This window comes from Frankia sp. Hr75.2 (assembly GCF_949319125.1).
GTDB lineage: Bacteria > Actinomycetota > Actinomycetes > Frankiales > Frankiaceae > Parafrankia > Parafrankia soli.
In genome coordinates, this window is the sequence record NZ_CASGGV010000077.1 from 1 (window position 1) to 112,882 (window position 112,882).

88 protein-coding genes and 2 pseudogenes are annotated in these 112,882 nt (G+C 71.6%); 47 read left to right on the forward strand and 43 right to left on the reverse strand.

What is annotated here, in order from left to right:
- Positions 1-35: 35 nt before the first annotated feature.
- The 4 genes from AC559T_RS07520 to AC559T_RS07535 all read right to left on the reverse strand — a co-directional run bounded on the left by AC559T_RS07520 (position 36) and on the right by AC559T_RS07535 (position 3,119).
- Complete coding sequence (locus AC559T_RS07520; protein WP_498868230.1) at positions 36-986, reverse strand: arsenic resistance protein; 951 nt, start codon at positions 984-986, stop codon at positions 36-38.
- A 70-nt stretch (positions 987-1,056) separates the two neighbouring features.
- A complete protein-coding gene (locus tag AC559T_RS07525; RefSeq protein ID WP_498868231.1) occupies positions 1,057-1,431 on the reverse strand; it encodes a hypothetical protein in 375 nt (124 codons plus the stop codon).
- A complete protein-coding gene (locus tag AC559T_RS07530; RefSeq protein ID WP_498868232.1) occupies positions 1,428-2,225 on the reverse strand; it encodes a MerR family transcriptional regulator in 798 nt (265 codons plus the stop codon). The genes AC559T_RS07525 and AC559T_RS07530 overlap by 4 nt, the downstream gene beginning before the upstream one ends.
- Positions 2,226-2,342: 117 nt before the next feature.
- On the reverse strand, positions 2,343-3,119 hold the full coding sequence (locus tag AC559T_RS07535; protein ID WP_112108249.1) for a peptidoglycan-binding protein: 777 nt from the start codon (positions 3,117-3,119) through the stop codon (positions 2,343-2,345).
- Positions 3,120-3,368: 249 nt separating this feature from the next.
- Here AC559T_RS07535 and AC559T_RS07540 point away from each other — a divergent pair, with 249 nt between their 5' ends.
- The 3 genes from AC559T_RS07540 to AC559T_RS07550 all read left to right on the forward strand — a co-directional run bounded on the left by AC559T_RS07540 (position 3,369) and on the right by AC559T_RS07550 (position 7,583).
- Entirely contained in the window at positions 3,369-4,196 is an 828-nt protein-coding gene (locus AC559T_RS07540; RefSeq protein WP_112108250.1) for a TIGR03620 family F420-dependent LLM class oxidoreductase, read from the forward strand.
- A gap of 209 nt (positions 4,197-4,405) precedes the next feature.
- Positions 4,406-5,983: a class I adenylate-forming enzyme family protein gene (locus tag AC559T_RS07545; protein ID WP_498868233.1), complete on the forward strand. Its 1,578-nt coding sequence runs from the start codon at positions 4,406-4,408 to the stop codon at positions 5,981-5,983.
- Positions 5,984-6,239: 256 nt separating this feature from the next.
- Positions 6,240-7,583 carry a glycosyltransferase gene (locus AC559T_RS07550; protein ID WP_498868234.1) on the forward strand — a complete coding sequence of 448 codons (1,344 nt, stop codon included), beginning with the start codon at positions 6,240-6,242 and terminating at the stop codon, positions 7,581-7,583.
- On the opposite strand, the gene AC559T_RS07555 is transcribed toward AC559T_RS07550, so the two are convergent.
- The 3 genes and pseudogenes from AC559T_RS07555 to AC559T_RS07565 all read right to left on the reverse strand — a co-directional run bounded on the left by AC559T_RS07555 (position 7,536) and on the right by AC559T_RS07565 (position 8,908).
- Positions 7,536-7,766: a hypothetical protein gene (locus AC559T_RS07555; RefSeq protein ID WP_498868283.1), complete on the reverse strand. Its 231-nt coding sequence runs from the start codon at positions 7,764-7,766 to the stop codon at positions 7,536-7,538. The two genes, AC559T_RS07550 and AC559T_RS07555, sit on opposite strands and share 48 nt — an antisense overlap.
- Before the next feature lie 52 nt (positions 7,767-7,818).
- A pseudogene (locus AC559T_RS07560) lies at positions 7,819-8,310 on the reverse strand (ISL3 family transposase); the annotation flags it as partial.
- 31 nt (positions 8,311-8,341) lie between these two features.
- Positions 8,342-8,908, reverse strand: a complete 567-nt coding sequence (locus AC559T_RS07565; RefSeq protein WP_112106050.1) for a dihydrofolate reductase family protein — start codon at positions 8,906-8,908, stop codon at positions 8,342-8,344.
- A gap of 361 nt (positions 8,909-9,269) precedes the next feature.
- Between AC559T_RS07565 and AC559T_RS07570 the strand changes: the two genes are divergently transcribed.
- Positions 9,270-10,265, forward strand: coding sequence for a transposase (locus AC559T_RS07570; protein WP_498868235.1), 996 nt, complete (start codon positions 9,270-9,272; stop codon positions 10,263-10,265).
- Positions 10,266-10,308: 43 nt separating this feature from the next.
- Here the strand turns inward: AC559T_RS07570 and AC559T_RS07575 are convergent, their stop codons facing one another.
- Positions 10,309-12,252: a TIR domain-containing protein gene (locus tag AC559T_RS07575; RefSeq protein WP_498868236.1), complete on the reverse strand. Its 1,944-nt coding sequence runs from the start codon at positions 12,250-12,252 to the stop codon at positions 10,309-10,311.
- Positions 12,253-12,840: 588 nt separating this feature from the next.
- Here AC559T_RS07575 and AC559T_RS07580 point away from each other — a divergent pair.
- The gene (locus tag AC559T_RS07580) at positions 12,841-13,215 is read left to right on the forward strand and encodes a tRNA-binding protein (RefSeq protein ID WP_112106053.1); all 375 of its coding nucleotides are present in this window, start codon (positions 12,841-12,843) and stop codon (positions 13,213-13,215) included.
- Positions 13,216-13,303: 88 nt separating this feature from the next.
- Here AC559T_RS07580 and AC559T_RS07585 read toward each other — a convergent pair whose 3' ends face one another.
- The 4 genes from AC559T_RS07585 to AC559T_RS07600 all read right to left on the reverse strand — a co-directional run bounded on the left by AC559T_RS07585 (position 13,304) and on the right by AC559T_RS07600 (position 16,588).
- Positions 13,304-13,618: a rhamnogalacturonan lyase family protein gene (locus tag AC559T_RS07585; RefSeq protein ID WP_498868237.1), complete on the reverse strand. Its 315-nt coding sequence runs from the start codon at positions 13,616-13,618 to the stop codon at positions 13,304-13,306.
- An 87-nt stretch (positions 13,619-13,705) separates the two neighbouring features.
- Positions 13,706-14,065 carry a TauD/TfdA dioxygenase family protein gene (locus tag AC559T_RS07590; RefSeq protein WP_498868238.1) on the reverse strand — a complete coding sequence of 120 codons (360 nt, stop codon included), beginning with the start codon at positions 14,063-14,065 and terminating at the stop codon, positions 13,706-13,708.
- Between the two features lie 49 nt (positions 14,066-14,114).
- Entirely contained in the window at positions 14,115-15,485 is a 1,371-nt protein-coding gene (locus AC559T_RS07595; protein WP_498868239.1) for an LLM class flavin-dependent oxidoreductase, read from the reverse strand.
- A complete protein-coding gene (locus AC559T_RS07600) occupies positions 15,482-16,588 on the reverse strand; it encodes an LLM class flavin-dependent oxidoreductase (protein ID WP_498868240.1) in 1,107 nt (368 codons plus the stop codon). The genes AC559T_RS07595 and AC559T_RS07600 overlap by 4 nt, the downstream gene beginning before the upstream one ends.
- Before the next feature lie 701 nt (positions 16,589-17,289).
- Here AC559T_RS07600 and AC559T_RS07605 point away from each other — a divergent pair.
- Complete coding sequence (locus AC559T_RS07605; RefSeq protein WP_498868241.1) at positions 17,290-17,931, forward strand: DsbA family oxidoreductase; 642 nt, start codon at positions 17,290-17,292, stop codon at positions 17,929-17,931.
- 87 nt (positions 17,932-18,018) lie between these two features.
- Here the strand turns inward: AC559T_RS07605 and AC559T_RS07610 are convergent, their stop codons facing one another.
- The 5 genes from AC559T_RS07610 to AC559T_RS07630 all read right to left on the reverse strand — a co-directional run bounded on the left by AC559T_RS07610 (position 18,019) and on the right by AC559T_RS07630 (position 26,373).
- Positions 18,019-18,687 carry an endonuclease V gene (locus tag AC559T_RS07610; protein WP_498868242.1) on the reverse strand — a complete coding sequence of 223 codons (669 nt, stop codon included), beginning with the start codon at positions 18,685-18,687 and terminating at the stop codon, positions 18,019-18,021.
- Positions 18,688-18,749: 62 nt separating this feature from the next.
- A complete protein-coding gene (locus AC559T_RS07615; RefSeq protein WP_498868243.1) occupies positions 18,750-19,100 on the reverse strand; it encodes a toxin-antitoxin system YwqK family antitoxin in 351 nt (116 codons plus the stop codon).
- The gene (locus tag AC559T_RS07620; protein WP_498868244.1) at positions 19,097-20,890 is read right to left on the reverse strand and encodes a YwqJ-related putative deaminase; all 1,794 of its coding nucleotides are present in this window, start codon (positions 20,888-20,890) and stop codon (positions 19,097-19,099) included. Before AC559T_RS07620 ends, AC559T_RS07615 begins: the two co-directional genes overlap by 4 nt.
- A gap of 4 nt (positions 20,891-20,894) precedes the next feature.
- A complete protein-coding gene (locus tag AC559T_RS07625) occupies positions 20,895-24,197 on the reverse strand; it encodes an ATP-binding protein (protein WP_498868245.1) in 3,303 nt (1,100 codons plus the stop codon).
- A gap of 13 nt (positions 24,198-24,210) precedes the next feature.
- Positions 24,211-26,373 carry an ATP-binding protein gene (locus AC559T_RS07630; RefSeq protein WP_498868246.1) on the reverse strand — a complete coding sequence of 721 codons (2,163 nt, stop codon included), beginning with the start codon at positions 26,371-26,373 and terminating at the stop codon, positions 24,211-24,213.
- A gap of 529 nt (positions 26,374-26,902) precedes the next feature.
- Here AC559T_RS07630 and AC559T_RS07635 point away from each other — a divergent pair.
- Entirely contained in the window at positions 26,903-27,397 is a 495-nt protein-coding gene (locus tag AC559T_RS07635) for an MEKHLA domain-containing protein (protein WP_498868247.1), read from the forward strand.
- 40 nt (positions 27,398-27,437) lie between these two features.
- Complete coding sequence (locus tag AC559T_RS07640) at positions 27,438-27,572, forward strand: hypothetical protein (RefSeq protein WP_498868248.1); 135 nt, start codon at positions 27,438-27,440, stop codon at positions 27,570-27,572.
- Positions 27,573-27,645: 73 nt separating this feature from the next.
- On the opposite strand, the gene AC559T_RS07645 is transcribed toward AC559T_RS07640, so the two are convergent.
- Complete coding sequence (locus AC559T_RS07645) at positions 27,646-28,458, reverse strand: effector-associated domain EAD1-containing protein (protein ID WP_498868249.1); 813 nt, start codon at positions 28,456-28,458, stop codon at positions 27,646-27,648.
- Positions 28,459-28,631: 173 nt separating this feature from the next.
- Here AC559T_RS07645 and AC559T_RS07650 point away from each other — a divergent pair, with 173 nt between their 5' ends.
- Entirely contained in the window at positions 28,632-29,012 is a 381-nt protein-coding gene (locus AC559T_RS07650; protein WP_112106067.1) for a VOC family protein, read from the forward strand.
- A 113-nt stretch (positions 29,013-29,125) separates the two neighbouring features.
- Positions 29,126-30,031 (forward strand): Dyp-type peroxidase, encoded by a 906-nt coding sequence (locus tag AC559T_RS07655; RefSeq protein ID WP_498868250.1) that lies wholly within the window; start codon positions 29,126-29,128, stop codon positions 30,029-30,031.
- 33 nt (positions 30,032-30,064) lie between these two features.
- Here the strand turns inward: AC559T_RS07655 and AC559T_RS07660 are convergent, their stop codons facing one another.
- Entirely contained in the window at positions 30,065-31,069 is a 1,005-nt protein-coding gene (locus AC559T_RS07660) for a VOC family protein (RefSeq protein ID WP_498868251.1), read from the reverse strand.
- Positions 31,062-32,318, reverse strand: a complete 1,257-nt coding sequence (locus AC559T_RS07665) for a cytochrome P450 (protein WP_498868252.1) — start codon at positions 32,316-32,318, stop codon at positions 31,062-31,064. The genes AC559T_RS07660 and AC559T_RS07665 overlap by 8 nt, the downstream gene beginning before the upstream one ends.
- Between AC559T_RS07665 and AC559T_RS07670 the strand changes: the two genes are divergently transcribed.
- The 5 genes from AC559T_RS07670 to AC559T_RS07690 all read left to right on the forward strand — a co-directional run bounded on the left by AC559T_RS07670 (position 32,317) and on the right by AC559T_RS07690 (position 38,448).
- A complete protein-coding gene (locus tag AC559T_RS07670) occupies positions 32,317-32,445 on the forward strand; it encodes a hypothetical protein (protein WP_255565684.1) in 129 nt (42 codons plus the stop codon). The two genes, AC559T_RS07665 and AC559T_RS07670, sit on opposite strands and share 2 nt — an antisense overlap.
- A gap of 117 nt (positions 32,446-32,562) precedes the next feature.
- Positions 32,563-33,483 carry a phenylalanine 4-monooxygenase gene (locus AC559T_RS07675; RefSeq protein WP_498868253.1) on the forward strand — a complete coding sequence of 307 codons (921 nt, stop codon included), beginning with the start codon at positions 32,563-32,565 and terminating at the stop codon, positions 33,481-33,483.
- Between the two features lie 50 nt (positions 33,484-33,533).
- Entirely contained in the window at positions 33,534-36,950 is a 3,417-nt protein-coding gene (locus AC559T_RS07680; RefSeq protein WP_498868254.1) for an ATP-binding protein, read from the forward strand.
- A 53-nt stretch (positions 36,951-37,003) separates the two neighbouring features.
- Positions 37,004-37,651, forward strand: coding sequence for a hemerythrin domain-containing protein (locus AC559T_RS07685; RefSeq protein WP_112106070.1), 648 nt, complete (start codon positions 37,004-37,006; stop codon positions 37,649-37,651).
- Positions 37,652-37,779: 128 nt separating this feature from the next.
- A complete protein-coding gene (locus AC559T_RS07690; protein WP_112106071.1) occupies positions 37,780-38,448 on the forward strand; it encodes a DUF4232 domain-containing protein in 669 nt (222 codons plus the stop codon).
- Positions 38,449-38,708: 260 nt separating this feature from the next.
- Here the strand turns inward: AC559T_RS07690 and AC559T_RS07695 are convergent, their stop codons facing one another.
- The gene (locus tag AC559T_RS07695; RefSeq protein ID WP_112106072.1) at positions 38,709-38,894 is read right to left on the reverse strand and encodes a helix-turn-helix transcriptional regulator; all 186 of its coding nucleotides are present in this window, start codon (positions 38,892-38,894) and stop codon (positions 38,709-38,711) included.
- 302 nt (positions 38,895-39,196) lie between these two features.
- On the opposite strand from AC559T_RS07695, the gene AC559T_RS07700 reads away from it, so the two are divergent.
- Complete coding sequence (locus AC559T_RS07700) at positions 39,197-39,403, forward strand: cold-shock protein (protein ID WP_018502733.1); 207 nt, start codon at positions 39,197-39,199, stop codon at positions 39,401-39,403.
- 487 nt (positions 39,404-39,890) lie between these two features.
- Here AC559T_RS07700 and AC559T_RS07705 read toward each other — a convergent pair whose 3' ends face one another.
- Positions 39,891-40,433 carry a P-loop NTPase family protein gene (locus tag AC559T_RS07705; protein ID WP_235013916.1) on the reverse strand — a complete coding sequence of 181 codons (543 nt, stop codon included), beginning with the start codon at positions 40,431-40,433 and terminating at the stop codon, positions 39,891-39,893.
- Between the two features lie 190 nt (positions 40,434-40,623).
- On the opposite strand from AC559T_RS07705, the gene AC559T_RS07710 reads away from it, so the two are divergent.
- Entirely contained in the window at positions 40,624-41,256 is a 633-nt protein-coding gene (locus AC559T_RS07710) for a class I SAM-dependent methyltransferase (RefSeq protein ID WP_112106073.1), read from the forward strand.
- An 82-nt stretch (positions 41,257-41,338) separates the two neighbouring features.
- On the opposite strand, the gene AC559T_RS07715 is transcribed toward AC559T_RS07710, so the two are convergent.
- Both AC559T_RS07715 and AC559T_RS07720 read right to left on the reverse strand, forming a co-directional pair.
- Positions 41,339-42,385 (reverse strand): lipocalin-like domain-containing protein, encoded by a 1,047-nt coding sequence (locus AC559T_RS07715; protein WP_498868255.1) that lies wholly within the window; start codon positions 42,383-42,385, stop codon positions 41,339-41,341.
- A gap of 155 nt (positions 42,386-42,540) precedes the next feature.
- The gene (locus AC559T_RS07720) at positions 42,541-43,410 is read right to left on the reverse strand and encodes an Rv3169 family protein (RefSeq protein ID WP_243657577.1); all 870 of its coding nucleotides are present in this window, start codon (positions 43,408-43,410) and stop codon (positions 42,541-42,543) included.
- Between the two features lie 38 nt (positions 43,411-43,448).
- Between AC559T_RS07720 and AC559T_RS07725 the strand changes: the two genes are divergently transcribed.
- Positions 43,449-45,260, forward strand: coding sequence for a LuxR C-terminal-related transcriptional regulator (locus AC559T_RS07725; protein WP_498868256.1), 1,812 nt, complete (start codon positions 43,449-43,451; stop codon positions 45,258-45,260).
- A 66-nt stretch (positions 45,261-45,326) separates the two neighbouring features.
- Here the strand turns inward: AC559T_RS07725 and AC559T_RS07730 are convergent, their stop codons facing one another.
- Positions 45,327-46,844: an MFS transporter gene (locus AC559T_RS07730; RefSeq protein ID WP_498868257.1), complete on the reverse strand. Its 1,518-nt coding sequence runs from the start codon at positions 46,842-46,844 to the stop codon at positions 45,327-45,329.
- 109 nt (positions 46,845-46,953) lie between these two features.
- On the opposite strand from AC559T_RS07730, the gene AC559T_RS07735 reads away from it, so the two are divergent.
- Positions 46,954-47,907, forward strand: coding sequence for a helix-turn-helix transcriptional regulator (locus AC559T_RS07735; protein WP_498868284.1), 954 nt, complete (start codon positions 46,954-46,956; stop codon positions 47,905-47,907).
- A 57-nt stretch (positions 47,908-47,964) separates the two neighbouring features.
- Here AC559T_RS07735 and AC559T_RS07740 read toward each other — a convergent pair whose 3' ends face one another.
- Positions 47,965-49,215: an ABC transporter ATP-binding protein gene (locus tag AC559T_RS07740; protein WP_498868258.1), complete on the reverse strand. Its 1,251-nt coding sequence runs from the start codon at positions 49,213-49,215 to the stop codon at positions 47,965-47,967.
- A gap of 383 nt (positions 49,216-49,598) precedes the next feature.
- On the opposite strand from AC559T_RS07740, the gene AC559T_RS07745 reads away from it, so the two are divergent.
- The 6 genes from AC559T_RS07745 (at position 49,599) to recQ (ending at position 57,237) form a co-directional block, all read left to right on the forward strand.
- A complete protein-coding gene (locus AC559T_RS07745) occupies positions 49,599-50,867 on the forward strand; it encodes an ABC transporter substrate-binding protein (protein ID WP_498868259.1) in 1,269 nt (422 codons plus the stop codon).
- Between the two features lie 24 nt (positions 50,868-50,891).
- Positions 50,892-51,896 carry a carbohydrate ABC transporter permease gene (locus tag AC559T_RS07750; protein ID WP_071062079.1) on the forward strand — a complete coding sequence of 335 codons (1,005 nt, stop codon included), beginning with the start codon at positions 50,892-50,894 and terminating at the stop codon, positions 51,894-51,896.
- Positions 51,893-52,732: a carbohydrate ABC transporter permease gene (locus AC559T_RS07755; RefSeq protein ID WP_131625811.1), complete on the forward strand. Its 840-nt coding sequence runs from the start codon at positions 51,893-51,895 to the stop codon at positions 52,730-52,732. Before AC559T_RS07750 ends, AC559T_RS07755 begins: the two co-directional genes overlap by 4 nt.
- The gene (locus AC559T_RS07760; protein WP_498868260.1) at positions 52,729-54,228 is read left to right on the forward strand and encodes a GH1 family beta-glucosidase; all 1,500 of its coding nucleotides are present in this window, start codon (positions 52,729-52,731) and stop codon (positions 54,226-54,228) included. Before AC559T_RS07755 ends, AC559T_RS07760 begins: the two co-directional genes overlap by 4 nt.
- The gene (locus AC559T_RS07765) at positions 54,225-55,268 is read left to right on the forward strand and encodes a LacI family DNA-binding transcriptional regulator (RefSeq protein ID WP_498868261.1); all 1,044 of its coding nucleotides are present in this window, start codon (positions 54,225-54,227) and stop codon (positions 55,266-55,268) included. The genes AC559T_RS07760 and AC559T_RS07765 overlap by 4 nt, the downstream gene beginning before the upstream one ends.
- 100 nt (positions 55,269-55,368) lie before the next feature.
- On the forward strand, positions 55,369-57,237 hold the full coding sequence (gene recQ / locus AC559T_RS07770) for a DNA helicase RecQ (protein WP_498868262.1): 1,869 nt from the start codon (positions 55,369-55,371) through the stop codon (positions 57,235-57,237).
- On the opposite strand, the gene AC559T_RS07775 is transcribed toward recQ, so the two are convergent.
- A complete protein-coding gene (locus tag AC559T_RS07775) occupies positions 57,215-58,276 on the reverse strand; it encodes a hypothetical protein (RefSeq protein WP_498868263.1) in 1,062 nt (353 codons plus the stop codon). The two genes, recQ and AC559T_RS07775, sit on opposite strands and share 23 nt — an antisense overlap.
- Positions 58,277-58,775: 499 nt before the next feature.
- Here AC559T_RS07775 and AC559T_RS07780 point away from each other — a divergent pair, with 499 nt between their 5' ends.
- Entirely contained in the window at positions 58,776-59,198 is a 423-nt protein-coding gene (locus AC559T_RS07780; protein WP_498868264.1) for a ricin-type beta-trefoil lectin domain protein, read from the forward strand.
- A 125-nt stretch (positions 59,199-59,323) separates the two neighbouring features.
- On the opposite strand, the gene AC559T_RS07785 is transcribed toward AC559T_RS07780, so the two are convergent.
- Positions 59,324-59,980, reverse strand: a complete 657-nt coding sequence (locus tag AC559T_RS07785) for a DUF2461 domain-containing protein (RefSeq protein WP_498868265.1) — start codon at positions 59,978-59,980, stop codon at positions 59,324-59,326.
- 409 nt (positions 59,981-60,389) lie between these two features.
- On the opposite strand from AC559T_RS07785, the gene AC559T_RS07790 reads away from it, so the two are divergent.
- From AC559T_RS07790 to AC559T_RS07810, 5 genes are all read left to right on the forward strand, one after another.
- The gene (locus AC559T_RS07790) at positions 60,390-62,063 is read left to right on the forward strand and encodes a sensor histidine kinase (RefSeq protein WP_498868266.1); all 1,674 of its coding nucleotides are present in this window, start codon (positions 60,390-60,392) and stop codon (positions 62,061-62,063) included.
- Between the two features lie 10 nt (positions 62,064-62,073).
- The gene (locus AC559T_RS07795) at positions 62,074-62,517 is read left to right on the forward strand and encodes a roadblock/LC7 domain-containing protein (protein ID WP_020462934.1); all 444 of its coding nucleotides are present in this window, start codon (positions 62,074-62,076) and stop codon (positions 62,515-62,517) included.
- Positions 62,518-62,612: 95 nt separating this feature from the next.
- A complete protein-coding gene (locus AC559T_RS07800; RefSeq protein ID WP_112108239.1) occupies positions 62,613-62,996 on the forward strand; it encodes a DUF742 domain-containing protein in 384 nt (127 codons plus the stop codon).
- A 36-nt stretch (positions 62,997-63,032) separates the two neighbouring features.
- Positions 63,033-63,647 (forward strand): GTP-binding protein, encoded by a 615-nt coding sequence (locus AC559T_RS07805; RefSeq protein ID WP_071062173.1) that lies wholly within the window; start codon positions 63,033-63,035, stop codon positions 63,645-63,647.
- Positions 63,640-64,866, forward strand: a complete 1,227-nt coding sequence (locus AC559T_RS07810) for a styrene monooxygenase/indole monooxygenase family protein (RefSeq protein WP_071062055.1) — start codon at positions 63,640-63,642, stop codon at positions 64,864-64,866. The genes AC559T_RS07805 and AC559T_RS07810 overlap by 8 nt, the downstream gene beginning before the upstream one ends.
- A gap of 55 nt (positions 64,867-64,921) precedes the next feature.
- On the opposite strand, the gene AC559T_RS07815 is transcribed toward AC559T_RS07810, so the two are convergent.
- From AC559T_RS07815 to AC559T_RS07825, 3 genes are all read right to left on the reverse strand, one after another.
- On the reverse strand, positions 64,922-65,308 hold the full coding sequence (locus tag AC559T_RS07815) for a VOC family protein (protein ID WP_112108235.1): 387 nt from the start codon (positions 65,306-65,308) through the stop codon (positions 64,922-64,924).
- Positions 65,309-65,324: 16 nt separating this feature from the next.
- Positions 65,325-66,725: a dihydrolipoyl dehydrogenase gene (gene lpdA, locus AC559T_RS07820; RefSeq protein ID WP_071062052.1), complete on the reverse strand. Its 1,401-nt coding sequence runs from the start codon at positions 66,723-66,725 to the stop codon at positions 65,325-65,327.
- 262 nt (positions 66,726-66,987) lie between these two features.
- Entirely contained in the window at positions 66,988-67,854 is an 867-nt protein-coding gene (locus AC559T_RS07825; protein WP_498868267.1) for a helix-turn-helix domain-containing protein, read from the reverse strand.
- Positions 67,855-67,957: 103 nt separating this feature from the next.
- Between AC559T_RS07825 and AC559T_RS07830 the strand changes: the two genes are divergently transcribed.
- Entirely contained in the window at positions 67,958-68,575 is a 618-nt protein-coding gene (locus tag AC559T_RS07830; protein WP_131625813.1) for an NADPH-dependent FMN reductase, read from the forward strand.
- Between the two features lie 11 nt (positions 68,576-68,586).
- On the opposite strand, the gene AC559T_RS07835 is transcribed toward AC559T_RS07830, so the two are convergent.
- A complete protein-coding gene (locus tag AC559T_RS07835) occupies positions 68,587-69,423 on the reverse strand; it encodes a cobalt-precorrin-6A reductase (RefSeq protein WP_498868268.1) in 837 nt (278 codons plus the stop codon).
- A gap of 656 nt (positions 69,424-70,079) precedes the next feature.
- On the opposite strand from AC559T_RS07835, the gene AC559T_RS07840 reads away from it, so the two are divergent.
- Positions 70,080-72,935 (forward strand): serine/threonine-protein kinase, encoded by a 2,856-nt coding sequence (locus AC559T_RS07840; RefSeq protein WP_498868269.1) that lies wholly within the window; start codon positions 70,080-70,082, stop codon positions 72,933-72,935.
- On the opposite strand, the gene AC559T_RS07845 is transcribed toward AC559T_RS07840, so the two are convergent.
- From AC559T_RS07845 to AC559T_RS07865, 5 genes and pseudogenes are all read right to left on the reverse strand, one after another.
- A complete protein-coding gene (locus tag AC559T_RS07845; protein ID WP_498868270.1) occupies positions 72,922-73,083 on the reverse strand; it encodes a hypothetical protein in 162 nt (53 codons plus the stop codon). The genes AC559T_RS07840 and AC559T_RS07845 overlap by 14 nt on opposite strands.
- 56 nt (positions 73,084-73,139) lie before the next feature.
- Positions 73,140-73,355 (reverse strand): annotated as a pseudogene (locus AC559T_RS07850) (SpoIIE family protein phosphatase); the annotation flags it as partial.
- Positions 73,356-73,596: 241 nt separating this feature from the next.
- A complete protein-coding gene (locus tag AC559T_RS07855; RefSeq protein WP_498868271.1) occupies positions 73,597-74,925 on the reverse strand; it encodes a proton-conducting transporter transmembrane domain-containing protein in 1,329 nt (442 codons plus the stop codon).
- Complete coding sequence (locus AC559T_RS07860; protein ID WP_498868272.1) at positions 74,922-77,612, reverse strand: proton-conducting transporter transmembrane domain-containing protein; 2,691 nt, start codon at positions 77,610-77,612, stop codon at positions 74,922-74,924. The genes AC559T_RS07855 and AC559T_RS07860 overlap by 4 nt, the downstream gene beginning before the upstream one ends.
- Positions 77,609-80,920: a DUF2309 domain-containing protein gene (locus tag AC559T_RS07865; RefSeq protein WP_498868273.1), complete on the reverse strand. Its 3,312-nt coding sequence runs from the start codon at positions 80,918-80,920 to the stop codon at positions 77,609-77,611. The genes AC559T_RS07860 and AC559T_RS07865 overlap by 4 nt, the downstream gene beginning before the upstream one ends.
- 798 nt (positions 80,921-81,718) lie before the next feature.
- Between AC559T_RS07865 and AC559T_RS07870 the strand changes: the two genes are divergently transcribed.
- A complete protein-coding gene (locus tag AC559T_RS07870; RefSeq protein ID WP_071061011.1) occupies positions 81,719-82,165 on the forward strand; it encodes a winged helix-turn-helix transcriptional regulator in 447 nt (148 codons plus the stop codon).
- An 80-nt stretch (positions 82,166-82,245) separates the two neighbouring features.
- On the opposite strand, the gene AC559T_RS07875 is transcribed toward AC559T_RS07870, so the two are convergent.
- A complete protein-coding gene (locus AC559T_RS07875) occupies positions 82,246-82,782 on the reverse strand; it encodes a glutathione peroxidase (protein ID WP_020462948.1) in 537 nt (178 codons plus the stop codon).
- A gap of 216 nt (positions 82,783-82,998) precedes the next feature.
- Entirely contained in the window at positions 82,999-83,742 is a 744-nt protein-coding gene (locus tag AC559T_RS07880; protein WP_198541216.1) for a GNAT family N-acetyltransferase, read from the reverse strand.
- Positions 83,743-85,014: 1,272 nt separating this feature from the next.
- On the opposite strand from AC559T_RS07880, the gene AC559T_RS07885 reads away from it, so the two are divergent.
- The 6 genes from AC559T_RS07885 (at position 85,015) to AC559T_RS07910 (ending at position 91,168) form a co-directional block, all read left to right on the forward strand.
- On the forward strand, positions 85,015-86,817 hold the full coding sequence (locus tag AC559T_RS07885; protein WP_498868274.1) for an ATP-binding protein: 1,803 nt from the start codon (positions 85,015-85,017) through the stop codon (positions 86,815-86,817).
- A gap of 139 nt (positions 86,818-86,956) precedes the next feature.
- Positions 86,957-87,376 (forward strand): roadblock/LC7 domain-containing protein, encoded by a 420-nt coding sequence (locus tag AC559T_RS07890; RefSeq protein WP_041256585.1) that lies wholly within the window; start codon positions 86,957-86,959, stop codon positions 87,374-87,376.
- The gene (locus tag AC559T_RS07895; RefSeq protein ID WP_041254845.1) at positions 87,373-87,732 is read left to right on the forward strand and encodes a DUF742 domain-containing protein; all 360 of its coding nucleotides are present in this window, start codon (positions 87,373-87,375) and stop codon (positions 87,730-87,732) included. The genes AC559T_RS07890 and AC559T_RS07895 overlap by 4 nt, the downstream gene beginning before the upstream one ends.
- Positions 87,713-88,333: a GTP-binding protein gene (locus AC559T_RS07900; protein WP_071061014.1), complete on the forward strand. Its 621-nt coding sequence runs from the start codon at positions 87,713-87,715 to the stop codon at positions 88,331-88,333. The genes AC559T_RS07895 and AC559T_RS07900 overlap by 20 nt, the downstream gene beginning before the upstream one ends.
- Positions 88,330-89,643 carry a cytochrome P450 gene (locus tag AC559T_RS07905; protein ID WP_498868275.1) on the forward strand — a complete coding sequence of 438 codons (1,314 nt, stop codon included), beginning with the start codon at positions 88,330-88,332 and terminating at the stop codon, positions 89,641-89,643. The genes AC559T_RS07900 and AC559T_RS07905 overlap by 4 nt, the downstream gene beginning before the upstream one ends.
- A 58-nt stretch (positions 89,644-89,701) precedes the next feature.
- Complete coding sequence (locus AC559T_RS07910; protein WP_498868276.1) at positions 89,702-91,168, forward strand: cytochrome P450; 1,467 nt, start codon at positions 89,702-89,704, stop codon at positions 91,166-91,168.
- On the opposite strand, the gene AC559T_RS07915 is transcribed toward AC559T_RS07910, so the two are convergent.
- Positions 91,155-92,081 (reverse strand): hypothetical protein, encoded by a 927-nt coding sequence (locus tag AC559T_RS07915; RefSeq protein WP_498868277.1) that lies wholly within the window; start codon positions 92,079-92,081, stop codon positions 91,155-91,157. The two genes, AC559T_RS07910 and AC559T_RS07915, sit on opposite strands and share 14 nt — an antisense overlap.
- 162 nt (positions 92,082-92,243) lie before the next feature.
- On the opposite strand from AC559T_RS07915, the gene AC559T_RS07920 reads away from it, so the two are divergent.
- Positions 92,244-92,942: a nucleoside/nucleotide kinase family protein gene (locus tag AC559T_RS07920; RefSeq protein ID WP_112106893.1), complete on the forward strand. Its 699-nt coding sequence runs from the start codon at positions 92,244-92,246 to the stop codon at positions 92,940-92,942.
- Positions 92,943-92,960: 18 nt separating this feature from the next.
- Here the strand turns inward: AC559T_RS07920 and rpsA are convergent, their stop codons facing one another.
- The 3 genes from rpsA to AC559T_RS07935 form a co-directional block, all read right to left on the reverse strand.
- Complete coding sequence (gene rpsA / locus AC559T_RS07925; protein ID WP_112106892.1) at positions 92,961-94,442, reverse strand: 30S ribosomal protein S1; 1,482 nt, start codon at positions 94,440-94,442, stop codon at positions 92,961-92,963.
- 425 nt (positions 94,443-94,867) lie between these two features.
- Positions 94,868-96,499 (reverse strand): acyltransferase family protein, encoded by a 1,632-nt coding sequence (locus tag AC559T_RS07930; RefSeq protein WP_243657581.1) that lies wholly within the window; start codon positions 96,497-96,499, stop codon positions 94,868-94,870.
- A gap of 136 nt (positions 96,500-96,635) precedes the next feature.
- Positions 96,636-97,898, reverse strand: coding sequence for a glycosyltransferase family 39 protein (locus AC559T_RS07935; protein WP_498868278.1), 1,263 nt, complete (start codon positions 97,896-97,898; stop codon positions 96,636-96,638).
- 862 nt (positions 97,899-98,760) lie between these two features.
- Between AC559T_RS07935 and AC559T_RS07940 the strand changes: the two genes are divergently transcribed.
- The 6 genes from AC559T_RS07940 (at position 98,761) to AC559T_RS07965 (ending at position 112,678) form a co-directional block, all read left to right on the forward strand.
- Positions 98,761-101,388 (forward strand): DUF459 domain-containing protein, encoded by a 2,628-nt coding sequence (locus AC559T_RS07940; protein ID WP_498868279.1) that lies wholly within the window; start codon positions 98,761-98,763, stop codon positions 101,386-101,388.
- Between the two features lie 64 nt (positions 101,389-101,452).
- Positions 101,453-102,442, forward strand: coding sequence for a GDP-mannose 4,6-dehydratase (gene gmd, locus AC559T_RS07945; RefSeq protein WP_071061174.1), 990 nt, complete (start codon positions 101,453-101,455; stop codon positions 102,440-102,442).
- Positions 102,443-102,607: 165 nt separating this feature from the next.
- The gene (locus tag AC559T_RS07950) at positions 102,608-104,314 is read left to right on the forward strand and encodes a lipopolysaccharide biosynthesis protein (RefSeq protein ID WP_498868280.1); all 1,707 of its coding nucleotides are present in this window, start codon (positions 102,608-102,610) and stop codon (positions 104,312-104,314) included.
- Complete coding sequence (locus tag AC559T_RS07955; RefSeq protein ID WP_498868281.1) at positions 104,311-105,678, forward strand: glycosyltransferase family 4 protein; 1,368 nt, start codon at positions 104,311-104,313, stop codon at positions 105,676-105,678. Before AC559T_RS07950 ends, AC559T_RS07955 begins: the two co-directional genes overlap by 4 nt.
- A complete protein-coding gene (locus tag AC559T_RS07960; protein ID WP_498868282.1) occupies positions 105,675-110,666 on the forward strand; it encodes an alpha-(1->3)-arabinofuranosyltransferase domain-containing protein in 4,992 nt (1,663 codons plus the stop codon). Before AC559T_RS07955 ends, AC559T_RS07960 begins: the two co-directional genes overlap by 4 nt.
- 443 nt (positions 110,667-111,109) lie before the next feature.
- On the forward strand, positions 111,110-112,678 hold the full coding sequence (locus tag AC559T_RS07965; protein ID WP_243657805.1) for a glycoside hydrolase family 26 protein: 1,569 nt from the start codon (positions 111,110-111,112) through the stop codon (positions 112,676-112,678).
- The last annotated feature ends 204 nt before the right edge of the window (positions 112,679-112,882 follow it).

The window sequence follows — 112,882 nt, forward strand, 5'->3', positions numbered from 1 at the left end:
AATGTGCCAGGGACAGGCGTGAATACCACCGAAGATCAGGCGGGGTGGGGTGCGGGGAGTAGTCGTGGCACGAGGCGGACGTAGGCGACCATGCCGAGGACTTCGACGAGGGTCTGGGTGACCACGACGACCGGTACGACGGCGAACTGGTCGGGCAGGGCGAGGGCGAGCGGGAGGACGACGAGGGAGTTACGGGTGGCACCGGTGAACAGCACCGCCCGTCCCGAGGGGACGTCGAGGCGGAACAGGCCGGCCAGTGTCTTCCCGGTGAACGCCATGACGGCGAGGAATGCCAGGTAGAACGGGACGACGGCGGCGACGTCGCCGAGCCTGCCGTCGAGTTTCGGGAGCTGGGAGGCGACGACGGCGATGAGCACGGCGGCCATCAGCGGGACCATCGCCGCGCTGGCCGTCTCCGACACGTGCTGCCCGGCTGGTCTGCGGGCTGCCCAGCCCTGGGTGACCCAGGCCAGGGCCAGCGGAACGACGATCAGGGTGAGGAACGCTTGGAGGAAGGGCCCGGCGTCGACGATGTCGGCCAGGTCCGAGCCGAGGAAGGCGAACAGCAGGACGGGGAGGACCAGCATCTGCGCGAGCAGGAGCAGCGGGGTCGCGGCGAGCAGACGCCGGCTGCTGCCTCCGGCAAGGCCGGTGAACACGATGACCCAGTCGATGCAGGGGCAGAGCAGAACCAGCAGCACCCCGAGGCGGACGGCCTGATCGTCCGGCAGGAACGGAAACATCGCGGCGACCACAAGCGGCACGACTGCGAAGTTCACGACCAGCGCGGCGGCGAGGAACCGGCCGTCGCGCAGGGAGCGGGCCAGTTCGGCGGCGGGGACCTGGAGGAACGTCACGTAGAGAAGCGCCCCGAGCAGCGGGTTGATCGCGTGTTCCAGACCCGGTCCGAGGCCGGGTGCCGTAAGGCCGAGCACGGCACCGGCGGTCATGGCAGTGAGATAGACCGCGACCTGATGGTGTTCCATCCGGGCGACCAGGCCGACCGGTTTCTGCGTCAGCGCCAGACTCCTTGATCGCTGGCCGGGTATGTTCCTGTCATCGTCGCAGGTCACCGGCGCCCCGCCGTCTCCCGTCGGGGTCGTGCGGTTCAGCGCCGGGTAGGTGTCGCCGGGTCCCGGTGATTGCCGGGGGGATGGGCAGACCCAGGTCGACCGGTCCGGTGACTGCCTGACAGGCGGTGCGGCGGCGACGGCGGACCACGACGGCGCCGAGCAGCGCCGCGACCGCCACCACGGCCAGCGCGGGAACCCAGACGGCGGCGACGGTCGCCACGGCGCCGACGGCGCCGACGGCGCCGAGCACGGCGAGCAACGGCCCGATGCAGCACACCGCGCAGGCGGCGAACGCCGCCGCGGTGGCCCCGATCGTCGACCAACGGCGCGGACGGGTCGCAGAAGCGGAGGGGTTCATGCGGACACTCCGAACAGGTCGGTCAGCAGGGCGGTGGCGGTCTCGGGGGCGCGGACGGTCAGGACCAGACCGGTGGCGGTGAGCTGGAGAGTGAAGGCGAAGAAGGCGCAGCAGTCCTGCTCGGCCGCGGCGAGTGCGGCGACCCGCGCGGCGAGGTCGGGGCCGGGTGGAAACGTCAGCCGCAGGCCGTCAACGATCTCCTCCCGGCTGTCTGCCTCCTGGAGCAGCCGGCGCCATCGGGCGGCCCGTTCGGCCTGTTCGCCGCCGCTCAAAGTGCAGGCCACCGGTATCGACTGCGATGCCGGATCGTCGGTGGCGATCTCAGGTCGCCCCGGGGTGAGCGTGAGCGGCACCGGACCGGACTTCGCCGGGGTGGTGGATTGCGCCGGGGTGGTGGTCAGGCAGCCGCAGTCCGGGCCGCAGCCACCCGCCGGTGCCGGCTCGGCGAGCTCGGTGTGGAACGCTGCCAGACGCGCCGAGAACGCGGCCAGTTCGGCGGCCCGCCGGTCGGCGTCAGCGATACGGGCGGCGACGAGCGGCAGCATCCGTTCCCGGACCGCCGCGCACACCCCCCGCTCCCAGACCGTCAGGAGATCACCGATCTCCTCCAGTGCCAGGCCGAGGAGCTTCGCGGACGAGATGAACGCCAGCCGCTGCACCGCCTCCTCGTCGTAGACGCGGTAACCCGACGGAGCGCGCTCGGCGGGCAGCAGGCCCGCGGTCTCGTAGAACCGCAACGTGCTCGCCGGAACGCCGCAGCGGTCCGCCAGCTGCGAGATGCGATAGGTGGCCATGAGCCGGACGGTAAACCTTCGACCCGACTCGAAGGTCAAGCCAGGGGCCGGGGTGCCGGTGCCGAGGACGAGCCCGCAGAAGACCCGCCCGTCCCCCTCCGGCTGAGTCGTGTGCCGTCACCAGGTCCGGGCAAGCACATTGGTCAGGTAGCCGGTCATGCGGTCGAGCTTCGGCTTGTCCTCGGGGTTCGTCGCCGTGAGCTTGCCCTGCGCCCACTCGGCAGCCCAGGTGGGAACGTTGTGGGCGACGATCACATACGTCCAGTTGTGGCCCCACCGGTCGGAGTCGTACCGCTCACGCATCGCCCTGGCGGTCGAATCAAGGGCCCAGTACGGATCGAGCGCCCGGTCCTTCGTCACGTCCGGCAGTGTGGTGTTCCACTGGCAGAGCCCGAAATCGGAGTTGGTCCAGTAGCCGACGGCCCCGGGATCCCAGTTGCTCTCAAGCGCCGTCACGCCCCGCAGCAGTCCCCGCGGAACGGTGTACTTGGTTGCGTACCGGTCGGCGATCGGCATGAACAGCGCGTACGAGGTCTCCTTGTGGACCAGGCCCGGCGGGTTCCGCTCGGTGGCGGCGAGGTACATGTCCTGGTTGATGACCGGCTGTCGGTGTTGCTGGAAGGCGATCACCGCGGCCCTCGTCCGCTCGGTGAACCGGCCGTCAGTCGGGATCGGCGTGCCCGGGCCGTTGTGCCAGTTCAGCGCCCGCTGGATCGCTTTCACCGCGGCCCGCACGGCCGCGATGTCGTCCTGGCTGCTGCCCTCGGGAGCTCGCTCGCCGGCACCGATCCCGTAGTAGGGGCCGAAACCGGTTCCAGCGGCGTCGACGGTGCCCCCGTAACCGTCCTTCGGCCAGCTGCCCCTGCCCACGCGCACCCGGTCCGGTGTGGTCAAGGTGCCTCCTCCTCGCCGCCGCCGCCGGCGATCGCCATCGCCATCGCCATCGCCGAGCGTAAGGCGCCCGGTCTCCGTACGGGACGAAACCGACGGAAGCGATCGCCGATCTGATCCGCGAGCCGCACGCAGCCCGCGGAAGCACTCGACGTGTAGGTCATCGCACGCCGCCGGCCCCGCCGCGGTGCCGCCGTCCGGGCGAGGTGACCGTGCGGAACACGGAAGGCCTGCCGTGCGATTGTGCCTGTCATGGTGACTCTTGGACCGATCGGTATCGCGGCTTCCGGGCTCGCGGCGGACCATCCCGACGCCCAGATCGATCTCGCGCGGAAAGCGGAGGCCGCGGGCTACTCGACCGTCTGGCTGGCCGGTGGCCAGGGAAACAATCTGCCTGCCATCGACCGGGTCGTGCGTGCGACGGAGCACATCCAGGTGGCCAGCGGCATCCTTTCGGTGGACGTCGTACCGGCCCGCGAGGTGGCGCAAAGCTACACGGACCTCGAGAAGGCCGCACCGGGCAGGTTCGTCGTCGGCCTCGGCGGCGCGCATGGCCCCAAGCCCCTGCGAACGCTCAACTCCTACCTGGACGACCTCGACACCGAAGCCCCTGTCGTGCCCGCGGCCTCGCGCGTGCTCGCCGCACTCGGCCCGGCGGTCCTCGCCCTCGCCCGGGACCGCGCGGCCGGCGCCTACCCGTACCTGGTGACCCCTGAATATGTCGAGGAGGCGCGGGCGACGCTCGGCCCGGGCTCGGCACTGGCTGTGCTGCTGACGGTCGTGCCCGAGAGCGATCCGGCCACCGCACGGGCCGCGGCCGCTGAAGGGCTGCGGTTCCTGCGCACGGTGCCGGGTTACCACCGCAACTTCCTCCGCATGGGATTCACGGACTCCGAGATCGCCGACCTCGACGCCAGATTCGTCGACGCGGTGACCGCCTGGGGGAATCTCGACACGATCGTCACCCGCATCCGTGAGTACCACACCGCCGGCGCCGACCAGGTCGTCCTGCGTCTCAGCGGCGAAGCCGAGTTCTTCGACCGCTGGCTCCACCGGTTCGCCGAGGCGTTGCTGCCCTGACCGACGGGCGGGCCGGCGAGTGGGCTCGCCCGTTCTGGGAGCATGGGTGGTGGCGGGCCCGTGCGAGGGTCAGGCGACGGCCGTCAGGCGGTGCGGCCCCGCCATCGCGTAGGCCCGCCATGTGCGTAGGCCCCGTCGTCGCGTCGGGGCCGGCGTCGTGTCGGGGCCGCGCCTGGCGCCGCCACCGGCTGAAGGACGGAGCGAGGGCGATGACGTCGACCGGCGACGAGATCCGACCGACCATCCCTGACCTGTTGGGGCGCTGCGCTCGGGAGTTCGGCTCCGCCGACTACATCGTCTCCCTGACCGACCGGCTGACCTACGCCGAGGCGGAGGAACAGTCCGCCCGGGTGGCCCGGTGGCTGTTGCACGAGGGCGTCGGTAAGGGCACCCGCGTGGGCCTGTTCTTCCCCAGCGGCGTCGAGTGGGCCGTCTGGTGGCTGGCCGTGAGCCGGATCGGGGCCGTGGCCGTTCCGCTCAGCACCCTGTACCCGCCGGCGGAGATCGCCAAGGTCGTGCGGCTGGCCGATGTGCAACTCCTGGTGGCACCGACGACCGTGCTGCGGATCGACGTCGCGCAGCGGTTCGAGACGGCGTTCCCCGAGCTGGCCGGGCAGCCGGCCGGGCAGCCGGCCGGCCAGCTCGAGCTGGCGGGCGCGCCGTACCTGCGGCGGATCGTGCTGACCGGGCGGACGGACCGGGGCTGGGCCACCCGATGGGATCCGCGGGACCCGCCGCTGGTGCGGGCCGAGCTGCTCGCCGCGGTGCAGGCCGAGGTCACCCCGGCCGACCTGGCGATCATGGTTCACACCTCCGGTTCCACCGCCGACCCGAAGGGCGTGCTGCACACCCACGGCACGCTGGTGCGCCAGACCTCCACCTGGCCGGCGGCGATCCGCGGGCTCACCGGCGTCGACCACGGGCCACGCATCCTGTGCGCCATGCCGTTCTTCTGGATCGGCGGGATCCTGGCCGCGACCGGAGCTCTGCACGCACCCGTCGCGGTCCTGGTGCTGGCGCGGCTGGAAGCCGGGCCGGCCCTCGACCTCGCCGAACGGGAACGGGCGAACGGCGTCGTCGGATGGCCCGCGTTCACCCAGCAGCTGCGGCTGCACCCGTCCTTCCCCAGCCGGGACCTGCGCAGCGCCCCCGCGCTGCGGGAGGGGCCGGTGGACCTCGCGATGGCGGGCGTCCCGGACGGCCATCCGATCCACCGCAGCCTGACCGAGTCCGGCGGCAGCTTCGCGTTCACCGAGACCGCGATCGTCGACGCCGCCGGCGAGCGCGTCCCGGACGGGACCGTCGGTGAGCTGCTCATCCGTGGCATCGGCTCGATGGCCGGCTACAACAAGCGCGAGCGCGCGGAGGTCTTCGACGCGGACGGCTGGTACCACACCAGCGACCGCGTCTACCGCAGGACGGGCGACCCGCGGCTGTTCTACGTCGGCCGGGACAGCGAGCTCGTCAAGGTCGCCGGTTCGAACGTGGCACCGCGCGAGGTCGAGGCCGTCATCGAGGAGTTCCCCGAGGTCGCGCACTGTGTCGTGACCGGTGTCGAGCATCCGACCCGCGGCGAGGAGGTGTGCGCGGTCATCGTTCCGGCCGGCACGACCGGCACGGACGTCGACGTGGACGGTCTGACCTCACGCACCCGCACGCTCCTGTCGAGCTACAAGGTTCCGACCCGGTGGATCGTCGCCGCGGACGACGAGGTGCCGGCCCTGCCGAGCGGCAAGCCGGACCGCCGGGGCCTGCGCACACTGATCGAGGACGGCCGACTGAAGTAGGCGCGCGCTGCGGGGCCGGCTGAGCTCGTCCGCCCCGAGATCGGGTCTGTGGTCAGGTGTGAGCACGGGCGCGTCGGCGTGGCGGCATGTGGGTTGAGGCCTCCGGTGGGCGCACGGAGTTGATCAGTCACCGTACGCTGTCATGCCACCGACAAAGTCCGAGCATCGCTCGAACAGAATGCTTGACTGGCGCCCGATGTGGCAGCTCGCACGCAGACTGTCGCGCAGACATCGACCTGTCTGAGGAGAATCCGTCGTGGCCCGATTCCTGTTCGCCACAGTCCCGGCCGTCGGCCACACCGTGCCCGCGCTGCCCATCGCCCGCGCCCTGATCGAACGCGGCCACACCGTGCGCTGGTACACCGGCGTCGCCTTCGCGGAAAAGGTCGCCGCCGTTGGTGCGAAATTCCACCCGATCACAGATCCCGACTTCGACTACAGCCTAGTCGGGTTGGAGGAGCACTATCCGCGGCGCCGGGAGCTGTCCGGGCTGAAAAAGCTGCAGTTCGACCTGGTTCAGGGGTTCTCCAAGCCCGTGCCGAACCAGGTGCGGGACCTGATGGCACTGTTGCAGGAGGAGCCGGCTGACGCCGTCGTCACCGACACCGCATTCATCGGCGGGGTACTCCTGCAGGAACTGGGCGGACCGCCGGTGGCCGGTTTCGGCATCAGCGTCCTGCCTTTCCCCAGCAGGGATCTCGCGCCCTTCGGCATGGGTCTGGCGCCGGCCACCGGCCCACTGGGCCGGCTGCGCAACAAGGCGCTGGCCGGCTTCACCCGCCAGGTGGTGTATCGGCCGGTCACCGCCGAAATCAACCGGACCCGGCGGATGCCCGGCCTTCCCGCGACGGCCGGGACGATTTTCTCCTACCCGCTGGCCACTCAGCTCTATCTGCAGTTCAGTCCGCCCAGCTTCGAGTACGACGTCTCGGACCTGCCCGGCCAGGTCGCCTTCGTCGGGCCGCCGCGCCCGCCGGTCGACCCCGGGTGGGAGCCGCCGTCCTGGTGGCACGAGCTGTCCGGACGGCGGGTCGTGCTCGTCAACCAGGGGACCGTCGCCACCGACGCCGATCAGCTGATCCGACCGGCGCTGGCCGGGCTCGCGGACGAGGACGTCCTCGTCGTCGCGGTCACCGGGGGCAGCGACCCGGCAGAGCTCGGGCCGCTGCCGGCCAACGCGCGGGTGGAGCGGTTCATCCCGTTCGACCAGCTACTACCGCGGGTCGAGGTGTTCGTCACCAACGGCGGCTACGGCGGCGTGCAGCTCGCGCTCTCGCACGGTGTCCCGATCGTCGGCGCGGGCAGGACCGAGGACAAGATCGAGGTCAACGCCCGGGTGGCCGCGTCCGGCGTCGGGGTGAACCTGCGCACTCAGACCCCGGAGCCGGACGTGATCCGTGGAGCTGTCGCGAAGGTTCTCGCCGACTCCCGGTACGCCACCGCCGCGCGTCGGATGCAGGCCGAGATCGCGCAGGCAGGACGCGAGACCCGGGCAGCCGAGTTGCTCGAGCAGCTCGCCGACGGATCGACGCCGGGCCGGTCCGAGCTTGTGTCAGGGACGACGGGCGATCGACTCCACCCAGACCACGCCGCGTTTTAGAGGGTCTTCGAAGTTATGCGGTGCGGAGGTGTCCGCGGGCTCGGCGGGTGGTGACGCAGCGTGCGCGTAGGCGCTGGTTGGTCGGATTGCGAAGCCATAGGCGGCGCGGCCGACGAACTTGATCACACGGTTGATCCCCTCGCTCTTGGCGTTGCTGATGCCGGTGTTCAGGAAGGCTTCGATCTCGGGCCACCAGCAGCGCCTGGCCGATCGGGCCCTGGTCCATCAGCGGGTTCCACATCCGCTCGAACTCAGCGTCGGTGAGGTCTTCGCGGTTGCGCAGCAGCTTGCGCCGGGCCTTCCACTCCGGATCTCCGGCCCGGCCACGTCTGCCGCGGTGTGTGCGGGTCAGACGGCGGCGGACGAGGCTGAGCATCTTGTTCGCAAGCTGCACCACGTGGAAATGATCGACCACCACGGTGGCCTGCGGCAGTCCGGTGCGGATCGCCGCCCGACACAACGGGGACATGTCGATGGCCACGAAACGAACCCCCTGGCGCCAGGTGAGCGGGGTGTCGGCCGGCCAGGCCAGCACATCGCCGGCGGCCCGTCCCTCGATCTGCCCCAGCAGACCGTCGCAGCCTGCGGCGTCGACGAATCCGGTGTGCCAGCGATCGGCCGCCGCAGACCACTTCCCCGTCTGCGGGTCCTTCTCCCAGCGGGCCCTGCCCCGGCGGGTCTCGTCGATCCCCAGCACCTCGATGTCCGGCAGCGGCGCCTCGGTCACCGCAGTGGCAGCGGTACGGAAAGCCTCCCGCTCAGCGCCTCGTCTCGTACCTGGTCAGCACCACGCCGCCGGGGAACGTCCGCGTCTCCACCAGATCCAGGTTCACCCAGCTGTCCAGCGCGGCGAAGAAGGGCGTGCCGCCGCCCACCAGAACCGGATGGGTGGCGATCGCGTACTCGTCGATCAGCCCGGCCCGCATGGCCGCCCCGGCGAGCGTCGCGCCGCCGATGCCCATCGGGCCGCCGTCCTCTGCCTTGAGCCGGGTGATCTCGGCGATCGCGTCGCCGGTGACCAGGCGGGTGTTCCAGTCGACCTTGTCGATCGTCGAGGAGAACACCACCTTCGGCGTGTCCCGCCAGTTCCGCGCGAACTCGATCTCCGCCGGGGTGGCGTTGGGCTGCTGGTCGCCGGTCGGCCAGTAGGAGCTCATCGTCTCCCACAGCTTGCGCCCGTACAGCGACAGGCCACTCGCCTGCTCGTGGTCGAGCCACCACTGGAACAGCTCGTCGCTCGGCGGCCCGCTCCAGCCGATGTCGTCGCCGGCCGCGGCGATGTAGCCGTCCAGGGTCAGGTTCATGCCGTAGATCAGTTTCCGCATGGCGCCAGCCTTCCGTGAGTCGGACTCCGGCGTACAGACCGGCGCCGTGCGGGAAACTCATCGGTGCGCGATCTGGGCTCACAGGTAGTCCTCGTGGTCAGGGCTCAGTGTGGCGTACTCGCCAGCTCGGGCACCCGACGGATCTCGACCTCGCCCTTGCACGGCAGCAGCCCGCCAGCGAACCGGACCTGGGCACCTCAACCGCAACCAGGCCGCCGAACAAGCTACGACGCAGAAAGCGCGAAATCTGAAGAAATGCCGTGGAACTGAGACTCAAGCCAAGTGATATTCCGTGAGACAACCAACGAACCCGCCGGTCAAACAAGATCGACATGTCACGCGCGCTGAGATCTTACAGGTGATGGCCGCGTTCCGCAGCGCCGCCGAGACGGTGACTCAGGCGCCGCTTGCCGATATCGGGGTGCTGGGCATCGACGAGACCCGGCGGGGCAGGGCCCGCTGGGAGAAGGACCCGGAGACAGGAAAGTGGTCTCCGGCAGCGGATCGCTGGCACACCGGATTTATCGACGCCGCAGGTCACGGTGGGCTGCTCGGCCAGATCGAAGGACGGGCCACCGGTGATGTGCTGGCCTGGCTGGCCGGCACCCCGCTCGCCTGGCGCCAGGCCATCCGGTTCGTGGCCATCGACATGTCACCGTCCTACCGGGCCGCCGTGCGCACCGGCCTGCCGCACGCCACCGTCGTAGTTGATCACTTCCATGTCGTTCAGCTCGCCAACAAGACGCTCAATCTGGTGCGCCGCCGTCTCACCCGAAGCGTCCGCGGCCGGCGTGGCCGGACCACGGAGTGGAAGGCCCGGCGCAAGCTGCTGCGCAACCGCGAAGACCTCACCGACGCTGAGTTCGAGCGGATGTGGAACCCGCTGATGGACCAGGGCCCGATCGGCCAGGCGCTGCTGGTGGCCCGAGATCGAAGCCTTCCTGAACACCGGCATCAGCAACGCCAAGAGCGAGGGGATCAACCGTGTGATCAAGTTCGTCGGCCGCGCCGCTTACGGCTTCCGCAACCCGACCAACCAGCGCCTCCGAGCACGCTGCGTCACCACCCGCCGAGCCCGCGGACACCTCCGCACCGCATAACTTCGAAGACCCGTTTTAGATCGACGTCGACTTCCGCGGCCTGTGCAGCGCTGGAGACGTCGACCGTGCCGGTTCTTCTGGTTCACGGCACGCACGGCTTTCTCGCACCGGAGACGATCGGCGAGTTCCGCGCCCGCGTGCCGCGGGCCGAGATCGTCGAGATCGAGGCGGGCCACAACGTCCAGGAGCAGCAGCCGGCCGCGCTCGCCGCCGCAACCAGCCGCTTCCTGCCCGGCCCGACGGACGGGACCGCATAGCGGCGCCTGCAGATCGGCCCACAGTGTGTGACCAACGACAAGATCAGACGGGGCGACACACTGTCAGATCCAGCCTGGCCTCAGGCTTTTCGAACAGCTCGATCTCGAATCTGGCCTGTCGGAGACGGTCGTGGAGCTCGTCGACCGGAGGAGTCCATCGAGCCAGTCGCTCGCGATCCGAATCTTGATAGATGCCGAGCAGGCGCCGTTGATCGCGAGCAAACTGCGACCACGTTCCGAGTAGCAGAACACCATCGTCCGCGAGTATCTCCCGCATACGCTGGATTATGCTCTGCAGATTGTCGTTTCGCGAGAGCTTCCGATCCCAGCCGAAATGAGACAGAGTGCCCAGCATACAGGTGACAAGATCGAAGTCTCCTCTCGGTAGCCGATCCGAGGAGAAATCAACGTGTTCAATCCTGATCCGTTCGTCTCCCGGGAAACGTCGTTCAAGACTGGCCTGAGCGAAACGGACGCAGTCAGGGTCGTCGTCGATGCCGATGAGTTCTCCGCTGGGAACCGTGGCATCCCTGAAGAGGGCGATGTACCTGCCCGTGCAAGTGCCGACATCGAGATGACTCCGCAGGTTTCCCCAGCGCCCGATGGACTCAATCGCGGCTACTGCTCGACGAGCTTCAAGTGTCTTCAATCGCTCGTCCTCGCCATCGAGATCGAACTCGTACGCCGTCAACCAGTTACCCGTGTAGTCGATCCTTGTATCGGCGCTCCTGATGGAGTTCTGCATGAGTTGGAGGAAACTATCCACTGGTTGTGCTTCCTGCCATAGGTCATCGAAGTAGGTTTCAGCCGCGGCTAGGTACGACGCAAACTCGCGCGTCGTCGCACAATGACTTTTCACGCCGCGAATACTTCCCATACTACCACCCTGGAAAGAGTCCACTCGGAACTCGTCGTAAATTGCCAGCTCGTTGTCGTAGGGGTCATCAATCAACCCCGGCGGGAGAGCGCGATGCAGGCTCCACGCATCGAACACCACCCGGACTTCAAAACCTGCGGCGATCATCGCCCTTATGTTGCGCTTGACGTGCTCAAAACGGTTGGCCGACTCGCGCAGTTCCCGTCCTCGCGCCAGTTCACGGAGATGAATGCGGTCCGCCCGGAAGGCCTGGACCACGGCTTCGACATCCTGGTCAAGAATGAACAGCCGGCGCGCCTCGCCGCCGTTGCGACTGAGCCGCACCATCATCTGAGCATTCGCAGTGAGAACACTCGGCTGCGGCCGGCTCCAAAATCCGCTGGAAAGGAACGTCGTTGTCCAGAACCGGCGCTTCACCAGAGCGAGTGCTTCCGCATAGCTGGACAACGCGCTGTCCGGGGAGTCAAAGTAAACTGGTTCGTCATAAACGTCAGTAATACTTGCAACCGACTCACCGAGTGAGCCGACAAGCTTGTCCAGCCGATTCTGCTCGCGTTCAACGGTCTTCGAGTAGCCGAACAGCGCTCCGACCGAGTCATTTGGAATTGACGTGCTAAGTTTGTTCCTGCGCAGAGATTCCCATCGCTCCTTGATCCGGCGGGCACATCCTTCCAGCGTCACGCCGAGCTTTATATCGTTACTGCCGTCAAACTGCTCGACCGTCAGACCGACCAGATCCGTCGGCAGTGTCACTCCCTCCTCTAGAAGTACGCAGACCCGATCCCGACCCAGCCCAGCAACAAAGAACCCATACTCCAGGATCACGTTGTCGCGACTTGAAATGAAGTCTCGTTCACCTCGGGCGACTTCGTCGTCCGCACCGAAGATAAGTATTGCGGCATCGACGGTTCTGAGTTCTTTCTGCAGAACATCGAGGATGTAGGCCCCCGGCGGAAATACATTCCGCCAGAGGTGTAGCTCGAACCGGTCGACCAGCTCGGCTGCCAGCGTGTTTACGATTCCCCTGTTGACGGACTTCCCTGAACTACCAATGAAGATCGTTGGGCGCCATCCAGGAACATCTGAGCTGGAACCGACCACAGTCAGCACCTCCGAAGGCCTACTTGCTCACAGTTGGCGCGACGATATCGTGGCCGATGGCCTCAATATCCCGAAACCTGTCGTAATCGCATTAGGAAACACATTGGTGACTACAGGTAATCGGACGATCCCTATTCCGTTTCCGTTGCGGCCCCCTCGGGGAACCACACCCGACACAACAACCGGACATCAGGGAGAATCTGCACCAAAGGGGCAGCTGGCTTCACGGGCGAGGCAGGCGACGACCCGGGGTCGCGCGTCAGGGACGGACGTAGGGAGCCGTGGATGCAGGTCACTGCGCCACGGACGGTCACTGGGATCTACCGCGCACCCTTCTTGCCCAGCGGCCGTCGCCCGACCCTCCGGCCCAATCCCGCAGATGAGGGTGCTTGCGAAACAAGGGCCGGAGGATCTGATCGCGGCCGGCGTTTATCATCTGGGTGGGCACTGAAAATCCTCCCGAAGAAGATCGGGTATCATTTTGGGTTGCTGCACCTGCGTCGCCGGGACCAGCTTGCAGTCGAATGAACCTCGACCCCTTAGGCCCACCAGCGAGAGTTACACCCCAGCAGAATCAGAGAACAGGACGCGCGCGGGATGGCAGCCAAAAAAGGACCACCACTCAAGCCGAAGATCACCTTTGGCAAGTTCGAGAACATTGACATGCGCGTAGCGCGAGTGATCTCGGCTCCACTGGCCGAGGGTACAAGGTTTCCGTGCCGTGTCATCGAACTGGATCTGGGGAGTCTCGGAATCCGTCACTCGGTAGGTCAGTATGCGCTGCTGTCAGAGGATGAACTGGTCGGCAGAAATGTCATCGTGTGCGCGAATCTCGGCTCACGAGAGATAGGTCCGTACACCTCAGACGCCCTGGTACTTGGGGTTCCCCATCCGGATGGCCCGGAAGATCAGGCGCAAGCTGCTCCACTTTTCGCCCACGAGAAGGCCACACCAGGCGATCAGGTCTACTGACTCTGCCTCACGATCTTCCAGTCGAGCAGGGCCCCGTGGCCCGAGGCCGCTGCGCCCGAGCCAGCCACCCGCAAGGACGGAGCGGCCGCTACCGAGACGTGTACACGTCCGGCCAGGGGGCGGCGGGCATGGCGGCGCCGATGTTGCGCCCCAGGTCAATCCGCCGCAGCCGGGTGCCGGACAGCTCGTACGCGTCGAGGTAGACGTCGCCGGTGTAGCCGGCCTGGGAGTTGTCCTTGGCGTTGGACGGGTCCCACCTGACGACGATCTCGTACTCGCCGTCACCGTCGAGGTCGCCGACACTGGCCTCGTTGGCGCTGTAGGTGTAGGAAACGCCGTCCGGGGTCTGGCCACCAGCCGGTATCTGCAGCGGGACGTCCGGATATCCGCCGCCCAGCCGCAACGCGGGCTCGGAGGCGGGCGGCCGATCTGGTCCTCGAACCCACCGCCCGGCCCCAACCGGCGGGACCGGCGGGAGACCCCTTGAAGATCAGCTGCCGATGACCTTGCAATACTCGCGCGGGCCGTCGTATGCCGCCTGCAGATCGGCCCACAGCGTGTGACCGCCGACCTCCGGCACGACCTGATAGGTCAGTGACTCGCTGTTGAACGGAGGGTTCCGCCAGGTTCCGCCGACGTGCCACGTCGCGGCCGTGCCCGCCTTCACGTGCGCGTCCGGTGAGAGGTTCTGGCCACGGAACACCAGGACCTTGTGCTTCCAGAAATCCTCGCGCAGGGCTTCGGCGGTGGCGTCGTCGACGCCGTCCGCCAGGTTGACACCGACGATCTCGGCGCCGAGGACCGGGCTGGCCCGGCGCGTTTCGTAAGGCGCGGTTCGGGTGACGGTCACCGTGACCCCTCTCTGTACGGGACATCTGGAGCTCGATCGCGTGCAAGCCTCACCGGAGCGACCGTGCCTGGAGGGCGGACCAGCGGCTGGGCGGGCGAGACAGCCCGCGGTTCTCGCGCGATGTGCGGCCGGTGTACTCGGTACGGAACAGGCCGCGGCGGCGCAGCTCCGGAATCACCAGGGTGGCGAAGTCGTCGAGCGTGTCCGGGAGATAGGGGAAGACGACGTTGAAGCCGTCCGCGCCGCGGCCCTCGAACCATTCCTGGATGTGGTCGGCGATCGACTCCGGGGTACCGACGATGGTCCTGGTGTCGCGGGCGAGCTGGTGGGCGAGCTGGCGGATGGTCAGGCCGCCGGCCCTGGCCCGCTCGACGATGTGCCGCTGGGCGCTCCGGCTCTGGTCGGAGGGCGGCAGGTCCGGCAGCGGCCCGTCCAGCGGATGGGCGGTCAGGTCGACGCCACCGAGCCAGTAGGCGAGGTCCGCCAGCGCGACGCGCGGGTCCAGCAGCGCGGTCAGCCGTTCCAGCTTGTCCTCGGCCTCGCTGATCGTGCGGCCCACGACCGTCGACAGGCCGGGCAGCACGACCACCTCGTCCGGGTTCCGGCCAGCCGCCTGGGTGCGCGCCTTCAGGTCGGCGTAGTACGCCTGCGCGCCCGCCAGGTCGGGATGGTGGGTGAACACCACGTCGGCGACCGAGGCGGCCAGCGTGCGACCGGCGTCCGACGAGCCGGCCTGCACGATCACCGGACGGCCATGTGGCGGCCGCGGGATGTTGAGCGGCCCGGTCACCGCGAAGTGCTTCCCGCGGTGGTCGAGGCGGTGCAGCCTGGCCTCGTCGAAGTAGATGCCGGTCTTCTGGTCGCGGAGGAACGCGTCGTCGTCGAAGCTGTCCCACAGGCCGGTGACGACGTCGAAGAACTCGGCGGCACGCGCGTAGCGCAGCTCGTGGTCCAGGTGCCGCTCGAGGCCGAAGTTCTGCGCTTCGGCGTCGTTGAGCGACGTGACGACGTTCCAGCCGGCCCGCCCGCCGCTGATGTGGTCGAGGGAGGCGAAGGTGCGCGCCAGATGGTAGGGCTCGTTGTACGTGGTGGAGGCGGTCGCGATCAGCCCGATCCGGCTGGTCGCCGTCGCGAGGGCAGCGATGAGCGTGGTCGGCTCGAAGGAGTCGTTGACGACCGAGACCCGGCTCAGTACCTCCTGGTCGGCGAACGGCACTCCGACGAGGTCCGCGAAGAACACGGCGTCGAACTTCGCCCGCTCGGCGGTGCGCGCCAGTTCGATCACATGGCGGATGTTCACACCCGCGTCGGCCACTGTGGCCGGGTGCCGCCAGGCGGCGAGGAACTCCCCCGGCGGCTTGAGGAACGCGTTCAGATGGAGCTGGCGCGGGCGCGGGCGTTCCGGCGACGAGGCGGTCATCGCGCGGCCGGCTCGGTCTCGGCGACAGCCCGCCCGCTCTCGGCGACAGCCCGCCCGGACGGACGGGTCGGGGGCCGCGGGAGGCCCAGGTGCCCGCGCAGGGTGGTCTCCTCGTACTCTGCGCGGAACAGGCCGCGACGGCGCAGCTCGGGCACGACGTGGTCGACGAAGTCCTCGGCCGAGCCGGGCAGATAGGGAAAACTGACGTTGAAGCCATCGGCCGCCCGGGCGCGGAACCAGCGCTCGATGTGGTCGGCGACCGTCTCGGGCGTGCCCACGACCGAGGAGACCGCGGCGAACCGCAGTGCCAGCTGGCGGATCGTCAGGTTCTCCCGCCGGGCGAGGTCCAGAAGCAGTTCCTGCCTGCTCCTGCTGCGGTTGGTGACGCCGACGTCGGGGACCGGCCCGTCCAACGGGTAGCCGGAAAGATCCAGGTCACCGATGTTGTCCTGCACCAGCCGGCGCGCGACGTCGTCGTGCACCAGCTCCTGCAGCTCGTCGAGCCGGTCCCGGGCCTCGGCCTCGGTGCTCGCGACGTAGGGGGCGAGCACCGGCCAGACCAGGACGTCGTCGGGATCGCGGCCGTGCGCCGCCACCCGTCCCTTGAGATCGGCGTAGAACGCCTGCGCGCCCGGCAACGATGTCTGCGCCGTGAAGATGACCTCGCCGTGGCGGACGGCGAAGTCCCTGCCGGTCTCGGACGACCCGGCTTGGAAGATCACCGGGCTGCCCTGGGGCGGCCGTGAGATGTTCAGTGGCCCGCGGACCGTGAAGTGCTCCCCCGCATGGTGCGGGGTGCGCAGCCCGGCGGGCTCGTAGTAGATGCCACGGGCGCGGTCGCGGACGACCGAGCCGTCGGCGAAGCTGTCCCAGAGACCACGGACGACGTCGACGAACTCCTCCGCCCGCCGGTAGCGCAGGGCATGGTCGAGGTGGGTGTCGCGGCCGAAGTTGCCCGCCTCCAACGGGACGACCGAGGTCACCACGTTCCAGCCGGCGCGGCCTCCCGACAGATGGTCGAGCGAGGCGAACTTGCGGGCGATGTGAAAGGGCTCGTTGTACGTGGTGGTCGCGGTCGCTACCAGGCCGATCCGTTCCGTCACCGTTGACAGCGCGGCAAGCAGGGTGAGCGGCTCGAAGTGGTCGGCGCGCGGTGCGCCGCAGGGAGTCCAGGTCGTGGCCCCAGATCGCGACCACGTCCGCGATGAACAGCGCGTCGAAGGTGCCGCGTTCCAGCGTCCGGGCGAGCCGGATGTGGAAAGGCAGGTCCAGCTGCCCGTCCGGCGGCGAGAGCGGATGGCGCCAGGCCGCGATGTGCCCACCTGAGCCGTGCAGCAACGCCCCGAATGTCAGCCGCCGCGGCCTCCCCGCCGTGCCATCACCCGCCCGAGTTTGCACCTGGCCATTCATCGGACGGCCCCGACCACACCGCCAGTGCTCGCCACGGCACCGCGTGTCTGCCCGCTCGGGGCTTTCCTCACGCGAACGCTGCCGGCATTCCGACCACCGGACCACCGGACCACCGGACCCGCCGAGCGTCGCATCGTGGCGTAAGCACCGTCAACCACCGGACCGATTACTACTGAACTACTACCGAAATGTTTCTCCTCTTTGACTGCGAAGAGGAATCCCATCCGGCGGAAAGCAGCGCCGGCCCCGACCGAACACAATGCCGCATACCTGTCGCCTTTGATCCTTCCCCATGTTCCCGGCGAGGTACCCGCCGAGCACCGCGGGTCCCTTCCGACGATGCCCAGGGAGCGCACGGGCCGCGGCCGGTTGCGTCGCAGTAAGGTGAGGCACCATGAAGGTCGAAGTCTGGTCCGACATCGTCTGCCCGTGGTGCTACATCGGCAAGCGACGGCTGGAGAAGGCACTCACCCGGTACGAGCACGCCGACGAGGTCGAGGTCGTCTGGCGCAGCTTCCAGCTCGACCCGACGCAGCCACGCGGGGAGAACATCCCGACCTCCGAGATGCTCGCGCGCAAGTACGGCGTCACCCCGCCCGAGGCCAGGGCCATGAACGACCGCGTCAGCGCACTGGCCGCCGAGGAAGGCCTGACCTACCACCTCGACCGGGCCGTCACCGCCAGCACCTTCGACGCGCACCGCCTCATCCACTTCGCCGCCACGTACAACCTCGCCGGCGCGACGCAGGAACGGTTGATGCGCGCCACCCTGACCGACGGCGCGGCCGTCGACGACACGGACACGCTCGTCCGACTCGCCACCGAAGCCGGCCTGCCGGCAGACAGAACCCGCGAAGTCCTCGACGGCGACGCGCACGCCGACGACGTCCATGACGACATCCGCCAGGCCCGCGCGCTCGGCATCAGCGGCGTGCCGTTCTACGCCGTCGACCGCACCTACGGCATCTCCGGCGCCCAGCCGGTGGAGACCATCCTGGACGCCCTGCGTCGAGCATCGTCCCCGGTCGCGTCCTGACCTGATGGTGGGAGCCAGCATCCGAACTGGTGCGTCGCCGAACTGTTTGCTGTGCGCCCTCGGCCGGGCCGCACCGGCCATGCTCCCTCAGCGAGACGCGGTCCGGGCTTCGGCGAGCGCCCTTCGGCTGAGCTGATCGGCCGCCCGGGTCGTCTCCGGCAGCCGGTACCTGGGGCACAGCTCCAGTACCCACCGGCAGGCGGAGTCAAGGTTGGTGCGGTGCCCGACCGAGACGTACACCTCGCGGACACCGTCACGGGTCCGCAGCGCGGCTCCCACCGGCTCGCCGTCGAGAATGATCGCCGTTCGGTCTCCCCGACGCGGCCCAGGCGTTGAGTGGTCGCCGACAAACGGGGTCTTCGCCACGCCGATCGTCGGCAGGTCCAGGGTGACACCGAGATGACAGGCCAGTCCGAACCGTCGGGGGTGTGCGATGCCATGCCCGTCGCACACCAACAGATCTGGCGGCGCGGCCAACTGCGGGAGAACGGTTTTCCACGCTTCGAGCAGCGGCGGCATTTCCCGGAACGACAGCAGACCCGGAATGTAGGGAAACGCCGCCCGACCTACCACCGTGGCTGATGCGATCACCTCCCAGCCCGGCGCGGCGAGAACGACGACCGCGCCCGCGACCAGATCGGAGTCGGTGTCGTACGCGACGTCAAAGCCAGCCGTCGTCGTGATCAGGTCGGGGCCGGGCACGTCAGCCTGGACGAGCCGACGCAGCTCAGCCTGCAGCGCCTCAGCGTCCTCCACCTGCCTCACCGCAACCCCTCGCGCTGCCGAACGTCAACTCCCGCGACCGAACCGGACGTAGATCAGCTCAGTTCGGTCCCGTCTTCGGACCAGCGCTTCCTCTCGACGACTTTGGCATGATCGTACTGTGTCTCAGATTCCGGCTGACCGTTCGGGAACCAGGTACGGCCGACGCCGTGGCGACCCCCGTCGACATTCCAGTACTCGGACTCGAGGGTCCCATCGGGATAAAAAGTACGCTCCAGTCCTCTTCGGCGACCATTTCCATAGGTTTCAATCTTGCGGAGCTGGCCGTCCGGGTAGTAGGCGACAACCTCGCCGGTGTAAGGCTCGTCTTCATATACGACAAAAAGGTCGTCCGTGTAGTCGATGTCTTCGAACGTCACCGAACGAACCGGATCGGATTCAGTCACTGTCTTCTCCATTCGTCGACCGGAAGTTTTCCGGGGATGGACTCCACGCCACCGTCGCCGCCGAGGATGGCGGTGCAGTTAGGGCAGCAAGGAGCCGCCATCTTGGCCTCCGGCCGGTAGGGGAAGCGGTTATCCAAGAGCATTTCACCGAGCGATTCGACGCTCACCTGATATCCCATCGCCTCCCGGTCGTACAGTGCGCGACTGACATTTAATACCTCGGCATGACGGCCCGCGACATCCGGGTGCGGGAATCCACCCAACTCACCGAAGCGATACTGGTATGCCTCTGGGTTCTCCCCTGCCGCAGCCACGAGCCCGTCAAGACGCTCCTGAAGGATCGGGTGAAGATCCGTCGGAATCTCTGCCTCCTGGTTGATGGCCTCATATAAACGACCGGTGCGGGTATCCAGGAGGACGGAGGTGACGGGTGCCACCCGGTCCTTCGGTATGGTTCCGTCCCGCCGCGCGTCAAGATATCCTTCCGTTCGTTCATCTGCGAGTCCGTGAAGGTAGTCGCGGACGGGCGTCCCGTCGACCGAGTCGATAAGGCCGTTCTCGCCGCGCTGGAGGTCAGCCTCGTTCAGTTTCGGAAGCGGTTCTATCCTACTGAGTGGGGACTCGGGCCACGGGGAACCGTCCGGCTTGACCGACACCGCGTCGGGGTCGATGGTCCTGTCGTTCGCATCCCGCTGGTCGCCGGACGTCCGGACATCACCGGTCGCGGGCCCGTCGGCCTGGGCGGTTGGCGTATCCACCTCGGCCGCGAGAGCACCCGTCTGTTCTGGTTTCGAGACACCGGGGTCATCCGCGTCGTTGTCCACTGTTGTCCGAGCCGGAGTTTCCCGTGCGACCGGATTGCCGTCCGCGTCCGCCTGCCGACCCTCGCTGGTACGTCTTTCGGGTTCCGTCTCCGGCTCGGGTTCGAGTTCGACCTCCGGTGTCGGCTCGGCTTCCGGCCTGGGCTCTGCTTCAGATTCCGGTTCAGGTTCCGGCTGGGCTTCGGCATCGATGCCGGGGTCGGGCTCGTGGCCCTTGTCGTCGTCGCCGGCGACGGGGGAGCTTGCCGCCTCCTCCCCCGTCGCCTCGGGAATCTCTGGGGCCCCCGGGCCTGCCGAGACATCGGGCTCCTGGCGGGATGGTTGCGGACTGTCGGGCCCGAGCCCGGAAGCGGGCGCTGTCGGGGGCTCCGGGACGTTCTGGACATCTGCTGGGTCCCGCCCGTCCGGCTGCTCCTCCCGGGCGGCAGGCTCATCGGGTGCGCCTCGCGTACCCGGCGCAGTGGATGCATCGGACGCGTCAGTTGCGTTCCGGATGTCTGGCGCAGCTTCGGGCCGGACCGGTGGCTCGGACTCGACGTCCCGCTCGGGCCGGGTCGTCGGCTCGGTGACAGGGTCGGCCTGGTCGGCCTGGTCGGAGGACCTCGACTCGATGGCGGATTTGCGGTCGTCAAGGTAGGACTGGAACTCGGGCGTCGGTTCAAGACCGCGGCCTGACGGTTCCAGCCCCTGTGGTTCCCGGTCCTGCTTCGCCGGACTCTGCTGGTCTGTGTTCTGCGGTTCGTGCGGCGTGGGATCGCCGTCGAGCGGACTCATCTTGTCCTGGGTGCCGGGCTCGGCTGTCCGCGCGCTGTCGCTCTCGTGCTCAGGTCGCGTGGCGTCCTGAGCGGCGCCGCCGGACAGGCCCCGGCCGTCAAGGGCCGAGGCCTTCTCCCGGGTGGACGTGTCCGGCGGCGGAGGTGGTGGCGGAGGAGGCGGAGTGTCGGTCGTCGTCGGGCCGTCGGTCGCCATTCGGTCAGCGCCCTCCGTCCGCGACGTACTTCTCCAGCAGGTCGGCGATCTGGAAGTGCAGCGCCTCCAGGTCGGCGTCGCCGCAGGCCAGGCGCAGCGCCGCGCGCAGGTGCTCCTTGGACGTCCCGCCGGTAAGCGTCTTCACGGCGACGGCGAGGCCACTGGTCGCCAGGTCACCGAGGCTCACGGCGTCCGCGCCGGGGGCGTAGTGGGCGCTGTCGCGGAGCTCCGCGAACTGCGCGGGCACCGTCTGGCTCACCAGTGACAGCCCACGGCGGCGCCAGTCGGGCGTCTCCGGGTGGGGGCGGTCGGCGTCGGGGCCGCTCTGGGCCTCGTTCAGGGTCCGGCGGACGTCCTGGTAGCGGTATGAGCCGGCGGTCCAGCGACGGGTGTCGGCGTCGTCCTGCGCGGTGCCGGCGAGCAGTCCGGCGAGTGTGCCCGCGAGCCGGCCGGCGAAGTCGTCCGGATCGACGTGGCCGCGCAGCAGGGTCGCCCGCGCGGCGACCGCCCGGTCCACCGCCTGCGCGAGCAGGCAGTCCCTGGTCCGGGTCGGCAGGGCGAGCAGCTCACCGGACAGCGGCGCCACCGGTTTCGGTGGCGCCTGGCCGAGCAGATGGGCCAAGCCGATGACCTGGTACGCGGCCACCGTTTCGACCCAGATGACCAGGCGGGGGCTGGAAGCGAGGTGAGCCGCGTCGTTGATCTGGCGAAGCGTGCAGGCGCCGTCACGCCGGCAGTCCGCGCCGCACAGATTGCTCCGTCGTCCGCCGAGTGGCGCGCCGTCGTAGCTGGCTTCGTCCATCGACTCCCGATCCGAGCCCGGCGTCATCCGGACGAGCACCGGACGGTCCATCCCGTCGACCGCTACCGCCGCCACGCCCGGCGGCAGCGCGACGACCAGCTCGGACTGCTCCTCCCGCAGGTTCATCGTGGCGCCGACGGCCGCTCTGTCCTCCGCCGAGGGCAGCCGGTGCATCACCTTCAGCGCGGTGTTCTTCAGCACGTCAGGAATGATCTTCGACGGGATCTGTTCGACGACGAGGACGCCTTCGCCGTAGGCGCGGATCTCGGCGAGCAGCGACGCGAACAGCTCGACGGCGGCCGCTGCCGGGCCGCTCTCGACGTTCCTGAGCAGCCGGTGGGCCTCCTCGACGACGAGGACATGCCGCAGCTCACCCGTCCCCGCGCTGCCGTACTTGACCCGCAGGTGCTCGACGACGCGGATCAGCACCGCGCCGAGGAGGAAGGCCTTGTCCTGGTCGTTGGTGATGTCCTCGAGCTCGAAGACCACGTTGCGGGTCAGGAGCGCGCCGACGTCGAGGGGGTGACCGCCCTCGAAGAACCGTCCGGGCGTCCCCTCCCGCAGCGAGCCGATCCGCACGTCGACGAAACCGCGCACGTCCGCGGTCACCTCGGCGCCGTAGCCGATGTTCTCGACGACCCGGGCGGCGGTGCGCTGCAGGTCACCGAGCGTCGGATAGCGGGGCCGCACGGATACGGCCGGTTCGTCGTCGCGGAACCGCGGCCGGTACTCGGGCCGCATCCGGCCGGCCACCAGATCCCAGCCGGCGTCGGTGTAGCAGACGGTCAGGGCCCGGGCGAGTACCTGGGGGAACGGCTCGTGCGCCTCGAACGCGGCCAGGAACAGCGCGCGGACGAGGTCGATGTGGCTCTGGAGCGGGAACCCCGGTTCCGGTTCCAGCGGGTTGAGGGCCGCCGGTGGCGCGTCCAGGCGCCCCGGTTTGATCACGATGACCTCGCTGTGGCCCGCGAGCCGACCGGCCATCCGGGCGTACTCGGCCTTCGCTGGTTCCAGCACCAGCCACGGCACCGGGTCCGCCGCCCGCGCCAGCGACTCCAGCAGTGATCGGACCGTCTGCGACTTGCCGGAGCCGGTCGCGCCGCTGACGAAGCCGTGCCGGTTCAGCGTCGAGCGCGGCACGGGCAGGACGCCCGCCGGCGACCAGGCCGCGTCGAGCACCTGACCGAGCACAGGCCCGCCGTCGGGCACGGTCGCCGTCCCGGGGAGGCGGGCCGCCGTCCCGGGGAGGCTCGCCGCCTCGCCGACGAGCCTGTGCGCCGTCCCGTTCAAGGTCGCCGCCGGTGCCATCGGCCGGCTTGCCTGGATGACTCCCTCAGGGGTGACGTCGAAGGTGTGCGGGGTCACCAATGTGATCCCCGGGAGTTCGCGCCTGGGCGGGCGCGCGAGCGCGGCGAGGAGCTCCCCGCCCGCGCGGAACGGAAAGCTCGCGTCGACGCCGGCTGTCGCCGGACCGCCGACGGCGGGGCCGGGACGCCCGGTCCCGGGATTGCCCGCCGGCCCCGTGACGATGCCTCCCGGTCCGGCACGGCCGGGGCCGGGTCCTCCGGGGCCGGGCCCGAACCCGGGACGCCCGGCGGGAAGGGCCTCGGCCAACGAGGTCGGCCCGCCCCGCGCTGGGGTGAGGAGGTAGGGAAGATCGTCGAGGTCTCCGGCGCCGCACAGCAGCGCGGCGGTCAGTCGCGCCGCTGTGCTCGTCGGCGCACCGACGAGCACCCGCACGTCCCACATTCCGGTCGCTGTCGAACGGGTCAGCTCGCGGTAGCGGGCCTCGGCTCGTTCCAGCTCGAGACGGGCGTGTTCGTCTCGCTCCCGCTGGCGCAGGAAGGGGATCATGCGCAGCAGGTCGCCGCGTTCGGTGTCGACGATCCCGGGGGGCACCGGCTGCCCGATGACCAGCCAGGCGAAGGCGCCGGGCAGGTGGGCGGCGTAGTCGTCGAAGGAGCCGTGCCGGGCCGGCCCGTCGCCGTGCCGGGCTCCGCTGCCGTTGCCGTTGTGGGCACCGCTGCCGGCGGCTGTGCCCCAGAGGGCGTCGGCCGTCCCTTCGCACCGCAGCCAGCACGGGAACCCGGCCAGTGCCGCCACGAGGTCGGCCGTGTCGACCGGAACGCCGGTGCTGCCCGGCGGGTACAGCACCGGCACCGCCACGCCTTCCACGGCGGCGGACGCAACCGTGCCCGCCGCCGGGAAGTACGGGTTCCCGCCAACCAGAATCCGCAGATGTGGGTCGCCGGGCACCCGCATCCAGGCGACCGCGACCGCAGCCGTACCCGGCGCCCTGGCCGCAGCCGTGCCGGCCGCCACCGCGGGAACCTGGTCCGGGGCACGCGGGTGGGGAGCGACGTCGACGTCTGCGTCCTGCGTCAGGTCGGCGTGCGCCGCGATGAGCGCGGCGAACAGCTGGGCTGGCGCCGGGTCGGGCCGCTGCGACGGGTCCGGCGGGCGGGGGGCGGAAAGCAGCCTGTGGAAGCGGAAACCGTCCAGCATTCCTGCCCCCCGGCTACTGCTGTCCCGGCCAGGTGTGTGGCGGCTGTTGCGGATAGCCGGGCTGCTGCTGCGGGTAACCCGACGGTGGGTAGCCCGACGGTGGGTAGCCCGGCTGCTGCTGCGGATAGGCCGGCTGAGTGTGCTGATAGCCCGGCTGCTGCTGCGGATAGCCCGACTGAGGGTGCGAGTACCCCGGCGGCAGTTGATGTTGGAACTCTCGCTGTGGCACCGGGCCCGGGTGCGTGGCGGTGGCGCCGCCCTGGTTCGGGTCCCCCGCCTCGTGGGTGTGCGGCGCCGCGGTGAGGTCCCGGGGACTGTCCGCGACCTTGGGCAGCAGCAACAGACCTGGGTTGCAGTCACCGGGGCGGACCCGACCGGGACCGCTGGACGTGCCCACCAGGATGAACGCGGTCGCGGCCAGGCTCTGCAGCACGGTCGGCTCGACGGTGTAGTCCTTCTCCCGCTGCAGAGTCGTGCTGAGGTTCCGGCTCACCGTGTTGGAGACGTTGACGGTGTTGGTCCACGTCGACGAATGCGACGTCGTGCTCGACTGGTTCCAGTTCCGGCCGCTGCTTCCGCCGCCGGGGCCGGAACCGCTGGTGCGGCCCTCTCCCCGGGTGAACGCGGTGCCGTCCTGCTCTCCGTAGCTGTTGGCGAACCCTTCGGTGAAGCTGTCGCCGATCTGGTTGGTGACCTGGGAGAGCACGAAACGGAAGCCCTTACCGATGTGATCGGCCGCGCTTGAGGCCTCCCGGGCGTTACCCAGCCGCATGAAGATCGCCGCGCTGTCGCCGGTGCCGATCAGCCTTTCCGCGTCGTCACTGAGGTTCTTGAACAGCAGGACGAGCCGGACGCGGGCGACCTCCGCCTGCCGGGTCAGCGTCGTCAGTGTTTCCCGGCCGAGGTGGTCGGCGCCGGCGATCACGACGACGTCGTTGGAAGCGGCGCGCTCGTGGCTGCGCAGCTGGTGCAGCAACCGCTCGACCAGAATCCGGTCGGTGAGCAGCTTGCGCCGCTTGGAGCTGCCGCGTCCCGAGCTTGTCGTCGCCAGCACCCGCAGCCCGCCGCCCGGCCACCAGGCCGACGGCGCGGCCGGCGGGACATCGGCCGCCGCGGGGTCGGAGCCGGCGAGCGTCTCCAACTCCGTGCGCAGGAAGCTGATCTGGTCGGCCGTGCGCTCCCGCTGACCGAGGTCATACATTCGCTGCTGCAGCGCCTGGACCTCGTAGTCGCTGAACACGCCCTCGCCGACGGCCGAACTCTGGTTGTCGAGGATGCGCAACGCGGCGGCGAGCCGGGCGAAGGTCAGCGGCGCCTCAATCGAGGAGGCCACGCTGCGCAGGATGTTGAAGTCGATCGCGCGCAGGCTCTGGTCACCCCCGCCCCGGCGGTCCGCGTCGAAGGCGTCGGCGAGCAGCTCGGCGACCTGCCGCAGGTCGAGCTCCCCGAGCAGGCCGATCCGTTCCAGCGAGCCGGGCAGCTCCCGGACGTCGACCGGGATCGGCGTGGCCGCGTTGTTGGCCAACATGACCAAACCGGCGCCGACGCTGAGCTCCGACAGGTCGAGCAGCAGAATTCCGGATCCACCCGCGAGCAGCGACGTCCCGCCGGTGGCCAGCAGGCTTGTCCAGCCGGCGCCGGTGCCACCGAAGACGTCGATCCGTGCCGGGCGCCGCGGATCCAACGGGTAGAACTCCAGCGCCGACCCGACCCGATATTGCTCGGCCTGGTCGTGCTGCTGGATTCGGTGCTGCCAGGAGGCGTACGCGACCTGGTAGTCCTGCTCCCGGCGGGCGATCTCCGCCTGGTAGCCCGCCTGGATGGACTTCATTTGATTGCTGACCGTCTGAATCGGTACAAAATACCAGGCGAGCAGGACGAAGCCGATGAGGAGAGGACCGAGGCCGCCTACTGATCCGGCAAGTGTCCCGAGCCCGCCGAGCAGGAACAGACCGCCGACGATCGGCCGCCAGATCTTCCCTGACAACTGTCGCTTGCGGAACTCGAGCGCCCGCAGGTCGGGCACCGGAACCTGGATCCGCGACGGCGGTTGGAAGGCTTCGTGGTGCGCCGTCGCGGGATGCGGGGGCGCATATTCCCAGCCCCAGCGTTCGTTCGGACTGAAAATTCTGGCGATGAGTTCTTCGCTGGGCGCGTTGGCCTGTGGTGCGGTCACCGGGTCACCTGCCTGTTCCCCCGAATCGGCAGTAGTCGACGTCCCCAGGAGGTCTCTGCACATGCCCTGGGGATGCCGTGGACAGATGAACGTTACATCTGTTCACACCACATGTGTAATGGGCCCGTGCAGCATCAAGCCGGGCCTCGTCGCAGATCTGTAGCCGGTACTCGTCTACCTGCGGAAATGCGCTCGCCGACTCGGCGCAGCTCGCTGAAAACCGAGGATGGCTCACCTGCCGGCCCAGCGCAGATGACCGGTCCCCGGTGGCGCGCGCGGCGCCGACGGCCTCGGCAAGGACGAGGGCGTCCTCCACCGCCATGCCGGCGTGACCATCGTCGGTCGGCTGGCAGGGTGGAGCTGAGGTCGGCATAGCAGGAGGTCGGCTTAGCAGAAGGGCCGGGCCGCCACCGAGCGGCATCCGCCGGGTTGACCGCGTTCAACGATTCAGGGGTGGGAGACAGACATACCCGACACAGATCGGAAGCCGCTCGGTGGCCAGGCGGTCCGGCGGCCGGCGGGATCTTCGGTGATCGGGCCGTACGACAGCACGTTCACCGAGCTGTTGACCGACAGCTATCAGCGTCTTCTCGGTGAGCCGATGCTGCCGGGCGGCGATCCCGCCGGAGGGGATGCCACCGGAGGGGATGCCACCGGAGGGGATGCCGTTCGTTGGCTCTACGACGCCGCTCCGTTCGGGCTGCTCGCGCACGACGCGTCGACCGACCCACTTTTCGTTTACGCGAACAAGACCGCGCAGCAGCGTTTCGAGTACACCTGGGACGAGTTCGTCGGGATGCCGTCCCGGCTGTCCGCCCGGCCGGCCGGCCGGCCGGGACGAGCGCCGGCGGCTCATGGACGGCGTCCTGCTGCGGGGGTACGCCAGCGATTACCGCGGCGAACGCACGGCCAGGTCGGGACGCCGCTTCTGGATCGAGGACACGACGATCTGGAACCTCCTGGACCACGAGGGCGTGCTCCATGTGGGCAGGCCGCCCTGATCCGCGGCTGGACCGACGCCTGACGGACGATTCGGGCCACCGCCCGCCGACGCCGATCCGGTCGTGATCGCCCTGACCGAGATCGACGCCATCATGACAACGCTGACCGCCGTCTTCGGTGACCCGCTGCAGATCCATCCGCAGGACGAGCCGGCGGACCCGCCGCGCACCCCGGACCCGTCGCATCACCAGCGATGACGGTGGGCATCGCTCCTGACACGGTTCGTGGGACGGCCGTCCATCGGCAGGGCCGGCCCGTCGGCGGATGGGGTCAACCGGACGGGAGCGGTGGGCTGTCCGCGCCGAGCAGTGCCGGCGGTCCCTCGCAGGACGTGGATGTGAGGTCGTCGGCACGCATCCAGCCGACGCCGGTCCGGCTGTCACCCCGGTCGGGAAGCGCGACGGCGGCCCAGCGGGCACCGTCCTGGATGCGCTGCGGGATCTCGACCAGTACGACCCGGTCGCCGGCGTACTTGACCTTGATGTGCCCCTGGCCGCCGGCGCCGCCAAACACGTCGGACACAGGTTCCCGGACCAGGGCGCACCGCTTCCCCGCGGCGGCGGAACCCAACGTGTCCGGATTGTCGCCGCCGAAGGCGACCTCCGCGACCAGGACGACCGCCACCACACCGGCGGCGAGGACCGTGACGACGACTCGACCACACCCACGTGATCGGCGTGATCGGCGTGGTGCCGGCGGCGGCGGCGCGCTCGCGACGACGTCGTCCGCGCCAATGGCGGTTTCGACCGGCCCGTCTCCGGGGGTCGGCAGCTGCGCACCCGGCCGGATGCGCCGCGGCAGCTCGGTGGCGCCGGCCGCCGAGTGGAGGACCCTGTTGCCTGGGTAGTCGGCGAGGGCCTCGGCGATCAGCCGGTCCCAGCCGTCCACCGTGGCGCCGTCGGTGAGCAGCTTTCCGGCCTCGTACCAGAACTCACGCGGCGTGTTGCTCCACGGTGGCTGGCGGCTTCGGTCGAGACCGGCCCGCTCCAGGAGCTGGCGGGCCACGGCCGGTTCCGCGTAGATCCTGGCCAGCTCGTCGGCGAGTTCCACGAGCGGCGCCTGGCCGCTGGGCCCGTTGACCACGCGCCCAGGATGGCACCACGCCGTGGCGTCATCGTCGCCGGCGCAGGGCACCTTCGCCGATTTTCCGCACCAGGTTCAAGCGTCACAGGTAGGACGAGCCCCTGACCTGGCCAACCGCGCCCGGCCGCGGCGCGAGGGCCGAAGCTGTCGTAGGCCGTGGCTACGGTGTGCCCATGTTTGATCACGTTGGTGTCCAGGTCGGTGATGTCGAGGCCTCCCTCGCCCTCTATCTCGCGGTGTTCGCCCCGCTCGGGATGCGCGAGGCGATGCGCATCCCGCTCGAGGGGTCCGCCGTCGTCGGGCTCGCCGGTCCTGACGGGGTGCCCGCCTTCTGGCTCAGCCCTGCGGCGCGTGCCGAGGCACGGGAGCTGCACCTGGCGTTCCATGCGGCTGACCGGCAGGCCGTCGACGCCGTCCACGAGGCCGCGCTCGGCGCGGGCGTCGAGGTGCTTCACGCGCCACGCGAGTGGCCGGAGTATCACCCCGGCTACTACGCGGTGTTCCTCCGCGATCTCGACGGCCACAACATCGAGGCCGTCCATCACGGAGGTTGATGGGCTCACCGGTCCTCGGCACCTCCGGGGCCGGTCGGCTGTCTCCTCCACTGGCGGAGTCGACGAGGATGGGGCGTGCGGCCACGGGGCCGCGGACGGGAAAGGCTGGGTTGGTGACGCAGACGGGAATCTTCGGGCTCGGCACGCCGGAGCACTGCTACCTCGAGTTCGACCTTCGTGACGGCGCGTCAGCCGCGGAGCTGGTGAAGGCGGTCGCGGCGCTGACCGGCCCGCTGTCGACCGGCGGCGGGGTCAACCTCGTCGTGGGCTTCCGCCCGGAGCTGTGGGCGCTCGTCGAGCCCGATGGAATGCCACCGGGGGTTCACAGCTTCACCGAGCCGGTCGTGGGCATCGAGGGGTTCCAGATGCCCACGACCCAGCATGACGCGTGGGTCTGGGTCGCGGGAGGTGACCGCACCGCCGTCTTCAACAACACGCGGAATGTCGTCGCCGCGCTGGCCACGATCGCGACGGTCGCCAGTGAGGTCACCGGCTGGCTGTACCAGCACGACCGTGACCTGACGGGGTTCATCGACGGGACGGAGAACCCGTCGCTGCTCGACGCGGCCGGCGTGGCCGTGGTGGCGGAGGGCGCGGGCGCCGGCAGCAGTGTCGTCCTGGTCCAGCAGTGGCGGCACGACTCCGACAGCTTCCAGCAGCTCCCCGTCGAGGAGCAGGAACGGGTGATCGGCCGCACCAAGGCCGACAGCGTCGAGCTCGACGAGGACGTGATGCCGCCGACCTCGCACGTCTCCCGGACGGTCGTCGAGGAGGACGGCGCCGAGCTGAAGATCTTCCGCCGGAACACCGCCTTCGGCACGGTCACCGACCACGGCACCATGTTCGTCGGTTTCAGCAGCGAGCAACGACGCCTGGAGATCATGCTGCGGCGGATGGCCGGCGGCGACGACGGCCTGCGCGACGCGCTCACCCGCTACACGACGCCCGTCACCGGCGCCTACTACTTCATCCCGGCGGTGCCGTCCCTGGCGAGGTACGCGCCCGAGGAGGACGGCTGACCGAACTCCCGGCAGCCCGACCGGGCCGGCGGCTCAGCCGTTCGGCCAGGCCGGGTGCCAGGCGGGGCCGGCGTGCTCCGCCGCCAGGTGCCGCCCGTGGGGATAGGTCACCAGCTCGGCGTAGAGGCCGAACGGCGCGAGGCAGTGGATGGTGTACGCCTCGTCGCCGGCCTCGAACAGGTACGCCGGCTTCTTCCGGCCGAGAATGTGGACGTCACGCGTGGTCAGCCATTCGAAGGCGGCGTCGATGTCGTCGACGTAGAACGCCAGGTGCCACCCGCCGATGTCGAACATCGCCGGCCAGCTCTGGTTCTGCCCCGGGTACGGCGGGCATTCGATGATCTCGACCGCCAGGTGCGGCGAGCGCAGGGAGCGCGCCCGGGTCGGCCTGGCCCGGGCATCGACGTTGGCGAACGCGCGCAGCCCGCCCTCGGGGCCGCCCCGCGGCCAGGGCGAGAGGTCCGCTCCCCGCTCGAAACCGAGGACGCCCTCGAAAAAGGCGCTCGCCTCGTCGAGGTCGGCGACGGTGATGTGCATCCGCTCGAAGCCGCGGAACCCGGGCAGCGCCCCGGGGCCCGGAGGCCAGGCCGGAGCCGGAGCCGGCGAGGCGACAACCTCGAAGTGGAAGCCCCACGAGGTCATCCACCTGCCGGCACCGAGCTCGTAGAGCTCCTTGCCGCGCAGGTAGTCGGTGGCCGCGTCGACGTCCGCGACCGCGGCCACCAGGCCCCAGCCGCCGATGTCGAGCAGGTCGGGCCACAGCGGCCGCTGGCGCGGCGTACTCACCTGGAACAGCTCGATGTTGAGGAACGGGCTGCGCAGCACGCGGACGTGGTGGACGACGGAACGGACGTCGGCGTTCGCGATGACCCGCATGAACGGGCCGCGGCGGCCCTCGAACGGGCCCATCGTGTACAGCGTCTGGCATCCGAGGACGTCCACGAAGAACGCGGTCGCCTCGTCGAGGTCGGCGACGGTGATGTTCAGGTGCTCGATGCCGCGCGAGGTCGGCAGGCCCGCGCGGGGCGGGCTAGCCATGGGCGCCGAGCCGGGGACCGGGGGCGAAGGTGACCGGAACGGCGACCGGCGCCCGGTTCACGGTCGGATGGAAGTGGATCTCGGCGCCGTCCTGCAGCCGGAGGTCGTGGAGCCTGCTGAGCAGCTCCTCGAGGGCGATGCGCAGGTTCATCCGGGCCAGGTTGGAGCCAACGCAGCGGTGGGGCCCCACTCCGAAGGCCATGTGCCGGTTGATCTTCCGGTCGAGGTCGAACTCGTCGGAGGCGGGGAACTCGTCCTCGTCCCGGTTCGCCGAGGCCCAGTAGATGATGACCTTCTCGCCCTGCCTGATCTGATGGCCGTCGATCTCGGTGTCGTGCATGGCGGTGCGGGTGATCTGGACGAACGGGCCGTCCAGGCGTAACAGTTCCTCGACCGCCTGTGGCAGCAGGTCGGGGTTCGCACGCAGCGCGGCCGGGATCTCCGGCTGGCGGCAGAACCGGAGCATGATCTGCCCGAGCGCGCCGGCCGTCGTCTCCAGCCCGCCGAGGATCAGCAGCTGCACCGTGCCGATGATCTCCTCATGCGTGATCGGCCGGCCCTGGATCTCGGCGTTGAGAACGGCGTCGACGACGTCGCCGCGCGGTGGCTCACGCCGCCGCTGGTCGAGAAAGCCGTTGATCCACTCGGACAGGCCACGCCAGCACGCCGCCGCGTCAGGATCCTTCGGGGCGCCGGACTTCGAGGCCAGATAGGCGACCCGCTCGATCTGGTCGGCGGGTGCGCCGATCGCGACGTCGAAGAAGGAAAGAGCCGGGTAGGGCCGGGCGAACTCGGCCATGAAGTCGCACTCGCCGCGCTCGACGAAACCGTCGATCAGACGGTTCACCAACGCCCTGGTCCGCGGCTCCCACGGCAGCACGGCCTTCGGCGTGAAGTAGGCGTTGATCAACCGCTTGAACTCACGTTGCAGCGGTGGGTCGATCTCCACCGGCAGGTTCCGCGTCGCGATCGGGCTGGGCGGAACCGTCAGCCCGAACGCCGAGGAGAAGGTCTCCCATTCCTGGGCAACCCGCAGGACGTGGTCATACCTGGTGACGACCCAGTAACCGCCATACTGGTCACTGTGGGTAACCGGACATAACGATCGCATCCGCGTCAGGGCCGGGTACAGGTTGTCGACGAGTTCCTGCGACAGGTGATCGAACTGGTTCCGGCACCAGTCGTCATCGATCGTTTCGCCGGGTGGTCCGGCGCGCTCCCCGCTTACCGCTGCCGAGTCATACGACATGGAATCTCCCCACCGGTACCGGTACGCGGCGATCGCGCTCGAAGATTACGTCGTCGGTGCCGAGCGGTCCAGAGTGACCGGGGCGGCCGCCGCCCCCGCGACGGCCGCGGTCGCGCCCGGAACGTGACGTACGTGCCGCCCGACCGGCGCCTGCCGCCCGCCCGATATGTGTGCTCACAGCCCCGGCCGGGGCCACACCGCGCGGTGTGGTTGCGACCCCGCGGAGCGGGTGGTGTCCTGGGCCGTGGGTACTACCCCGGCGGAGGAGGTGGCCGTGTTCGAGGAGACGCAGTATTTCGCCCCTGTCGTCGAAAAGGCGGACGGGCAGGTCGAAGTCCGCCTGGCCAGCTCCCATCCGGGTGCGGCCGACCGCGAATACCAGGCCCGGCGCAACCAGATCGCCCAGCTCGCCCTGCGGTGGAGACCAGGACAGCCCGTTCCACGGGTGGCGTACACCGAGGCCGAGCACGCGCTCTGGCGGCTGGTCACCGGTGAGCTGGCGCTGGCCTACCGCGGCTGTGCCTGCGCCGAGTTCCTGCGCGGCGCGGCGCGGCTGGGCCTGCCCGCCGACCGGATCCCGCAGCTGGACGAGGTGAGCGGGCCGCTGAGCGAGCTGACCGGTTTCCGTTACGTTCCCGCGGCCGGGCTTGTCGGGCTGCGGGAGTTCTACGGCTCGCTCGCCGACGGCGTCTTCCACGCCACCCAGTACCTGCGGTACCACACGGTGCCCTTCTACACGCCGGAACCCGACGTCGTCCACGAGGTCGTCGGGCACGCGAACGCGCTCGCCAGCGACCGGTTCGCCGCGTTGTACCGGGCGGCCGGCGAGGCGGCCCGCCGCGCCGAGTCGGCCGACACGCTGCAGTTCATCTCCAAGGTCTTCTGGTTCACGCTGGAATTCGGCACGGTCTACGAGGGCGGCGAGCTCAAGGCCTACGGCGCCGGAATCCTTTCCTCGTACGGAGAAATGGCGGAGTTCCGCTCCGTGAACGTCCGCCCGCTGGACGTCACGGCCATGGGAACCACCGACTACGACATCACGAGATACCAGCCGGTGTTGTACTCGGCCGAATCCTTCGGCCAGATCGAGGACGTCGTCGGCGGCTTCTTCGCCGGCTGTGACGACACGTTGATCTCGGGGCTTCGCGCGGCCGCGGTCGACTGACCGGCCCATCACGCCACGGGCGCACTCGCACCGGCCCTACTATCGGGCCCGTGCGAATTCAGGTCCTCGGACCGGTCGAGGTGCTCCTGGGCGGTGCGCCACTCGACCTCGGCCCACCGAAACAGCGCGCGCTGCTCGCCCTTCTCCTGGCGGCCGGCGACACCGTCATCCCGGTCGAGACGATCATCGAGCGGCTGTGGGACGGCCAGCCGCCGGCCAGCGCGACGGCGAGCCTGCAGGTGTACGTCTCGAACCTGCGCCGTCTGCTCGAGCCGGAGCGGGACCCCCGGGAGCGGGCGACCGTGCTGGTGACCCAGGCGCCGGGGTACGTGCTGCGCACCGGCGCGGCGGAGGTCGACGCCCGGCAGTTCGTCGCGGCGCTCGGCGCGGCCCGCGGCTCGCTGGAGGCCGGGCGACCGGCCGAGGCGCTGCCCGCCCTCGACGCCGCCCTGGCGCTGTGGCGCGGTGACGCCTACGCCGACGTGCGGGACGCGTCCTGGATCAGGCCGGAAGCCGGACGTCTCGAGGAGCTGCGGCAGAGCGCCGTCGAGGACCGCGCGCGGGCGCTCGTCGAGCTGGGGCGGCACGACGAGGCCGCCGCCGATCTGGAGGCCCTCACGGCGCGTCACCCGCTTCGCGAGCGGGCCTGGGGGCTGTTCGCCCTCGCGATCTACCGGTGTGGCCGGCCGGCGGAGGCGCTGGCCGCGCTGCGGGCGGCTCGCGCCCACCTGGCCGAGGAGCTGGGCGTCGACCCCGGGCCGGAGCTCGCCGCCCTGGAACTCGCCATCCTGCGTCACGACCCCGCGCTGGCCTGGACCGGTGGCGCCCACGAGCCGGCCGCGGCGCAGCCGGCCGTGTCTCCGACGACGGGGCTGGACGGCCCGCGGCCCGTGCTCCCCGACGTGTCCCCCGCCGGGGCCGGGGCCCCTGAGCCGTCCGGCCCGTTCGTGGGCCGCGACGAGGCCCTGGCGGCGCTGCTCGCGGCGATCCCGGCGCCGGCCCGGCGCGGGCGCGTGGTGCTGGTCGACGGCGAGCCGGGTGTCGGCAAGACGCGGCTCGTTGCGGAGCTGGGCCGCCGGTGCGGCCGGTTGACGGCCTGGGGAGCGTGCCCCGAGCACGAGGTGGCGCCGGCCCTGTGGCCCTGGGAGCAGAGCCTGCGCGCGGTGGCCGCCGCGCGGCCGGACGTCCCGGTGCCGCCCGGCGTGGCCGCGCTCATCGACCAGCGGGCGCAGGAGCCCGGCGGGTACGACGCGGCCGGAGCCCGGCTGCGGCTGTACGAGGGAGTCGCCGGCTACCTCGCGGCGGCCGCGCCGTTGGTCATCGTCCTCGACGATCTGCACTGGGCGGACGTCTCCTCGCTGCGGCTGCTGGCCCACGTCGGCGGGGCGGCGCCGCGGGGCGTGATGGTGATCGGCACGTTCCGCACCCACGAGGCCGGCGCGCTGGCGGACACCCGCGCCGCGCTGGCCAGGTCCGGCTGCGAGCGGCTCCGCCTCGACGGGCTGGACGACGCCGCCGTCCGCGAGCTGATGCGGGCCACCACCGGCACGGACCCGGGACCCGAGACGGCGAGCGCCCTGCGCTCCCGTACCGCGGGCAACCCGTTCTTCATCGGTGAGCTCGTCCGCCTGCGCGGGCCCGGCCGACGCGGCCTGGCGGGGCCCGGCGCCGCCGGGCCGGCCACGGACCGGGGCGCGGAGCAGGACAGGGCGCAGGGCGCGCTGCCCGATCACGTCCGCGATGTGCTGTCCCGGCGGGTCGCGCGCCTGCCGGAGCCCGCCGCCGCGCTGCTCGCCACGGCGGCGGTGGCCGGCGGCGAGTTCGACGCGGACGTGGTCGCCCAGGTCGCCGGGCACACCTTCGAGACATCCCTCGACCTGCTCGACGCCGCGCTCGCCGCCGGGCTCATCACCGAGGCCGGCGACCGGCTGGGCCGGTTCCGGTTCTCCCACTCGCTGGTCCGCGAGGCGCTCGACGCCGGCCACTCCCGGCTGCGCCGCGCGCACCTGCACCGCCGGTACGGCGAGGTCACCGCCGAGCGGTACGCCGGACGTCCCGAGCGGGCCGGCGAGGTCGCGCGGCACTGGCTGGCCGCCGCCGAGCTCGGCGCCGAGACGGCCCGTGCCGCGACGGAGCACGCCGCCCGCGCGGCGCGCGCGGCGGCCGACCGGCTCGCGCCCGAGGACGCGGCCGGCTACTGGCAGGAGGCGCTGGCCGCGGCCGAGCTGGCGGGCGCAGACCGCGGCACCCGGCTGGAGCTCCTCCTCGGCCTGGTCAGCGCCCGGTACGCGGCGGGCCAGCTCAACGACGGGCTCGACGTGGTGGACCGGGCCCTCGACGAGGCCGGCGACGATCCGCACCTGATCGTCCGGGTCGCCGAGGCCGCGATGGGTGGCTCGCCGTGGTTCCCGTTCCCCTACGGCACCGACCGCGGCCGACTGCACCGCGCGCTCGAGCGGGCGCTCGGCGGGCTGCCGGCCGCCGGCCGCGACCGGGCGCTGGCCGTCGGCTGCCTCGCGGTGCTCGAATCCCACGTCGGACGGATGGCCGAGGCCGAGCGGGCCGGCGCACTGGCCGTGGCCGCGGCGCGGGACGTCGCCGACGACCTTGCGCTGCTGCCGCGGGTCCTGCACCTGCGCAGCCTCACCGTGACCGGGGCCGACTACGCCGAGCACCGGCACGCCTGCGCGCGAGAGCTGGCGTCCCTGCCGTCGACACCACCGGAGCTGCTGGTCGGCGCCCACCTCACCCTCGTCGACAACCTGGTCCGCTTCGGCCACGTCGCGCGGGCACGGGTCGCGCTGGACGAAGCGGACACGATGATCACCCGGCTCGGCTCGCCGACCCTCGCCTACCAGGCGGCGATCATGCGGGCGGCGCTGCTGGCCTTCTCGGGCGAGCTCGAGGAGTCCGCGGACGTGGCGACCGCCGCCGTCGGGCGCCTCGGGCTGGCCGCGCAGAACGGGGTCGAGAGCTCGTTCGTCGCGAACGTCATCGACCGGGCCCTCCAGGCCGGCACGCTGGCCCGGCTGGCCGACACGCTGGCCCGCTCGCTGGCCTCCACCGGCATCGAGGCCCTGCGCGGGTCACTGGCGCTGGCCCTCGCCGCCGCCGGGCGCCCCGAGGCGGGCCGCGCCGCGCTCGCCGAGATGCGGCTGCCGCCGCGCGACTACACCTGGCTCAGCGCGGTCGTCATGCGGCTGAACGCCGCGGTGGCCCTCGGCGTGCTGGACACCGTCGAGGAGGACATCGCCCACCTGCGGCCGCACTCGGGCGAGCTGGCGAGCCTGGGCACCTGCACAGCGGTCGTCGGGGCCGTCGACAGCCACCTGGGCGAGGCCTACCTGGCGCTCGGCGACCACATGGCCGCCCGGGAGCACCTGACCGCGGCCCTCGCCCTGCTCGAGGCGAACGACTCCCCCTACTGGACGGCAAGAGCGCACCAAGCGCTTGCCAAGTGCCCGTAAAGCGGCAACCGCCACGCTGAGTCCCATCCGAAGGAAAAAGGGAGGGAACCTCGATGGCCCGCGCACTGATCATGGATGACCTGGCCGGTTTCGTCATCGCGCACGCCGGGATGCGCCGGGAGTTCGGCCGGCTGGCCCGGGTCGCCCGTGCCCCGCGGGACGCCGAGCACGCCGCGCTGATCGAGGAGCAGATCGCGCTGACCACCGGCGTCCTGCACAGCCATCATGCCGGCGAGGACCGGGACCTCTGGCCGCTGCTGCGCCTGCGCGCGCCGGAGGCAGCCGGCGAGCTCGACGCTCTCGCCGCCGAGCACGAGTCGGTCGACCCGCTGCTGGCCGCGGCCGCCGACACCGCCGTCGCGCTCACCGAGCGGGCTCAGGTTCTCGAGGCGCTGCACGACCTGATCAACGTGCACCTGGACCACGAGGACACGGTCGTCCTCCCGCTGATGCTCGACCATCTGACCCTGGCCGAGATGGAGGAGATCGGCCGGCAGGCACTCGCCGAGATCGGCCGGCGGCGCGCGCCCGCGGTCTTCGGGTGGTACTCGAGCGGCGCGCACAAGGAGCTGCGTACGGCCGCCCTCGCGACCGTTCCGCCCATCCCGCGCTTTCTGTTCAACCGCTTCTGGTGGCCGTCCTACCAGCGTCGCTTCGAGCTCCTCTACGGCGCCGACGAGCACGCTCTGCTGAGCGTCTGATCCGGCCGGGCCGGGCCGTGCCCGGCCGGGCACGGCGCACGATGTCGGCGTCGCGACCCTGGACCGACGCCGTCTGTCCGCGCGTGAGACGGTGCCGGCGCGGGGCCCTCGATCGTCATGGAGGACGCGTGCGACGGCCGTCAGGTGTGGTGCACCGCAGGTGGACGATCGGTCTCGTGCTGGTCGCGGCCGTCCTTCCCGCGTCGTGCGGCGATTCGGCCGGCACGACGGCGGGCTCCCCCGCGATCTCACCCGGCACCAGGGTCTCGCCCGGGGCCGCGGTCTCGCCCGGCGGGTCGGTCGGATCGGGCGAGTCCGGCGCGGCTGCCGGAGCCGATCCGCGGGACGGCGCGGAGCCGTCCCCGGCGGTCGCGCGGTGCACGGCGGCGGGACTCGCCGCGTCACTGGACGCGGCACCCGCGGAAGGCACAGGCCAGCAACAGCTTCACGTGATCTTCGCCAACCGTTCCGCGGCCGGCTGCGCCCTGTACGGACACCCCGGCGCGCAGCTGCGGTCGGCGACCGGAGACACCTGGGACCTCGTGCGGTCCACCCTCGTCAATCCCACGCGGGTCGTCCTGGCGCCCGGCGAGCGGGCACACGCGACGCTGGCCTACCTGCCGACCGACCCCGGCGACGGCACCGGCAACCCTGTCTTCGCTCCGGTCACCCTCGTCCTGACCCCTCCGGACGAGCGGGACTCGCTGTCGGTCCCGTGGACGCGCGGACCCGTCCTGCGGCAGGACGGCGCCACGCACCCCGGCACGTACATCTCCGCGTTCGAACCGGGCGCCTGAAGCCTTCCCAGGTGGACGCCGCTGTCCCTCGGGCACGCGGCCCGCGTTTTTCACGTTTCAAGGCTTGGCTTCAAGGCTTGGTTGTCATCTGGTGTTGTCAGCTGGTGCTGTCAGCTGGTAACGACTTATCCGTCCTGCGCGGATTCAGCCGAACGCGATCCTCTGACCCATCTGAGTCGGGTTGGCGTGTGTCGACGTCGCGGTGTGCCGTGTAGCCCTCGTGTGGCCCGTGTTCGGGGGCGATAACGGTGCCGGGACGGTCACTCCGCGGTCCGGCCCTCCAGGAGCCAGGCCTCGACGTCGCCGGCCCGCCACAGGTCGAAAAAGGGCACGGACCGGATCGGCTCGGGAAAATCATCACGAGCGCACAGCCGCCGGGCACGATCCGCCGAGATGCCCAGCCGACGGGCGATGTCCGCGGTACTCCACAGGTCATCGGCTGTCACAACAGCATGCTACGCGTATGCCCCACAGGCGCGGTGGCTGTCATCCGGGCGTGCGCGGGTCCGACGCCCACCCGGTCGCATCCGGCCACGCACGGAGCACACGACCCGCCGGCCGCTTCCTGTCCACGATCGACCGCAGGCGACACACTCGCGATCAAGGTGTACGGTGGATCCGTTGCTCTTCTATTTGGGTGCCGCCGGTCACCTTCAGGATGGCATCACCGGTGATCAGAAGTTGGAGATCACCGCGCAGATTCGGGACACCACGTGGGTGTACCGCAGCAAGCGAGCGAGGAGCGACCGTGTCAGAAGGTACTGTCAAGTGGTTCAACGCCGAGAAGGGCTTCGGCTTCATCTCAGTGGACGGCGGAGGGCCCGACGTCTTCGCCCACTTCTCGTCCATCGTGGGTGACGGCTACAAGTCGCTCGAAGAGGGGCAGCGCGTCTCCTTCGACATCGAGCAGGGGCAGAAGGGGCCGCAGGCCGCCAAGGTGCAGCCCCTCAGCTAGCACAAGTAGATAGAAGCCAGCTCGTCTTGGGGCTAGAACCTCAGTTTTTGCAGGGGTCCGACAAGCCCGATCGCGTAGCTGCGTGGCAACCGGCCCACGTCGCCATCGAGATCATTTCAAGACTTGAACGTATTCACCCTGCTGTCCGTGAAGTGCGGTTTTCGGACGCGGGGGCGCGCGAGGATTCGTGCGTTTGACATAGTTGGTGGGCATACCCAACAGTCCGGCGGTACCTCTGACTTGGGCAGACAGTTCACGTACAGACCGCGGGAACTACTGCGCGGGGACTACTGCCGCCGATCGCCAGCGGTCGGTTCGGGAGTAGGTCGGTCGATCATGGGCCGACGCGGCCGCGCCCGTGTACCCGCGGGGCTGTTGTGATCAAATATGTCGCTGACTCCTGAAGACTGAGCCCCTGGGACCCACAAGGTCCCAGGGGCTCAGTCTGTTTCGTCCCAGAAGCCAGGTCTGTTTCGGGATTCAGGTCTCATCGTGCAGTCCGGTCGAGGGGCGCCGGTGGCAGTGCGGCGACCCAGCGGCGGACCTCCCGGCGGCTGCGCAGCCGGACCAGCTCCTTCCCGCCGTTGAGCGGATCCGCGAAGCGGGCGCCGTAGCGCGTCCGGTACTCACCATGCTTGCGCCACCCCCAGCGGATCGGATGCGAGGCCCGCGGCAGCTCACGCCAGCGTTCCCGGTTGCCGTTCCACAGCGTGGTCCGGCACACGATCCGGCGGGCCGTCCTCGTCACGACCTGCCATTCGACCAGCCAGCGCGGCAGGTCCAACCAGACGACCGTGTCCGCCCGGGCCCACAGGAGCTCGCGCACGGCCGCGTAGTTGCCGTCGACGATCCAGCCGGGGGCGCCGGTGATCTCGTCGACGTCGGTCCGGAAGGCGGGGCGGGGCACCCAGCCCGGGCCGTGGTACAGCGCGTCGAGCTCGACGTGTGGCACTTTCAGGCGTTCCGCCATGTTTCGGGCGAGTGTCGACTTCCCGGCCCCGGACGCCCCCACCACCAGTACCCTGCGCACAGCGATGATCTTAATCCGGCCCTGGACCGGCGCGCGGTCGCCTGGGCAGCTGCGGCCAGCGGGTGCTCCCGGGGCAAGCGCCGTAGTCTGGGTGGACGCCAGGAGCGATGGATGGGTTATCCACAGTGACCATCGTCGCCGTCCCAGGCGCACAAGCACCGCTCCCGAACACCGAGGAGGACCGCTGCGCATGGCCATCGCGAACGGTCCGGACGGCGTGCCCATTCCGCTGCGGCCGCGACATCCGGCTGACTTCGACGCGTTCTACCAGGGGACACCGCCCTGGGACATCGGCCGCCCCCAGCCTGCGTTCGAGGCCCTCGCCGAGGCGGGGCTGATCCGCGGCCGGGTGCTCGACGTGGGCTGCGGCACCGGGGAACACGCTCTGATGGCCGCCGGTCGCGGCCTGGAGGCCACCGGCGTCGACACCGCCGCGGCAGCCATCGCCCGTGCCGATGCCAAAGCGGCCGACCGGGGCATCTCGGCTCGGTTCCTGGTCTGGGACGCACTGGAGCTGGTCGCCCTCGACGAGAGGTTCGACACGGTGCTCGACTGCGGCCTGTTCCACGTCTTCACCGACGACGACCGCGCCCGTTTCATCGCGACCCTCGGGGCCACGATCGCCAGCGGCGGCCGCTATTTCATGCTCTGCTTCAATGATCAGGTTCCCGGGGAGACCGGACCACGCCGGGTCAGCCAGCACGAGATCCGAGCCGGTTTCACCGACGGCTGGCGGGTCGACTCCGTCGAACCGGCCGAGATCGAGATCACCATCGGGCCGAGCGCGATCCCGTCCTGGCTGGCCACCATCACCCGGCTCTGAGCACCGGTCGTCTCGGCCCGGAATCAAGGATGTCGCCACCGCCGCTTCTGCGACGGTGGCGACATCGTCTCTCTGGGTGTGATCAGAGGTTGAGCGCGTCCAGGATTCCCTGCCACACAGATCCGCGGGTCGGAAGCGTGATGGACGGAGTCAGCTCGGCGTACGCCTTACCGGTGATGTTCGCACCGTTTATGGTGCCGGTCACGGTCGAGGTGCCCTCCCAGTACGAACCCTGCGGAACAAGCGGGTTGTACAGCTCCTGGTCGGCGAGCCGGGGTGTGATCGTCAACGATCCACCAGGAACGTTGATCGACCATTTCTGTTGGTAGGTGATGCCTGTGTGTGGGCTCGTCCAGCTACCCAGCGGCGTCGAGGAGATGGTGCCGGGGGCGAGGTTCGTGGTGGTGCCGTTGGCGTTCACCCGGGTGCCGACCGTCTCAACAAGCTGGTTGTTGGCATTGTGGATGAAGTAGAGCATGTACTGCGTGTTGTCGTCGAGCTGGATACTGAACCACTCCCAGCCTCCCGGACTAGCAGTGAAGTCACCCCACTGGTGGTCCTGCCAGGCGGTGCCGGTGACGTTCACGGGCACACCGTGGTCCAGGAGCGTTCCGCTCGCCTTGAGGTTCGTCTGGGAGTAGTAGCCGGACTGACCGAACGGCCCGTAGGGAATGACTCCGGCATTCCCGTGCAGCGCCGCCGGCTGTGTCTGACGGAGGGTGAGGTTGATGCCCGCGTAGCTGAGGTCCGCGAAGCCGCCCGAAAGATGGTTGACGCCGTTCTTGCCATCCATGTGGTACAGGCCGACGGTGTTGTTGAAGCCACCACCGGCCGGAACGACGTCAGGCAGGAGTGCGTAGGTCGCCTCGTCCTGCTTGAAGGCCTGGCGGGTGACGTCGCTGATCGCGAGATGCCCGTTCCAGATCGCTGTTACCGGCTCGGTCCCCAGCGCATCCATACGGATCATGGTCATCTCGAACCCATACTCATGGGATTTCCCGAAGATGTCCTTGCCCTGCAGGTGCCCGGTGAAGTACCACCACTCCATCGATGCGTCACGGTGCGGCGCCTCGTCGCCCGGCAGGGAAACCGGCCCCAGCGTGACGGCGGACGCGCCGGGCGCACCCACGGCGAGCAGGAGAAGTGACGAGGCAGCGGCGACGAATCCCACCAGCAGCGGACTTCGGCGCCGTCTCCCGTTGCGTAAGCGGTCAGGGATGAATCTCATTCTGCGGTCTCCTTTGGGGTGCGATCGTGGACGGTGTGGACTGGGGCATCGATGGATCATTCCGGCGCGCCGTCGAGCATGCCGCGGAATCCACCGGGTTCGTAGGATCCGATGACGAGCTGCTCCAGCACGCCGAGTCCGATTCGGTCACCCCAGACCGCGCGTACGACCTGCTGAACGTGCACACAGTCGGGAGCAATGGTGTCCAGTTCCGCCACCTTGAAGGTCTCGCCACCCACGGCCAGTTCGTCGTGCCATCGGCCGTGTCCCCATGTGGGGTGCAGGTAGCCGACGCCCTTCATCCGGAAGGTCTGCAGCGGCTCCAGCTCCACGGTCTCGCCCGGGGCGAGGAGCAGTGACGCTCCGGCGGAGCGCTCCAGCCAGGGCTGCCCCGCCTCGTTCTCCATCACCACGTAGTGCAGGCACTCATCGGCGAAGTTCAGCGGCGCCCACAGGAAGAACACCTGCGGCAGAGCGGTACGCGGTGCGGCGGGCGTACGTTCACCCACACCACGAATTCCCCAGGAGCGGTCCTTCGTGCCGTAGGTCCCGTCGTTCACCCGGATGTCCTGGCCGCCGGATGCGAGCTGACCGGTCCAGGTCACCATCTGGGTGGCCCGGGTGGAGTCGGTGCGAAGCTCGGTCCCGTCATACTGCGTGGCCCGCGGCTCCTCGTGAGCCGGCGTACGGGCGGTGGCGGTGAGGTCGGCGACCAGCCCGTGTTCCGCGGCGTCGACCAGGATGCGGTTGACCCGAAGCGGCTCGACGATCTCCACCGAGATCGGGCCGATGCTCGTCCGGGTCCGGTCCAACGGGATGCGCCCCGACGCGAACACCGACCGCTGCACCCCGTCGTGAACCACGCTGAAGGCGGCGTCGATAATCCCACGACTGGGATAGAGACCGAACGCGAGCGCGAAATACATCTGCTCGTCGTATACTCGGCGATTTTCGGCTGGTCACGGTGACGGGTGTCGGCGGAGTGGGCAAGACCCGGCTGGCGTTACGCACCGCGGCCGAAGCCCGGCGGGCGTACCCGGGCGGAGCCTGGTTCATCGAGCTGGCCCAACTACGCGACCCACGCCTGCTCGGGCACACCGTCGCCGCCACTCTCGGATGCCCGCCGAGGGGAGCCGACCAGCTTCTGGCGACGCTGACCGATCACATCGCGTCGAGACGCATTCTGCTGTTACTGGACAACTGCGAGCATCTGGTGGACGCCTGCGCCGAGCTGACCGACATCCTGCTGGGCGCCTGCCCCAATCTGCACGTCCTGGCGACGAGTCGGGAGTCGCTGCGGGTCGCCGGTGAGACGGTCTACATGGTCTCTCCGTTCCCGGTACCCGACGGGCACGACGCGCGCCGGCACGCCGCTTCCGACGCGACGACACTGTTCCGCGAGCGGGCACGCTCGGTCCGCCCGGACTTCGAGCTCACCGAGGACAACCGGGCCGTGGTCGGCGAGATCTGCCGCCGGCTGGACGGGATCCCCCTCGCCATCGAGCTCGCCGCGGTCAAGACCCGGGCGCTACCGCCCGCCGAAATCCTGGCCCGTCTCAGCGAGAACACTGAGATCCTGCGCCATGACGGCCGGCGCGTCGCCGATCGTCAGCGCACACTGCGTACCTGCGTCGACTGGAGCTTCGATCTCTGCACGCCGCAGGAGCGGCTCCTGTGGACCCATCTGTCGGTGTTCGCCGGCGGTTTCGAGCTCGACGCCGCCGAGGGGATATGTGGGGACGAGCGTTTCGCCGATCCCCTGCTGGATCTGATCTTCTCCCTGGTCGACAAGTCAATTCTCACGTACGAACCCGGCGCGGAACGCGGCCGTTTCCTCCTGTTGGAGATGCTGCGGCAGTACGGGCAGGAGAAGCTCGAGGAAAGCGGCGGGTGGCAGGCGATGCGACGCCGGCACCGTGACTGGTACGCCGATCTCGCCGCGCGGGCCGACCAGGAGTGGACCGGGCCCGGGCAGCAGTCGTGGCTCAGCCTCGAGCAGGCGCTGGCCCAGTTCCGCCGCGACGGTGACCTCAACCGCGAGCGGGAGACCCTGGCTCTGCTCACCCTGGCGGCGGCGCTCAGCGCCACCCCGGAGGCGACCCAGCGGTACCACGCCGAATGGGTCGCCATCGCGGAGCTCCGCAACGACCACCGGCTCCGCTCGTACGCGGAGTGGGCCTACGCCATTGCCACCTGGCGTACCGGCGACCCCGAGCGGGCCCTGGCCGTCGCGCGCGCGGCGCTCACCAGCCGGCCCGACCATCTGGGCTTCGCGCTGTGCCTGGAGACGCTGGCCTGGATCGAGACCAGCCTCGGTGAGTGCGCCACAGCCGCCGTCCTGCTCGGCGCGGCGGACCGGCTCTGGGAGCGGATGGGCACCTCGACCGTCGCGCTGCCCGCCCTGTTCAGGTTCCGCCGGCGCTGTGAGGCCAGGTCCCGCAAGGCGCTCGGCAGGCGGTCCTTCGACGCCGCCTGGACGCAGGGCGCCGCCCTCTCCTCCGAGGACGCCTGCGCCCGTGCGACGAAGGGGTCGTACTCCGCCTCGCCGGCCGGCGCCGCCAAGCGGGATCCGGGCTGTCGGTTGACGAAGCGGGAACGCCAGGTCGCGGACCTGGTCGCGCGGGGGCTGAGCAACAAGGAGATCGCGGCGACCCTGGTGATCTCCCCCCGCACGGCCGAGACGCACGTCCAGCAGATACTGAACAAGCTCGGGTTCACCTCCCGCTCCCGGATCGCGGCCTGGATCGCCGACCAGCCGGCCGGGGCCACCGGATAGACCGGCAGGCCCACCCGGCCACGGGGCGGGCGGGCCACGCGAGGGCCGGCTGGGGACGGCCGCGGGTTAGACGCCGGTCGGCACTGTGGGAGCGGCCACGATCACCTGATCCGCACGATCCGGATCGACGTCGTGTGCCTGGACGGGAAAGACCACTCTCAGCTGCCGCCCGCGACGCCGGGCGAGCAGGAGGGCACTCGCCGCCGCGACGAACGCGACCGCCGCGAGCGCCCAGCCGGTGCTGTACTCCGCGTCGCGGGTCGAGCCGCCGTCGGCGGCGGTGGTCAGGAACACCGTGCCGACCGTGGCGATGCCGATGACCTGGCCGAGCTGCATCAGGGTCAGCAGCAGGCCGCTGGCGTCGGCCGCGTCCTCGACCGGGACGTGTTCGAGCGTCACCGAGATGATGATCGACATCACGCCGAGTCCCAGGCCGATCAGCGCGGTGAGGATCTCGTAGCGCGCGCCGCCGCCGGCCAGCGGCCCGAGGAACAGATACGAGACGGCGGCGAACACCAGCCCGACCGGGATCAGGTTCGCGTGCCAGCTGGACGGCAGGCGCTGCCAGCTCAGCCCGACCGCGGCGAACGCGACGACGCACGGGACGAACGCCAGCCCGGAGCGCAGCGGACTCATCCCCAGGTCGCCCTGCAGGTGCAGGGTGGTGGTGAACAGGAACCCGGCCCACGACGCCGGCCCGAGCAGCAGCGTGCCGGCGGCGGGCAGCAACCCGGGCGCGCGCAGCACCCGTCCCGAGATCAACGGACGTCGCCCGCGGGCCGCGACCCACCGTTCCACCAGGACGAAGACCACGAACAGGACGACACTCGCCGCCAGCGACACGGCCGTCCAGGCCGGCCAGCCCAGCTCGTGACCGAGGATCAGCGGCATCACGAAGAGCAGCACCGCCGCGCTGAGGACGAGCAGGCCGGGAATGTCGAGGTCGACCCCCGCGCGCCCCTCGTCCGAGGGCATGACCCGCCGGCCGACGACGAGCAGCAGCACCCCGATCGGCACGTTCACCAGGAAGACGGTCCGCCAGCCGGCGTCGAACAGGTTCGCGCTGACGAGCAGCCCGCCGGCGGCCTGGCCGACGACGACACCGCCCGCGATCACCGCGGAGAAGTAGCCGAGCGCCCGCATCCGCGCGGCACCGGCGAAATTGCGCTGGATCAGGCTCATGACCTGGGGGGTCATCAGCGCGGCGCTGACCCCCTGCAGGAACCGGAAGGCGATCAGTGAGGACGTCCCGGGTGCCAGGCCGCAGGCCAGCGAGGCCACGGTGAACCCGGCGAGCCCGGCGTTGAACACGCGCCGGTGCCCGAACATGCCGCCCAGCCGCGCACCGGTGATCAGCAGAACCGCGTAGGAGAGGACGTAGCCGGCGACGATCAGCTGTAGCCCGGCGCCGGAGACGTCCAGATCCGTCCGCAACGTCGGCAGCGCCACGTTGACGATGCTGACGTCCAGGATGGCCATGAACTGGCCGAGGAGGATGACGGCCAGCAGGGCTCCGCCGGCCGCCGGGCGCTCAGTGGCGGGATGTGGTGCCCGCGTCCGAGAGGTGTGTGCTGCTTCGACCATGAGCCTCAGCATGAGGCGGTCCGGATACTGGTAACGAGAGCCTGTCGATACTGGTACTCGCAGCACCTGGCACCGGCGCCACACAGCGGACAAGCTGGTGGCCGTGACGATGACGCAGTCCCATGCCCTTCCGGCCGCGGCGGTCCGTAACGTACGCCCGGCGCCGGCGGGCTCGACGACGGCCGGCTCGCGGACGACGGCCGGCCCGCGGGACGGGCGGCGCCGGCCGGAGCTGGCCTCGTTCCTGCGCAGTCGGCGGGAGCGCATCACCCCCGACGAGGTCGGCATGCCGCCGGGGCCCCGCCGCCGCACGCCGGGCCTGCGCCGGGAGGAGGTCGCCCAGCTCGCGGGCGTGGGCGTCACCTGGTACACCTGGCTGGAGCAGGGCCGTCCGATCAACGCCAGCCCGCAGGTGCTGGACGCGGTGGCGCGCACGCTGCGGCTCGACGCCGCCGAGCGCGAGCACCTCTACCGCCTGGCCGACACGCCCGGGCCGCAGCCCGCCACCGACGAGGCGCCGGCTCTGCCGCGGGACATGCGGACCATCCTCGACAGCCTGGACCCGCTGCCCGCGTGCCTGGTCAACGCGCGTTCCGATGTGCTGAGCTGGAACGCCGCCTATGCCGCGCTGTTCCCCATCCTCGTGAACGCCTCCGCCGCCGCGCGGAACTCGATCTGGTTCGCGTTCACGACCCCGCGCTGCTGCAACCCGCTGGTGAACCTGGACGAGCAGGCACCCGAACATGTCGCGATCTTCCGGTACCGGTACAGCCAGCACATGGGAGACCCGGGCTGGCAGGAGTTCGTCCAGCGGCTGTGCGCGGCGAGCGCCGAGTTCGCCCGGCTGTGGGCGACGCACGACGTGGCCCCGCCGCGGCCCTGCGACAAGGTGTTCCACTATCCGGCGGTCGGGGACATCGCGACCCGCTCCACGAACCTGGACCTCACAGCCCTGCCCGGCACCCGGATGGTCATCTACACCCCGGTCGACGACGAGAGCCGGGCCAACATCGCCTGGCTCCGCGACCACCCCGAGGCGACTGTCCCGGACCACCAGCACTGATCCCGCCCGCCGCACCGCCCGCCGGCCACGGCCCGGCAGGATGGCGGGCGGCGCTCCTCAGGCGGCGGCGAGGGCGGCGGGCGCGGGGCGCAGCGTCGCGCCCGTATCGGCGTCGAACAGGTGGAGCCGGTCCGCCGCGGCGTACAGCCGGAGCCGCCCGGCGGCGGTGACGTCGGTCCGCGGGCTCAGCGCGGCGGTGAAACGGGACGTCCCCGGACGACCGCCGGGCGCGCGCCCGGATTCATCACCGGCCTCCTGGCCGGGTTCCCGGCCGGTGAGCTCGTCGTCGCCGGCGGCGAGCGCGATCGCCGCCCGCGCCGCGCTCCCGGTGAGGGCACCCGTCACCATCTCGCCGTGGGCGAGGGTCTCGGTGCCGAGCCGCTCCACAAGGTCGACGTCGACGTCGAGGATCAGGGCTGGTCCCGGCGGCGGTTCGGTCTGGACGTCATGCGGCCGCACGCCGACGATCACCTCGGTGCCGGCCGACGGGGTGAGCCCGGCGGCGACGTCCACTGGCAGCACGAGGGTCTGGTCGCCGACCCGCAGCGCGACGGCATGATCCTCTGAGACCAGCCGGCCGGGGACGAGGTTGGCGGGCGGGCTGCCGATGAACGCGGCGACGAAGACGTTCGCCGGGCGGTTGAACAGGTCATCGGGCGTGCCGACCTGCTGCAGCCGCCCGTCGTGCAGGACGGCGACCCGGTCGGCCATCGTCATCGCCTCGGTCTGGTCGTGGGTCACGTAGAGCGTGGTGGTGCCCAGCGAGCGCTGGATGCGAGCGATCTCCGCGCGGACCCGCACCCGCAGCTTGGCGTCCAGGTTCGACAGCGGCTCGTCCATCAGGAACGCCCGCGGCTGACGGACGAGCGCACGCCCCATCGCGACACGCTGGCGCTGGCCGCCGGACAGCGCCCGCGGCCGCCGGTCGAGGAGCTCGGTCAGGCCGAGCGTCTCGGCCGCGGCGGCCACCCTGCTGTCGCGTTCCCGCCGGTCGACCCCGGCGAGCTTCAGGCCGAACTCCATGTTGCGACGCACGGTCATGTGCGGGTACAGGGCGTAGCTCTGGAAGACCATCGCGAGGTCACGGTCGGCCGGCGCCACCCGGGTGACGTCCCGGCCGCCGACGAGGACCTGGCCCGCGGTGGGCGCGAGCAGGCCGGCGACGATCCGCAGCGCCGTCGTCTTGCCGCTGCCGGAGGGACCGACGAGGACGAGGAACTCGCCGTCCCCGATCACGAGGCTGAGGTTGTCGAGTATCGGCCGGACATCGTAGGTGAGCGTGACGTCGCGGAACTCGATCGTGGACATGGGGCTCCCTCTTCCCTGCGGCACCTGTGCCGGACGTGTCAGCCGCCCCGACGTGCGGAATTCCGGGCGCGGAATTCCGGACGCGTCGGACGGGGGTGCGTGCGGCGCCCGACCGGCCGTGGTGGGCATTCGGGAGAGGGAGTTCCCGATGCCCGCGTCATGGCGCCGTCCGGCCAGGTTCGCATGATCCGCGCCGGCCGTCCAGACCCTCATCCGGGACGCTTTTCGACTCCTTTACGGAGTCCGCCGAACACTCTTCGGAGTCTATTTATCCGAGGGTCATCAACCCTTGACAGTCCCGTCATGTCCGTTCACAGTTTCGAAGCCATGAGAGCGCTCACACGCGATCAGCGCGGTGGGTGTGAAGCCAGAGGGAGGGCTTCATGAGGGCACGACGAGGTCGCCACGCGGCCATGGCCGGGACGGCCGTCCTGGCCATGGCGTTACTGACCAGCGCCTGCGGTGACGACGGAGGGAAGACCAAGCTCACCATCAACACGTTCGGCGTCTTCGGCTACACGGATCTGTACCGGGAGTTCGAGGCGAGCCACCCCGACATCGAGATCGTCGAGACCGTCAGCGAGTACAACGACCACCACAACAACCTGGTCAACCACCTCGCGGCCGGGTCCGGAGCCGCCGACGTCGAGGCGGTCGACGAAGGCTTCATGGCGCAGTTGAAGGCCGCTCCGGAGCAGTTCGTCAACCTGCTCGACCTGGGAGCGGGCGACCGGCAGGCCGACTATCCCGAGTTCAAGTGGGCCGGGTCGCTGTCGGCCGACGGGAAGACCCAGATCGGCCTGGGAACCGACGTCGGCGGGCTCGCGATGTGCTACCGCACCGACCTGTTCGCCGCCGCCGGGCTGCCGACCGACCCGGCAGCGGTCAGCGCGCTCTGGCCGAGCTGGGACGACTACTTCAAGACCGGGCGCACCTTCACCGCGAAGAACACCGGCCCGAAGTTCTTCGACGCCGGCACCAACATCTACAACGCGCAGGTCTTCCAGCTCGACGAGAGCTACTACGCCACCGGCACACCCGACTTGATCGTCGGTTCGAATCCGCAGGTCAAAGCCGCCTTCGACGCGACCGCGCAGGCCATCGCAGACGGCCAGTCCGCCGGGCTGGTCGCGTTCGAGGACGAATGGGTGACCGCGATGAAGGCGGGCACCTTCGCGACGATCACCTGCCCGGCCTGGATGCAGGGCTACATCAAGGAGAACGCGCCGGACACGGCCGGCAAGTGGAACATCGCCGCCATCCCGGGCGGGAGCGGCAACTGGGGCGGCTCCTGGCTGACCATCCCGGCGCAGAGCGATCACCAGGACCTGGCCTACGAGCTGGTCTCGTTCCTGACCGCCCCGGCACAGCAGACCCGCATCTTCGCCGAGACGGGAAACTTCCCCTCCAGCCTCGGGGCGATCAGGGATCCCGCGGTGCAGTCGTTCACCAACCCGTTCTTCGACGACGCCCCCACCGGCCGGATCTTCGGTGAATCGGCGATCAAGCTCGCGCCGCAGTACCAGGGCGCGAAGCACGGCGCCGTACGGCAGGCGATGGAGCACGGAATCCAGCGCATCGAGCAGGAGGACCAGGCCCCCGACGCCGCGTTCCGGGAATCGGTCGACGAAGCGGAACGCGCGGCCCGCTGAGCGCGGCAGGAGGGAGATCCGGCGATGACGATCGCAACCCCGGCGCCCGCGGCCGACCCCGCCCCACCCCGGCGGCGGACGCCGGGGGGCGACCGCACCCCACACACCGCACGCTCCGTGCTGCGGCGGGTGGCAAGCGCGGCGGTTCCCTACGGGCTCATCGCGCCGTTCTTCGCGATATTCGCGGCCTTCGGCCTTTTCCCGATGCTGTACACCGCCTGGATCTCGCTCACCGACCGGGACATGCTCCACCCCGGCGCCGAGCGGTTCGTCGGGCTACGGAACTACGCTGACCTGCTCTCCGACGACTTCTTCTGGAACGCGGTCGGCAACACCTTCCTGCTGATGGCGATGTCGTCGGTTCCCCAGCTGGCGCTGGCGCTGATACTCGCGCACATCCTCAACGCGAGGCTGCGCGGGCGGACCCTGTTCCGGATGGGCGTGCTGCTGCCCAACATCACGTCCATCGTCGCGGTGACAATCGTGTTCAGCCAGATCTTCGGCCGCCAGTTCGGCCTCGTCACCTGGCTACTGGACGAGGTCGGCCTGGACCCGGTCAACTGGCAGGCCGGCGAGTGGACGTCGAAGATAGCCATCTCGTCGATGGTCATCTGGCGGTGGACCGGCTACAACGCGCTCATCTATCTGGCCGCGATGCAGGCGATCCCGAAGGAGCATTTCGAGGCCGCGGCGATGGACGGCGCCGGAACCTGGCGGCAGCTCTGGCACATCACACTGCCCGCGCTGCGGCCGACCATCGCCTTCACCGCGCTGGTCTCCGTCATCGGCCAGATCCAGCTCTTCACCGAGCCGCTGCTGTTCGACACCTCGCCGGGCAGCGTCTCCGGCGGCAACAGCCACCAGTTCCAGACCCTGGCCCTCCTGCTCTACGAGGAGAGCTTCCGACTGCACAACTTCGGCTACGGCTCCGCCATCGCCTGGGTGATGTTCCTGGTGACCGTGGTGTTCGCCGCGCTCGCCTACCTCGTCACCCGCGGCGGCTCCCGGCTGAAAGGGGGTTCCCGGTGACCGCCTTCTCCCGCACCCCGGGCGAACGCTCCGGCCCGCTGCGCTATCCGTTCCTGCTCCTGGCCCTGTTCGTCTCCGCGTTCCCGGTGTACTGGACGTTCATGATCCCGTCCCGGACGAACGACGCGGTCGGGCAGCTGCCGCCACCCTTCCTGCCCGGCGGGCACTTCTTCGAGAACGCCGCCCGGGTGTTCGACACGGTGAACTTCGGCAAGGCCCTGCTGAACTCCCTCATCGTCGCGGGGTCGATCACCGTCAGCACGCTGTTGTTCTGTTCGGCGGCCGGCTTCGCGTTCGCGAAGCTGACCTTCCGCGGCCACGGCGCGCTGCTGCTCACCGTGATCGCCACCATGATGGTCCCGATGCAGCTCGGGATCATCCCGCTCTACCTCGAGATGCAGGAGCTCGGCTGGGCGAACCATCTCGTCGCGGTGATCCTGCCTACCGCGGTGACCGCGTTCGGAGTCGTGTTCATGCGGCAGAACGTCATCCAGGCCGTGCCGGACGAGCTGCTCGACGCCGGGCGCATGGATGGCTGCGGCACGCTGCGGCTGTACTGGCACGTCGCGCTGCCGGCGCTGCGCCCCGGCCTGGCCGTGCTCGGCCTGCTCACGTTCATGCAGGCCTGGAACGACTTCATGTGGCCGCTGATCGTCCTGAACTCGGAGAACCCGACCGTCCAGGTCGCCCTCAGCACGCTGGCCGCGGGCCACTACCGGGACAACACCCTCGTCCTCGCCGGCACCGCGCTCGGCACGCTCCCCGTCCTCGTCGTATTCGCCCTGTTCGGCCGCCAGATCATCGGCGGAATCATGGAAGGCGCGGTGAAAGGTTGACTACCAGCCCCGTCCCGGCGACGGACACGACAGCGGCCACCGGAGTACCGGCGCCCGAAGCGTCGCCGGGAGCCGACGAGCTCGCGGCCCGGATCGCGACCGGCCTGCCCACCGGATTCGTGTGGGGTGCCGCCACCTCCGCGTACCAGATCGAGGGCGGCGCCCGGGAGGGCGGCCGCGGGCCGTCGATCTGGGACGTCTTCGCCCGCACCCCCGGCATGACCGAGAACGGCGAGAACGGCGACGTCGCCGCCGACCACCTGCACCGCTACCGCGAGGACGTCGCCCTCATGGCCGGCCTCGGCCTGGGCGCGTACCGGTTCTCGGTCGCCTGGCCGAGGATCGTCCCGGCCGGGTCGGGGGCCGTGAACCCCGACGGGCTGGCCTTCTACGACCGGCTCGTCGACGAGCTCCTCGCCGCCGGGATCGACCCGTGGCTGACGCTCTACCACTGGGATCTGCCACAGCCGCTGCAGGACGCCGGCGGCTGGCCGAACCGCGACACGGCGCTGCGCTTCGCCGACTACACCGAGCACGTCGTCAGCGCACTCGGCGACCGGGTCCGGCACTGGTCGACCCTGAACGAGCCCTGGTGCTCGGCCTTCGAGGGACACCTGACCGGGCGGCACGCCCCCGGGGTGCGGGACGCCGGGGCCGCCGTCCGGGCCGTCCACCACCTGCTGCTGGCCCACGGTCTCGGCACGGCCGTGCTGCGGGCGCACGGCGCGGCGGACGTCGGCATCACCCTCAACCTGATTCCGGCGGAACCGCCGCCGGACGCCGCCGGGGCGGGCGACACCCGGGGGGGCGACACCGGGGCGGGCGACGCCGTGCGGCTCGTCGACGGGCAGCAGATCCGGCTCTGGCTCGATCCCGTCCTGCACGGCACGTACCCGTCCGACGTGATCGCCGACTTCGCCCGGGCCGGCGCCGAGCTGCCCGCCCAGGACGGTGATCTCGCCGTCATCGCGCAGCCGGTGGACTGGATCGGGGTGAACTACTACGCGCCGCACATCGTCGCGCCCGGGCCGGACCCCTCCCCGAAACCGACCCCCTTCGCCGGCGCGGGGAACGTCACGAGGGTGCCCACGAACGAGGACGTGACGGCGCTGGGCTGGCCGGTCCGGCCACGCAGCTTCCTGGCCCTGCTGCGCCGGCTCGGCGCGGACTATCCGGGGGTCCCGTTCTACATCCACGAGAACGGCGCGGCCTACGACGACGAGGTGTCCCCGGACGGGACGGTGCACGACCCGCTGCGGGTGCGTTACCTGGCGGGTCACCTCGACGCCGTCCGGCAGGCGTCCGAGGACGGGGTCGACGTTCGGGGATACTTCGTGTGGTCGTTGCTGGACAATTTCGAGTGGGCCGAGGGGTACCGGATGAGGTTCGGCATCGTGCACGTCGACTTCGAGTCCCTGGTGCGCACGCCGAAGTCCAGCGGGCTGTGGTACTCGCGGCTGATCCGGGAGCACCGCGCGGCAAGCGGGACGCGGTGACGCCGGAACCACCGGCCCGGACCCGCCAGGCGCCGACCCTGGAGGCCGTCGCCGAGCTGGCGGGGGTGTCACGGGCGACGGTCTCCCGGGTGGTGAACGGGTCGCTCCGTGTCTCCCCCGCGGCGCACGCCGCGGTCACCAGGGCGATCGCCGAGCTCGGCTACGTGCCGAACCAGGCCGCCCGCAGCCTGGTGACCAGGCGGACGGACACGATCGTGCTGATCGTGCACGAGCGGCCCGACACGGTGTTCGCCGACCCGTTCTTCGCCAGCGTGCTGCGCGGAGTGAACCAGGCGCTGAGCGTCACCCAGCTCCAGCTCGTCCTGTTACAGGTGCAGGGTGACCGGCAGCGCGACCGGGCGCTGCGCTACGTCGGCAACGGCCACGTCGACGGAGTGCTCCTGATCTCCCTGCACGGGGACGACATCATGCCGATGTCGGTCTCGGGCGCCGGGGTCCCGCTGGTGATGGCGGGACGGCTGCTCACCGGCGACCCGGTCGACTCGGTCGACTCGGTCGACGCCGACAACGTGGGCGGCGCCCGGCAGGCCGTGCGCCATCTCGTCGCGACGGGCCGCCGCGAGCTGGCGACCGTCGCCGGGCCGGTGGACATGAGCGTGGGCGTCGACCGCCTGGCCGGCTACGCGCAGGCGGCCCGCGACGCGGGCCTGCCGGCCTCGGCCACCCGGGTCGAGACCGGCGACTTCACCGAGGCCAGCGGCCAGGCGGCGGCGGCCCGGCTGCTGGCGGAGCACCCGACGATCGACGCGGTGTTCGCCGCCTCCGACCTGATGGCCCTCGGCGTGCTGCGCGCGCTGCGGGCCGCCGGGCGGCGGGTTCCCGACGACGTCGCCGTCGTCGGCTTCGACGACGCGGCGCCGGCGGTCTACGCGGACCCGCCGCTGACGACCGTCCGCCAGCCGGTGGAGCGGCTCGGCGCGGAGATGGTGCACCAGCTCCTGCGGCGCATCGCCGATCCCACCGGCGACGCGGCGTCGGTGATCCTGCCGACGGAGCTGGTGATCCGTTCGTCAGCCTGAGCCGGTTCCCCGCTGGGGACAACAGGCGGGTCGGGAACGGGTTGTCCACAGGCGCGAACTCGCGTCACCCTCGTCCCGTGCGGCCTTCTACAGTGGCGCGGTGACCTCGCCCTCGGTTCGCGTCCCGCGTGACGCCGTGGAAGTGCTCCGCCGCGTCTTCGGCTACGAGTCCTTCCGCGACGGCCAGCAGGAGATCATCGATCACGTCGTCGGTGGTGGCGACGCGCTGGTCCTCATGCCGACCGGCGGCGGCAAGTCGCTGTGCTACCAGATCCCGGCGCTCGTCCGGCCCGGCACCGGCGTCGTCATCTCCCCGCTCATCGCGCTGATGCAGGACCAGGTCGACGCGTTGCTGGCGCTCGGGGTCCGGGCGGGGTTCCTCAACTCCACCCAGCAGGCCGACGAGCGCCGCGCGGTGGAGTCCGCGTTCCTCGCCGGCGAGCTCGACCTGCTCTACCTGGCCCCCGAGCGGCTGCGGGTACGCGCGACGATCGAGCTCCTCGACCAGGGCGAGATCGCGCTGTTCGCGATCGACGAGGCGCACTGCGTCGCGCAGTGGGGGCACGACTTCCGGCCCGACTACCTCCTGCTCTCCGAGCTGCACCAGCACTGGCCGCAGGTGCCGCGCGTCGCACTGACCGCCACCGCCACCCCGGCGACCCACCAGGAGATCACGAACCGGCTCGGGCTGGGAAACGCCCGCCATTTCGTCGCCGACTTCGACCGGCCGAACATCCAGTACCGCATCGTGCCGAAGAACGACCCGAAGGCACAGCTGTTGGAGCTCCTGCGCACCGAGCATCCCGGCGACGCGGGCATCGTGTACTGCCTGTCCCGGGCGTCGGTCGAGAAGATCGCGGAGTTCCTGGTGTCGAACGGGATCGCCGCGCTGCCCTACCACGCCGGCCTCGAAGCACGCACCCGCGCCGAGCACCAGGCCCGTTTCCTCCGTGAGGACGGCCTGGTCATGGTCGCCACGATCGCCTTCGGGATGGGCATCGACAAGCCGGACGTCCGCTTCGTCGCCCACCTCGACCTACCGAAGTCGGTGGAGGGCTATTACCAGGAGACCGGCCGCGCCGGCCGGGACGGGCTGCGTTCCACCGCCTGGCTCGCGTACGGCCTGCAGGACGTGGTCCAGCAGCGCCGGCTCATCGACGCCTCCGACGGCGACGCCACGCACCGCCGGCGGCTCAACTCCCACCTCGACGCGATGCTCGCACTGTGCGAGACCATCGAGTGCCGCCGGGTCGGCCTGCTGGCGTACTTCGGGCAGCAGGGGTCGAGCGCCTGCGGCAACTGCGACGCCTGCCTACACCCGCAGCAGTCCTGGGAGGCGACCGTGCCCGCCCAGAAGCTGCTGTCGACGGTGCTGCGCCTGCACCGGGAACGCCGGCAGAAGTTCGGCGCCGGCCACGTCGTCGACATCCTGCTGGGCCGGCGCACACCCAAGGTCGACCAGCACGGCCACGACTCGCTGACGGTCTTCGGCATCGGCACCGAGCTCAGCGAGGCCGAGTGGCGTGGCGTGGTCCGCCAGCTCCTGGCCCAGGGGCTGCTGGCCGTCGAGGGTGAGCACGGAACGCTCGTCCTCACCGACGCGAGCGCGGACGTCCTGCGCGGGCAGCGGACGGTCTCCATGCGGCGCGAACCGAAGCGACCGGCGAAGGCCACCGGCTCCTCGGCGACGAAGGCACGCCGGGCCGAGCCGGTCGAACTGTCCGCGGAGGCGGCGCCGCTGTTCGAACGGCTGCGCGCCTGGCGGGGCGCCACCGCCAAGGAACAGGGCGTTCCCGCCTACGTGATCTTCCATGACGCCACGCTGCGCGAGATCGCCACCCGCGCGCCCTCCTCGCTCGCCGAGCTCGCGACGGTGAACGGCGTCGGCGAGAACAAACTGGCCAAGTACGGCGAGCAGATCCTCCCGCTGTGCAACGACACCCCGATTAAAGCCACGGATGATGACTGAACATATCCAGTTCACAATATGCGGAGAGTCGAGCGAAATAGTAGCGCCAAAGATCCGCGACGGAGGACTCTAGCGGCTCCGGGAGTTCCTGATGCTTCAGGTCGACTACCGTTCCGTCCGCCCCACCAGCCCAGGTGATGCGCACCGTGGCCGGCGCCGACAGCATGGGCTCGAACCGAGGGAAAGGATCGTCCTCGGATGGCGGGGTCATCCTGAGGTACTGCCACGACGTAGTTACGGATGACACGTCGAAAATGGCCTCTCCTACCAGGTAGAGACCGTAGGGTGCAAGATTCGTGCGCCAGTCGTCGTGGTTTTCCACGCTACCCGAGATACCCAGCCAGCCGGGCCAGAACCAGGAGTTTCCCAGCACGCAGGCCACGATTTCCGGTTGCGCCCTCGTTGCCGTCCACAGCTCGATCTGACCTTTACTGGAGACCGTGGTTCCGACACCGGACTGAAGGAGCCCCATCAGCTCGTAGAAGGCGTTGCGGGCCGAGCGATCGATCGCCTCGTCGAGTTTCGCCACAGGAATCTCACCGCGAAACGACCTGCCAGTGAGGTCAGATTTCCGCAGCGTCTCCGGGGGTGCCTCCGGCGCCTCCCAGATCGCAATAAGATAACGCTCGCGCTGATCACCGGATTCCGCGTCGGCACCGTTCCGCGCCTTGTCCCGCGCCTGGGCCGCGACCCTGATCCGGTAAGATCCCGGCCCCTCGACAGCGAGGTCCGGACTGTCTGGGATCATGCCGCCCATGAGGGTGCCGACCTCCAGCGGACCCTGATGCAGGCGAAAGCTCACCTCGGAGACCTCGGTCCACTCCGCGGCCGGAAGCCCCGGCTCCCTGTTGTGCAGCTCGACCTGGACGGAAACAGGTCCGTAGGTGGTTCCCGTGAATATTTTCAGGGCGACCTTTCCGGCCACCACCAGCCCGTCACCGACTCCTTCGGGAATTACCTCGTCACCCTCCAGATCATTCTGACTGTAGATGAGGAACTGATGGTGGTCAGCAGTGACCGCGAACTCGCTCCGCCGCATGCCGAAATCCTAGCAAAATGAGTTGCCAACAGCGGTACGCGGGCGAAACCAGAACAGCTATGAGATCCGACTGCGCGCAACGGATTGTCCACCGCCGCCCGGGGGCAGTTGTCCGCGCGGGCCGCGGTCGTCCGGCTGACCAGCCCGGGGCTGGCCGCCGGGTGTCACCTGTTCGACGCCGCCGTGAGCCTTCGGGTCGAGGGCATCGGGCGTCCCGTCGGACTCGGCACCGCCTCCCGGGTCGCACTCGACGTCGTGGACCGAGGATCCGCGTTCCCTCCCGCGGCACGCGGGCGCCACGAAACCAGGGATCGAACGGCGATACGGGCGCCCGGTACCCCGATGGTGCGTGAATGCCGTTCACGCACTTTCGTCGGCGGGGCGCCGGCGGCCTTGGTCTGGTCTATTTCGCCAGGCTTCTCGGAGCGGCACAGAAATTCTCGTGCGTCGCTGCCGGACCGCCCCCGCACGGCCGGGCAGAATAACGGAGCGAAGCTCCATGATAGAAAGCGGGGACAACGTGGCAACGGTTACCGACGGCGTTTACCGGATTAGCCTGGACGACCATCACCTTCTCACTGCTGAGGGCCGCGATCGCAGCGTTATTCTGCCCGAAAACGGACGCGGTCAGGAATGGGAGGTCCGACGCACGGACAATGACAAGTACACGATCCGGCAGACGTCCGCGCCGCTCTTCCTCGGTTTCGACGGCGACCCTGACACATTCGAGCTGGTGCGCCCGTTCCCGGAGCCTCGCGAGTGGCGGATCGAGGAGGGCCCCAGGCCGGGCTCCTTCGTCATCGGAGCCGTGGACAGCGACCTGACCGTCGGGCTGCACCCGGCGCTCATCTATCCACCGATGGTGGCGCTCTCGCCCATCTTCCGCCAGGACCAGGGGTGGAGGTTCCAGACGGTCAACTAGCCGGCCCGGCCCGGCATCGGTCGGCAGCTCGGCCGGCCGGCCCCGTGCGCGCGCCCGGACCCGGCGCGTGCGCACGGGGCGGCCTCGACGGATGACCCCAGGTCGTTTTGATCCACATCGCAGGTTCACCGGGAACCGCGGCGGGCGGCGGGCAGGCGGGACGCGCCGACGTGGTCGTCGAGCCAGCCGGTCAGCCGGCGCGTCTCCCGCCAGCCCGCCGCCACGTGCTCGGCGCACTCCGGCTCGGCCAGCCACGGCGGCTCACCGAAGTCACGGGCCGCCGTGAGGGTCCGATGGCGCAGCAGCTCGATGCGTGGATGATCCGCGTCGTAGCCCCGCGGCCGGGTCTTGAGCGTCGTGCCCGACACCTCGTACCCCGCCTCCCGCAGCTCGCGCACCAGCGCCTCGAGCCGCGGCCCCGTCCGGTCGTCGGCGACCGCGGCTCGCAACCGCTCCACCTGGTCTGGCGCGGTCTGCCAGTAGCCGGCCGCGATCATCAGCCCGCGGGCGGAGACCTGGACGTAGCCACCCCGCTCGTTGTGGGCGCCGATGGCGGTCTTGTAGGGCGACTTGTCCTTCGAGAATCGGACGTCCCTGTGCGGACGGAAAACGTGCGGTGCGCCGAACTCCGGTTCGAGGGCGTCGAGCAGGGCGATCATCGGGGCCCGGACGGCCTTCTCGTAGGTGTCGCGATGATCCGTCCAGTACGCCTTGCTGTTGTCGGCCTCGAGGCCCTCGAAGAAGATCAACGCTTCGACGGGGAAGCCTGTGAACTCGGGCATCGGCGCTCCTGGGCCGCGAACCGGCGGGACGCGCGCATCCTACGGCGGCCCACCGACAGCGCGGCCGGACAGCGCGGCCGGCCCGCGCCGGGCCCCGGCGGCATCGCCATACCCCAACAGAGACCGATCGAGACCGACAGGTCGGGGCAATTGTCAAAGAATTGTCCAAGGTCAGGAGCCTGCGCACCCAGGACGGTGGGCGTTGGAAGACATCGGTCGTGGTCAAACGAGCACATCACGCGCCGGCTTGAATGAACCGAAAACAACGACACGCGGCATCCGGGCCGAGGCGCGCCGGCCGCGATGGGCACAGGTTGGACGCAAACCGGGGCGTCTGATTGCATAGCTCCCCGACGGGGGTTGGCAGAAGCGGGTGGAACCCGTACCCGACGAGAGCATGTGAGACGCGATGACGACGCGGGCACGAGACCTGCTCAACCGATCCCGCGCGCTCCTGGGTGGCTCCCGCGGCATAGCGGCCCAGCTGCGGGGTGGTGATCTCCCGACCCCCCTGCCCCGGCCGGAGCAGCCGGCCCCCGCCGGCCTCGTCAGGCGCCCCGCGGCCCATGGCGGAAGGTCCGCGCACGAGCCGTGGGTTCGGCCGGGAATCCCCGCGGCGGACGCCGGGGTGACGCGACCGGCCCGCCGCGGCGGCACCGGCATCAGCACCAGCGCCGCGGACCAGTCGGCCCACGCCATGCGGGCCGAGACGTCCCCGGCGGCCTCCCCGGCCAACGGGTCGGCCGTGACGGCGCCGCCCGCGGCCGAGGCGCTCTCCGCGATCTGCGCGGACGTGGCGCTGCGCGACCTCAACCTGGTCGACTCCCTGCTCTCGCAGCTCGAGGACATGGAGGCCAAGGAGGAGGACACCGACCGCCTCGCCGAGCTGTACCGGCTGGACCACCTCGCCACCCGGCTGCGCCGCAACGCCGAGAACCTGCGGGTGCTCGCGGGCCGTGACGCCGGTGACGCCTCGTCCGACACGGCCGCGCTGGTCGACGTCGTGCGCGCGGCGATGTCGTCCATCGACCACTACTCGCGGGTCACGATCGGCCGGGTGGTCCCGCTCGGTGTGGTCGGCTTCGCCGCCGAGGACGTCGGACGGCTGCTGGCAGAGCTGCTGGACAACGCGACCAAGTCGTCTCCCCCGACCGCGCCGGTACGGGTCGGCGTGCACCTCACGGAGCTGGGCAGCGCGCTGCTGCGGGTCGAGGACGAGGGCATCGGGCTCCCGCCGGACCGGCTGCGGCAGCTCAACGAGCGGCTGGCCGGCGATCCCGTCCTGGACGACGACGCGGTGCGCCACATGGGCCTGGCCGTGGTGCGCCGGCTCGCGATTCGCCACGACCTGCGGATCTGGCTCGATCGCCGCCACCCCCACGGGACGACCGCCTCGGTGCTCATCCCCTCCGCCCTGATCTGTGAACTGCCCGAGGGCAGCTGGTCGGGTACGCAGACCGTGGCGGTCCGCGGCGGCGACCCCGCCGCGCCGGGTCCGTCCGCGCGTCCCGCCGCGCGCGACGGTCAGCCGCGGGCGGACGTCCAGGGCCGGGGGCCGGGCGTGAAACGGTCCGGCAACGGAGCGGGCCACGTACGCGAATCCACGCTGTTCACCCGCGCGGGCAGCGCGTCGGCCAGGCCGGCGCCAGCGCCGGCGCCGGCGCCAGCGCCGAGCAAGGATGCGGCGACTCCAGCCACACCCCCCACGGCGGACTCCCTGATCGGCGGCACGACCGCGAGCGGTCTCCCCCGCCGGGTGTCGCGCAGCCTCAAGAACCCCGCCGGCGACGGCGCGCGCCCACCCGCTGCCACGGCACCCACAGCCACCATGCCCGTGGCAGCCGCCGTGCCCGCCGCGGCTCCCGCGCCGTCGACACCGACACCGACACCCGCCGCGGCGTCCACGGAAGACCAGGAAGACGCGACAGGCGCGGAAGGCGTCCCTCCTCCCGCGGAGGAGGGCGAATCGACGGCCACACAGGCGCTTTCGGCCCGGGCCGCGGACCACGCGAGACTACTCGCGGATCTCGACGCCTTCAGCGAAGGCGAACGGATCGCCCACGTACACCAGCGAGGGGACTGAGGACACATCCGTGACGGATCAGACCAATCGCCAGCCGGACCACGACTTCAGCTGGCTGATCAATGACTTCGTCGGCAAGGTCCACGGCGTCACCCATGCCCTGATCCTCTCGTCCGACGGCCTGTCGCTCACCGCGTCCGACGGGGTGAGCTCGGCGGAGCGGGACCAGCTGGCGGCGATAGCCAGCGCGATGCTCAGCCTTGCCCGCAACAGCGCGACGCTGTTCGACCGCGGAACCTGCGAGCAGATCATCGTGCGGCTCAGCGGCGGCTACTTCCTGTTCATGAGCATCGACGAGGGAGCGGGACTCGCCGTGCTGACCGGACCGGACTGCGACATGAAGGTGGTCGGCTACGAGATGACGCAGTTCGTACTGCACGCCGGCCACGCGCTCACCCCGGACCGGCGCGCGGACCTGCGCCGTGTCCTGGTCGGACGCCAGGTACCGAGCTGAGCCGGGCCAACACGGCGGATCACCGCACGGATGATCCGCCGCGGCGAACCAACGCACCGGACCAGGACGGGTGACGGACCAGAATCGTGAAGAGCATGCCTGAAGACTCCGCACAGAACGGACGGCCGAGGCGTGGCCCGCGCAGCAAGCGGATCCGCCCCTACGCCCTCACCGGGGGCCGGACGAGGGCCCGCCATCACCTGCTCGTCGAGACGCTGGTCTCGGTGCCGAGCTACGACCCGACGCTCAGCGAGACGCTGATGCCCGAGTCCAAGGCGCTGTACGAACGCGCCCGGGGGCAGCTGTCCATCGCCGAGCTCTCGGTGATGCTGTCGATCCCGCTCGGGGTGGTCCGCGTCCTGATCAGCGATCTGGCCGCGCAGGGAGCGATCCTCATCCACCCCACGGCCCACACCTACCACCACGATCGAAACGTGCTCGAAAGGATTCTCAGTGGCCTGCGGGAGCTCCCGGTCTGACGCACCTCCGGACCCGGACGGCGGTGCGGGGTGGACATGATCCCGACCGACGCCGACGGACTTGACCCCGCCACGGCGATCTCCGCGAAGATCGTGATCGCGGGCGGGTTCGGAGTGGGGAAGACGACGCTGGTCAGGTCGATCTCGGAGGTGCCTCCGCTCAACACGGAGGCGTGGATGACCGAGGCCAGCGAAGGCATCGACGACCTGTCGATGAGCGGTGCGAAGAGCACGACGACGGTCGCGATGGACTTCGGCCGGATCTCGCTGTTCCCGGATCTGGTGCTGTACCTGTTCGGCACCCCGGGCCAGCCCCGTTTCTGGTTTCTCTGGGACGACCTGTCCCGCGGCGCGCTGGGCGCGGTCGTTCTCGTCGACAGCCGCCGCCTCGACCAGTCCTTCGCCGCGCTGAACTACTTCGAGAACGATTCGACGGTCCCGTACATCGTCGCCGTCAATCGTTTCGAGGGAAAGCTGTGGCACGACGTCGACGAGGTCCGGGAGGCGCTCGCGCTGCGCCCGGACATCCCGCTCGTCACCTGCGACGCCCGCGAGACGGCCTCGACGGCCCAGGTGCTGCGGGATCTGGTTGTTCACACGATGTCACTGGCCCAGGTCCCGGAACCCAGGAGGACACGGACGCATGCGTAAGATCCTGATCGTCGGCGCGGGCCAGTCGGGCCTGCAGCTGGCCCTGACCCTGCGCGAGCACGACTACGACGTGACGGTGATGTCCGCGCGCTCCCCCGAGGAGATCCGCCGGGGCCGGGTCATGTCGACCCAGGCGATGTTCCACAGCGCGCTGCAGACCGAGCGCGACCACGGGCTCAACCTCTGGGAGGCCGACACCGTCCGCATCGAGGGCCTCGGGCTGTCCATTGCGGGGCCGGACGGCAGCCGGCCTCTCGACTGGTTCGCCCCGCTGGACCACTACGCGCAGTCGGTCGACCAGCGGGTCAAGATGGCCGGCTGGGCCGAGCTGTTCGAGGAGCGCGGCGGCAAGCTCATCCTGCACGGTGTCACCACGGCCGACCTGAACGGGCTCGCCGAGCTCTACGACCTCGTCGTGGTCGCCGCCGGCAAGGGCGAGCTGGTCGGCCTGTTCGACCGCGACGCCGCCCGCTCGCCGTACACCTCACCCCAGCGCGCGCTGTCGCTCGCGTACGTGCACGGCCTGGCGCCCAGGCCGGAGCATCCCACCGCGCCGGGCGTGCGATTCAACATCATCCCCGGCGTCGGCGAGCTGTTCATGATCCCGGCCTACACGCTGAGCGGGAACTGCGACATCCTCTTCTTCGAGGGCATCCCGGGCGGTCCGCTGGACTGCTGGGACGACCACCCGAAGCCCGACGAGCACCTGCGCCGCATCCTGGACCTCATCGAGCGGTTCCTGCCCTGGGAGTACGAGCGCTGCGCGAAGGTCGAGCTCACCGACGCCCACGCGACCCTCTCCGGCGGGTACACGCCCGTCGTGCGGCGGCCGGTGGGCAACCTGCCGTCGGGCGGGGCGGTGCTCGGGATGGCCGACGTCGTCGTGGCGAACGACCCGATCACCGGCCAGGGCTCGAACAACGCCGCGAAGTGCGCCGCCTCCTACCTGGACAGCATTCTCGAGCACGGTGCCAAGCCGTTCGACCAGGCGTGGATGCAGGCCGCCTTCGACCGCTACTGGGCGAGCGCGCAGGACGTCACGGTCTGGACGAACGCCCTGCTGCAGCCCCCGCCGCCGCACGTGCAGCAGATCCTCGGCGCCGCGCAGGCGAACCCCACGGTCGCCCGGCGGTTCGTGAACGGCTTCGACAATCCGTCGGACTTCCAGGACTGGTTCCTCGACCCGGAGAAGGCGGCGGCCTACCTGGCCTCCGCCTGAGCCCGCGGGGAGACCCGCCGGGGCTGGCTCCGGCCGGCCCCGGCGCTGTCAGCTGTCAGCGATGCTGAACGATCTGGATGAGGTTCCCGCAGGTGTCGTCGAGGACGGCGGTGGTGACCGGCCCCATCTCCAACGGCTCCTGGGTGAAGCGGACTCCGAGGGCGCGCAGGCGGCCGACCTCGGCGTGGACGTCGTCGACGGCGAACGCCGTGTACGGGATGCCGTCGGCGACGAGCGCGTCCTTGAACGGGCGGGCGGCGGGGTGCGCGTCCGGCTCCAGCAGCAGCTCGACGCCTTCGGGGCCGTCCGGGGAGACGACCGTGAGCCAGCGGTGCTCGCCCAACGGCACCTCGGTCTTCTTCACGAAGCCGAGTACCTCGGTATAGAAGCGCAGCGCCTTGTCCTGGTCGTCGACCAGGACGCTGGTCAGGTTGATCCTCATCGCCGCTCCCCGACTGTCAGAGGTTGATCATGTGGCCGGCGAGGCCGTGGATCGCCTCCTGCAACGCCTCGCTCAGCGTCGGGTGGGTGTGCACGTTGCGGGCGAGCTCGAGCGCGGTGAGGTCCCATTTCTGGGCCAGCGTCAGCTCGGGCAGCAGCTCGGAGACGTCCGGGCCGATCAGGTGGCCACCGAGCAGCTCGCCGTACTTCGTGTCGGAGATCAGCTTGACGAAGCCGTTCGGGTCGCCCAGGCCGTGGGCCTTGCCGTTCGCGGTGAACGGGAACTTGGCCACCTTGATGTCATGGCCCTCCTCCCGCGCCTGCGCCTCGGTGAGACCGAAGCTGGCCACCTGCGGCTGGCAGAACGTGGCCCGCGGCATCATCCGATAGTCACCGAGCGTCACCGTCTCCGCACCGGCAATGGTCTCGGACGCGACGACGCCCTGTGCCTCGGCGACATGTGCCAGCATGAGCTTCGCCGTCACGTCGCCGATGGCGTAGATGTGCTCGACGTTGGTGCGCATGTGGTCGTCGATCGCGATCGCGCCGCGGTCGGTGAGCGCCACGCCGGTGTTCTCCAGGCCGAAGCCCTCGACGTTGGGCGCGAACCCGATGGACATGAGGACCTTGTCCACCTCGAGCGAGCCCCGGGCGCCGTCCTTGCCGGTGTACTCGACGGTCACCGAGGAGCCGTTGTCCGTCACCGTCTCGACCTTGGTCGAGGTCAGGATCGGCACGCCGAGCTTCTTGTACTGGCGGACGATCTCCTTGGAGACGTCGGCGTCCTCGTTCGGCAGCGCGCGGTCGAGGAACTCGATGATCGTGACGTCCACGCCGTAGTTGCGCAGGACGTAGGCGAACTCCATGCCGATCGCCCCGGCGCCGACGATCGCCATCGACCGCGGCAGCTCGCGGGTGAGGATCTGCGTCTCGTAGGTGACGATGTTGTCGGAGAGCTCGACGCCGGGCAGCAGCCGGACCCGGGAACCCGTCGCGATGATCGCGTGGTCGAAGCTCACCTGGTCGGTGCCGCCGGCGGAGAGCGCGACGTCCAGGGTGTTCGGGTCACGGAAGGTACCGCGGCCGGTGAACTCGGTGATCTTGTTCTTCTTCATCAGGAAGTGCACGCCCTTGACGCGCCCCTCGGCGACCTGGCGGCTGCGGTCGAAGGCGGCGCCGAAGTCGAAGCTCACCTCGCCGGAGATACCGAAGGTCTTCGCCTCGTGGGCGAACAGGTGCGCGAGCTCGGCGTTGCGCAGCAACGCCTTCGAGGGGATGCACCCGACGTTCAGGCAGACGCCGCCCCAGTACTTCTCCTCGACGACCGCGACCGACAGCCCGAGCTGGGCCGCCCGGATCGCCGCGACGTAGCCGCCAGGACCTCCACCTAGGACGACGAGATCAAAGTGCGCTGCCATAGGTCCACCCTACGATCAGTCAGGACGCCGATTCGCGGCGCGGTGCGGAGACTTCAACCACGCATGCTGCCAGCGTCATTCCGCCTCGCCCACAGGTGGGCGCGCCAGGCCGGCCGGCCATGTCCGGCACTCCCCGTGCCGCGGCGGCGGATGCGCGCCGGAGCAGTAGGTGCGCACAGAGCGGACGGACGTTTTCCAGGATCACACGGATGCCACCGGTGCCGCGGATTTCGGCCCGGCGGTCACCGGCCGCCCGCGTGGCTCAGCCGGGCACCGCGCGCAGCGGGGATCGTCCAACCCGGAGCCGGTCCAGGGCGGCGGCGGTCGGTGCGTCCGCCGGTAGTTGCACGACGAGTCGCAGGTCGTCGTCGGTGGGCAGCTCCAGCGTCTCGAAGGCCAGTCGCAGCTCGCCCGCCTCGGGATGGGCGAGGCGGGTGACGCCGCTGGCCGCGGGCAGGCCCGGCACCGAGGCGACGCGCCCGGCGAAGGCCGCGCCGGCGGTGACGGTCAGCTCGTCGGCGAGCGCCGCGACGAAACGGTCCGCCAGGAAGGGGCCCTGCTTGAGTGCGGCCACCTGGTCGTCCGCGACCTGGCCCCAGTCGGGCCAGGCCCGGCGCGCCCGCTCGTCGGTGAAGACGAAGCGGGCCAGGTTCGGCACGGCGCCGGAGCGCGGGGAGCCGTCCAGCAGGCCGATCGGACGGGCGAGCCGCTCGTAGGCCGGGGTGTGGGCGAGCACGTCGCTCACCCGGTTGAGCAGCACCGCGGCGGCCGGTTCGAGGTGCGCCAACAGCGCCCGCACGGTCGGGCGCACCGCACGGGCCGGCGCCGCGCCCACCCCGCAGGTGAATCCGCCCTCGGCTCCCTTGCTGAGCCGGTGCAGGTGGACCCGCTCGCGCGGGGTGAGGCGCAGCGTGTCGGCGAGGGTGGCCAGCACCGCGGCGGAGGGCCGGCGATCACGGCCCTGCTCGAGGCGCGTCACGTACTCCACGCTGACACCGGCGAGCGTCGCCAGCTCGGAGCGGCGCAGCCCGGGGGTGCGCCGGCGGGGGCCGACCGGCAGGCCGACGTCCGACGGGTGGACGGCCTCCCGCCGGGCCCGCAGGAAGAGACCCAGTTCGTTGCCGGCCATGGTTACGACCGTAACCCACCGCGACGGACGGATCGTGGCCCTCTCACTACCAGCCTCCGGCCGGCCTTCCCGGCACCGGCCGCGGCGCGCCACCGTGGGCGGCATGCCCGAAGACACCCTCAACCTCGCTGTGATCATCGGAAGCGTCCGGGAGGGCCGGTTCGGCCCGGTGGTCGCACGGTGGTTCGTCGAGCAGGCCGAAGCGCACGGCGGATTCGCCGTCGACCTGATCGACCTCGCCGACACCCCGCTCCCGCTCGCGCTGCCGGCGGTGCCGCCGGCGCTCGCGCCGGACCTCGCCCGTCCCCCCGCCATGGCGGAGCTGAGCCGGCGGGTCGCGGCGGCGGACGCCTACGTCGTCGTGACGCCCGACTACAACCGCAGCTATCCGGCGTCGCTCAAGGCGGCCATCGACTGGTACCACCTGGAGTGGCGGGCCAAGGCGATCGGGTTCGTCGGGTACAGCGGGGCCAGCGGCGGCCTGCTCGCCATCGAGCACCTGCGGCAGGTGTTCGGCGAGCTGCACGCGCACACCGTGCGCCACTACGTCTCGTTCCCGCGGTACTACCAGCTGTTCGACGCCGCCGGGACGCTCACCGACCCGCAGGAGCCCGCCGAGGCCGCGAAGATCCTGCTGGACGAGCTCCAGTGGTGGGGCGAGGTCCTGCGCGACGCCCGGCTGACGCGGCCACTCGGGCTGGTTCCCGCGGCTCGCTCGTAGCCGCGGGCATGTCAGCGCAGCTCGTCGGTGACCCAGCTGACCGCGGCGGACGGCGTGGCCACGACCCGGGCCTGCCGGGGCAGCGGCGGCCGGTCGACCATCACGACCGGCAGCCGGAGCCGGCGCGCGGCCACCAGCTTGGCCGCCGTCAGCGAGCCGCCGCTGTCCTTGGTGACGACGGTGTCGACCTCGTGGCGGCGCAGCAGCGCGGTCTCCGCATCCACGGTGAAGGGGCCGCGGTCGAGCAGGACGCGCAGCCGTCGCGGGACCGGCCCCGGCGGCGGTTCGACGGATCGCGCCAGGAACCAGTGGTCGAGCCCGGCGAAGGCGGCGACCCCGGAACGGCCCACAGTGAGGAACACCCGGCGACCGCGCCGCTCTCCGGGCTCGCCCGGTTCACCGAGTTCACCGGGATCGCTGGGATCGCTGGGATCGCTGGGCCCGCCGGGGCGGCCAGCGGCGAGCAGCGCGGCCGCCGCGGGCAGCGACGGCACCCGCCGCCAGTCGTCGCCGTCGCTCTCCGTCCAGCCGGGACGGCGCACCACCAGCAGCGGCACGCCGGTCGCGGCGCATGCGGCGACCGCCGCCGCCGTGATCCGCGCCGCGAAGGGATGGGTCGCGTCGACCACCGCGGCCACGTCATGTTCCCGCAGGAACTCGACCAGGCCGTCCGGGCCACCGAACCCACCGCTGCGGACGGTGGCCCCCGCCGGCACCGTCGACACTGTCGGGGGCCACAGCCGGCCGGCGAGGGAGTAGACCACGTCGAGATCCGCGCGGTCGGCGAGGGCGGCGGCGAGCCGCCGGGCCTCGGCGGTCCCGCCCAACAGCAGCACGCGCCGGGTCATCGGCCGGCACCCGGCCGGCGTGCCCCGAGTGCTCGGTAGGGACCGGCCGGCTGCACAGCGCCAGTCTCCCCCATCCGCCCGTCTCATCAGCTCCGCTCCGCCCCATCAGCTCCGCCTCGTCTCGTCCGCTCCGTTCTGCAGGCCGTTCTTCACGGCCGCGCCTCCTCCCTTCCTCCCGGGTCGCCCGGTCGTCTTTCCCTGGTATTCGATCTCGCCTCTGCTGTCTCTCCGTGTGGTTCCTGGTGCCGTGCGCATCCGGGCATGCGCGAGGTCGCGCCGTCCAGCTTGGCGGGCTCGCGGGTTCTCACCCATCTGGGCGATGCGGCGGGCCGTCGGACGCGCGGCCGGGTGCCGTCCGGATACCGACCAGGTGCCGACCGGTGGGCGCCGCTGCGGCCATCCGGCACCCGCCGCTTCGACTCCGTGCAGGTCATGGGACTGAAAGCCGTCGAACCGCGGCCGTCAAGTAGGCCGTAACGCGATCCACACGAGCGCACGGTCACACCCCGACCGGACCCAGACCACCCGCCCGAACAGGCGGTTGGCACGGTAGCCACCCATAAGATGCACGTGACTGCCTTAAACCCATTTCTTACGACATGGTCGTTCTTCCGACATGGTCGATTCGATTTGGGCGCGGCCCCGGGAGGGGGACGATGAGCGACACTCCGCAGAGCGCGGTCGGGGTGGGTCCAGGCGAGCCGGCAGCGCCCGCCAGTCGGATCGAACCCGTGCGCGATGCGGTGTTTACCCCGCTGACGCCGCACGATCCACACAGCGTGAGCCGATATCTGCTGCGAGCCCGGATCGGCGAAGGCGGCATGGGCGCGGTGTACCTGTCGTACACCCCCGGCGGACGTCCGATCGCCCTCAAGGTGGCCCGCCCGGAACTCGCGGCGGACCCCGACTTCCGCAGCCGGTTCTCGAAAGAGGTCGCGATCGCGCGGCGGGTCCAGGGGCCCTACACCGTTCCTGTGATCGACGCTGATCCCGAGGCCCTGCGCCCGTGGATCGCCACAGCCTATGTCGCCGCCCCCTCGCTGGCGGTCGCCGTGGTGCGCCAGGGCGCGCTCCCGTCGGCGACCGTGCTGATGCTGATCGCGGGCGTGGCCGAGGCACTGCAGTCCATACACCGGGCGGGTGTGATCCACCGCGACCTGAAGCCCGGCAACGTCATCCTGGCCGACGACGGGCCGCGCGTCATTGATTTCGGTGTGGCCCGCGCCATCGAGACATCGACCGCGGCCATGACCCAAACGGGTGTACGCATAGGAACACCCGCATTCATGTCACCGGAACAGGTCCGAGGAAAGCAGATCGACGCCGCGGGCGATGTCTTCGCACTCGGCTCGACCGCCTATTACGCCCTGACCGGACGTCCCCCGTTCGGGTCAGATGCCGCGGTGTTCCACCGCATCGAGCACCAACAGCCCGACTGGGACCACTGCCCGGACAACGTGCGGGAGGTACTCGCCCGTTGCCTCGCGAAGGACCCGGCGGAGCGGCCGACGTCCACGCAGGTCATCGAGCTGTGCCGATCCGCGATCACCGACGACCTGTACCTGCAGACCGGCGGCGGATGGCTGCCGCCCACGGTCGCGGCCGAGGTCACCCGGTACCGGATCTCCACGGTGCCCTCGCCGACCGCGAGCATGTCGGCGGTCCCGCCACCCACGTTCCAGTCGGCGCCGACGGGCGCGCCCGACGCGATGGACGCGCTGGGCACGCCGTTCCCGAGCGAGCCGAGCGACAACGTCGCCGCCCCCCACTCGGCGTCGTCCTACTCGTCGGCGTCGATCACCCACATCGCGCGTGCCCCTCATCCGCCCCATGCGCTCAACGCGGGGAACTCCCCGCGGGCCCTCAACGCGGCCCGCCAGCCACGGGCCCTGTGCGCACCCCGCGTCCCCCGCGCGATCGGGGCGGCGAGCGTCGCCGCCGGCGGCGGCGCGGCCGGCGGCGCACAAGCCCTGGCCGGCCCACCGGCCGGTGGCTCCGGTGGCCTCGGCGGCCCTGGTAGCCCTGGCGGTGCCGGTGGTCCTGGCGGCCCTGGTAGCCGTCGCGGCGCCGGTGGCCCTGAGTCATCCGGCGCACCCGGCTCGCCGGGCGCGGCCGGTGCGTCCGACGAGCCCGGGAGGCTCGACGCCGCGGGTGCCGCGGCCGGTTACGACACCTCCGGTGGACTCGGAACGCCCGCCCCCAGTCCCGAGGACGGCGCGGGTATGCCGGAGTCCGTCGCGAACGGGATGAACGGTGCGCAGGCCGCGTTCGGGTCGTCCGCGGTTCGCGGCGCCCTCGCGGCCGCCGGCCCCTCCGCCCCCGCGAACGCTCCGGCTCAGCCATCCGGCAGATCCACACCGGACGGCCCTGCCGAGCCGAGCGCTCCCGCGGGGCCGGGCAAGGCCACCGGATCTCCGGGCACCGGCTCCTCCGGCCCGGCGGGTTCCCCCAGGCTCACGGACTCCCGGGGGCCCGGGCCCGAGCCCGCGGGCTCCGGCGGACTCACGGGTTCCTGCGGTTCCGGCGGTTCCGCGGCGCCGGGCGGATCCGCGCCCCGGGCCGCCGCGGGCTCAGCTTTCCCTGGTTTGGCCCCGTCGCCGGGTTCCGCCGGGGGCGCCGGCGCCCCCGGCCCAGCCGGGACCACCGACTCATCCGGCCCGGCCGCCCCAGGCGAGCAGGCCACGCCGCGGAACGCACAGGACTCCCAGGACTCCCAGGACTCCCAGAACGCTCGGGACTCCGGGGGCGAGCGGGGTGCCGGGGGCGCGTCCGGGTCAGCCGGGTCGGACGGGCCACGGCAGGCCGGTGACCCCGCGTCCCCGTCCGACTCGGGCGACGGCGACCCGTCCGGGGCCCGCCGCCGCGGCCGCCGTCGGCGTCGCCGCCTGGTGACCGTCGTGCTGGCCCTGCTCGTCACCGTCAGCGCGGTGTTCTTCTGGCTGGCCTCCAAGCCGGCTGGCGGCGAGCCCGTCGCGCTCGTGGTCACCCCGTCGCAGGACGTCGGTACGGACGGTCCGGGCTCCCCCGAAGCGTCGCCGGGCGCCATCCGCCGGGAGTCGAGGACGACGCCGAGGGCTGCCGAAGCCTCGCCCACGGCCACGCCGACGCCGACCGCGGCCCCCGCCCCGAAGCCGGCGACCGGCGAGACCCCGCGGGCGGCACCCGTCGCCCCGCGGGTCTCCCCCACGCCCACTCAGCGGCTCAGCTGCCCCGCCAAACCCGCCACCAGGGCCAACGGTGACGGGACCGGTGTCCTGATCAACGCGAGCGTCCTGCGAGAGGGCCCGGCGGACACCTGCGGAGCGGTCGTGACGCTCGTGCGGGGCCGGAAGTTCTGGCTGTGGTGCAACGTCGTGACGAAGACCAACGACACGTGGTGGTGGGCACGCCTCGACGGGACCGAGACCTACGGCTGGGTCCGGGACGACGACATGAAGGTCGACTACACGGACGACGACGGCGACGGCGAGGTCCTCGTCTACAGCTGCGACGGCAAGGTCACCAAGAAGTAGGCCGGACGGGATCCGCGAGGTCAGCGGCCGCCGGGCGGCGCCCCGATGCCGGAGACCCGGGCCCCAGGACCTCCGCCACCAGCAGCGCGACGTCGTCGGTGAGCGCCGAGCCCGTCCACTCCCGGACCCGGGCGACAAGATCACCCAAGCAGTTGTCGAGGGTGGCGGGCCGGGCCGGGCCAGCGCCGCGCCCACGGCCGGTAACAGCGGGAAGAACTCCCCCGACCCGGGATGGCGGGCCTCGGCGATGCCATCGGTGTAGAGCAGCACCCGGCCCCCGGGCTCGATCACGATCGAGGTGCTGTCGGCCCCGCCGACCAGAAGCCCGAGCGGCGGCCGCCTGCTGACCGCGGTCAGCGGTCGCGCGGACGTCCGGCGTACCAGGATCGGATCGGGGTGCCCGGCGTTGACCATGTCCATCCGGTCGCCGCGGATCTGCACGACGACGGCGGTGACGAAGTCGTCCAGGACGCTGATCTCGGCGACGACCCGGAAGCAGCCGAGCACCCGACTGGCGATCCCGACCGCGTCCAGGCCCTTGCCGCGCACATCACCGGTGCGACGCTCGGTTTCGGTCCAGCGCGCGGGGTCGACCAGTCCGGTGCGAGGGCGACCGGCCGGTCGCCAGTTGGGTGGGGTGCGGGGAGCGCGGGGTGGGTGATCAGGGGAGGAGGAGGGCGGGGGCAAGCTCGCCGAGGATCAGCGCGGCCAGCAGGACGGTGACGGCGTTGGACTCGCGCGGGGTCAGGTCCTGCTCGCCGACATGGTCACGCCGGCCGGTGTAGCCGGCGAAATACCACTTCATCACCGTCGCACCGGCTCCGGCGATCGCGAGGACGAGGGCGCCGGTCACCGGTAGCGACCAGCCGCCCACACCGTCCAGCAGCAGGTCCTCCCAGATGAAGCCGAGGGTCGCCGGGAACCCGATCGACGTCAGCCCGAACAGCAGGAACGCGACGGCGAGCCGCGGCGTGCGGGCGAAGCAGCCACCCGGGCCGGTCAGGAGCATCGGGCCCCGCCGGGCCTCGGTCGCCGCGGCGATCATCGTCGCACCGCCCGCGGCGACGGCGCCGACCTGCCAGGCCAGGACGGCCCCCGACCGCGCCGACTCGGACCCGATGAGAACTCCGCAGCTCACGATGCCGGAGAGCACCAGGCCGACCTGAGCCAGCGCGGACCGGACGTCCCGGGCGACGAGCCCGAGTCCGGCGCCCAGCAGGGCGGTCGCCGCGGCCGCGGCGACGACCCAGCCGCGGTCCGGCACGGCCCGTCCGACCTCGGGGAGCAGCAGAACGCCCGCGGGCCCGGCGGCGAAGGCGACGACCAGCCCGGCTGGGGCCGTCCGGGCGAAGGGCTCGAACCACAGGTGCAGTGGCAGTAGGCACTGGCGGACACCAACACCGGCCACGAGCAGCAGTGCGGCCGCTGTGCCGCCGAGCCCGTCGGCCAGGAGCAGCCCGGCGGCGCAGGCCCCGACTCCCACGAAGTGGTGCAGGGCGAACAGCCGGGTCGGGCCGCGGCCGGGGGCGCGCTCACGCATTTCCCGCCACACGACGCAGGCCGAAAGCGCCCACGAGATCACAGCCGCGACCGGATCAGCCACCGCCGTCGCCGCCGCGCCGCAGGCGAGAACGAGCATGATCCGCGCGAATGTCGCCTGGTCGTGAGAGGCGACCGCCCGCGCGTCGCCATGCGTTGCGGCGGTCAGGGGTGGGGTGATCGGGGCCAGTGCGGTGGCGCCGAGACCGGCCAGGCAGGTCACGAACGGCATCCACCACCCGGACCCGGGGGCGAGCAGGCCCACCTGGTGGCCGTCGGGCCACCCGGTCCAGCGGGTGCCGGCCATCGTCGCGGCGACGCCGAGGGCCGTGACGGTGACGCACCCGGCCGCGGCGGCCCGGGCGGCCCGAGGGTCCGGCGCCCGCCGCGCCGCCACCGAGCCGGCGAGCAGGAAGGCGGCCGCGACGAACGGGACGACCGCGACGGTCACCAGGGCCCTCCTCCCCGGGGGCGGACGGGGCGGACATCCGCGGGGAACCGGGGCCGGTCCTCCTGGTGGCGCCAACGCGAGGCGCCGACGGTGGGCGAACCGTTCCTGGTGCGGAGGCGGTGCGTGGCGGGATCGTCGTCCCGGCGCGCCAGACCGCCCGGCCCCGGCCTCTCCGGCGCCTCCGGGCCCCGAGTCGCCTCCGGACCGTCGACCGTCTCCGGACCCCCGGGTGTCTCCGGACCGTTGACCGCGTCCGGACCGTCGGTCGCCTCCCGGCCGTCGACGGCCTCCGGACCATCGACCGTTTCCGCGGCGTCGGCAGTCCCTGGACCGTCGACCGCCTCCGGGGCGTCCGCCGTACCCACGACATCTACCGCCGGATCGCCAACCGTGCCCGGATCGTCCACAGCCTCCGGAGCGTCGGCCGTCTCCAGACCATCGACTGGACCCGGGCCGGTGACTGGGCTTCGGTCGCTCACCGAGCCCCGGTCGTCGGCCGCGCCCGGCCGATCGTGCTCGTCGGGGGCCCCGTCCGAGGGTGCGGCCGACCGCGCGGTACCCGACAGCGCGACATCCGACGGCGCGGCGCCTGGTGCGAGGTCGTCAGCCGCCGGGCGCGGGCCCGGCAGCCAGGGCGGTGCGGACGGTTCCGCATGGCGCGAAGGCGCCCCGGGACGGGACACCGCCGGCGGTAGGGCCTGGTCGGGAAGCTTGCGCAGGTTCGGTAGCCGGGACGGGGCCGCCGGCCGGGTCACCGGCGCAGACTCCTCGGCAGGCCCGCTGTGCTCCCCCGCCCCGGGGCACGCCGGATCCTCGGCGATCTCGGCGATCTCGGCACTGCCGGCGCTGCCGGCGGTCTCGGCCGCGGCGGGGGCCTCCTGCAGACCCGAGGCCTCCGCCACCTCAGCGACCTCCGCACCGGCAGCAGGCTCCGCCGTCTCCCCGACGATCGGCCGGGTCGTCAGGGCGGCCTCGCCCGGGACCGCGTTGTCCGTGCCGCACGGGTCAGGCCCGCACGGGTCAGGGCCGTAGAAGTCCAGGGCGTAGGAGTCGGCGCCGTAAGGCCCGGATCCGTGCCGGGCCCTGGGGTCGGCCGCGGGACGGCGCTCCGGTTCCGCGGGCGCGGGCGCGGTCCCAGCCCCAGCCCCGGCCGGCGGCTCCGCCCGCGTGTCGGCAGGCTGCCGCGACCGGGCCCCGGCCGGGAGGTCCCCGGCGGCCCTGGCGGAGGCATCGCCGGTGGGGCTGGCCGGGACGTCCTCGACGGGCTTGATCGGGCCTGTCAGTGGCCGCATCGGGGGTCCCGGGGGGCGGGCCGGAGAGGGCGGGCCGGGGTCGGTGCCCCGGCCACCGATCAGGTCGGCGGCCTGTCGCTGCCAGCGGTCGATCGCCGTCAGCGCACGGGCGGCGGCTCCTCCGACTCGGCGAAGCACCACGTCTGCGTATCCCTTCTCGAACGCGTGCCGGTAGAGCCGGGGCTGCCACCGTCCCGGCGTGATCCGCCCCAGCCGCGATACGGGCACGGGGGCCTGGCCGCCCAGCGCCTGCTCCAGGCGCTGGCTGTCGCGCAGCGCGCTGGGCGAGCGCAGGATCTGCGCGCAGCGCAGCGTCGCGTGGGCGAGGATGTGCAGGATCGCCAGCGTGTGCAGCCCCAGCCCGATCTCGGCGACGATCAGCCCCACCTGGGTCATCGACCCGTAGGCGAGCGCGCTCTTGACGTCGCTCTGGGCCCGGCTGACGAGCGTCGCGTGCAGCGCCGTCAGTGCCCCGACGCAGACGAGGGCGGCGCGGACGGCCGGCGCGTGGTCCAGCATCGGCTGCGCCCGCAGCAGGAGGTAGGGGCCCAGGTGGATCGACACCGCCCCGTAGAACACGGCGCTGGACGGCGTCGGTCCCTCCATCGCCCGCGGCAGCCACCCGCCGACCGGGACCAGCGCCGACTTCCCCAGCACCGCGGTCAGCAGCAGGAAGCCCAGTATCTCCGCGTGGGCGGTGGCACCGGGTGACGACAGGACGTCGTCCCAGCTGAGGCCGTGCCTGCCGCCGTGGCCGCCGCTGTCTCCGCCGGCCGTGCCGGCGAGGTGCCCGAGCCAGACCGTCGCGACGAGCAGGCCGGCGTCGCCGGCGCGGTAGGTGAGGAAGGCCCGCAGGCCGTGCCGGACGGGCCCGGGCCGTTCCACGAAGAAGGCGATGAGCAGCGCCGAGGTCAGCCCGACCAGCTCCCAGCCGAAGAAAAGCGCCGGAAGCTCGCCCGCGACCAGGGTGAGTTCCACCCCCGTCCCGAACAGGACGAGGAGGAGGTGGAAACGGGCGAATCCGGGTTCTCGGTGCAGGTAGCGCGCGGAGACGGCGCCGGTGAGCCCGATGAGGACGGCCGCGACGAGCGCGAACGGGACGGACAGCATGTCCGCCGTCAGGCTCCAGGCGAAGGTGTGGCCGTGCGCGCCGAACCACGGGCCGATGCTGGCGTCGACCGTGTCCCGGCCGGTCGCCATCAGGCCGAGGGCGAGCACCGCGCAGGCGAGGGTCGAGACGGTGAACGCGGCGGCCACGATCATGCCGATGATCCGTTCGGACCGCAGGCGGCCGAACCACATGGGCACCGCCAGCGCGGCCACCGCCGTGCCCGGCGCGGCGACGCTGGTGATCAGCGCGGCGGCGAGCAGCGGGTGGGACGGGTCGGTGGTCACTGGCCGTCCCGCCGCACCGGCAGCGGCCCGCTCGCCTGCTCCGGCAGCTCGATCGCGTCCCGCGTGGGCTGGACGGCTCCCGCGCCCGCCACGGCCACCGTGCCCGGGCGGTCGATCACGACGTCCGGGGATCCGCCGAAGGCGGCGAGCACGTGCGCCGGCGGGAGATGGTCGCGCTGGCCCGCGTAGTAGTGCTCCGAGCGGGCCACCACCGGGAAGCGCAGGTTCTCGGGCTGGTGCTGCTCGAAGGCGCCGTCGCGGTAGAGGTAGGTCTCGGGGCCGGACGGGTCCCAGGCGGCGAGCTGGATCCAGCCGCCCTCCACCAGCCCGCGCAGCGGCGGGTTCTCCCGCACGATGCGGGCCAGCCGCTCGGGCTCCGCCTCGGCGATCACCAGCAGCCGCATCGGTTCGTGGATCTCGACCGACTGCCACGGCATCCCGGTCCGCAGGTCCGAGCCGTGCCCGTCCATCACGCCGACCAGGCCGGTGATGTTGTGCGGCAGCTTCGACCCGGCGCCGTACCCGATCGGGTCGATCCGGCTGAAGTAGTACTCGAGGTTGATGCCGGCGCCGACCGGGGCGGCCGACAGGAGCAGCCGGGTGAGCACGGCGCCGTCGGGGTCCGCGGTCGGGTCGTAGGAGACCAGGAAGGAGCGGCGGTCGAGGTACAGGCCCCGGGTCCGCGAGCGCCGGCCGATCACGCAGGTCGCGTTCGTGCTGTGCCCGTACTCCGGTCGTGACTGCCCGAGGTCCTCCGAGCGCCCCCGCACGTGGGCGTGGGCGGTGCCGGCGGCGACGTCCGGGCCGACCGACTCGAACCGGCGGCAGCGCTCGTGCGCGTCGAGCTGGACGGCGGTCAGCAGCGCGTCCGTGGCTGTGGTGAGGGCCGGCCGCAGGTGCGCGGGCACCAGGTCGGTGTCGTAGTAGGCCAGGGAGCTGTCGCAGGTGTCGTGGTGGCCGCCGACGAACCAGGTGTCCGGGCCGATCAGGCGGCCGCGGTGGGCCAGGGCGGCGCGCACCCGCGGATGGTTGGCCATGGCGGCGAACGCGCGCGCGTTCGGGCCGCTCTGGCCGCCGCCGGTGGCGCCGCAGTCGTAGGCCGCCGCGTGCGGGTTGTTGACGCTGGACGAACCGTGCCCGATCACGAACACGACCGGGCCGAGCGGGCCGCTCATGCCGATCGTCGTGAGCAGCGTGTCGACGATCTCGGCCATCTCCTCGACGGTGAACCCGAGGCGCAGCGGCCCCGCCCCCACGCCCGGCACGAGCTCCTCCGCCTCGCCCGCCTGCGCGCCATCCCCCGCCGGTCCGGTGGACGGTGTGTGGTCCTGCGCCGCCTCGATGACGAGCCGGGTGAGCGGACGCGCCGGCTCCCGGCGGCCGAGCATCCGCACGCCCTCGCCGGCGGCCCTGGGCGCGACCGCGCGGGCGGCCAGCGGCACCAGCTCGGCCAGCCCGGCGATGGCGGAGTACGCCGCGGCCCGCACCGGACGGCCGCGGGCCGCCGAGATCGTGTGCTGGAGCTGGGCCTTCCTGCGCCGGGCCCGCTGGTAGGCGACCAGCTCGCCGTCGTCCACCGCGCGCTCGACGACCAGGCTCCGCGGCGTCATCGTGACCGGGCACAGCGCACGCGGGCGGACGTCGTCGAGGCCCTGGTAGGCCATGGCGACCCCGAAGTACCCCGAGGCGCCGTAGGTCCGGACCTGGGGATGGCTCTCCTCCAGGTGCCGGCGCAGCGACTCCTCCCGCTCGTCCATGCAGAACACGGCCTGGAAGTCGGGGGGCGGCACCGTCCCGGGGAAGCGCCGGTCGTGCGCCGACAGCGCGTCGAGCACCTGGGTCCGGTAGCGGCGCTCGTAGGCGAGGTGCAGCAGCCAGCGCCGCCGGCCCGCGTCGAACTCGGCGACGGCCCGCAACCAGGCCCGCGCCCACCGGGGATGACCGAGCACCTCGGTCTCGACGTCCATCACCTGCGCGAGGACGAACGCCTCGTAGGCAAGCTCCAGGTCGCCCCCGCGAAGTTCCTGCTCACCCCGGGTGAGATCGTCCTGGACGGTGGCGCCGGTCGCGAGGACACCCTGGGCCGCGCCTGGCGCGCCGAGCGGGCCGAGGTCCTCCGGCCGCGCGTCGGGGCCGATCAGCCGCGCCAGGACGTTGTGGGAGACGACGACCTCGAGCGTGAGCTGGACGGCGAGGTAGTCCATGAGCCGGGCGGGTGCCGGACGCGACGGCGCCCGGTCGGGACGGCACTCGAACTGGTGGACCATCCCGGCCCAGCCGCGTAGCGAGACCAGCGTCGCGCGCACCGTGTCCGCCCAGGCGTGCACCGGCACCTGCAGCGCCCACAGCGCCCAGGCGACCGTCCGCTCGGCGGACCAGTTCATCCGGAGCTGCTGGCGCAGCTGGCCGCCGAGGCCGGCCCAGCACGCCTCCCGCGGGGCGCCGAGCGTCCCGAACAGGTGCCGGAAGGCGGCCAGCAGGCCCTTCTCCCGGTGCGGCATCTCCCAGGCGGCGACTCCCTGGTCGAGGAAGACGGCGCAGAGCCGGATCAGCACCGGGTGGACGGCCTCGTCGGTGTCGACGCCGAACTGTTCGAGCACCTGGTCGCGGCGGCGCAGCGGTACCGGCCGCGGCGCCGGCGGCGGCGCGTGCCGGCGCAGGTCCTCCCACAGTTGCGCGAGCAGCCGGGCCCGCAGCGCCTGCAGCCGGGCCGCCCGGCCGCGCCGGGTGCGCCGGGTGCGCCGGGTGCGCCGCTCCGTGGTCGCGAAACGGCGCCGGCCCTGGCGGGTCAGCTCCTCCCGCCGCGCCTCGGTGACCAGCGGGTGGACGCGGTGCAGCTCACCGCCGTCGGCCAGCGCCCACAACGCCCCGGCGCCACGCGGCACGTCGATGAACAGCCCGAGCCGGGCGAGCCGGAACTCGTTCCACGTCGGCCCGCCGGGGACGACCTCGGCGTCACCGTCGAGCATTTCCTCCCCGGCCCCGCGCGTGCCCTGGGCTCCCACCGGCAGATGCCGGCCGGGGACAGCGCCCGCCCGGTCGCCGTGATGCTCGAGGACCGCGGCGAGATCGCGGGGAAGGATCCGGCCGGACGCGAGATGCGCGGCGAAGGCCTCCTCGGTCTGCAGCGCCTCCGTGCCCAGCATCGCCGAGGCGTGCTCGACCGCGCGCTGGAACGGGAGCTCCTCCAGGGCGTGCAGCGGGTTGTGATGGGAGAAGTACCCCAGTGGGGCCTGCGGCGGCAGGAGCTCGCCCGCCTCCTCCACGATCCGGGTGATCATCTCGATCTGGTCCGCGGCGTAGGCCATGTCCCCTCCCATCCCTTACCGGCGACGAATCCGGGGTTCTGTTCTTCTTTCCGAACGACCGGTTCCCCCGCCATGGCGGTGAGTACTCACATGTCTTCCAGCATCGCGACGACCGTGTCGGCCCAGCGAGCTCCCGACCGCCGTTGGACGGGTTAACCTGATAATCCGGGCGGGTGGCCCGGCGCCAGGGAGAAGTACTTTGTTGAACGCGGCCGCGAATCCAGCGACGACGCGCGGCCGGTTCCGCCCATCCGTGGGCCGGCCAGGCTGACCGGTGTACCGCCGGCGCCAGACCGCCTGTCCCACATCAGTATGAAGGACCCTGGCCCCCCACGGACCGCGCCGGTCATGGCGGTGGTGAGAATCACCGTGAACGCTACTCGCGAACCTTGCCGGCCGACAGGTGGCATGAACCTCGAATATGTCGCCGATCACCGGCGAAGGCGTTCACCAATGCTGCCCGGCAAACACAGGACTACCTTTTCGAGCGGTGACATTGTTTACATCACGAACACCCGGAGGCGTTCCGCCCCACGCCACGCCCGCCCCTCACCAGGGTATTTACCGGCCGACTTGTCACCCGGCCGTGCCAGGGTTCCGTCACGGGCCGCGCGACCCGCCCGCGTGGGTGGGGGAGCGCCCGGCACCTCCGTAGCCGGCGGCGGGCCGGCCCCGCGGCGCGGTGGTAAGTTCGAAATTTGGATGGACTTGGTGCCCGGGACCCCTGCTCCCGGGACCCCTGCTCCAGGACCTTCGCCACTGTCCCGGGGACGTCCATGGCCATGGAGGAGGCCCGCGATGGGCAAGACCGCGCGGGAGTGCTCGATCGCGAACGCGCTCGCCGTCGTCGGGGAACGCTGGAGCCTGCTCGCCCTGCGGGAGGTCCTGCTCGGCGCGCGCAGGTTCGACCAGATCGTGGAGAACACCGGCGCGAGCCGGGACATCCTCGCCACCCGGCTGCGCTCGCTCGTCGCGGCGGGGGTGCTGGAGAAGCGGCAGTACAGCGAGCATCCGCCGCGTCACGAGTACGTGGCGACCGAGTCCGGCAGGGCGCTGAACACGGTGCTGCTCGGCCTCATGGACTGGGGCGACCGGTACGTGACGCCCGGTCCGCCACCGACGGTGTGGGCGCACTCCTGCGGCGCGGAGCTGCGGCCCCGGTGCGTGTGCGCGAGCTGCGGCGAGCAGGTGCGCCTCGGCGACACCACGGTCGTGCGGCTCGGCGAGGTCCGCCCGAGCCACTGACCGCCACGCGTGTCCGCCGCCCGGCGGTCTGCCGGGCGGCGGACAGCTACAGCGCTACCGGGTCGGCGACAGCGCTCCCGTCAGGCCAGGGAGGTGTCGAGCTCGCCGCGGAGTTCGTCCGGGGTGACGGTGGGCTCGAAGCGGCGGACGACCTTGCCCTCGCCGTCCACCAGGAACTTGGTGAAGTTCCACTTCACCTCGTCGGTGCCGATCGCCTCGGGCCGCGAGCGCTTGATGTGCTCGTAGAGGAAGCCCGACTCCGGCCCGAAGTCGCCGGGGGCCTCCGAGCGCAGGTAGTCGTACAGCGGGGCCGCACCGGGGCCGTTCACCTCGATCTTGCTGAAGACGGGGAAGGTGACGTCGAAGTTCGTCGAGCAGAACTCCTGGATCTCGGCGTCGGTGCCCGGCTCCTGGCCGCCGAACTGGTTGCACGGGAAGCCGAGGATCTCCAGCCCGCGCCCCTTCAGGTCGCGGTAGAGCGCCTCCAGCCCCTCGTACTGCGGGGTCAGGCCGCACTTGCTGGCGACGTTGACGATCAGCAGCGTCTTGCCGGCGTAGTCGCGCAGGGATCGGGAGGTGCCGTCCGTCGCCTCGACGGTGAAGTCATGGACAGTCATGATCGACCTAGCTCTCGGTGGTGCGGACCCGACGACCGCAGGTCCGGCGGCGGGGACGCCGACGCGTAGCGGGAGCCGGCCGGACAGGACCGGACACAGCCTTGGCCCGCACGGGTGGAGCCGGACGGGCCGACGCGGACGGCGCGCGGACACATCGGACGCTACCCGGCCTCCAGGGATTCTGTCACCGCACCGGTGACAGAATCAGCCGCGGTGTCAGCTCGACGGGGTACGCATCTGCACGAACGAGACCTCCCTGCGCGGCGCGAAGCCCAGCGCCTCGTACAGCCGGAGGGCATCGGTGTTCGACACCGAGACGTGCAGGAAGGGCTGTTCGCCCCGGGCCCGCACGCCCACGGCCACCGCCCGGACCAGCCGGCTCGCCAGGCCCTCGCCGCGATGGGCCGGATCGGTGCACACGGCGCTGATCTCCGTCCACCCCGGCAGCCGCATCCGCTGGCCGGCCATCGCCACGAGGCGCCCCCCGCGGCGGATACCCAGATAACCGCCGAGCTCGATGGTGCGCCGCGAGAACGGGCCGGGCCTGGTCCGCGCGACCAGGTCGAGCATCTCCGGGACGTCACCGGCCCGCAGCGGGACGGCCTCCGGGTCGGGCCGGTCCACCAGGTCGTCACCGAGGAACTGGAGGGCGGGCACCGCCATCGTCACCTCCCACCCGGGCGGCGGGAGCATCCGCAGGCCGGAGAAACCCAGCAGGACTCCCGGCCCGGCGAGTTCGGCCAGCTCCGCCCAGGCGCCAGGGTCGGCGCCGTCACCCACCGCCGCGAACGGCGAGATCTCGGGTGGATAGCGCGCCGCGCGAGACGTGGCGATGGCGAGATGAGCGTGCGCGCCCGCGAGTGACTCCCAGACCGGGTTGTCGAGAACCGACTCGGCGACGGTCACCGACCCCGTGGCAGGCTCCGGCAGCGCGCTCGGGCTCACGCCCGTCGGACCCATCGAACCTCCCGCCGGCGACGGGCGCGGACAGCGCGCCCGGCCGTCAGACTATGCGCCGGCTCCGAATCAGTGCGAAACACCCACCCGCTGCCGGTCCGGGCGATACCCCACGACCTGGGAACACGCCCCGGGAGCACGCCCCGGGAGCACGTCCTGTGAGTACGCCACCGGCGCACCGCCGCGGCATACCAACGCCCCGCGGCATACCAACGCCGCGGCGACCGGGCCCGCCGTCGAACGGCCACCGCGGCCCCGGCGAGCGGCCGGCGAGCGGGACGCGCGGAGCGGACGGCACCCCCGGAGACACCCGTCGGCGCACCCCCACCCCAACCGGGAGCCGGCGGTCGGGTGCGCCCGGGACGGCGGCACGCCCCACTGTCAGGCCACGTTCCGCTTGACAGACAGCGTGGACACGCGGCGATCTTCCGGCGCAACGGCCCCTCCGAGCGTCCCCGGTGCACCCGTGCGGGGGTGATCGCGGCGCCGGCACCGCCGCGGGGCGGGAGCCGGGCGGCGCCCCGAGCAGGGCGATTCCCCGCCGGCACAGGATGAACCGACGCGCGACCGTCCTTAACTGAGAAGGAATTCAACAAGTATCCACCCGGGCCACCCCGCCCGCCAAAAGTGTCGCCGCAATTGCCACAAGCGACCCGTGACGCCCCGAACCGGGCAGCAGCAATGCCAGGCTGTCAACTCTTCAAGCACCCGGAATCCTTCTCTCCGGGCGACCGAACGGGATTCCAGCAAAACAGAAACAAAGCTTACACACTACAGACGAACAACAGTAACACTCCGATACCACTTGCGGCTATCGCCCGACAGCGCCGCCCCGCGCCTGGCGCGCGACCCGTCCGAGGTGTCCCTAGCATGTGCGACGCGCATATGACCTGCACTGATGGTTCAGCTTCGGCCCGGGGGCGATCCCGGGCGCGGACTCGGATCACGGCGCAGGGCGGCGACGGCGAGGGGGCGAAGATCGACGTGGTCAGTACGGCCGGCGGCGCGACCCACACCGGTGCTCCCACGCACCGGGAATCACGGTCGCGCGACCGGGGGGACATATTCCGCCGCAACGGCACGAACAGTTCAGAAAAAGGCCGGGAGGGGGTCCCAGCCGTACCTTTTCAGGATTACCGAGAAGTATCCGAGAACTCTTCCCGACAGACGACTCCGACCATGATCTTCCCGTGGGACGTTGGATTTTCCGTGGTCCCTCCCGACCGCGGCAGGCCGGCCCTGGCCCACCGACCACCGACGACGAGGACCTGATCGATGTCAGAACACGCAATCGCTCGTCATCAGGTACAGCGACCAGCGACGGCCCGGGACCTGATCGTGCCGCCGGCCGCGGCCGTGCTCGTCGTCATGGTCATCGGCCTGGTCGCGGCGGCCGTGTCGCCCGCCGAGGGCCGCGGCGCGATCCTGTTCTGCGTCTCGGTCGCCGCGCTGCTCGTCGGCTTCGCCAGCACCGTGGCCGTCCGCAACCGGCAGACCGTGCGGGAGCTGCGCGGCCGGGTCGTCGCCCTGGAGACGCGCGCCAGCCGCTCGGCCGCCCAGACCGAACGGCTCGCCCGCGAGGTCCTCCCCGCAGTGGTGGAACGCCTGCGCGAGGGGTCGTCCGTCCAGACGGCGCTCGGGGAGGCCCCGCGCGGCACCGAGGGCACGCACCAGCACATCCTGCGCACCGTCGCGGAGGAGGTCAGCCGCGGGGAGCGGATGCGCAGCGCGGCCATGGCGGCCTGCGCGAACGCGGCCGGCCGGATGCAGGCGCTGAGCACCAGCATGCTCGCCGACCTGCGGGCCATGGAGGAACGGCACAGCGAGGAGGTCCTCGGCGACCTGCTCCGGCTCGACCACCTCACCGCCCAGGCCGGCCGGCTCGCGGACAGCATCGCCGTGCTCACCGGCGGGCGCTCCGGGCGCCGGTGGACGAAGCCGATCGTGATGGAGAGCCTCCTGCGCGGCTCCATGGGACGGATCAGCGCCTACCAGCGGGTCCGCCTGCACTCGGTGAGCGCGGTCGCGGTGGTCGGCTACGCCGCCGAGGGCATCATGCACGCCCTCGCCGAGCTGATGGACAACGCGACCAGCTTCTCGCCGCCCTCCGAGGAGGTGCATGTCTACGTCGAGGAGGTGCAGGCCGGGGTCGTCATCACCATCGAGGACGGCGGCCTCGTCATGGGGCCGGCCGCCCTCGAGCGGGCCGAGCGTGCCGTCTCGGCGGAGGTCCTCGACCTGACCACGCTGTCCGGGACGCGGCTCGGCCTGGCGGTCGTCGGCGTCCTCGCCCGCAAGCACGGGCTGACGGTGTCCTTCCGGCCCTCCTCACGCGGCGGCACCGGGGTCGTCGTCATGATCCCGCGCCAGCTCATCACCGCGCCGAGGTCGGTTGTCGCCCCGCCGGCGGTCGCCGACTCCGCGGACACGGTCACCGCCGGGCTGCCCACGGTCGTGCCGTCCAGGCTGCCCGCGCTCCTCTCCCCTGAGGCGAACGCGACGAGCGCGGGGACCACGGGCAAGGTGGGGAGCGCGGCGGGCGCGGCCACGGCGCGAATCGCGGTCGACCCGGTCACCGAGTTCATCTCGCTGCCCCAGCGGACGCCGGAGCACCCCGCGCGGCTCGACGCCGGCCACGCCGCCGCCTCGGCGCGCGCGGCCGGGGCGGCCCGCGAGGCGACGCCGGACGCGACCACGGTCGCCAGCGCCGTCCCGAGCCCGGCGCTGGCCGCGGACGCCGACGGGAGCACCGACGAGGCGGGCGCTCCGCCGCTGCTGACCCTGCCCAAGCGTGAGCGCGGGCAGTCCCTCGCGGCGAGCGCACGCGCCGCGGCCCTGCTCGCCGCGCCGCCGCGCACCCACCGGCCACGCCGCAACTCCAGCGCGAACTTCGCCGCCTTCCGCCGGGCGATGCGCGCCGCCGGAACCAGCCACGTCCGGCCCGCCGGTCCGGCGCCCGGACGCGCGGGCGCGCTGGTCACGGCAGCCGCCACCGGCACCACGGCCAGCCCGTCGGCAGCCCCCGGGGATGCGGACGTCCCCGATGGCACCGGCGAGCCGGACCAGCAGGACACGTGACCTGCCAGCGCCGCGTCACGACGAACGTCCCGCATGACGACCAGCGCCCTGCATGACGACCAGCACAGCACTGGACGACCTGATTGGAGGCAGGGGCACGACCGGATGGGACCCACCCGCCCGGCGCCCCGCGATCCCGATGAACACCACTGAGCGCGATCTCGACTGGCTGCTGGAAAACCTCCTCGCCCGCACCCCGGGGACCCGCCACGCCCTGGTGCTCTCCAGGGACGGGCTCAAGCTGTGCCGCTCGTCCGGACTGAGCATCGACCAGGCCGACCAACTGTCCGCGATCGCTTCGGGGATCCAGAGCCTCGCGCACGGCGCGTCGATCGAGTTCGGGGACGGCACCGGCGGCGTGCGGCAGTCGATGACCGAGTACCACGGCGGGCTGCTGTTCATCGTCGACGCCGGCCAGGGCGCGCACCTCGCGGTGATCGCCACCGACGACGCCGACGCCGGCATCATCGGCCACAACATGAGCGAGCTCGTCGAACAGATCGGCGAGTACCTGAGCGCGGCGCCACGCGATCCCGTCCAGCCCGCGCTACTGCCATGATCCGTCGGCTCGTCGACAGCGAGGACCCGGACCGCCTCTACACCGTCACCGGCGGCCGCAGCCGGGCCGGAGACACCGCCTTCGACCTCGTCACGCTCGTCACGAGCAGGAGCGAGCCGACGCCCGGGATGCAGTCCGAACACGTCCGGATCCTGCGGGTCTGCCGCGCGCCGACCGCGGTGGTCGAGCTGTCGGCGGACCTGAAGCTGCCGGTGAGCATCGTGAAGATCCTGCTGTCCGATCTGCTCGAGCGGGGCCGGATCTCGGCACGCCACCCCTCGACCCCGAACGACCCCTCGCAACTGCCCGATCCCGCGTTCCTGAAGCAGGTGCTCGTTGGACTCCAGAAGCTCTGAGCCCGCCGCCCGGCCGCCGCTGCAGACCACGGCCCGGGACGGCGTCAAGATCGTGATCGTCGGTGGTTTCGGTGTGGGCAAGACCACGATGGTCCGTTCGGTCAGCGAGATCCGGCCGCTGAGCACGGAGGAGGTGATGACCGAGGCCGGCGTCGGCATCGACGACAACGGCGACGTCCTCGAGAAGAACACGACCACGGTCGCGTTCGACTTCGGACGGATCAGTCTCGACGCCGAGATGGTGCTCTACCTGTTCGGCGCCCCCGGCCAGGAGCGGTTCTGGTTCCTGTGGGAGCGGCTGTTCGCGGGGACGCTCGGGGCGGTGGTGCTCGTCGACACCCGGCGGGTCGCCGACTCGTGGTACGCGATCGACCGGCTCGAGCACCACCGGATGCCCTTCATCGTGGCGCGGAACAACTTCGGCTCCCCCGAGCACTCGCTGGAGGACCTGCGCGAGGCGCTCTCGCTGTCACCCAACGTCCCCGTGATCGACTGCGACGCCCGGGCCCGGTCGTCCAGCAAGGACGTGCTGATCACCCTCGTGCGCCACCTCTGCGAGCTGTCCGCGGCGCGCGAGGAGCGCGAGGCGGAGGCGTCGTGACAACCGCCCGCGAGCCGGCGCGCGAGTCAGTCCGCGGGTCGGCCCGTGAGCCGGCCCGCGAGCCGGCCGGCGCGGCGCGGGAGCGGCCGCCCGGCGGCCGGACCCCGCCCTGCCACCTGGGCGAGGCGCAGTTCCAGGGTGGGCCGGCGCGGGCCTACCGCGACCTGCGCCGGGAGCACGGCGCCGTCGCGCCCGTGCTGCTCGACGGCGGCCTGCCGGCCTGGCTGGTCCTCGGCTACCGGGAGCTGCACTACGTCCTGAGCCATCCGGAGATCTTCGCCCATGACCCGCGTCACTGGGCCGGCTGGGACGACGTCCCGCCCGACTGGGCCGCCCTGCCCGGTGTCGGACACCGCCCGTCCGTGCTCCGCGCCGAGGGGGCGGAGCACCGGCGGCGCTACACCGCCATCCAGGACGTCCTCGGCGCGGTGGACCTCTTCGAGCTCCGGGCCCGCGCCGAGGAGATCACCGACGACGTGATCGACGCCTTCGCCGGGCGCGGGGAGACCGATCTGATCGACTCGTTCGCGCACCGGGTGCCCGCCCTGGTCCTGGCGTCGCTGTGCGGGCCGCCCGAGGTCGACACCGCGGGCCTGGTGCACGACCTGATCGTCCTGATCGACGACGGCCCGGACGCGGCCGAGAGCCACCAGCGGGTCCTGGACCGGCTGCGGTGGCTGCTCGCCGACCGGCGCGAGCATCCCGACGACGACATCGTCTCGCGCCTGATCGCCCACCCGGCCGGGCTCGCCGACGAGGAGGTCGTCGAGGACCTCGCCGTGGTGTTCGGGTTCGGCGCGCGCGCCGTGGCCGGCTGGATCGGCAACTCGCTGCGCCTGCTGCTCACCGACGGGTCGTTCGCCCTCGACCTGTCCGGCGGACGGCGCAGCATCATGCAGGCGCTGAACCAGGTCCTGTGGGAGGACACGCCGATGCAGGTCGTCGCCGGGCGGTGGGCGACCCGCAACACCCAGCTCGGCGGGCAGCGCATCGAGGCCGGCGACATGATCGCGCTCGGGCTCGGGGCCGGCAACGCCGATCCGCAGGTCCGCCGCGGCCACGCCCCGGACACCCAGACGGGCCCGGGGACCAGCGCCAACAGCGCCCACCTGTCCTTCGGCCACGGCGAGCACCGCTGCCCGTACCCCGCGCAGGAGATCGCCGAGGTCGTCACCCGGACCGCGGTCGAGGCACTCCTCGACCGCCTGCCCAACATGTGGATCGCCGTCCCGACCGATGCCCTCGGCTGGCGGCGGACCGCGTGGAACCGCGCTCTGACGGCGTTGCCGGTCCGGTTCAGTCCCGTGTGAGGACCGCGACAGGCCGCACCGCGCGGCACCACGCTGACCCGGAGGCCGGAGACAGCACATGACCCATCCCAACCCCCGCCAGCTCGGCACGTGCGCGAGCGGCATGCCCCGCGCGCTCGGCGCCGTCCGCCAGCTCGGCACGCTGCGCCAGTACGGCGCGTCCTGCCCGGCACCGACCACCCGCCGCGGCGGGCCCGAGGACACCCCGTCCGGCGAGCCCGTGCCCGGACCATCCAGCGGCCCGCCGAGCGGACCGCGCGGCGGGTCGGTGCGCGGCGCGGCGGGCGCCCACCCGCCGGTACGGCCGGATCTCGACGCGCGCGGGCCCGCGCACGCCACCGCCGTCCGGCTACCGGCCGACGGCCCCGGGGACGACCGCGCCGCGTTCTACCGGCGTATCCGCGACGAGCACGGCCCGGTCGCCCCGGTCCTGCTCGAGGGGGACGTCCCGGCCTGGCTGGTGCTCGGCTACCGCGAGGTCGTCTACGTCGCCGGCACCCCGGCCCTGTTCGGCCGGGACTGCCGGATCTGGAACGCCTGGGATCTTGTCCCGCCGGCCTGGCCGCTGCAGTCGGTGGTCGGCCAGCGGCCGTCGCTACGCGCCCTCGACGGGCCCGCCCACGCCCGCCGGCTGGGCGCCGTCGGCGACGTGCTGGGCATGTTCGAGCCGCACGGCCTGCGGGCGCGGGCGGCCAGCGGCGCCGACGCCCTGATCGACGCGATGGCCGGCGACGGCCGCGCCGAGCTCATGACCCAGTACGCCAGCCCGCTGCCGGCGATGGTCGCGGCCGGGATGTGGGGGCTGCCCGACACCGACCTGACCGCGCTCGCCCGGGATCTGACCCTGCTCGTCAGCGGCGGGACAGGGGCCCGCGACGCGCGTCGGCGGGCCCACGCGATGCTCACCCGGGTGGTCCGGCGCCGCCGCGCGCAACCGGGCGACGACGCGGTGTCGGCGCTGCTCACCCATCCGGCCGGCCTGCGCGACGACGAGGTCGTCGAGGACGTCATGGCGACCCTGATCGCCGGCCAGGCGCCGACCGCGGACTGGATCGGGAACACGCTGCGGCTGATGCTGACCGACCCCCGGTTCGCCACCGACCTCGCCGGTGGACGGCTCAGCGCGGGGGACGCGATGGCCGAGGTGCTGTGGGCGGACCCGCCGATCCAGAACCTCGTCGCGCGGTGGGCCCGGCGCGACGTCCGGCTCGGCGGGCGCTGGATCCGCACGGGCGACCTGCTCATCTTTGGCCTGTCGGCCGCGAACTCCGATCCGTGGGCGCGTCCCCAGCCCTCCGGGCGCCCGTCGGGCAACCACGCCCACCTGGCGTTCGGCCACGGCGAGCACCGCTGCCCCTTCCCCGCCCAGATGACGGCCGAGACGATCGCGACCACCGCGATCGAGGTGCTCCTGGACCGCCTCCCCGATCTCGAACTCGCCGTGGAGCCGCGGGACCTGCGCTGGCGCCCGTCGGTGTGGGCACGCGGGGTCGCCGCGCTCCCGGTGCGCTTCACGCCCCCCTGAGCGGCCCCGGCCAGGGCACGTCCGCCCCGCCACCTGTCCCGGGGATCGGCGGGCGCGGCATCCCGACGGCGTCCAGGATCCCGGTCACCTCCGCCAGCACGTCCGCGGCCGGCGCGTCCGCGTCGATGACGACACAGTCGACGCCGGACATCACCTCGTCGTAGCGCGCGCACGCCTCGACGGCCTCCCGCAGGGCCGCGGCCTCGTCCACCCGGCCCGCGGACTCCCGGCCCGCTGAGGCCGACCCCCCCGGCTCCTGCCCCGCTGAAGCCTGTCCCGCCGGCCCATGCCCCGCTGTGGCCTGCCCTGCCGACGCCCGGCGTGCCAGCCGCGCGGCCGCCACCTCGGGCGAGACGCGCAGATAGAGCACGAGGTCGGGAACGGGCACGTACGAGGCGATCTGCAGGTACCACTCGGTGTACTCGCCGAGGTCCCCGCAGTAGACCTCCCAGGTCTGGATCCAGCGGTCGGCCACCACCAGGTCGAACCCCGCCAGGAACTCCTCCAGGTACCGGAACTGGACGGCGGCCTCGATCAGGCGAGCGGCGTGGACGAGATTCGCCGGGACCGCGCCGAGCGGCTCACCGATGGTACTCAGCCGCCGCATCAGGTCCCGGAGCACCGCGTCGGTCTGCGACGCCAGGTGCAGGTGCAGCGCCGCCGGTGCCGCGGTCAGCCGCCGCACCAGGGCGAGCTTGCCCGCTCCGGCCGGGCCTTCGACGGCCAGCAGAGCGTAGGGACGCGCCGGCGCGGCGCCGAAGGTGAAGACGTCGCTGGCCAAGAGCATCCCGACCGGATCGGCTGCCGGCTGCCGCCCGACGCGGACGCGGACCGGCGCGGCAGAGTTCGTCGACGGCGCACCGAGCTCGATGGGCACCGAACCAGCTGGTGCACCGAGCAGGGAGCGAATCACCGCCGCGGATGGTCCCGCGGCGAGCTGTGCCCGTCCGATTCTGGTACCGGTCGGGCGAACCGGCAATAGCCGGCAGCCGCATTTACGGCGTCGTAACACTCCGGTGGGCCCCGCTCACCCGAGCGGCGGACGCGCCCGCCGCCGGCGATCTACAGTTCGGGCATGAGCCGGAAAGATCCACTGCTTGTGGCCGTGGAGGGTGTCGACGGAGCCGGGAAGACCACGCTCATCCGCGGCCTGGAGACGGTGCTGCGCCCGCTGCGCGGAACCCGGCCGGCGCGCGTGTGCGTGGAGATCTTCCGTGCGATCGCCGAGCCCGACGACACCGTCCTGCACCAGGCGGTCATCCCCGGCCCGGTGCGGCGGCTGGCCCACCTGATCGAGCTCTCCGCCCAACTGCGCTACCGCACCGGCCCGGACGGCCGTCCCGACCTGCTGTTCGACCGGTGGATCCAGTCGTCGGAGGTGCACTGCGGCCCCTACGGGGAGCAGCACCGGCCGTGGCTCGAGCACATGGAGGATCTGCTCCCCCGCCCCGACCCGCTGCTGTGGCTGCGCGTACCGCCCTCGCTCGCCTACGAGCGGATGGTCGCCCGCGGCGACCGCCGCACCCGGGCCTTCACCCCGGCGGCGCTGCGCGCCCACCTCGTCGAGCAGGCCGACGGCTACGAGAAGATCATGGCCCAGGCCGACAACGTCGTCGAGCTGGACGGGACGCAGTCCCGGGAGAGGCTGCTCGACCAGGCGGCCTCGGCGATCGAGGCCGTCGCCGCGCGGCGCGAGCAGACCACGCGGGCCGGCGGGGCCGACACCGCCCCGAACGTGCTTCAGGGCCCGTGGGATGTTCCCCACGGGCCCTGAAGATCACTTACCTACGGCCTACTCGCGGCCGAACTGCTCCCGCAGACGCCGCAGCGCCTCCTCGTCGATCGCCGAAGCGGGCTGCTCCGACTGCGACGAGGTGTAGGAGGACGGTGCCGCCGCGGCGGCGTCGGCCTCCTGCGCGGCCCGGATCTGGGCCTGGTGGGCCTCGAACCGGGTCTGGGCCTCCGCGTACTGCCGCTCCCACTCGGCCTGCTGCTCCTCGAAGCCCGGCAGCCACTCGCCGGTCTCGGGGTCGAAGCCCTCGGGGTACACGTAGTTGCCCTGCTCGTCGTACTTGGCTTCCATGCCGTACTGGCTCGGGTCGAACGAGTCGCCCTCAGCGACCAGCGAGGACGCCTCGTTCGCCTGCTTCAGCGAGAGGCTGATCCGGCGCCGGTCGAGGTCGATGTCGATGACCTTGACCAGGATCTCGTCGCCGACATTGACGACCTGCTCGGGGATCTCGACGTGGCGCTCGGCCAGCTCCGAGATGTGCACCAGGCCCTCGATGCCCTCGTCCACGCGGACGAACGCGCCGAACGGCACGAGCTTGGTGACCCGACCGGGTACGACCTGGCCGATCGCGTGCGTCCGGGCGAACTGGCGCCACGGGTCCTCCTGCGTCGCCTTCAGCGACAGGGAGACCCGCTCGCGGTCCAGGTCGACGTCGAGAACCTCGACGGTGACCTCCTGGCCGACCTCGACCACCTCGGACGGGTGGTCGATGTGCTTCCAGGACAGCTCGGACACGTGCACGAGGCCGTCGACGCCACCCAGGTCCACGAAGGCACCGAAGTTGACGATGGAGCTGACCACGCCCTTGCGGATCTGACCCTTGGCGAGCTGGGCGAGGAACTCCGACCGCACCTCGCTCTGGGTCTGCTCCAGCCAGGCGCGGCGGGACAGAACCACGTTGTTGCGGTTCTTGTCCAGCTCAATGATCTTGGCTTCGAGCTCACGGCCCACGTAGGGCTGGAGGTCGCGGACCCGGCGCATCTCCACGAGGGAGGCGGGAAGGAAGCCGCGCAGGCCGATGTCGAGGATGAGACCACCCTTGACGACCTCGATGACGGTGCCGGTGACGACGCCGTCCTCCTCCTTGAGCTTCTCGATCGTGCCCCAGGCGCGCTCGTACTGCGCACGCTTCTTGGACAGGATCAGACGGCCTTCCTTGTCCTCCTTCTGGAGGACGAGGGCCTCGACGTGGTCGCCGACCGTGACGACCTCGTGCGGATCGACATCGTGCTTGATCGAGAGCTCCCGCGACGGGATGACACCCTCGGTCTTGTAACCGATGTCGAGCAGCACCTCGTCGCGGTCCACCTTGACGATGATGCCGTCGACGATGTCGCCGTCGTTGAAGAACTTGATCGTCTTGTCGACCGCGGCGAGGAAATCCTCCGCCGAGCCGATGTCGTTGACCGCAACCTGTGGTGTGGTCGGGCTGTGCGAGGTGGTCACGGTCTCCACGGGTCGTACGTCGGTGGTGCTCGTCAAGGGGTCGGCTCCGACTGGGAATCGTCCAAAGCGCGAGGGCCGGATCGAACCGCCGGGACGGAGGGACAGGCACCGAACGCAAGAACGACACTGTCAGAACCGATAACGACTGCTCGAGTGGATCCGCTCGGTCTGAGACCCACGAACCCTCGTGCAACTCCCAAGTCTAGGGAGCGGTGTCCCACGAGGTCAACGGGAGGGCACACAGACGCGGAGCCAGTCCTGCCGAACCCCTCACCCTGTGGGGCTTTCATAGTACGAAAAGTCACCAGCCATCGTCCCGCCCGCCGTCGAGAATGTGGCCCAGTCGGCTCTCGGCGGCGCCGTCCGGGCCGGGCCCGCCGGGCCCGGCCAGTCGGCTCCCGGCCGGGTCGCCGGGCGCGGTCGCCGGCCGGGAGCCGCGGGGCGGGGGTGACCGGCGGCGGCTACGCGGAGCCGCCGGGACCTGGTACCCCACGCTCCCGCGCCCCGCGGCCCGGCTCCGCGCGCGGCCGGGGAGCCGGGCCGGGCGACCGGTCCGCCGCCGGGGCACCCGGGCGCGTGCCGGGTCCGCCGCCGGAGCCGGCACCGGGCGCCCGGCCGGTCCGCAGCGGCATCGTCCGCGCCGACTCGCCGTCGGGGGCACTGTCGGCTCCCTGGTGTCCGCCAGCGGCTCCGTGGTGTCCGCTACCGGACAGTTCCTGGCGCCACCTCTCGTCCACCTGGGACTCCACCGACCAGCGCTCGTCGGTGCCGGCCGGCGCCCCCGCGCCGGCCGGGACCGGCTCGGCGGGCCCCGCCGGCACCGGCCGGGACCGTGCGCGCACCCGCCGGGCCCACTCCCGACCCAGCGTCATGCAGGGCCGTTCAACCAGGAAGTAGGTGATCGTGGAGACCGCACAGGTCAGCACGAGCACCAGCAGGAAGAACGGGGCGAACGCCAGCTCGCCGGCGGCCGTCCCGGTGTGCTCGGCGACCACCTCGATCACGACCGTGTGCCACAGGTAGATCCCGTACGAGATGAGGCCGAGGTAGGCCATCGGGCGGCAGGTCAGCAACCGCCGCACCAGGCCCTGGTCGGGCGGCCCGAACACCGCGGGCAGGATCAGGAAGAAGCCGAACAGGCCGTAGAACAGGTGCCGGCCCATGTCCTGGGTGCGGTCCGGCACGAACAGCGGCTGCAGCGGGAGGTCGACCTGGGTGCTGGCCACCCAGTAGAAGAACGCGGCGATGAGCCAGCAGGCCCCGCCGGACCACCGCCACCGCGCCCACGCCGGCGTCCGCCCGTTCTGGACGTACCAGGCCGACAGGACGGCGATCAGCATCCCCATGGCGAACAGGTCCCACCAGACCGGCAGCCAGACCGTCCAGCCGTCGGCCCACCAGATGTGCGAGCCGATCAGCGCGTAGTGCAGGACCCGGCTGATCACGAAGATCACGGCGAGGGCCACAAGCTCGACCCTGAGCTGGGAGCGGGCCGGGCGGCGCCGGCGGACGAGCAGCCAGGCATAGAACGGGACGGAGATGTAGAAGGCGAACTCCACGTTGAGGGTCCACGCCTGGGTGAGGCCCTGGATCGCCCAGTGCTGCCGGTAGCCCTGCATGAAGAAGGCCGTCTGCAGCAGCCCGGCGAAGCCGTGGACGCCCATCTTGTCGTTGGGCACGACGTTGAGCGCGACCGCCAGCGCCAGCCAGTACAGCGGGATGATCCGCAGCAGCCGGCGGATGTAGAAGCCGGCGGCGTCCGGGGCTCCGCGGCCGCTCAGGTGCGCCACGGCGAACGGGCGGTAGAGCAGGAAGCCCGAGATCAGGAAGAAGACCGCGACGCCGATCTCACCGCGGGCGGTGTAGACGCCGATGGAGTTGCCGGTGGTCAGCCCGCTGTTGAACGACACGTGCACGACCAGGACCAGCAGCGCCGCGATCGCGCGCAGCCCGTCGAAGCCCGCGAACACCACCGGCGCGGACCGGGCCGCCTCCGCCTGTGCGGGCGCGGCCGGTCCCGTGCTCGCCGTGGCCGCGGAGCCCGGCCGGCCCGGCGCCCGGCCACCGCTCCCGCGGTCGAAACCGGCGGTCACCGACCGTGACCACTACTGTCGGCGATGTCTGGCACGGTCGCAAGGTACCAGGCGGTACCCGACGGCTCGGCGGCCCGCGCCACCCCAGCGAGCCGGACGCGATCCCCGAAAACGGTGCCGGAAGGCAGCCGTGTCGTCACTTTACGCGCTCACGCTGGGCCTCGGCGGTGGCCAGGCCCGCCCGGCGACGGCGCAGCGCACCGACGATGGCCGCGATCCCGACCGCCGCGAGCAGGACGACCGCCGGCTCGGCGCACGCCCGGAACCGGGTAGTGCCGTAGACCAGCACCGAGGCCAGCGTGAGTGTGACCGGTACCGCCAGCAGCGGCAGCAGGACGACCCCCCGTCGGCGCAGCACCACCGTACCGGCGACGGCGGCCAGCTCGAGCACCCAGAGGCAGACCATGCCGAGCCGGCTCAGCCCCAGCGGGCGCAGCTCCACGCCGTCGAACTCGGTCTGCTGCCACGGCCGGTAGAGGCCCCACGTCCGGCCGGCCCGGGCGGCGGCGACACGGGGCAGCTCTCCGGTGTTGTCACCGATGAACCTGTATGCGGCCTTCCGGTAGTAGACGTCCCGCTCGGACCGTTCCACCGGCGCCTGCTCCAGCGCCTGGATGCAGTCGAACGACCACCACCCCGTGTACTTGCCGAAGTAGCTCGCCTCGCAGTGGGTGACGGCCAGCGTCGAGCCGAGGCCGCTCGAGAGGAACTCGGGCTCCTCGAACCGGGACAGGTTGTAGGCCGTCCAGGGGGCCACCACGGCGACGCTCGTGCCGGCGGCGGCCGCGAGCAGGCCGAGGCGGCGACGCCACGGCAGCGGACGGCTCATCGCGATCAGGGGCACCACGAGCACCAAAGCGAGCAGCGCGAGCTCGGCGCGGGCGAGCATCGCGGCGGCCAGCGCCGCGCCGAGCCAGCAGGCGTCCGCCACGGTCCGCCGGTCCCAGAAGCGGTGGGCCGCGGCGATCAGCAGGGCGCAGGTCAGGATTCCGGTGGTCTCGGACATCACCAGGGCGTCGTTGAGCCACATCCCCGGGTAGAGCGCCGCGATGCCGGCGGCGAGCAGGCCGGTGGCCGGGCCGGCGGCGCGGCGGCCTACCAGGCCGACGACGCCGACCGACACCGCACCGAGCAGACACGAGAAGATCTGGTGCGACAGGAACCCGGTGAAGCCCAGCACGGACGGGATGGCGAGCAGCGCACTCGTCAGTGGTGGGTGCTGCGCGTCCGGGACGTATCTGTCGAAGTACCTCAACTCGAACGGATCGGGCCAGCCGTGCCCGTCCGCGAACAGGTTCGCGGCCTGGTGGTAATAGAAAGGGTCACCGTCGACGACCGCGGGATGCATCCATCCGAACAGGTAGCCGAGGCGGACACCGAGACCGACGGCGACCACCACCAGCAGGCCGATCCACCACGCCCGCCCGGCCGGCGCGAGCCGGGGCGGTGCCGCGGACCGCGCGCCGGGATCCGATGGCCCCTGTGTCGGGGGCTGGCCGGACCCGGCCAGGCGACCCCTGCCGGGGCGCCCTCCGGACCTCGACCATCGGCCCGCGGCCGCCGACCGATGCGCCCCGGGCGGGCGGGGCGTCGGCGCGAGTTGACCCTCATCCGACAGAACGTCCGCGGCACCGTCTGATCGATCCGTCGTAGCCTCGACCACGGAACCCGGCGATCTGGACATACCAGATGAATCGCGCGGAACTGGGGGACCGTCGGGATCACCGGCGGTGACCGACGGTGAGCTGCTGTCAGGCACCCGCGGAAGGTACCAATGCTGGCCCATTGGAGGTATTGCCGAGCCCGACATCTCCGGTCTGGGACTACCACGCGTTTCCCCTGACCGGAACCGCGGATTAGCCTTGCCGATCGGGCCCATGTGCTGCTCCCGGTACGCGAACGGACACGGCACCGTCCGTGCCAGGCCCCGTCCGGCTCGATCCGGTGGCCTGCCGCCACACCTGCGCACCTAACGACATCGGAAGGGGACCGGGCTGAGCCGCCGAGACACCGACACCTACCCGCTGGCTCGCCCCCGCCCCGGTCAGCCGGAGGACGGCCACGCCGCCGAGCGCAACCCGCGGCGCCCCGCCCGGGACCGGCGCAGAGCCGCGGACCGCCGTGCGGAGCCGGACTCCGGCACCGACGCGGCCGGCGGTCCGGGCGCGGCCACGGGCCCAGGTGCCGACATCGATCGTCCTGCCGCAGGCCGACGCGCGGACACGGACAGTGGCACGGAGCACGACGAGGCCACAGACCATTTGGACGGCCTGTATCTCGACCGGTCCCGGCTCGACGCCGCCTACCAGGACGACGCCTACCCGGACCCCGAGGGCCGCCTGCGCCGGGCCGGCGCGTACAGCGGCGACGAGACCGAGCACATCGAGCGCCGGGCCGCCGCCTCACGCGACCCACGTGAGGCGGCACGCGACGCCGACGATCACACCCGCGTCATCGCCCGCCCCCGCGTCCCAGCCCGTGCCGGGCGAGCCGCCCGCACGGGGAGCCCCGCGGGCGACCGGAGCCCGCGGGGCGGCCACGAGCTCGTCGGGAGCGGCCCGCCGCGCCCGCACGGCGCCGAGCCGGCCGAGGCCCGCCGGGCCGGTTCCCGCCAGCCGGTGGCCGACCCGTCCAGGCGACGCGAGCCGGGCGGGCCGCGCACGCCGCGACAGCCGGGCACGTCACGGCAGCCGGCCGGCGGGCGAGGCGCGGGCGAGGCGGACGACCTCCTCGAAGCGGACGACCTCCTGGAGGCGGACAGGCCCGGCGCCCGCGCCCGCGGCGCCACCGACCCGCATGCCACCGGCCCGCTCGAGACCGGGCGGCCGGACGACGGATCGCCGGAGACCGGGCCGCTCGAGACCGGACCACTCACGGCACCGGTGCTGGCACCATTGGGCCACTCTCCCGCGCTGGACGGCCTGCGCGCCCTCGCCGTCCTCGGGGTGATGGCCTACCACGCGGGCCTGAGCTGGATGCCGGGCGGACTGCTCGGCGTCGACGCCTTCTTCGTCCTCTCCGGATTCCTGATCACCGGCCTGCTCGTGGCCGAGTACCGGACCACCCGGCGCATCGACCTGAAGTCGTTCTGGATCCGCCGCACCCGACGTCTGATGCCGGCACTGCTGACGATGATGCTGGGCGTGGCGGCCTACGCCCGGTTCGTCGCCCAGCCCAGCGAGGTCGAGACACTGCGCGTGGACGCGCTGTCGACCCTCGGGTACGTCGCCAACTGGCGGTTCGCGCTGTCGGACCAGAGCTATTTCGACCACTTCTCCGCCCCGTCCCCGCTGCTGCACACCTGGTCGCTGGCGGTGGAGGAACAGTTCTACGTCCTGTGGCCGCTCGCCGTCTACCTGCTGATGTGGCACAGCGGGCGCACCACGGCGCGGTGGCGCAACCAGCGCCACAAGGCGCAGACCCTGATCCTGACCGTCGCCGTGCTGGGCGCGGAGGCGTCCGCGCTGCTCGGGCTGCTGCTGGTCGTGCTGGGCGCGGACGCCTCCCGCATCTACTACGGCACGGACACCCGCGCGCAGGCGCTGCTGGCCGGCGCCGCACTGGCTGTGTGGCGGATCCAGCGGCGGACACCGCTCACCGAGCGGACGAAGAAGGGCCTGTCCGTCGCCGGCTGCCTCGCCGGGGTGGCGATGCTCACGGTCTGGGCGACCGTCGACGGCGAGAGCCGGGTGCTCTACTCCGGCGGCTTCCTGGGCGTGGCGGTGATCGTGATGCTGCTGATCGCCTCGATCGTCGAGGTGCCCCGCGGGCCGGCCGCGCGGGTGCTGTCGCTCCCGCCGCTACCCACCATCGGCCGGGTCTCCTACGGCCTCTACCTGTGGCACTGGCCGGTCTTCCTGACCGTCACCGCGGCCCGCACGGGGCTGAGCGGCGCGGCGCTGCTGGGCGTGCGCGTGGCCGTCACGGCGGCGATCACCATCGCCTCGTTCCACCTGGTCGAAAACCCGATCAGGCGACGGAAGATCCGTTTCCCCATGCCGCGGGTCACCGTCCCGGCCTCGATCTGCGCGGTCGTCGCCCTGGTGATGGTCGCCACGATCGCGGACCCGTCCGCCGGCCGCGGCGCGGCGGACCTCGAGCAGCTGGCCGCGCGGGCCGCTACCGCGGCACCGCCGACGGCCCGGGCCGAGCCGGTGACGGGCCGACCGCTGCGGGCCGTCCTGGCCGGGGACTCGCTCGCGCTCACCCTCGGCTTCAGCGAGTTCTCCACGTCCGCCGCCCGCGAGGGCCTGGAGATCCACGACGGCTCCCAGCTCGGATGCGGGGTGACCCGCTCGCCGCGCCGCCTCCTCATGGGCGAGGTGAACCTGCCACCTCCGGGGTGCGACCAGTGGCCCACCCGCCTCAGCCGGAAAGTCGACGAGCTCCGTCCCGACCTGGCCATGCTGCTGGTCGGGCGCTGGGAGGTCACCGACCAGGACCTCGAGGGCCGACGGACCCACATCGGTGATCCGGCGTTCGACGCCTATCTCGGGCGCGAGCTCGACCTGGCGATCACCACCCTCTCGGCCCGCGGAGCGAAGGTGGTGCTGCTGACCGCCCCGATGTTCGAGGAGGGTGAGGCGGCGGACGGCAGCATCTACCCGGAAACCCGGGCCGACCGGGTGATCCAGTTCAACAAGCTGCTTCGCCAGGCCGCCGCGCGGCACTCCGCCGTCACCACCGTCATCGATCTCGCCGCGGTACTCAGCCCGGGCAACGAGTACCGCGGTGAGATCGACGGCGTTCGCGTGCGCGACGACGACGGTGTTCACATCAGCAACGGCGGTGGAGCGCGGGCCGGCCAGATGGTGCTACCCGAGCTTCTCAAGCTGGCCCGCCCGGCCACGGCGCGTGGTGCCGACGGGCCGGCCCCGGCACCCGAGTGACCCGGCCGCTTTACCTGACGCTAACCTTCCGCAGCAGTACTCCACGGGCCACAGGAGGATGATCGTGCCTCGCGCGCTGATTACGGGAATCACCGGCCAGGACGGGTTGTATCTGGGGGAGTTGCTGGTTGGGCGGGGTTATGAGGTGTTCGGGCTGGTGCGCGGGCAGTCGAACCCGAAGGTGGCGACCGTGGAGCGGCTGGTGCCGGGGGTCGTGTTGTTGGAGGGTGATCTGACGGATCTTCCGTCGTTGATCGGCGCGGTGGAGATCTCCCAGCCCGACGAGGTGTACAACCTGGGCGCGATCTCGTTCGTCGGACTCTCCTGGAAGCAGGCGGAGCTGACCGGGGAGACGACGGGTATGGGGGTGCTGCGGGTTCTGGAGGCGCTGCGGATCGCGGGCGGTAACGACCTGTCCCGGGTGCGGTTCTACCAGGCGTCCTCGTCGGAGATGTTCGGAAAGGTGCGGGAGACGCCGCAGCGGGAGACGACGCCGTTTCATCCGCGTTCCCCGTACGGGGTGGCGAAGACGTTCGGGCATTACCTGACGGTGAATTACCGCGAGTCGTACGGGTTGTTCGCGTGTTCGGGGATGTTGTTCAATCACGAGTCGCCGCGGCGGGGAATCGAGTTCGTGACGCGGAAGATCTCGCGGGCGGTGGCGCGGATTTCACTCGGTCTGCAGGACTCGGTGTCCCTGGGGAATCTGGAGTCGCGGCGCGACTGGGGTTTCGCGGGGGACTACGTGGACGCGATGTGGCGGATGCTCCAGCAGGACACCCCGGACGACTTCGTGGTGGCGACCGGCGAGACCCACAGCATTCGTGAGTTGTTGGACGTCGCCTTCGCCCGGGTGGGCATCGAGGACTGGTCCGGCTACGTCCGCTCCGACCCGCGGTTCTTCCGCCCGGCCGAGGTGGATGTCCTCGTGGGCGACGCGTCGAAGGCTCGTGAGGTGCTGGGGTGGAAGCCGCGGGTCGGCTTCCACGAGCTGGTGGAGATGATGGTCGACGCCGACCTCGCCACCGAGGCCGCTGCGGCGGACAGACACTGACCAACCGGTGACCGACGTTCCCCGGGTGCCCGCCACCGAGCCCGCACGACTGGCGCGGGCCGCACCACCCGCGCCGAGACCTGGCGCGGGTGAATACACACCCGGGCGCATGTCACGCCGTGTGATGGGGAGGGTACGCGCGTGCGCGACTCCGGGGGACAACCGATGAACCAAGGTCCAGCCACCGGGTCTCTTCCCCCGCAGGTGCGCGGGCGGCACCGTTCGGGCCGGCGGGATTCCTCGCCGGCCCCGTCCCAGCCGCTCGGGTCGGCGCAGGTAGCGGGCCAGGGGCTGCAGGAGGAGCCGCCGCCCGGCACGCGGGAAGTGCCCGGTCCGGCGATGATTCCCGGGCAGGCGACACAGCCGCGTCGGCAGCACCCGAGCCTCGCGGCCTTCCCCGGGCTCGCCGGCCTCGCGCCCGAGCGGCTGCGCGGCCAGAGCGACCGGATCCGGGCGGCCATGCGGGGCGCGATCCCCCTCGCCCTCGCCGGGCTGATCGCCAACGCGGCCAACCTCGGGGTCACCCTGGTCATCGCGCGGGCCATGAGCACCCGCTCCTACGGCGCCGTCGCGCAGCTTTTCGCGATCTTCTTCGTCGTCTCGATGCCGGGCAGCGCCCTGCTCGTCGGCGTCGTCCGGCGGATCACGAACTGGCAGCACACCGGCCAGGCCGACCTGATCGACGAGTGGATCGGCCGGGTCCGCCGGGCCGGGGTCGTCCTCGTCCTCTCCGTCGCCGTCCTGGCGATCATCGCGCGCGGGTTCGTCGCCCGCGAGCTCTCGCTGCCCGGAGCCGGCGGGGTCGCCGAGATCATCATCGCCGGAGCGGCCTGGTGCCTGCTGTGCGTCGACCGCGGGCTGATGCAGTGCGGGCGGCTTTACCCGTCGCTCGCCACGAACCTGCTGGTGGACGCGGCGGTCAAGAGCGGCTCGACGATCGCGCTGGTCCTGGCCGGACTGGACGAGGCCGGCGCGGCCATCGCCGTGCTGCTCGGGGTACTCGCCGCACTCGCGCACACCCGTTACAGCCTGCGCCGGCACCCGTCGGCGATCATGCAGGCCGACCCGACCCGCCCCCAGGCCCAGGCGCCGCCGGCCCCCGCCCAGCTCCCGGCCCCCACCCAGCTCCCGGCACCACCGGCCCGCCAGCGCCGGCTCACCGGCGGCCGGTTGGGATCGCATCCGGCGGCGGGGCGTGGCGACGCCGACACCGGGGCGACGACGCTGCCGCTGCCGGTCGCCGGGCCGGCGGCCACCGCGGAGCCGCGGCGGCTCGCCATCGAGGTCGGCGCCGCGCTGGTGACACTGGCGTTCCTCGGTGTGCTGCAGAACATCGATGTGCTGCTGCAGGGCCGGCTCGCCCCGGACGAGTCGGGCTCCTACGCGGCCGTCTCCGTGGCGGCGAAGGTGATCGTGCTGGCCGCGATCGTCCTGGCCGGGTTCCTCCTGCCCGAGGCCGCGGACCGCAACCATCTCGGGCAGCATGCACTGCATCAGCTCGGTGCGACGCTGGCGATACTCGCGGTGCCCGCGGTGGGGCTGCTCACCGTAGCGGCGATCGCACCCGACACACTGCTGTCGCTGGCTTTCGGGCCGCGTTTCACCAGTGCCTCCGGCGCTCTCCTCCCGCTGGCCGGAGCTATGACCTGTCTCGGAGCGACCGTGTTGTTCTCCCACTATCTGCTGGCTCTCGGCAAGCGTGCCGTGCTGGCCGTGCTCGCCGTCGCGACCGGCACCGCCGTCGCCCTCATGGCCTGGGCGCAGGGCTCCCCCGTGTCGACCGCGCGGGCGAACTTCGGCTGCCAGGCCGTGCTCGCCGTCGTCACCGGGCTGATGGTGCTCGCCGCCGCCCGCCGGACGGCCCGCGCGTGAGCACGCTGCCGGAGGGCTCGCTGCGCCCCACGACCATTCCGCCGCTGCCGGCACCGCCGTCCGCCGCCGGGCAGGTGCCCCTCGTCGGCACCGGGATGCCCGGGCTGACCGAGCAGTTCGTCCCGTCGGCGACGTCCGAGCAGCTGCTGGCCGGCCTCGCCGACACGCTGCCCGCACAGCCCACGCTGGCGGAGCTCGTCGAGACCTCGGGGATGCGCCGCATCCACATGCTGGCCTGGCGGGATCTGGACGACCCCGAAGCGGGCGGCTCCGAACTGCACGCCGACAAGGTCGCCGAGCGGTGGGCCGCCGCCGGCGTCGACGTCAGCCTGCGCACCGCCGAAGCACCCGGCCACCCCGAGACCACGCGGCGCAACGGCTACCAGATCGTCCGCAAGGCCGGCCGGTACTCGGTGTTCCCGCGGACGGCGACGTCCGGCGCGCTGGGCCGCACCGGCCCGTGGGACGGCCTGGTCGAGATCTGGAACGGGATGCCGTTCTTCTCCCCCGTCTGGGCGCGCTGCCCGCGGGTGGTGTTCCTGCACCACGTCCACGGCGCGATGTGGCGGATGGTGCTCTCCCCCAAGCTGGCCCAGGTCGGCGAGACCATCGAGTTCAAGGTGGCGCCGCCGCTGTACCGGCGCACCCGGATCCTCACCCTCTCCCAGTCGTCCCGGGACGAGATCATCGAGCTGCTGGGCCTGCCGGCCGGCAACATCTCGGTGATCCCCCCGGGCATCGATCCCTCGTTCAGCCCCGCCGGGGAGCGCTCCCCGCGCCCGCTGGTGCTCGCCGTCGGCCGGCTGGTGCCGGTGAAGCGGTTCGACGTGCTGATCGACTCGCTGATCCGGGCGCACGACGAGCACCCCGCGATGGAGGCCGTGATCGTCGGCGAGGGCTACGAGCGCCGGGCGCTCGAGGCGCGCATCGCCGCGGCGGGCGCGGGCGACTGGCTGCGGCTGGTCGGCCGGGTGGACGACGCGGGTCTTCTCGACCTCTACCGGCGTGCCTGGGTGCTCACCTCGGCCTCCGCCAGAGAGGGTTGGGGCATGACGATCACCGAGGCGGCCGCCTGCGGGACGCCGTCCGTCGCGACGAAGATCGCCGGGCACACCGACGCCGTCGCGGACGGCGTGTCCGGCCTGCTGGTCGAGGACCCGAACGACCTGGGCAAGACCCTGGCCGGCGTGCTGTCCGACCACGAGCTGCGGGCCCGGCTCTCCGCCGGCGCGCTCGCGCACGCGGCGACGTTCACCTGGGAGCACACCGCCCGCTCGACCTACCTCGCGCTGGTCAACGAGGCCGCCCGCCGCCGGCTCGTCCGCCGCCCCGCCCCGAGCTCGCGCTCGGGCGCGCCCCGGTGACCTTGACCGCTCCGGCGTCCGGAGCCGCCCATCCCGACGGGCCGGCCCCGGGCGCCACGACGGGCCCCGGCGGCGCGCCGCCCTCCGATCACCCGCGCCGGCAGGGGCGGCTCGGCCGGGTCCGCCGGCTGCTGCCGTCCTGGCCCGCGCTGGTACTCGCCGCGCTGGCCTACATCCCGCTGCTGGCGACGGCGCCGGGGCGGATCGGCGCCGACACGAAGGCGTACCTCTACCTCGACCCGGGCCGGATGCTGGCCCGCGCGGTGTCGATGTGGGACCCCGACGTCGGCATGGGGACCGTCACCCACCAGAACATCGGCTACCTGTTCCCGCAGGGCGCGTTCTACTGGCTCGCCCAGCTCGCCGGGCTGCCCGACTGGGTGGCGCAGCGGCTGTGGACGGGCTCGATCCTGTTCGGCGCGGGCGCCGGCGTGCTGTTCCTGCTGCGCACGTTCGGCTGGGCGAACCGCTACGCGTTCATCGCGGCCCTCGGGTACATGCTCACCCCGTACACGCTGGAGTACGAGGCGCGGATCTCGGCCATCCTGCTGCCGTACGCGGGCCTGGGCTGGCTGATCGGCATCACCGTGCGGGGGCTGCGCGAAGCCGGCGCGGACGACCGCTCCCGCGCCGCGGACACCCCGCGACTGGTGCGCTGGCGCTCGGGCTGGCGCTGGCCGGCGGCGTTCGCGCTGATGGTCACCCTGATCGGCAGCATCAACGCGTCCAGCCTGATCTTCATCCTGTTCGCGCCGCTGCTGTGGGTGCCGTTCGCGGTGTGGGGCACCCGGGAGGTCCGTCTCGGCACCGCCCTGACGCTGTGCGGGCGGGCGGTGGCGCTGGTCGTCGTGACGTCCGCCTGGTGGATGGCCGGTCTGTACACCCAGGCCGGCTACGGGCTGAACGTGCTCGCCTTCACCGAGACGGTGAAGACCGTGGCGAGCAGCTCGCAGGCGTCCGAGGTGCTGCGCGGCCTGGGCAACTGGTTCTTCTACGGCGAGGACGCGCTCGGCCTGTGGATCGGCCCGGCCAAGGACTACACCGGCAGCCTGGTGATCATCACGATCAGCTTCGCGGTGCCGATCCTGGCCCTGGTCGCCGCGTCCTGCCTGCGGTGGGGTCAGCGCGCGTACTTCGTGGCGCTGATCGCGCTGGGCACGACGATCGCGGTCGGCGTGTACCCGTACGACCACCCGTCCCCGCTGGGCCGGGTGTTCCGCGACTTCGCCGAGGGCTCCACCGCGGGCCTGGCGCTGCGGTCGCTGCCGCGTGCCGTCCCGATGGTCGTCCTGGGGCTGTCGGTGCTGCTCGCCGGTGGGCTCGCCGTCCTGGACCAGCGGTACGCGGCCCGCCGCGCACAGGCCCGGGCCGGCACGTCGTCCGCGACCGATACCCCGCGGCCCGCGGCCGGTGCTCTACGGCTGCGCGGGCGCGCGGTGCCGACGCTGGCGTTCGGCGGGGTGGCGCTGCTGCTCGTGCTGAACATGTCACCGCTGTTCCGCGGGCACTTCATCGAGCCGCTGCTGGACCGGCCCGAGGACATCCCCGGCTACGAGCAGGAGCTCGCCAGCGCGCTGGACGCCGTCGCCCCCGACGCCACCGGGGAGCAGACCCGGGTGCTGGAGCTGCCCGGCGCCGACTTCGCGCACTACCGCTGGGGCACGACGCTCGACCCGGTCATGTCCGGGCTGATGGACCGCCCGTCCGTGGTCCGCGAACTCATCCCCTACGGCGACGCCGGCTCCGTGGACCTGCTGCGCTCGCTGGACCGGCGGATACAGGAGGGCGTGCTCGACCCGGCCTCGATCCCCGACATCGCCCGGCTGATGAGCGCCGGCGACGTCGTGCTGCGCAGCAACCTGGCCTACGAGCGGTTCCGGACCCCGCGCCCGCGCGCGACCTGGGACCTCGTGGCCAACCAGCGCCCCGCCGGGCTGGCCGAGCCGCGCACGTTCGGGCCTCCGGTGCTGGAGGACCCGGGCATCCCCTACACCGACGAGATCACCCTGGGCACCAACGCCGACGTCATCGACCCGCCGGCCCTCGCCGACTTCCCCGTCGACGACCCGCACCCGATCGTGCGTGCCGAGCGCACCGACGCCCCGCTGCTGGTCAGCGGCAACGGGGAGGCCCTCGTCGACGCGGCGGCCACCGGCCAGCTCGACGCGGTGCTCAACGACGGCCGCACCATCCTCTACGCCGGTGACCTCGCCAGCGACCCGCAGCTGCTGCGCCAGGCCCTGGACGACGGCGCCGAGCTGCTGGTCAGCGACACCAACCGGCTGCGCGCCGAGCGCTGGACGGGCATCCGGGAGAACTTCGGCTACGTCGAGCAGCCCGGCGTCACCCCGCTGGCGAAGGACGCCAACGACAACCGGCTGGTGCTCTTCCCCGACGCCGGCCACTCGTCGCAGACCGTCGCCCAGATGCACGCACCGGGCTCGGAGGCCCAGGTCGCGGACGTGCGGGCCACCGACTACGGCAACACCTTCTCCTACGGGGTCTCCGACCGCCCGGTGCTCGGCATCGACGGCAGCCTGGACTCGGCCTGGCGGGTCGGCGCGTTCACCGACCCGGCGGGCGCCGCCTGGCAGGTCGACCTGGCGAAGCCGACGACCACCGACCACATCCGCGTCGTCCAGCCGCTCAACGGACCGCGCAACCGGTGGATCACCAGGGCGACCCTGACCTTCGACGGCGGCTCTCCGGTCACCGTCGACCTGCGGGACTCCTCCCGCACCCAGGCCGGCCAGACGATCACCTTCCCGTCCCGGACGTTCACCACGCTGCACATCCACGTGGACGCCACGAACTTCGGCGTGCGGCGCACCTACGACGGGCTGTCCGCAGTCGGCTTCGCCGAGGTGGAGATCCCCGGCACCGACGGGAAGCCGCTGACCGCGGAGGAGGTGCTGCGCCTGCCCACCGACACCCTCGACGCCGCCGGCGCCTCCTCCCTCGACCACCGGCTGAGCCTGCAGATGTCCCGCGACCGGGCGAACCCCGCCGAGCCGTTCCGCCGCGACCCCGAGCCGACGATGGCACGCTCGTTCACGCTGCCCACGGCGCGCACGTTCGCGCTCACCGGCACCGCCCGGCTCTCCGCCTACGCCTCCGACCAGCTCGTGGACGCGACCCTCGGCCGGGCCGGAGCCGCGCCGACGGTCACCTCCTCCGGCCGGCTGCCCGGCGCGCTCGCCGCACGCGGGTCGAGCGCGTTCGACGGCGACACCACCACGGCGTGGAGCCCCGGCATCGGCGGCCAGATCGGCTCCTGGCTCCAGGTGACCTCGCCGACCCCGGTCACGTTCTCCTCGATGAACCTCGCCCTCGTCGCCGACGGGCGGCACTCCGTACCCACGAAGATCGGCATCATGGTGGACGGACGTCGGGTCGGCGCGGTCGCCGTCCCACCGGTCGCCGACACGCCGGTCAGCTCGCAGACCCGCAACGCCGCCCAGAACGTCAGCCTCACCTTCCCCGCGGTCACCGGCAGCACCATCCGGCTGGTCGTGGACGACGTCCGCACCGTCACCAGCATCGACACGATCAGCGGCGCAGTGATGGACCTGCCGGTCGGCATCGCCGAGGTCGCCGTACCGGGCCTGGACGGCACCGCCGGCGGAACGGGCCGCGGCTCGGCCGCGACCACCGCCCCCGGCACCGCCGGCTCACCCGCCACCGCCACGGCCACCGGTGCCGACACCGGCGCTGTCACCGGAGCCGCGGCCGGCCTGACGATCACCGCGGTTCCCGGGACCACCGGAACGGCGGCGACCGGTACCGCGGACATTCCCGCCCCCTGCCGCACCGACCTGCTGACCATCGACGGCGCACCGGTCGGGATCCAGGTCACCGGAAGCATCAAGGACGCCGCCGGCCGCGCCGGACTGACGGTGCGGGCCTGCGGGACACCGGTCACCCTCAACGCGGGTGACCACGTGGTGCGCACCTCCAACGGCGCGCTGACCGGGATCGACGTCGACCGGCTGCTGCTGGCCTCCGCCGCCGGCGGCGGAGCCTGGCTCGACGCCACCGGCAGCGGCACGGACGCCACCGCCGGTGCGACCACCGGGGCGGGCACCGGGACTGCCGCCGTTCCGGGCGGGACCGCACCGACCGTGAAGGTCGAGGCGACCAGCGACACCTCGTTCCGCGTGGATGTCAGCGCCGCGACCCCGGGCAAGCCGTTCTGGCTCGTGCTGGGCGAAAGCCGCTCCCCCGGCTGGACGGCCCGCGTCAACGGCCAGGACCTCGGCGAATCCCACCTGGTCGACGGATACGCGAACGGCTGGCGGATCGACCCGAGCGCCGGGAGCTTCACCGTCCTCCTCGACTGGGCACCGCAGCACGTCGTCGGCATCGCGCTGAAACTGTCGGTGGTGACGGGCATCCTGAGCCTGGCGATCCTGCTGGTCGGGGCGTACCAGCGCCGCCGCGGCCGGAGCTGGCGCCATCTCGTCGGCTACCAGTACATCCCCGCGGGCACCGGCACCGGCGGAGTCGCCCGAGCGGGCACCGCGGGTCCAGGCCGGGCTGATCTGCCGACGGCGGATCCCTGGCGGGCCGGGCCGGGCCCGGCCCTCCGGGTGTCGGGCCGGTCGACGCTGCTCACCGCCCTGGCCACCGGGGCGGCGAGCGTGGTGCTGGTCGCCCCGCTGGCGGGACTCGTGGTTGCCGTGCTGACCGCCGCCGCGCTGCGGATCCCCCGCGCCCGGCCGCTGCTGCGCGTCGCCCCCGCCGCGTGCCTGGCTCTCAGCGCGCTCTACATCCTCCAGGTGCAGGCCCGGCACGACCTGCCAGCCAACGGCTCCTGGGTGGCCGCGTTCGACCGAGTCGCCATGATCTCCTGGCTCACGGTCCTCCTCCTGGCCGCCGACATGATCGTCTCGCTGGTCCGCGCCCGCGCCGCTGCCCGGATCGCCTCGGGCACCACCCCCGGGACCCCCACCGCTCCCGCCGCACAGGGCTCCCCGTCCGAGCTGTGACCGACGGGCTCTAGCTCGGAGGTCGGTCGGCGCCCCGGAGGTCGGTCAGCGGGGGTGGGAGCTGGGGCCGGCGTGGCCGGGGCCCGGGCCTCCGTGGGGTGTCGGGGCGGGTGTCGGGCTCGGCGGGGGCATGTCCGGTACGGCACCCCGAATCTCCGGTCGAAAAGTTACCGAGAGTAATTTCATCTCACCCTCCGTATAGCATCACCGCGTCATCGGCTACGAGCGGCTCTGGTCGACGAGCTTGCCGACCACGGGCCCTGACGAAGGGATGAGGCGCGGGGGTGCCACAGGAAATCACTTCGGATCGGGGAACATCGCCTCAGGAGGCTGCCAACTCCGGCGAACGCAACCCGAAACACGCGCGACGCGGTCGCCACAGGCGTCCCACGCTCTGGCGAAGCCGGGCCCGGACCCGGGCCCGGCCCGTGGGACCGAGCGATATGGAACCACGTATCGGCGGGCCGCCCGCCGGGCACCTGGATCAGCCGGGCGGCGGTACCTCGGGGCGGCAGGGCGGCAGCGTGGACAGCGCGCGCGGCCATCGCATCGTCCGCGCACCAACCGGTCGTCGGCGGTCCTACCTGCGATCGACGATGCTGCGTCTCGCCGTCCTCGCGCCGACCCTGTTGGCCGGGGCGACGATCGCCGGCAGCGGCGCGGAGGCCCTGCCGGTGCCGGGAGCCCTCATCGAGGACACGTCGATCGGTTCGGGGGTCTCCCAGGTCAGCTACTTCGGCGACTGGTCGGCGTGTACGCGGTGCGGCCCGGCCACGCCCAACAATAGTTACCGGGAGTCGGTCCAGCCGTCGAGTGGCGCGGTGCTCCGGTTCTCCGGGACACAGGTTGACGTCTACGGCGTCCTGGGCCCGTCCGGGGGCATCGCGACGATCAGTGTAGATGGCGGGACACCGACCGCCGTCGACACCTACGCGGCGGCCGGTACGGTGAGCCGCATCTACCAGTCCGGGTTGCTCAATCCCGGGATCCACACCGCGGTGATCGTCAACATCGGCTGGCGCAACCCGGCTTCCAGTGGTGTTCGGGTCGTCTTCGACCGGGCCCAGGTGTTCGTCGAGCAGCGCGGCGATCCGGGGAACCGGTCGGGTCAGCCGTGGCTCTCCGGGGCGAACGGAGATCCGATCCAGAACCCGGCGAACGTGGACGCGTTCTGCGAGCGCCGGGGCAGTCCCTGCGATCTCGCTCATGTCTTCGTCTCCCGTAACAACTGGCAGAACATCGTTCAGCCGTCCTGGACCCAGGCGAACTTCGCCGGATGGCCGGGCCGCCTCGTCATCTCGGTGCCTCCCTTCCCCGAGAACTCGGGGAACACACTCACCGCCTGCGCATCGGGTGCCTACGACTCGCAGTGGCGCACGTTCGGCCAGACACTGAACTCCACCGGACGGCAGAACTCGATTATCCGGATCGCGTGGGAGGCGAACGGAAACTGGTACCAGTGGTCGGGTAGCAACCCGTCCGCCTATGTGGGCTGTTGGCGGCGGATCGCCGACGCCATCAACTCCACGGCCGAGCCTGACCCGCTGCTCGACTGGACCATCAACGCGCACTACTCGCAGAACCCCGCGAGCCATAACCCGCTCGACCTGTACCCGGGCGACGCCTGGGTGGACATCGTGGGCATCGACGCCTACGACCACTACCCGCCGTCCCGTACCCTCACCGAGTTCAACAACCAGGCGAACGCGGTCGGAGGCATCACCTGGCTGTACAACTTCGCCCGCGCCCACAACAAGTTGTTCGGTGTCGGTGAATGGGGGGTCGTGAGCGGACGTAACGAGAACGGTGCCGGGGACAACCCGAACTTCATCCAGTTCATGCGCGACTGGATGGATGCACGTGCTGGGCAGGGAATGTTCTACGAGAACTACTACAGCACCTGTGAGCCGCCGAATGTCGGGTCCAACCTGTACCGGCCGACCGGGCCGTCCTGTCTGTTCATCAACAACGCCTCCGCCCAGCGCTACACCGATCTGTGGAGCAGCCCTTAGAACTGACCGGTGACGGGGCGGGGCCTCCCGGCCGACCGGCCGGACGACGGTCCGCGCCCAGTGGCGGGGGCCCCGCGCCCCGGCCCCCGTTGCGGCGGGGGGGGTGGGGGGGGCGGCCCCCCCCCGTGCCGCCGGGGGCCGGGGGGTCGGCGCGGCCGCGGCCGACGCCGAGGCCGCCCGGGTCGGCGCGCTGGCCGGCATGGA

Coding starts and splice junctions, on each gene's coding strand:
- AC559T_RS07895 (WP_041254845.1), top strand. CDS start 87,373: ATGATCCGTCGGCTCGTCGACAGCGAGGACCCGGACCGCCTCTACACC.
- AC559T_RS07670 (WP_255565684.1), top strand. CDS start 32,317: ATGGAATCTCCCCACCGGTACCGGTACGCGGCGATCGCGCTCGAAGAT.
- AC559T_RS07840 (WP_498868269.1), top strand. CDS start 70,080: ATGAGCGACACTCCGCAGAGCGCGGTCGGGGTGGGTCCAGGCGAGCCG.
- AC559T_RS07810 (WP_071062055.1), top strand. CDS start 63,640: ATGCGTAAGATCCTGATCGTCGGCGCGGGCCAGTCGGGCCTGCAGCTG.
- lpdA (WP_071062052.1), bottom strand. CDS start 66,725: ATGGCAGCGCACTTTGATCTCGTCGTCCTAGGTGGAGGTCCTGGCGGC.
- AC559T_RS07875 (WP_020462948.1), bottom strand. CDS start 82,782: ATGACTGTCCATGACTTCACCGTCGAGGCGACGGACGGCACCTCCCGA.
- AC559T_RS07775 (WP_498868263.1), bottom strand. CDS start 58,276: ATGCGGCGGAGCGAGTTCGCGGTCACTGCTGACCACCATCAGTTCCTC.
- AC559T_RS07545 (WP_498868233.1), top strand. CDS start 4,406: ATGACGTCGACCGGCGACGAGATCCGACCGACCATCCCTGACCTGTTG.
- AC559T_RS07620 (WP_498868244.1), bottom strand. CDS start 20,890: ATGGCGACCGACGGCCCGACGACGACCGACACTCCGCCTCCTCCGCCA.
- AC559T_RS07890 (WP_041256585.1), top strand. CDS start 86,957: ATGAACACCACTGAGCGCGATCTCGACTGGCTGCTGGAAAACCTCCTC.
- AC559T_RS07885 (WP_498868274.1), top strand. CDS start 85,015: ATGTCAGAACACGCAATCGCTCGTCATCAGGTACAGCGACCAGCGACG.
- AC559T_RS07870 (WP_071061011.1), top strand. CDS start 81,719: ATGGGCAAGACCGCGCGGGAGTGCTCGATCGCGAACGCGCTCGCCGTC.
- AC559T_RS07570 (WP_498868235.1), top strand. CDS start 9,270: ATGGCCGCGTTCCGCAGCGCCGCCGAGACGGTGACTCAGGCGCCGCTT.
- AC559T_RS07665 (WP_498868252.1), bottom strand. CDS start 32,318: ATGTCGTATGACTCGGCAGCGGTAAGCGGGGAGCGCGCCGGACCACCC.
- AC559T_RS07920 (WP_112106893.1), top strand. CDS start 92,244: ATGAGCCGGAAAGATCCACTGCTTGTGGCCGTGGAGGGTGTCGACGGA.
- AC559T_RS07750 (WP_071062079.1), top strand. CDS start 50,892: ATGACGATCGCAACCCCGGCGCCCGCGGCCGACCCCGCCCCACCCCGG.
- AC559T_RS07685 (WP_112106070.1), top strand. CDS start 37,004: ATGGCCCGCGCACTGATCATGGATGACCTGGCCGGTTTCGTCATCGCG.
- AC559T_RS07710 (WP_112106073.1), top strand. CDS start 40,624: ATGGCCATCGCGAACGGTCCGGACGGCGTGCCCATTCCGCTGCGGCCG.
- AC559T_RS07790 (WP_498868266.1), top strand. CDS start 60,390: ATGACGACGCGGGCACGAGACCTGCTCAACCGATCCCGCGCGCTCCTG.
- AC559T_RS07720 (WP_243657577.1), bottom strand. CDS start 43,410: ATGTATTTCGCGCTCGCGTTCGGTCTCTATCCCAGTCGTGGGATTATC.
- AC559T_RS07520 (WP_498868230.1), bottom strand. CDS start 986: ATGGAACACCATCAGGTCGCGGTCTATCTCACTGCCATGACCGCCGGT.
- AC559T_RS07730 (WP_498868257.1), bottom strand. CDS start 46,844: ATGGTCGAAGCAGCACACACCTCTCGGACGCGGGCACCACATCCCGCC.
- AC559T_RS07830 (WP_131625813.1), top strand. CDS start 67,958: ATGCCCGAAGACACCCTCAACCTCGCTGTGATCATCGGAAGCGTCCGG.
- AC559T_RS07825 (WP_498868267.1), bottom strand. CDS start 67,854: ATGGCCGGCAACGAACTGGGTCTCTTCCTGCGGGCCCGGCGGGAGGCC.
- AC559T_RS07530 (WP_498868232.1), bottom strand. CDS start 2,225: ATGGCCACCTATCGCATCTCGCAGCTGGCGGACCGCTGCGGCGTTCCG.
- AC559T_RS07965 (WP_243657805.1), top strand. CDS start 111,110: ATGGAACCACGTATCGGCGGGCCGCCCGCCGGGCACCTGGATCAGCCG.
- AC559T_RS07745 (WP_498868259.1), top strand. CDS start 49,599: ATGAGGGCACGACGAGGTCGCCACGCGGCCATGGCCGGGACGGCCGTC.
- AC559T_RS07780 (WP_498868264.1), top strand. CDS start 58,776: ATGATAGAAAGCGGGGACAACGTGGCAACGGTTACCGACGGCGTTTAC.
- AC559T_RS07785 (WP_498868265.1), bottom strand. CDS start 59,980: ATGCCCGAGTTCACAGGCTTCCCCGTCGAAGCGTTGATCTTCTTCGAG.
- AC559T_RS07650 (WP_112106067.1), top strand. CDS start 28,632: ATGTTTGATCACGTTGGTGTCCAGGTCGGTGATGTCGAGGCCTCCCTC.
- AC559T_RS07865 (WP_498868273.1), bottom strand. CDS start 80,920: ATGGCCTACGCCGCGGACCAGATCGAGATGATCACCCGGATCGTGGAG.
- AC559T_RS07950 (WP_498868280.1), top strand. CDS start 102,608: ATGAACCAAGGTCCAGCCACCGGGTCTCTTCCCCCGCAGGTGCGCGGG.
- AC559T_RS07605 (WP_498868241.1), top strand. CDS start 17,290: ATGAAGGTCGAAGTCTGGTCCGACATCGTCTGCCCGTGGTGCTACATC.
- AC559T_RS07735 (WP_498868284.1), top strand. CDS start 46,954: ATGACGCAGTCCCATGCCCTTCCGGCCGCGGCGGTCCGTAACGTACGC.
- AC559T_RS07740 (WP_498868258.1), bottom strand. CDS start 49,215: ATGTCCACGATCGAGTTCCGCGACGTCACGCTCACCTACGATGTCCGG.
- AC559T_RS07525 (WP_498868231.1), bottom strand. CDS start 1,431: ATGAACCCCTCCGCTTCTGCGACCCGTCCGCGCCGTTGGTCGACGATC.
- AC559T_RS07565 (WP_112106050.1), bottom strand. CDS start 8,908: ATGCGGAAACTGATCTACGGCATGAACCTGACCCTGGACGGCTACATC.
- AC559T_RS07800 (WP_112108239.1), top strand. CDS start 62,613: ATGCCTGAAGACTCCGCACAGAACGGACGGCCGAGGCGTGGCCCGCGC.
- AC559T_RS07660 (WP_498868251.1), bottom strand. CDS start 31,069: ATGGCTAGCCCGCCCCGCGCGGGCCTGCCGACCTCGCGCGGCATCGAG.
- AC559T_RS07540 (WP_112108250.1), top strand. CDS start 3,369: ATGGTGACTCTTGGACCGATCGGTATCGCGGCTTCCGGGCTCGCGGCG.
- AC559T_RS07880 (WP_198541216.1), bottom strand. CDS start 83,742: ATGGGTCCGACGGGCGTGAGCCCGAGCGCGCTGCCGGAGCCTGCCACG.
- AC559T_RS07805 (WP_071062173.1), top strand. CDS start 63,033: ATGATCCCGACCGACGCCGACGGACTTGACCCCGCCACGGCGATCTCC.
- AC559T_RS07595 (WP_498868239.1), bottom strand. CDS start 15,485: ATGACCGCCTCGTCGCCGGAACGCCCGCGCCCGCGCCAGCTCCATCTG.
- AC559T_RS07910 (WP_498868276.1), top strand. CDS start 89,702: ATGACCCATCCCAACCCCCGCCAGCTCGGCACGTGCGCGAGCGGCATG.
- AC559T_RS07625 (WP_498868245.1), bottom strand. CDS start 24,197: ATGCTGGACGGTTTCCGCTTCCACAGGCTGCTTTCCGCCCCCCGCCCG.
- AC559T_RS07580 (WP_112106053.1), top strand. CDS start 12,841: ATGGCAGCCAAAAAAGGACCACCACTCAAGCCGAAGATCACCTTTGGC.
- AC559T_RS07815 (WP_112108235.1), bottom strand. CDS start 65,308: ATGAGGATCAACCTGACCAGCGTCCTGGTCGACGACCAGGACAAGGCG.
- AC559T_RS07835 (WP_498868268.1), bottom strand. CDS start 69,423: ATGACCCGGCGCGTGCTGCTGTTGGGCGGGACCGCCGAGGCCCGGCGG.